This is a genomic window from Actinomadura sp. NPDC047616, from assembly GCF_040642915.1.
In the GTDB taxonomy this organism is placed as follows: Bacteria; Actinomycetota; Actinomycetes; order Streptosporangiales; family Streptosporangiaceae; genus Spirillospora; species Spirillospora miaoliensis.
The window spans coordinates 1-111628 of record NZ_JBEYTB010000019.1; the positions used below are offsets into that span (position 1 = coordinate 1).

109 protein-coding genes and 6 pseudogenes (1 of these 115 cut by a window edge) are annotated in these 111628 nt (G+C 70.0%); 51 read left to right on the plus strand and 64 right to left on the minus strand.

Annotated features, from left to right (window positions below; all coding sequences use genetic code 11):
• The first annotated feature begins 625 nt into the window (after positions 1 to 625).
• Positions 626 to 1201 carry a GNAT family N-acetyltransferase gene (locus tag ABZ801_RS34595; protein ID WP_360706205.1) on the plus strand — a complete coding sequence of 192 codons (576 nt, stop codon included), beginning with the start codon at positions 626 to 628 and terminating at the stop codon, positions 1199 to 1201.
• A 24-nt stretch (positions 1202 to 1225) separates the two neighbouring features.
• On the opposite strand, the gene ABZ801_RS34600 is transcribed toward ABZ801_RS34595, so the two are convergent.
• Together ABZ801_RS34600 and ABZ801_RS34605 are read right to left on the minus strand one after the other, a co-directional pair.
• Positions 1226 to 1450: a hypothetical protein gene (locus ABZ801_RS34600; protein ID WP_360706208.1), complete on the minus strand. Its 225-nt coding sequence runs from the start codon at positions 1448 to 1450 to the stop codon at positions 1226 to 1228.
• 100 nt (positions 1451 to 1550) lie between these two features.
• Positions 1551 to 2453: an alpha/beta fold hydrolase gene (locus ABZ801_RS34605; RefSeq protein WP_360706211.1), complete on the minus strand. Its 903-nt coding sequence runs from the start codon at positions 2451 to 2453 to the stop codon at positions 1551 to 1553.
• Positions 2454 to 2506: 53 nt separating this feature from the next.
• Here ABZ801_RS34605 and ABZ801_RS34610 point away from each other — a divergent pair, with 53 nt between their 5' ends.
• Complete coding sequence (locus ABZ801_RS34610; RefSeq protein ID WP_360706214.1) at positions 2507 to 3037, plus strand: helix-turn-helix domain-containing protein; 531 nt, start codon at positions 2507 to 2509, stop codon at positions 3035 to 3037.
• 120 nt (positions 3038 to 3157) lie between these two features.
• On the opposite strand, the gene ABZ801_RS34615 is transcribed toward ABZ801_RS34610, so the two are convergent.
• From ABZ801_RS34615 to ABZ801_RS34625, 3 genes are all read right to left on the minus strand, one after another.
• Entirely contained in the window at positions 3158 to 3793 is a 636-nt protein-coding gene (locus tag ABZ801_RS34615) for a recombinase family protein (RefSeq protein WP_360706217.1), read from the minus strand.
• A 563-nt stretch (positions 3794 to 4356) separates the two neighbouring features.
• Positions 4357 to 4491, minus strand: a complete 135-nt coding sequence (locus tag ABZ801_RS34620) for a hypothetical protein (protein WP_256863446.1) — start codon at positions 4489 to 4491, stop codon at positions 4357 to 4359.
• 54 nt (positions 4492 to 4545) lie between these two features.
• Positions 4546 to 5253 carry an SDR family oxidoreductase gene (locus ABZ801_RS34625; protein ID WP_360706220.1) on the minus strand — a complete coding sequence of 236 codons (708 nt, stop codon included), beginning with the start codon at positions 5251 to 5253 and terminating at the stop codon, positions 4546 to 4548.
• A 62-nt stretch (positions 5254 to 5315) separates the two neighbouring features.
• Between ABZ801_RS34625 and ABZ801_RS34630 the strand changes: the two genes are divergently transcribed.
• Together ABZ801_RS34630 and ABZ801_RS34635 are read left to right on the plus strand one after the other, a co-directional pair.
• Positions 5316 to 5726, plus strand: a complete 411-nt coding sequence (locus ABZ801_RS34630) for a MerR family transcriptional regulator (RefSeq protein ID WP_360706223.1) — start codon at positions 5316 to 5318, stop codon at positions 5724 to 5726.
• A gap of 225 nt (positions 5727 to 5951) precedes the next feature.
• Positions 5952 to 6458 (plus strand): annotated as a pseudogene (locus tag ABZ801_RS34635) (IS5 family transposase); the annotation flags it as partial.
• A 292-nt stretch (positions 6459 to 6750) separates the two neighbouring features.
• Here the strand turns inward: ABZ801_RS34635 and ABZ801_RS34640 are convergent.
• Positions 6751 to 7305, minus strand: coding sequence for an SDR family NAD(P)-dependent oxidoreductase (locus ABZ801_RS34640; protein ID WP_360706616.1), 555 nt, complete (start codon positions 7303 to 7305; stop codon positions 6751 to 6753).
• Here ABZ801_RS34640 and ABZ801_RS34645 point away from each other — a divergent pair.
• The 3 genes and pseudogenes from ABZ801_RS34645 (at position 7208) to ABZ801_RS34655 (ending at position 8698) form a co-directional block, all read left to right on the plus strand.
• On the plus strand, positions 7208 to 7426 hold the full coding sequence (locus ABZ801_RS34645) for a hypothetical protein (RefSeq protein WP_360706225.1): 219 nt from the start codon (positions 7208 to 7210) through the stop codon (positions 7424 to 7426). The genes ABZ801_RS34640 and ABZ801_RS34645 overlap by 98 nt on opposite strands.
• Positions 7427 to 7437: 11 nt before the next feature.
• Positions 7438 to 8037, plus strand: a pseudogene (locus ABZ801_RS34650) (prolyl oligopeptidase family serine peptidase); the annotation flags it as partial.
• Positions 8038 to 8119: 82 nt separating this feature from the next.
• A complete protein-coding gene (locus tag ABZ801_RS34655; RefSeq protein WP_360706228.1) occupies positions 8120 to 8698 on the plus strand; it encodes a VOC family protein in 579 nt (192 codons plus the stop codon).
• A 479-nt stretch (positions 8699 to 9177) separates the two neighbouring features.
• Here ABZ801_RS34655 and ABZ801_RS34660 read toward each other — a convergent pair whose 3' ends face one another.
• Positions 9178 to 9798: a GrpB family protein gene (locus tag ABZ801_RS34660; protein ID WP_360706231.1), complete on the minus strand. Its 621-nt coding sequence runs from the start codon at positions 9796 to 9798 to the stop codon at positions 9178 to 9180.
• A 454-nt stretch (positions 9799 to 10252) separates the two neighbouring features.
• Here ABZ801_RS34660 and ABZ801_RS34665 point away from each other — a divergent pair, with 454 nt between their 5' ends.
• Positions 10253 to 10888 carry a hypothetical protein gene (locus ABZ801_RS34665; protein ID WP_360706234.1) on the plus strand — a complete coding sequence of 212 codons (636 nt, stop codon included), beginning with the start codon at positions 10253 to 10255 and terminating at the stop codon, positions 10886 to 10888.
• A gap of 33 nt (positions 10889 to 10921) precedes the next feature.
• Here ABZ801_RS34665 and ABZ801_RS34670 read toward each other — a convergent pair.
• A pseudogene (locus tag ABZ801_RS34670) lies at positions 10922 to 11207 on the minus strand (IS5/IS1182 family transposase); the annotation flags it as partial.
• 291 nt (positions 11208 to 11498) lie between these two features.
• On the opposite strand from ABZ801_RS34670, the gene ABZ801_RS34675 reads away from it, so the two are divergent.
• Complete coding sequence (locus tag ABZ801_RS34675) at positions 11499 to 12050, plus strand: DinB family protein (RefSeq protein WP_360706237.1); 552 nt, start codon at positions 11499 to 11501, stop codon at positions 12048 to 12050.
• A 314-nt stretch (positions 12051 to 12364) separates the two neighbouring features.
• On the opposite strand, the gene ABZ801_RS34680 is transcribed toward ABZ801_RS34675, so the two are convergent.
• Positions 12365 to 13576: an MFS transporter gene (locus ABZ801_RS34680; RefSeq protein ID WP_360706240.1), complete on the minus strand. Its 1212-nt coding sequence runs from the start codon at positions 13574 to 13576 to the stop codon at positions 12365 to 12367.
• An 89-nt stretch (positions 13577 to 13665) separates the two neighbouring features.
• Between ABZ801_RS34680 and ABZ801_RS34685 the strand changes: the two genes are divergently transcribed.
• The 4 genes from ABZ801_RS34685 (at position 13666) to ABZ801_RS34700 (ending at position 17351) form a co-directional block, all read left to right on the plus strand.
• Positions 13666 to 14148: an Rrf2 family transcriptional regulator gene (locus tag ABZ801_RS34685; protein WP_360706243.1), complete on the plus strand. Its 483-nt coding sequence runs from the start codon at positions 13666 to 13668 to the stop codon at positions 14146 to 14148.
• 1063 nt (positions 14149 to 15211) lie between these two features.
• Positions 15212 to 15625 carry a nuclear transport factor 2 family protein gene (locus tag ABZ801_RS34690; protein ID WP_360706245.1) on the plus strand — a complete coding sequence of 138 codons (414 nt, stop codon included), beginning with the start codon at positions 15212 to 15214 and terminating at the stop codon, positions 15623 to 15625.
• A 274-nt stretch (positions 15626 to 15899) separates the two neighbouring features.
• Entirely contained in the window at positions 15900 to 16346 is a 447-nt protein-coding gene (locus tag ABZ801_RS34695; RefSeq protein WP_360706248.1) for a hypothetical protein, read from the plus strand.
• A 126-nt stretch (positions 16347 to 16472) separates the two neighbouring features.
• Complete coding sequence (locus ABZ801_RS34700) at positions 16473 to 17351, plus strand: haloalkane dehalogenase (RefSeq protein WP_360706251.1); 879 nt, start codon at positions 16473 to 16475, stop codon at positions 17349 to 17351.
• Between the two features lie 41 nt (positions 17352 to 17392).
• Here ABZ801_RS34700 and ABZ801_RS34705 read toward each other — a convergent pair whose 3' ends face one another.
• Positions 17393 to 18316 carry an aldo/keto reductase gene (locus tag ABZ801_RS34705; protein ID WP_360706254.1) on the minus strand — a complete coding sequence of 308 codons (924 nt, stop codon included), beginning with the start codon at positions 18314 to 18316 and terminating at the stop codon, positions 17393 to 17395.
• A 69-nt stretch (positions 18317 to 18385) separates the two neighbouring features.
• On the opposite strand from ABZ801_RS34705, the gene ABZ801_RS34710 reads away from it, so the two are divergent.
• On the plus strand, positions 18386 to 19402 hold the full coding sequence (locus tag ABZ801_RS34710; RefSeq protein WP_360706619.1) for a helix-turn-helix domain-containing protein: 1017 nt from the start codon (positions 18386 to 18388) through the stop codon (positions 19400 to 19402).
• A gap of 237 nt (positions 19403 to 19639) precedes the next feature.
• Here the strand turns inward: ABZ801_RS34710 and ABZ801_RS34715 are convergent, their stop codons facing one another.
• The 3 genes from ABZ801_RS34715 to ABZ801_RS34725 form a co-directional block, all read right to left on the minus strand.
• Positions 19640 to 21367, minus strand: coding sequence for an NAD(P)/FAD-dependent oxidoreductase (locus ABZ801_RS34715; RefSeq protein WP_360706257.1), 1728 nt, complete (start codon positions 21365 to 21367; stop codon positions 19640 to 19642).
• An 18-nt stretch (positions 21368 to 21385) separates the two neighbouring features.
• Positions 21386 to 22417: an SDR family oxidoreductase gene (locus ABZ801_RS34720; protein WP_360706260.1), complete on the minus strand. Its 1032-nt coding sequence runs from the start codon at positions 22415 to 22417 to the stop codon at positions 21386 to 21388.
• Between the two features lie 61 nt (positions 22418 to 22478).
• Entirely contained in the window at positions 22479 to 23030 is a 552-nt protein-coding gene (locus ABZ801_RS34725; protein ID WP_360706263.1) for a hypothetical protein, read from the minus strand.
• Here ABZ801_RS34725 and ABZ801_RS34730 point away from each other — a divergent pair.
• The 5 genes from ABZ801_RS34730 to ABZ801_RS34750 all read left to right on the plus strand — a co-directional run bounded on the left by ABZ801_RS34730 (position 23023) and on the right by ABZ801_RS34750 (position 28242).
• The gene (locus ABZ801_RS34730; RefSeq protein ID WP_360706266.1) at positions 23023 to 23526 is read left to right on the plus strand and encodes a transketolase C-terminal domain-containing protein; all 504 of its coding nucleotides are present in this window, start codon (positions 23023 to 23025) and stop codon (positions 23524 to 23526) included. The two genes, ABZ801_RS34725 and ABZ801_RS34730, sit on opposite strands and share 8 nt — an antisense overlap.
• A 495-nt stretch (positions 23527 to 24021) precedes the next feature.
• The gene (locus ABZ801_RS34735; protein WP_360706269.1) at positions 24022 to 24582 is read left to right on the plus strand and encodes a hypothetical protein; all 561 of its coding nucleotides are present in this window, start codon (positions 24022 to 24024) and stop codon (positions 24580 to 24582) included.
• A 20-nt stretch (positions 24583 to 24602) separates the two neighbouring features.
• Positions 24603 to 25997 carry an erythromycin esterase family protein gene (locus ABZ801_RS34740; RefSeq protein WP_360706272.1) on the plus strand — a complete coding sequence of 465 codons (1395 nt, stop codon included), beginning with the start codon at positions 24603 to 24605 and terminating at the stop codon, positions 25995 to 25997.
• 14 nt (positions 25998 to 26011) lie between these two features.
• On the plus strand, positions 26012 to 27334 hold the full coding sequence (locus tag ABZ801_RS34745) for an erythromycin esterase family protein (RefSeq protein ID WP_360706275.1): 1323 nt from the start codon (positions 26012 to 26014) through the stop codon (positions 27332 to 27334).
• A gap of 329 nt (positions 27335 to 27663) precedes the next feature.
• Positions 27664 to 28242: a dihydrofolate reductase family protein gene (locus tag ABZ801_RS34750; RefSeq protein WP_360706278.1), complete on the plus strand. Its 579-nt coding sequence runs from the start codon at positions 27664 to 27666 to the stop codon at positions 28240 to 28242.
• A 367-nt stretch (positions 28243 to 28609) separates the two neighbouring features.
• Here the strand turns inward: ABZ801_RS34750 and ABZ801_RS34755 are convergent.
• Positions 28610 to 28996, minus strand: a pseudogene (locus ABZ801_RS34755) (transposase family protein); the annotation flags it as partial.
• A 146-nt stretch (positions 28997 to 29142) separates the two neighbouring features.
• Here ABZ801_RS34755 and ABZ801_RS34760 point away from each other — a divergent pair.
• Complete coding sequence (locus ABZ801_RS34760) at positions 29143 to 29826, plus strand: DsbA family oxidoreductase (protein WP_360706280.1); 684 nt, start codon at positions 29143 to 29145, stop codon at positions 29824 to 29826.
• Positions 29823 to 29996, plus strand: coding sequence for a hypothetical protein (locus tag ABZ801_RS34765; protein ID WP_360706283.1), 174 nt, complete (start codon positions 29823 to 29825; stop codon positions 29994 to 29996). The genes ABZ801_RS34760 and ABZ801_RS34765 overlap by 4 nt, the downstream gene beginning before the upstream one ends.
• Positions 29997 to 30010: 14 nt before the next feature.
• Here the strand turns inward: ABZ801_RS34765 and ABZ801_RS34770 are convergent, their stop codons facing one another.
• A complete protein-coding gene (locus ABZ801_RS34770; protein WP_360706286.1) occupies positions 30011 to 30364 on the minus strand; it encodes a helix-turn-helix domain-containing protein in 354 nt (117 codons plus the stop codon).
• Positions 30365 to 30602: 238 nt separating this feature from the next.
• On the opposite strand from ABZ801_RS34770, the gene ABZ801_RS34775 reads away from it, so the two are divergent.
• Together ABZ801_RS34775 and ABZ801_RS34780 are read left to right on the plus strand one after the other, a co-directional pair.
• On the plus strand, positions 30603 to 30761 hold the full coding sequence (locus ABZ801_RS34775) for a hypothetical protein (protein WP_360706289.1): 159 nt from the start codon (positions 30603 to 30605) through the stop codon (positions 30759 to 30761).
• A gap of 5 nt (positions 30762 to 30766) precedes the next feature.
• A complete protein-coding gene (locus ABZ801_RS34780) occupies positions 30767 to 32164 on the plus strand; it encodes an FAD-dependent monooxygenase (protein ID WP_360706291.1) in 1398 nt (465 codons plus the stop codon).
• Between the two features lie 474 nt (positions 32165 to 32638).
• Here ABZ801_RS34780 and ABZ801_RS34785 read toward each other — a convergent pair whose 3' ends face one another.
• From ABZ801_RS34785 to ABZ801_RS34795, 3 genes are all read right to left on the minus strand, one after another.
• The gene (locus ABZ801_RS34785) at positions 32639 to 34408 is read right to left on the minus strand and encodes a hypothetical protein (protein WP_360706294.1); all 1770 of its coding nucleotides are present in this window, start codon (positions 34406 to 34408) and stop codon (positions 32639 to 32641) included.
• A 10-nt stretch (positions 34409 to 34418) separates the two neighbouring features.
• Positions 34419 to 35027 (minus strand): hypothetical protein, encoded by a 609-nt coding sequence (locus ABZ801_RS34790; protein ID WP_360706298.1) that lies wholly within the window; start codon positions 35025 to 35027, stop codon positions 34419 to 34421.
• Between the two features lie 66 nt (positions 35028 to 35093).
• On the minus strand, positions 35094 to 35291 hold the full coding sequence (locus ABZ801_RS34795) for a hypothetical protein (protein WP_360706301.1): 198 nt from the start codon (positions 35289 to 35291) through the stop codon (positions 35094 to 35096).
• 459 nt (positions 35292 to 35750) lie between these two features.
• Between ABZ801_RS34795 and ABZ801_RS34800 the strand changes: the two are divergent.
• Positions 35751 to 36131, plus strand: a pseudogene (locus ABZ801_RS34800) (MBL fold metallo-hydrolase); the annotation flags it as partial.
• Between the two features lie 117 nt (positions 36132 to 36248).
• On the opposite strand, the gene ABZ801_RS34805 reads toward ABZ801_RS34800, so the two are convergent.
• The 5 genes from ABZ801_RS34805 to ABZ801_RS34825 all read right to left on the minus strand — a co-directional run bounded on the left by ABZ801_RS34805 (position 36249) and on the right by ABZ801_RS34825 (position 42110).
• A complete protein-coding gene (locus ABZ801_RS34805) occupies positions 36249 to 36704 on the minus strand; it encodes a GNAT family N-acetyltransferase (RefSeq protein ID WP_360706624.1) in 456 nt (151 codons plus the stop codon).
• Between the two features lie 678 nt (positions 36705 to 37382).
• Complete coding sequence (locus ABZ801_RS34810; protein ID WP_360706304.1) at positions 37383 to 38876, minus strand: class II fumarate hydratase; 1494 nt, start codon at positions 38874 to 38876, stop codon at positions 37383 to 37385.
• A 3-nt stretch (positions 38877 to 38879) separates the two neighbouring features.
• Complete coding sequence (locus ABZ801_RS34815; RefSeq protein ID WP_360706626.1) at positions 38880 to 40637, minus strand: NAD-dependent malic enzyme; 1758 nt, start codon at positions 40635 to 40637, stop codon at positions 38880 to 38882.
• Between the two features lie 187 nt (positions 40638 to 40824).
• Complete coding sequence (locus tag ABZ801_RS34820; protein WP_360706306.1) at positions 40825 to 41016, minus strand: hypothetical protein; 192 nt, start codon at positions 41014 to 41016, stop codon at positions 40825 to 40827.
• Between the two features lie 497 nt (positions 41017 to 41513).
• Complete coding sequence (locus ABZ801_RS34825; RefSeq protein ID WP_360706309.1) at positions 41514 to 42110, minus strand: hypothetical protein; 597 nt, start codon at positions 42108 to 42110, stop codon at positions 41514 to 41516.
• A gap of 345 nt (positions 42111 to 42455) precedes the next feature.
• Here ABZ801_RS34825 and ABZ801_RS34830 point away from each other — a divergent pair, with 345 nt between their 5' ends.
• Genes ABZ801_RS34830 through ABZ801_RS34840 form a run of 3 tightly spaced genes read left to right on the plus strand, consistent with a single transcriptional unit; the run spans position 42456 to position 44640 of the window.
• Positions 42456 to 42746 (plus strand): hypothetical protein, encoded by a 291-nt coding sequence (locus ABZ801_RS34830; RefSeq protein WP_360706312.1) that lies wholly within the window; start codon positions 42456 to 42458, stop codon positions 42744 to 42746.
• Positions 42743 to 43321, plus strand: a complete 579-nt coding sequence (locus ABZ801_RS34835; protein WP_360706315.1) for a sigma-70 family RNA polymerase sigma factor — start codon at positions 42743 to 42745, stop codon at positions 43319 to 43321. The genes ABZ801_RS34830 and ABZ801_RS34835 overlap by 4 nt, the downstream gene beginning before the upstream one ends.
• Complete coding sequence (locus ABZ801_RS34840; protein ID WP_360706318.1) at positions 43318 to 44640, plus strand: cyclic nucleotide-binding domain-containing protein; 1323 nt, start codon at positions 43318 to 43320, stop codon at positions 44638 to 44640. The genes ABZ801_RS34835 and ABZ801_RS34840 overlap by 4 nt, the downstream gene beginning before the upstream one ends.
• Here ABZ801_RS34840 and ABZ801_RS34845 read toward each other — a convergent pair.
• Both ABZ801_RS34845 and ABZ801_RS34850 read right to left on the minus strand, forming a co-directional pair.
• Positions 44603 to 45310: a hypothetical protein gene (locus ABZ801_RS34845; protein WP_360706321.1), complete on the minus strand. Its 708-nt coding sequence runs from the start codon at positions 45308 to 45310 to the stop codon at positions 44603 to 44605. The two genes, ABZ801_RS34840 and ABZ801_RS34845, sit on opposite strands and share 38 nt — an antisense overlap.
• An 875-nt stretch (positions 45311 to 46185) precedes the next feature.
• On the minus strand, positions 46186 to 47052 hold the full coding sequence (locus ABZ801_RS34850) for a LysR family transcriptional regulator (protein WP_360706324.1): 867 nt from the start codon (positions 47050 to 47052) through the stop codon (positions 46186 to 46188).
• Positions 47053 to 47148: 96 nt separating this feature from the next.
• On the opposite strand from ABZ801_RS34850, the gene ABZ801_RS34855 reads away from it, so the two are divergent.
• Positions 47149 to 47988: a TIGR03620 family F420-dependent LLM class oxidoreductase gene (locus ABZ801_RS34855; protein ID WP_360706328.1), complete on the plus strand. Its 840-nt coding sequence runs from the start codon at positions 47149 to 47151 to the stop codon at positions 47986 to 47988.
• A gap of 163 nt (positions 47989 to 48151) precedes the next feature.
• A pseudogene (locus tag ABZ801_RS34860) lies at positions 48152 to 48523 on the plus strand (transposase); the annotation flags it as partial.
• On the opposite strand, the gene ABZ801_RS34865 reads toward ABZ801_RS34860, so the two are convergent.
• The 3 genes from ABZ801_RS34865 to ABZ801_RS34875 all read right to left on the minus strand — a co-directional run bounded on the left by ABZ801_RS34865 (position 48481) and on the right by ABZ801_RS34875 (position 50426).
• Positions 48481 to 48765: a DUF4158 domain-containing protein gene (locus ABZ801_RS34865; RefSeq protein ID WP_360706331.1), complete on the minus strand. Its 285-nt coding sequence runs from the start codon at positions 48763 to 48765 to the stop codon at positions 48481 to 48483. The pseudogene ABZ801_RS34860 and the gene ABZ801_RS34865 sit on opposite strands and share 43 nt — an antisense overlap.
• 362 nt (positions 48766 to 49127) lie before the next feature.
• Positions 49128 to 49355: an FAD-dependent monooxygenase gene (locus tag ABZ801_RS34870; protein ID WP_360706334.1), complete on the minus strand. Its 228-nt coding sequence runs from the start codon at positions 49353 to 49355 to the stop codon at positions 49128 to 49130.
• A gap of 141 nt (positions 49356 to 49496) precedes the next feature.
• Positions 49497 to 50426: an AsnC family transcriptional regulator gene (locus ABZ801_RS34875; protein ID WP_360706337.1), complete on the minus strand. Its 930-nt coding sequence runs from the start codon at positions 50424 to 50426 to the stop codon at positions 49497 to 49499.
• Positions 50427 to 50534: 108 nt separating this feature from the next.
• Between ABZ801_RS34875 and ABZ801_RS34880 the strand changes: the two genes are divergently transcribed.
• Positions 50535 to 51398 carry an NAD(P)H-binding protein gene (locus tag ABZ801_RS34880; protein ID WP_360706339.1) on the plus strand — a complete coding sequence of 288 codons (864 nt, stop codon included), beginning with the start codon at positions 50535 to 50537 and terminating at the stop codon, positions 51396 to 51398.
• A gap of 189 nt (positions 51399 to 51587) precedes the next feature.
• On the opposite strand, the gene ABZ801_RS34885 is transcribed toward ABZ801_RS34880, so the two are convergent.
• The 20 genes from ABZ801_RS34885 to ABZ801_RS34980 form a co-directional block, all read right to left on the minus strand.
• Positions 51588 to 51824, minus strand: a complete 237-nt coding sequence (locus tag ABZ801_RS34885) for a hypothetical protein (RefSeq protein ID WP_360706342.1) — start codon at positions 51822 to 51824, stop codon at positions 51588 to 51590.
• Positions 51825 to 52148: 324 nt separating this feature from the next.
• Positions 52149 to 52367 (minus strand): hypothetical protein, encoded by a 219-nt coding sequence (locus ABZ801_RS34890; RefSeq protein WP_360706345.1) that lies wholly within the window; start codon positions 52365 to 52367, stop codon positions 52149 to 52151.
• Between the two features lie 16 nt (positions 52368 to 52383).
• Complete coding sequence (locus ABZ801_RS34895; RefSeq protein ID WP_360706348.1) at positions 52384 to 52893, minus strand: hypothetical protein; 510 nt, start codon at positions 52891 to 52893, stop codon at positions 52384 to 52386.
• A 14-nt stretch (positions 52894 to 52907) separates the two neighbouring features.
• A complete protein-coding gene (locus ABZ801_RS34900) occupies positions 52908 to 53705 on the minus strand; it encodes a hypothetical protein (protein ID WP_360706351.1) in 798 nt (265 codons plus the stop codon).
• Between the two features lie 31 nt (positions 53706 to 53736).
• Positions 53737 to 54297 (minus strand): hypothetical protein, encoded by a 561-nt coding sequence (locus tag ABZ801_RS34905; protein WP_360706354.1) that lies wholly within the window; start codon positions 54295 to 54297, stop codon positions 53737 to 53739.
• 16 nt (positions 54298 to 54313) lie between these two features.
• Positions 54314 to 54814, minus strand: coding sequence for a hypothetical protein (locus tag ABZ801_RS34910; protein WP_360706357.1), 501 nt, complete (start codon positions 54812 to 54814; stop codon positions 54314 to 54316).
• The gene (locus ABZ801_RS34915; RefSeq protein WP_360706360.1) at positions 54814 to 56070 is read right to left on the minus strand and encodes an MlaD family protein; all 1257 of its coding nucleotides are present in this window, start codon (positions 56068 to 56070) and stop codon (positions 54814 to 54816) included. Before ABZ801_RS34915 ends, ABZ801_RS34910 begins: the two co-directional genes overlap by 1 nt.
• Positions 56070 to 57188 carry an MCE family protein gene (locus tag ABZ801_RS34920; RefSeq protein WP_360706362.1) on the minus strand — a complete coding sequence of 373 codons (1119 nt, stop codon included), beginning with the start codon at positions 57186 to 57188 and terminating at the stop codon, positions 56070 to 56072. Before ABZ801_RS34920 ends, ABZ801_RS34915 begins: the two co-directional genes overlap by 1 nt.
• Positions 57188 to 58240, minus strand: coding sequence for an MCE family protein (locus tag ABZ801_RS34925; protein WP_344939125.1), 1053 nt, complete (start codon positions 58238 to 58240; stop codon positions 57188 to 57190). Before ABZ801_RS34925 ends, ABZ801_RS34920 begins: the two co-directional genes overlap by 1 nt.
• Complete coding sequence (locus tag ABZ801_RS34930; RefSeq protein ID WP_360706365.1) at positions 58240 to 59313, minus strand: MCE family protein; 1074 nt, start codon at positions 59311 to 59313, stop codon at positions 58240 to 58242. The genes ABZ801_RS34925 and ABZ801_RS34930 overlap by 1 nt, the downstream gene beginning before the upstream one ends.
• Positions 59310 to 60353 carry an MCE family protein gene (locus ABZ801_RS34935; protein WP_360706368.1) on the minus strand — a complete coding sequence of 348 codons (1044 nt, stop codon included), beginning with the start codon at positions 60351 to 60353 and terminating at the stop codon, positions 59310 to 59312. Before ABZ801_RS34935 ends, ABZ801_RS34930 begins: the two co-directional genes overlap by 4 nt.
• Positions 60350 to 61606, minus strand: a complete 1257-nt coding sequence (locus ABZ801_RS34940) for an MCE family protein (RefSeq protein WP_360706371.1) — start codon at positions 61604 to 61606, stop codon at positions 60350 to 60352. Before ABZ801_RS34940 ends, ABZ801_RS34935 begins: the two co-directional genes overlap by 4 nt.
• Positions 61603 to 62448, minus strand: coding sequence for an ABC transporter permease (locus ABZ801_RS34945; RefSeq protein ID WP_344939138.1), 846 nt, complete (start codon positions 62446 to 62448; stop codon positions 61603 to 61605). Before ABZ801_RS34945 ends, ABZ801_RS34940 begins: the two co-directional genes overlap by 4 nt.
• 3 nt (positions 62449 to 62451) lie before the next feature.
• Positions 62452 to 63207 carry an ABC transporter permease gene (locus ABZ801_RS34950; protein ID WP_344941024.1) on the minus strand — a complete coding sequence of 252 codons (756 nt, stop codon included), beginning with the start codon at positions 63205 to 63207 and terminating at the stop codon, positions 62452 to 62454.
• Positions 63208 to 63446: 239 nt separating this feature from the next.
• Entirely contained in the window at positions 63447 to 63977 is a 531-nt protein-coding gene (locus ABZ801_RS34955) for a hypothetical protein (RefSeq protein WP_360706374.1), read from the minus strand.
• A gap of 121 nt (positions 63978 to 64098) precedes the next feature.
• Entirely contained in the window at positions 64099 to 66474 is a 2376-nt protein-coding gene (locus tag ABZ801_RS34960; RefSeq protein ID WP_360706376.1) for a fibronectin type III domain-containing protein, read from the minus strand.
• Between the two features lie 95 nt (positions 66475 to 66569).
• Positions 66570 to 67784 carry a DUF6801 domain-containing protein gene (locus ABZ801_RS34965; protein ID WP_360706379.1) on the minus strand — a complete coding sequence of 405 codons (1215 nt, stop codon included), beginning with the start codon at positions 67782 to 67784 and terminating at the stop codon, positions 66570 to 66572.
• 342 nt (positions 67785 to 68126) lie between these two features.
• Entirely contained in the window at positions 68127 to 68558 is a 432-nt protein-coding gene (locus ABZ801_RS34970; RefSeq protein ID WP_360706381.1) for a hypothetical protein, read from the minus strand.
• 73 nt (positions 68559 to 68631) lie between these two features.
• The gene (locus ABZ801_RS34975; protein ID WP_360706384.1) at positions 68632 to 70467 is read right to left on the minus strand and encodes a fibronectin type III domain-containing protein; all 1836 of its coding nucleotides are present in this window, start codon (positions 70465 to 70467) and stop codon (positions 68632 to 68634) included.
• Between the two features lie 58 nt (positions 70468 to 70525).
• Positions 70526 to 71485 (minus strand): alpha/beta hydrolase, encoded by a 960-nt coding sequence (locus ABZ801_RS34980; protein ID WP_360706387.1) that lies wholly within the window; start codon positions 71483 to 71485, stop codon positions 70526 to 70528.
• Positions 71486 to 72011: 526 nt separating this feature from the next.
• Between ABZ801_RS34980 and ABZ801_RS34985 the strand changes: the two genes are divergently transcribed.
• Positions 72012 to 73208, plus strand: coding sequence for a helix-turn-helix domain-containing protein (locus ABZ801_RS34985; protein WP_344939159.1), 1197 nt, complete (start codon positions 72012 to 72014; stop codon positions 73206 to 73208).
• A gap of 251 nt (positions 73209 to 73459) precedes the next feature.
• Here the strand turns inward: ABZ801_RS34985 and ABZ801_RS34990 are convergent, their stop codons facing one another.
• On the minus strand, positions 73460 to 74095 hold the full coding sequence (locus ABZ801_RS34990; protein ID WP_360706391.1) for a hypothetical protein: 636 nt from the start codon (positions 74093 to 74095) through the stop codon (positions 73460 to 73462).
• 28 nt (positions 74096 to 74123) lie between these two features.
• Here ABZ801_RS34990 and ABZ801_RS34995 point away from each other — a divergent pair, with 28 nt between their 5' ends.
• The 4 genes from ABZ801_RS34995 (at position 74124) to ABZ801_RS35010 (ending at position 77458) form a co-directional block, all read left to right on the plus strand.
• Positions 74124 to 74462 carry a hypothetical protein gene (locus ABZ801_RS34995; protein WP_360706394.1) on the plus strand — a complete coding sequence of 113 codons (339 nt, stop codon included), beginning with the start codon at positions 74124 to 74126 and terminating at the stop codon, positions 74460 to 74462.
• A gap of 303 nt (positions 74463 to 74765) precedes the next feature.
• The gene (locus tag ABZ801_RS35000) at positions 74766 to 75926 is read left to right on the plus strand and encodes a helix-turn-helix domain-containing protein (RefSeq protein ID WP_360706396.1); all 1161 of its coding nucleotides are present in this window, start codon (positions 74766 to 74768) and stop codon (positions 75924 to 75926) included.
• Positions 75923 to 76723, plus strand: a complete 801-nt coding sequence (locus ABZ801_RS35005; protein WP_360706399.1) for a TetR/AcrR family transcriptional regulator — start codon at positions 75923 to 75925, stop codon at positions 76721 to 76723. The genes ABZ801_RS35000 and ABZ801_RS35005 overlap by 4 nt, the downstream gene beginning before the upstream one ends.
• 177 nt (positions 76724 to 76900) lie before the next feature.
• On the plus strand, positions 76901 to 77458 hold the full coding sequence (locus ABZ801_RS35010) for an SCP2 sterol-binding domain-containing protein (protein WP_360706402.1): 558 nt from the start codon (positions 76901 to 76903) through the stop codon (positions 77456 to 77458).
• 166 nt (positions 77459 to 77624) lie between these two features.
• Here ABZ801_RS35010 and ABZ801_RS35015 read toward each other — a convergent pair whose 3' ends face one another.
• A complete protein-coding gene (locus ABZ801_RS35015) occupies positions 77625 to 77855 on the minus strand; it encodes a hypothetical protein (protein ID WP_344939178.1) in 231 nt (76 codons plus the stop codon).
• A 264-nt stretch (positions 77856 to 78119) separates the two neighbouring features.
• Positions 78120 to 78956: a MerR family transcriptional regulator gene (locus ABZ801_RS35020; RefSeq protein WP_360706406.1), complete on the minus strand. Its 837-nt coding sequence runs from the start codon at positions 78954 to 78956 to the stop codon at positions 78120 to 78122.
• Between the two features lie 715 nt (positions 78957 to 79671).
• Between ABZ801_RS35020 and ABZ801_RS35025 the strand changes: the two genes are divergently transcribed.
• The 3 genes from ABZ801_RS35025 (at position 79672) to ABZ801_RS35035 (ending at position 82559) form a co-directional block, all read left to right on the plus strand.
• On the plus strand, positions 79672 to 80157 hold the full coding sequence (locus ABZ801_RS35025) for a MarR family transcriptional regulator (RefSeq protein ID WP_360706409.1): 486 nt from the start codon (positions 79672 to 79674) through the stop codon (positions 80155 to 80157).
• Positions 80158 to 80254: 97 nt separating this feature from the next.
• Positions 80255 to 81346 (plus strand): FAD-dependent oxidoreductase, encoded by a 1092-nt coding sequence (locus tag ABZ801_RS35030; protein ID WP_360706412.1) that lies wholly within the window; start codon positions 80255 to 80257, stop codon positions 81344 to 81346.
• A gap of 298 nt (positions 81347 to 81644) precedes the next feature.
• The gene (locus ABZ801_RS35035) at positions 81645 to 82559 is read left to right on the plus strand and encodes an LLM class flavin-dependent oxidoreductase (protein ID WP_360706415.1); all 915 of its coding nucleotides are present in this window, start codon (positions 81645 to 81647) and stop codon (positions 82557 to 82559) included.
• 285 nt (positions 82560 to 82844) lie between these two features.
• Here ABZ801_RS35035 and ABZ801_RS35040 read toward each other — a convergent pair whose 3' ends face one another.
• Positions 82845 to 83462, minus strand: coding sequence for a helix-turn-helix domain-containing protein (locus tag ABZ801_RS35040; protein ID WP_360706418.1), 618 nt, complete (start codon positions 83460 to 83462; stop codon positions 82845 to 82847).
• Positions 83463 to 83499: 37 nt separating this feature from the next.
• On the opposite strand from ABZ801_RS35040, the gene ABZ801_RS35045 reads away from it, so the two are divergent.
• On the plus strand, positions 83500 to 83826 hold the full coding sequence (locus ABZ801_RS35045) for a rhodanese-like domain-containing protein (protein WP_344939195.1): 327 nt from the start codon (positions 83500 to 83502) through the stop codon (positions 83824 to 83826).
• An 842-nt stretch (positions 83827 to 84668) separates the two neighbouring features.
• Here the strand turns inward: ABZ801_RS35045 and ABZ801_RS35050 are convergent.
• Entirely contained in the window at positions 84669 to 85070 is a 402-nt protein-coding gene (locus ABZ801_RS35050) for a RidA family protein (RefSeq protein ID WP_360706421.1), read from the minus strand.
• A 101-nt stretch (positions 85071 to 85171) separates the two neighbouring features.
• Between ABZ801_RS35050 and ABZ801_RS35055 the strand changes: the two genes are divergently transcribed.
• Positions 85172 to 85555 (plus strand): helix-turn-helix domain-containing protein, encoded by a 384-nt coding sequence (locus tag ABZ801_RS35055; RefSeq protein WP_360706423.1) that lies wholly within the window; start codon positions 85172 to 85174, stop codon positions 85553 to 85555.
• Positions 85556 to 86559: 1004 nt separating this feature from the next.
• On the opposite strand, the gene ABZ801_RS35060 is transcribed toward ABZ801_RS35055, so the two are convergent.
• Complete coding sequence (locus ABZ801_RS35060; RefSeq protein ID WP_360706426.1) at positions 86560 to 87531, minus strand: helix-turn-helix transcriptional regulator; 972 nt, start codon at positions 87529 to 87531, stop codon at positions 86560 to 86562.
• Positions 87532 to 87630: 99 nt separating this feature from the next.
• On the opposite strand from ABZ801_RS35060, the gene ABZ801_RS35065 reads away from it, so the two are divergent.
• Both ABZ801_RS35065 and ABZ801_RS35070 read left to right on the plus strand, forming a co-directional pair.
• Positions 87631 to 88512 carry an NAD(P)-dependent oxidoreductase gene (locus ABZ801_RS35065; RefSeq protein ID WP_360706428.1) on the plus strand — a complete coding sequence of 294 codons (882 nt, stop codon included), beginning with the start codon at positions 87631 to 87633 and terminating at the stop codon, positions 88510 to 88512.
• On the plus strand, positions 88512 to 89291 hold the full coding sequence (locus ABZ801_RS35070; protein ID WP_360706430.1) for an SDR family NAD(P)-dependent oxidoreductase: 780 nt from the start codon (positions 88512 to 88514) through the stop codon (positions 89289 to 89291). The genes ABZ801_RS35065 and ABZ801_RS35070 overlap by 1 nt, the downstream gene beginning before the upstream one ends.
• Before the next feature lie 771 nt (positions 89292 to 90062).
• Here the strand turns inward: ABZ801_RS35070 and ABZ801_RS35075 are convergent.
• Positions 90063 to 91574, minus strand: coding sequence for a long-chain fatty acid--CoA ligase (locus ABZ801_RS35075; RefSeq protein ID WP_360706432.1), 1512 nt, complete (start codon positions 91572 to 91574; stop codon positions 90063 to 90065).
• Between the two features lie 340 nt (positions 91575 to 91914).
• On the opposite strand from ABZ801_RS35075, the gene ABZ801_RS35080 reads away from it, so the two are divergent.
• The 6 genes from ABZ801_RS35080 to ABZ801_RS35105 all read left to right on the plus strand — a co-directional run bounded on the left by ABZ801_RS35080 (position 91915) and on the right by ABZ801_RS35105 (position 98360).
• Complete coding sequence (locus ABZ801_RS35080; RefSeq protein ID WP_360706435.1) at positions 91915 to 92973, plus strand: AraC family transcriptional regulator; 1059 nt, start codon at positions 91915 to 91917, stop codon at positions 92971 to 92973.
• A gap of 293 nt (positions 92974 to 93266) precedes the next feature.
• Positions 93267 to 94325: a 3-keto-5-aminohexanoate cleavage protein gene (locus ABZ801_RS35085; protein ID WP_360706437.1), complete on the plus strand. Its 1059-nt coding sequence runs from the start codon at positions 93267 to 93269 to the stop codon at positions 94323 to 94325.
• Between the two features lie 94 nt (positions 94326 to 94419).
• Positions 94420 to 95391, plus strand: coding sequence for a quinone oxidoreductase (locus ABZ801_RS35090; RefSeq protein ID WP_360706440.1), 972 nt, complete (start codon positions 94420 to 94422; stop codon positions 95389 to 95391).
• 45 nt (positions 95392 to 95436) lie between these two features.
• Positions 95437 to 96354: a TauD/TfdA family dioxygenase gene (locus ABZ801_RS35095; protein WP_360706442.1), complete on the plus strand. Its 918-nt coding sequence runs from the start codon at positions 95437 to 95439 to the stop codon at positions 96352 to 96354.
• A 33-nt stretch (positions 96355 to 96387) separates the two neighbouring features.
• Complete coding sequence (locus ABZ801_RS35100; protein WP_360706445.1) at positions 96388 to 97716, plus strand: MFS transporter; 1329 nt, start codon at positions 96388 to 96390, stop codon at positions 97714 to 97716.
• Between the two features lie 77 nt (positions 97717 to 97793).
• On the plus strand, positions 97794 to 98360 hold the full coding sequence (locus ABZ801_RS35105) for a dihydroxy-acid dehydratase (protein ID WP_360706448.1): 567 nt from the start codon (positions 97794 to 97796) through the stop codon (positions 98358 to 98360).
• Between the two features lie 337 nt (positions 98361 to 98697).
• Here ABZ801_RS35105 and ABZ801_RS35110 read toward each other — a convergent pair whose 3' ends face one another.
• The 4 genes from ABZ801_RS35110 to ABZ801_RS35125 form a co-directional block, all read right to left on the minus strand.
• On the minus strand, positions 98698 to 99297 hold the full coding sequence (locus ABZ801_RS35110) for a flavin reductase family protein (protein ID WP_360706451.1): 600 nt from the start codon (positions 99295 to 99297) through the stop codon (positions 98698 to 98700).
• Between the two features lie 78 nt (positions 99298 to 99375).
• On the minus strand, positions 99376 to 100155 hold the full coding sequence (locus tag ABZ801_RS35115; protein WP_360706454.1) for an SDR family oxidoreductase: 780 nt from the start codon (positions 100153 to 100155) through the stop codon (positions 99376 to 99378).
• 153 nt (positions 100156 to 100308) lie between these two features.
• Positions 100309 to 101151: an SDR family NAD(P)-dependent oxidoreductase gene (locus ABZ801_RS35120; protein WP_360706457.1), complete on the minus strand. Its 843-nt coding sequence runs from the start codon at positions 101149 to 101151 to the stop codon at positions 100309 to 100311.
• Between the two features lie 152 nt (positions 101152 to 101303).
• A complete protein-coding gene (locus ABZ801_RS35125; protein WP_360706460.1) occupies positions 101304 to 102143 on the minus strand; it encodes a helix-turn-helix transcriptional regulator in 840 nt (279 codons plus the stop codon).
• A 120-nt stretch (positions 102144 to 102263) separates the two neighbouring features.
• Here ABZ801_RS35125 and ABZ801_RS35130 point away from each other — a divergent pair, with 120 nt between their 5' ends.
• Entirely contained in the window at positions 102264 to 103145 is an 882-nt protein-coding gene (locus ABZ801_RS35130) for a helix-turn-helix transcriptional regulator (protein ID WP_360706463.1), read from the plus strand.
• A 294-nt stretch (positions 103146 to 103439) separates the two neighbouring features.
• Here the strand turns inward: ABZ801_RS35130 and ABZ801_RS35135 are convergent, their stop codons facing one another.
• Genes ABZ801_RS35135 through ABZ801_RS35150 form a run of 4 tightly spaced genes read right to left on the minus strand, consistent with a single transcriptional unit; the run spans position 103440 to position 108225 of the window.
• Positions 103440 to 104162: an SDR family oxidoreductase gene (locus tag ABZ801_RS35135; protein ID WP_344939219.1), complete on the minus strand. Its 723-nt coding sequence runs from the start codon at positions 104160 to 104162 to the stop codon at positions 103440 to 103442.
• 43 nt (positions 104163 to 104205) lie between these two features.
• Positions 104206 to 105300: a DUF917 domain-containing protein gene (locus ABZ801_RS35140; RefSeq protein WP_360706466.1), complete on the minus strand. Its 1095-nt coding sequence runs from the start codon at positions 105298 to 105300 to the stop codon at positions 104206 to 104208.
• Positions 105301 to 105343: 43 nt separating this feature from the next.
• Positions 105344 to 106888 carry a hydantoinase/oxoprolinase family protein gene (locus ABZ801_RS35145; RefSeq protein WP_360706469.1) on the minus strand — a complete coding sequence of 515 codons (1545 nt, stop codon included), beginning with the start codon at positions 106886 to 106888 and terminating at the stop codon, positions 105344 to 105346.
• Positions 106889 to 106890: 2 nt separating this feature from the next.
• Positions 106891 to 108225 (minus strand): cytosine permease, encoded by a 1335-nt coding sequence (locus ABZ801_RS35150; protein WP_360706472.1) that lies wholly within the window; start codon positions 108223 to 108225, stop codon positions 106891 to 106893.
• 132 nt (positions 108226 to 108357) lie between these two features.
• On the opposite strand from ABZ801_RS35150, the gene ABZ801_RS35155 reads away from it, so the two are divergent.
• On the plus strand, positions 108358 to 109443 hold the full coding sequence (locus ABZ801_RS35155) for a DUF917 domain-containing protein (protein ID WP_360706475.1): 1086 nt from the start codon (positions 108358 to 108360) through the stop codon (positions 109441 to 109443).
• Complete coding sequence (locus ABZ801_RS35160) at positions 109434 to 110981, plus strand: helix-turn-helix domain-containing protein (RefSeq protein ID WP_360706478.1); 1548 nt, start codon at positions 109434 to 109436, stop codon at positions 110979 to 110981. Before ABZ801_RS35155 ends, ABZ801_RS35160 begins: the two co-directional genes overlap by 10 nt.
• A 492-nt stretch (positions 110982 to 111473) precedes the next feature.
• Here the strand turns inward: ABZ801_RS35160 and ABZ801_RS35165 are convergent, their stop codons facing one another.
• Positions 111474 to 111628: the 3' end of an NmrA family NAD(P)-binding protein gene (locus ABZ801_RS35165; RefSeq protein ID WP_360706480.1), read on the minus strand. 754 nt of this gene lie beyond the right edge of the window; the window shows 155 of its 909 coding nt (coding positions 755–909); its start codon lies beyond the right edge, outside the window; the stop codon is at positions 111474 to 111476.

Below are 111628 nucleotides of genomic sequence, written 5' to 3' on the forward strand. Positions count from 1 at the left end.
CCACGCCACCCGCGGCATCGCCCTCCTGCGCAACCTGGCCATGGCCGGCTGACCGGCCTCCACGCCACGCCCGCCGCCGACGCTCTCCAGCACTTCCTGATCATTACGGGACAGCCTTTAGCGCGAGAGTTGGTTCTCTTGGCTGCGGCGGGTTTGGCTTTGGCGACGCTGTTGCCCTTGGCGGGGGCGCCGCCCTTGCCGGCACCGGGGCCTCTGATCTTGCTGGCGATGCGGGGGACGACGCGTTGGATGACGGGTGCGGCGGCTTTGGCGGCCAGGCCGGCGGCGCCATGGGTGATGACGCCTACGGCTGCGCCTTTGGCACTGGCTTTGAGGAAGCCGCCTGCGGTCCATTGGTCGCGTGGGGTGTGCTGGGCGTGGTTGACGGCGCCGTAGACCCCTCCGCGACGCCCACCAGACGGAGCCGACGCCCCGCCTGTGACACCCGACCAATCCCGCCCCGGCCCCCGGGCCCACTTGATTATCAGTACGCGGGTTTCCGGGAGCCCTGGTCGCTTCGGTGTCCTGTCGGTTCCTGTAGGGCGATCGCCGCGTCGTTGTCGGAGACGTCGCCCGCAGTAATCCCTTTTGTGTATCACCACAGCCCGCTGTCAGTATGAGGCCCATGCCTCACCCTCTTGACACGCTGGACTGGCCGATTTCCACCGACCGACTGCTGTTGCGCCGGGCTGCCTCCGACGACCTGGACGCGACCTGGGCCTACCGGCGACTGCCGGAGACTTACGAATGGGTCACGGCCGCCACAGAGAACTACGACGACTACCGTGAGCGTTTTCTCGATGAGGAGCGGCTCGCAGACCTGCTCATCATCGAACTGGACGGCACGGTGATCGGCGATCTGACGCTGCAGGTGCAGGACGCTTGGGCCCAGGAAGAGGTCGCTGACCAGGCGAAAAGCGTCCAAGGAGAGCTCGGGTGGACGCTCGATCCCTCCTACGGCGGCAAGGGCTACGCCACCGAAGCGGTACGCGCCCTCATCGACATCTCCTTCAAGAGTCTTGGCCTGCGCCGCCTGCACGCGGACTGCTTCTATGACAACGAATCCTCGTGGCGGCTGATGGAGCGGGTCGGGATGCGCCGCGAACAGCACACGGTGAGAGACTCACTCCACCGCACCAGGGGATGGCTCGACGGTCTCTCATACGCGCTCCTGGCCGAGGAATGGCCCGCTCACGAGTGATTAAACAGCTGGGCCCAGCGTGGGCTACCGCTCGCCCTGTGCCTCTGGCCGGGCCTCGGTCAGGGTCTTGTGGACGACGCCGACGCAGACCTTGACGCCGGCGGCGATGGTGCGGATGGATTCCCCGCGCTCGCGGCGGGCCAGGATCGCGGCGCGCTTGTCGTCATCGACCACCGGTCGGCGGCCGCCGACCCGGCCGCGGCGGCGGGCCGCCTCCAGGCCGTCCTTGGTCTTGCGGACGATGACCACGGCGCCGGTCCCCGGCAAGAGATCCGCACGCAGCAACTGGTGGGCCGCAACTGTTCTGGTGCCCCGCCTGCCAGCTGCCCGCCTGACCGGCAGCTCGCCCCTATCGGGTGATCAGCCAGTCGGCGACGTCGGAGATCACCGCCGGGTCGACGTGCTGGGCTTTGAGGTAGTCCGCGGGCGTGGACGGGCCATCTCCGGCGAAGAACAGATGGTCGGCGGCCTCGTACACCCGGATCGTCACATTTGCACGATGCCCGAGGCCCGCTTCCCAGCCCGCCAGATCATCGGCGATCGTCATCTGGTAGTCGCGGCCGCCCTGCAGGATGAGCATCGGTACGTCCAGCGCTGACGCCTCCGCGACCGGGTCGTAGGCGCGCAGGTCGAGCCAGTACGAGGCGGGCAGTCCGAACGGCAGGTCCTCGGCGGGCGTCTCGGGGGTCAGGCCAGGGCCGTCGACGACCGCGGCCTGCCGCGTGATCTGCTCCACCGCCGCCTGCGCGGCCGGGCTCGGATCCAGCGAGGCGAGATGGCCGATGACGCGTATGGCCGCGTGCTGCATCGGCTGCGTGTCACCAGCCATGATCACTAGGCCGGCCACCGACGGCTCGGCGGCCGCGACCCGTGGCGCGACCTTGCCGCCCATGCTGTGGCCAAGGACGAACACCCGCGCGGGATCCACGCCCGGCTGATCCTGGAGGAGGGTGACAGCCGCGACGGCGTGCGGGACGTACTCCTCGGTCATGGTGGCGACGGGGTTCTGCGGATGGGCGAAGGTCACCTTGTCGAACCGCAGCACCGCCACGCCCCGGCGTGCCAGCCCCCACGCGATGTCCTTGAACGGTTTGTTCGGCCCGCTGGTCTCGTCGCGGTCGAACGGCCCTCCGCCGCTGAGCAGCACGACCCCGGGCCAGGGCCCTGCCCCGTCGGGCAGGGTCAGCGTCCCCGGTACGGCGAGGGTGCCGTCCCCGACCGTGACGTCGTGCTCGTGGAACGTCTCCACCATCCTCCACCTTTCTCATTTTCTGGAAAGGTAGCACATGTGAGAACATAGGCAGGGTGGACGTGTTGGAGCTGATGGCGCACCCGGTGCGGTTGCGGGTGGTGCACGCGATGAAGGGCGGGCGGACGCTCACCACAGCAGAGCTGTGCGCGCGGATCCCCGACGTCTCCAAGGCCACGGTCTACCGACACATCGACCTGCTCGTGGCCGGGGGCGTGCTGGAGGTGGCCGAGGAGCGGCGGGTGCGCGGCGCGGTGGAGCGCCACTACCGGCTCCGGCAGGACGGCGCGGTGATCAATCCCGATACGGCCGGGACACTGTCGGCCGCCGACCACCGGCGGGCGTTCGCGGCCGCGATGGCGACCCTGCTCGCCGGGTTCGGCGCCTACCTCGACCGGGACGAGGCCGACCCGGCCGCCGATCTCGTCGGGTACCGCCAGCATGCGCTGTGGCTCAGCCCAGATGAGCTCCGCGAACTGATCGGCGAGCTCCGCGCCGCGATAGAACCCAGACTGGCCAACGAGCCCGCCACCGGCCGCGCGCAGTACCTGCTCAGCCCGATCCTGTTCCCGACCGAGACGGGCTAGTCCAGAATGGCGCGCAGGACGGGCCCGTCGGGGGCGATCAGGACCTCCAGACGCGCTGCAGGGAAACGTCGGCACCGGCCAGCCACTCGACCATGACGGTGCCCATGCGTCCCGTCCCGATCACACAAGCCGGGTTGGCGGCCCGTGGATGATGCGGTGGATGGTGGAGCGGCCAACGCTGTACTCGGTCGCCAGATCCGCCAGCGACACCTCGCCTTCGGCGTAGCGGCGGCGGATGGAACGCCGCGCGGACTCGGGCAGTTTGGGCTGCTTGCCTTTGAGCTTGCCGTTCCTCTTGGCCAGCGCCATGCCCTCGCGGGTGCGCAGGTGCCCCAGGTTGGCCTCGAACTCCGCCACCATCGCCAGGGTCTGCAGGAACAGCCGGCCGAACGGGTCCCTCCAGTCGTAGACCGATCCGCCCAGCCCGAACAGCACCTCCCGGTCAGACAGGTCGGTGAGGATCTGGTTGGCCTCGGCCATGTTGCGCGCGAACCGGTCGAACTTGGTCACGGTGAACACGCTGCCCGGCCACACCGCCGCCAGGGCCTGGTCCAAGCCGCCGCGATTGCGGCGGGTGGTCCCGGAAAAGCCCCGATCGATGTAGATCCGATCGGCCGGGACGCCGAGCGCGAGCAACTGCTCGGTCTGGACGACGACGTCCTGCTCGTCGGTGGAGCAGCGGGCGTACCCGACCCGGACCGTACCGGGGGCCGGGACAGGGGCCGTGCCGGAAGCGGCAGCGTTGACGGCAGTCACGCCGTCCAGTGTTCCGGAGAGGGCCCCACCACCGGGACAGTTCGCGGAACACTCTTACGGAACACCTCGACCTGGGCGCTGTCCCGGCCGGCGGGTGTTCCGGTGGGGGATCCCCTTACGGAACAAGCCGCGACGCCGCCACGGGCTCGCTACAGGCTGCTGCCCCGGTCTCAACGGACCAAGCGGATCAGGCTCGGAACACCGGCGGTCCGGACAGCCGGAGGTCGCCGTGCCCGGCGAGGTAGGCACGGCGGCTCGTGGAGTGGGGCTTACCTCGGTGGAGTGTTGGTCCACTCCGCCACGGCGAACACCTGATACGAGGAAACCTCGCCTGTCTTCAGGAAGCGGTCCGGCATGTCCGCAGCCTCCAGGCGGCGGGGCTTGCCGTCGGTCGTCTCCCGGCGGGAGGGCCCGGCTGCCGTGCGGCGGCGTGGCCACCAGGTCGCGGATGGCCAGAAGGCGCCCGCCGACCGGATCGATGATCCACTGACGCTGGTAGGTGCCCAGTTGCTTGGGCGCGGTGTACAGGCCGAGCGGGACGGTCGTCGCCAGCGTTAGGGAGATCACCCTTCCGGTACAGCCCATCGGGTCGGCCGCCGTCCCTCGGCCTTGACGCCGGGCAGGGTGGCGAGCATCCGGAACGCCGCCGCCCGCACCCGCGGCGGGGCGGGTGCCTGCGACAGCAGGGTTCCGGCCACATCGCTCAGCGCCCGGGTGCGTTCCGCACCTTGTAGGGAGCGGATGGGTTGCGGTCAGGCGTTCAGGAACTGGTGGAACTGCTTGTCGAACTCCCGCGGGTCCTTGCTCAGCGATGCCTTGACCATTTCGGTGAACTCGTCGACGACCACCTCGAGCGCCTCGGCCTCGACACCGTCGAGGGCGATACGGGCGACATCGGCGGGGTCCATCTTGGGCATGTCGTAGCCCTTCGTCATGTCGGTGTCGGCCATCGCAAGATGCACTGAGGTGACGAGCGTGCCCTGACCAGCCAGTTCCTGGCGCAGCGCTTTACTCATGCTCCAGACGGCCGCCTTCGACACCGCGTAGGCGCTGCTGCCGGGGAAGACGAACCAGGACGCCGAAGAGGCCATGTTCACGATCGCGCCCCCGCCGTTCGCTGCGAGGACCGGCGCGAAGGCACGGGCCATCGACAGCGTGCCCCAGAAGTTCACGTCCAGCGCAGCACGGACCGCCTGCAGGTCACCGAGCAGGGCGCCGCCTCCGATGCCGGCATTGTTGACCAGCAGGTTCACATCGCCCGCTACGCGGGCTGCGGCCGCGACGGAGTCCGGGTCGGAGATGTCCAGGGCGAGGACCTCGACGCCGTCGAGATCGATGGACTCGGGACGACGGGCAGTCGCGTAGACCTTCGCGCCTCGCTCGACGAGCTGGGCGGCGAGGTGGCGGCCGATGCCGCGGTTGGCTCCGGTGACGAGCGCAGTCGCTCCGTGAATGTTCATAAGACGTACGCTAGATCCTCACGTCAACGTGAGGATCAAGTCCGGACTGCACGGGAGGTGCCATGCGCATCGGAAAGGTGGCCGAACGTGCCGGAGTCAGCGTCCGTGCGCTGAGGTACTACGAAGAGCAGGGGCTCGTCATCGCCGACCGCAGCCCCAGCGGCCACCGCCAGTACCCCGAGTCTGCCGTTGAGCGGGTGAAGTTCATCCAGCTCCTCTACGCGGCCGGTCTGACCAGTAAGGCGATCCTGCAGATCCTCCCGTTCCTGGACACCCTCGTCGCGACCACGCAGATGACACGCCGACTCACGGACGAGCGTGCCCGTATCCGGGTCAAGATCGACGCCCTGACCAGGGCGCACGATCGACTCGAAGAGCTGATCCGCCTCGCCGCCGAGTACCAGAACTCTCCAGCGACGTGCTCGGCGAGCGCGGACGTCGCCGCATCGCACACGTCACCTCCGCGGCACTGACTGCAATGCGAGAGGCTGTTCCGGCAGCGCTGGCAGGTAGACACCACAAGAACCGCTTCCCGGCCGAATTCATCCCGCCGGGACCTGGCGCCTCAACGGCGGCCGGGCCGGTGTTCGGCGGCGGCTGTCGCCCGGAACGACCATCCGCGCTACGCCGACTCCACCAGGCCCACTAACGCGACTTTTCGTTCCGATGCTGGTCGCCCCCCGAGCTCATACCGTTGGGGCGGTGGCCGGCGGCGGCACGGGAACCGTGAGGTGCTGGCCGCGATCATCTTCGTGGCGACCTCGGGCTGCACGTGGCAGCAACTGCCGCCGGTGTTCGGCCCGTCCGGGCCCACGGCTCACCGGCGTTTCACCGAGTGGACCAACGCCCGGGTCCGGGCCAAGTTGCACCGGCTGATACTGGACGAGCCGGGGTCGCGCGGGGAGCCGGCCTGGTCGCGGTGCGTGATCGACTCGGTGAACATGTGGGCGCTCAAAGGGGGAAGCTGACGGGTTCGAATCCTGTCGACCGCGGCAAGAACGGGTCGAAGATTTACTTGCTCACCGAACGGACCGGCGTGCCGGTCAGTGTCGCGATCTCCGCCGCCAACACCCATGACACCTGGCCCTGCAACCTCTCGTCCGCGGCATCCCGCCGACCCGATCCCGCTGCGAGCCACGTCGTGCCGCCCGGCCAAGCTCCACGGCGACAAAGGCTGCGACTATGCCCACCTGCGCCAATGGCTGTACCAATAACCGGCTGGCGCTCGCGAAGCGCCTCGGTGACTCCGACCTGTCCGGCGATATCGCGGACGCGGCTATCAGGGTCGGATAAAGGGAACGGGCGGACATCACACCCTCCAGACTCGGGGCGCGGTACCACCCAGCATGCCCGACCTGACCCTTTTCAGAAGCCCTCTAGGGGCTCGGGACCTTTATGTGAGGTAGCGCCGCGGTCCCGCTGCCGGCCCGGAACTTCCGAAGCCACAGCGGAGGCAGGGTAGCGTCGGGTCTCCTTTGGCGGGTGCGGGGCGGCGTCTCAGTGTCCCGCTGCGGTGCGGTCCATCATGGAGCCGATGATCATGGTCATCCGTCGGCGGCCGGCCAGCCGTCCCGCGTGCGCCATCAGCCGGTTCCGCCTGCCGGTGATCACGCTGGGGGGCGGGTTGCGCCGGTCCAGAGCCCGCAGGGCGATCTCAACGACCTGCTCCGGGTGCATCCGCCCGGTGCCGCCGTCGGCCCCGTCCCCGGCGACGTCGAAGAACTCGGTTTCGGTCGCGCCGGGCGACAGCGCCATTACGCGCAGTCCGCTGCCGCGCGACTCGTACCACAGCGCCTCGGTGAGGCTCAGCACGAACGCCTTGGTCGCGCCGTAGACGGCCATGGTCGGGGTGGCCTGGTAGGCGGCCATGCTGGCGACGTTGACGAGCACGCCGCCGGGGCGGGCCCGCAGCCGTTCGATGAACACGCGGCCGAGCTCGGTCAGGCTGGTGACGTTGACGGCGATCTCGGCGGCCAGCCGCTGCGGGTCGGTCTGGTGGAACGCGGACGCCCGCGCCCTGCTCGCCCAGCCGGACGCGGCGATCGCCTCGATCGCCCGGCTGCTGGACGTGAGCCGGGCGACCAGCTACGAGTACGTCCCCGGCAGCCCGTCGGCCGAGGCGATCTGCCCGCCGCCCCAGGTGCGCACGATGTCGAGGTCGCCTGGGCGGTGATCAGGCGGGCTTCGCAGTGGTTCGCCGATCAGGGCTTTGCCGTCGTGGTGGCCGACGGACGCGGGGCGCCCGGGCGCGGACCCGCGTGGGAGCGCACGATCTATGGGGACAAGGGCCACCTTCCCTTGGAGGATCAGATCTCGGCCCTGTACGAGGCCAAGGCGCACCATCCGGACCTGGACCTCGGTCGCGTGGGTATCCGCGGCTGGTCGTTCGGTGGCTTCTTGGCCGCGCTGGCCGTGCTGAGGCGGCCCGATGTCTTTCATGCCGCCGTGGCTGGCGCACCCGTCACCGACCAGCGGCTCTACGACACCTATTGGAATGAGCGCTACCTGGGCCATTCTGCCCAGAACCCCGAGGGCCATGACCGTTCCTCGCTACTCGATGAGGCCGCAACACTCCGGCGGCCGTTGATGTTGATACACGGATTGGCCGATGACAACGTCACGGTCGCACACACACTGCGACTGTCCGCCGCGTTGACGGCCGTAGGCTGCCCTCACACTGTGCTCCCACTGCCCGGCGTGACTCACCTGTCTTCGCACGGGCCGGTGGCTGAAAACCTCCTCATCCTTCAAGCCGACTCCCTCAAGCGGGCACTCAGCAGGTAGGAGCATGGCGAGCCGGGCCGTCAGCTTTCTCCTCTCACGTAACAGCCCGCGCGGACTCGGGGTTGTCTAAACGCTGACGGGCATGACAAGCCGCATCAGTGAGCTGGTCATCGGCTGCGCCGATCCCGACCGGCTCGCCGCGTTCTGGAGTGAGCTCCTCGGCTACGTCGAACTCGGCAGGGAGGACGATGGAAGCATCGAGATCGGGCCGCCCGACGCCCGGTTTCGGCAGCCCGCAGCCCACCCTCGTCCTCAGCCCCAGCAGCGACCCGCGGCCCGGAAAGTCCGACTGCACATCGACGTCAACCCGACCGACCGCGACCAGGACGCCGAGCTGGAGCGGCTGCTCGCTCTCGGAGCCAGGGTGGATTCCGCGTGGCGTCGAGTCATGGCGAGACCGGATCGGCGGTGCTCCAGGGGACGCGGCGATGCTCACCCGGGTGCACGGAGGGTCCCCCTGTGCCACGGCGGCCGTCGCCTCGTCGGCGGATCGACCTGCGGCTGTGATGTTGGCGCAGGCTGGACGCGGGTTCGCCGTCGGTGGTCTGGTGAGCGATCTGTTGGATCATTACGCGTTGCCGGGCCGGGACAACTCCGCGCTGCACCGATCGGTGCGGCCAAATCCTTTCGATGCTGCACCAGGTGGTCGGGACACCGGTGATGCACCGCTACGCCGCCGGGTCGCATGGCAGGGACCTGATGGAGTTGGCCGCTCGAGTTGGCCGGGATCGAGGACGGCGCCACCCAGGACGCCGACCGGCTCGCTACCGCGGTCATCGTTCTTGCAAAGGCGGTACACGACGGATGTGCCGAAGGCGTTGGAGACCTACGAACGGCTGCGCCGGGAACGGGTCGAACGCATCGCCGCGTGGCCCGTTCTCGAATCGGCGACCAAGCGGGCAGCAAGTCGATGTGCGTGCCAGGTTGAACGGCTCCAGCCGGCAACGGCCAGCTCACCGTATTTGCCGTGTCCGCTGGCTGATGCGGACGGGGCTGCGCACGCAGAGACTCGGGCCCGGGAGCGCCCACGTTCGGCGTAGAGGGCCGAGCGTGGGCGCCCCGATGGGCCGTTGCCCGCGGACCGCCCCTGGAGACCTCGAGAAAGAAGTCGGGGGGCGGCTGGACAATGCGATTAAGCGATCAGATGTCGGTGGAGGACGGGAACCAACCCGCTTGGCTCCACTTGTCGGCCTCGCGCAGGATCCCCCATACGCAATCGCCCTTGGCGTCCGCGTAGTCGTCGACGAGATCCCAGTCGCGGGCGGCCAGTTCCCGTTTGACGTCCTCGTAGCGCTGCCGGGCCGCTTTGTTGACTCGCAAGTAGTCACGGAAAAGCAGGGCCTGCTGCTGGCTGACGCAGCCTTCTCGGCGGACGTGGCAGTTGACGGCGAGATCGTCGCGCCGGTTGAACAGCCATTTGCGGTAGTCGATGCACCAGTCGCCGAGCCACCGCAGGCCGGTGGACTCCACCGCGTCGATGAGCGCCTCGGATTCCCCGATATGCTCACGCGAGGGCCGCTCGGCGGGCTCGTCAGGAGCGACCAGGTCAGTCCGCGTCCAGGGGCGGAAGTCGCGTATCGACACCTGAACATCGATGATCGGCTTGGCCGCGATTCCGGGGACCGACGTGGAACCGATGTGATGAACACCGGTCAAGCGGTCGCCCAGCACGGGCTCCAATGCCGTGCGCAGAGCCGACCCGACCTCCAGGAAATCCGCCTCCCATTGCGAGTCGTACGGCGCAAGAGTGATTTTTGCCATTCAACCGACTATACACCAGTCGGCGCCAATTCGCGCGGCCCGAATAACCAGCCGAAAGCGCGCCTCCACCCGGAGCATACATCGGGCCATGGAATTCACAGCGAGCACGGGTTGCCTCCCGCTATGGCGCCGTGAAGCGCTCGACGAGCTGATCCTGCTCGGCGCGAACGGTACAGGCGAGGTCGGCTCCGGCCCTGGCGCCGACCATCCGGAGATGAGATGGCCGCGGCCAGAGCCGGAGTCGCCGCCGATCAGATCCGCACCGGTACCGGTGCCGGGGACGTCGCCACCGCTCCAGGAACCAGCCATGGCAGCGTCTGTCGCCGACGACGCCGACCCGGCGTCCGCTGCTGCCGCTCGGCATGCCGCAGCCCGCGCGGCCCGTCTCACCGGATGGGGAACTCACCCGCATGCCTGGACAGCGAGCAGGTGATCTCTACAACCACTCCGACCGGTGGTCGACGACGAACTACTCGAACGTGATCGGCGGGCGGCCCGTGAGGTCGCGCACCTGCGAGGTGACACGGTCCTCTTCTCCCCGGCGCACCAGTTCGTCCGCTCCGAGCAGTGTCTCGGCGAACTCTGCTGCCTAGCTCAGCAACCACCCAACGGGCGTCCTGAACGGATCTGTTGTTCTTCCAGATGGCGGCGCAGTTTGTGGTTCTGGCCGAAGGCCGAACAGCACGGCGTCGGCGAGTATGTCCGGTTCGACTGGCACGACCCGGCGACCTACGAGCGGGCCGTCGAAGGCATCGACCGCATGTACCTGGTCCCGCCGCCGCTGGACGCCGACTCGGTACCACTAAAAAGGGGACCCACCCCCTGTGGACAACCGGCGGGGACCGGCGACGCACAACCGGCGGACCGGCAGCAACCACCACAAACCCCCGAACGGGCGCCTCGGCGACAGGTCCGGCGACTGATCGCTCTGTCCGTCGCAGAGATCCGGCACCTGTTCAACTTGATCGGCAAAGATGATCATGCCGTCAAACTTGGACTCTACTGGTCCAACCTCCACCGCAGCCACCAAGCCGAAGCGCGCAGGCACCACTTCAAGCGGCACCTGCGCCTCCAGATCATCCAGATCTAGCTATGTAGTACTAGGGCCTGTTCGTAGTTCAGATCATGGGAGGGCTGGCAGGCTGCGGAGCCAGATGATGCATCCGCGCAGGTGGAGTCCGGCGAGGTGGCTGTCGGTGTCTTGTCGTAGCGGGTGGCCACCCCTTCAGCTTGTTGATGCAGCGTCCGACGGTGTTGCGGTACAGCTCGGTGGCCGGTGGGGCGGCCGCTGTTACGCCCCTTGTTCCTGCGGTTGCCGCCTGATCGGCCTTGTCGGGGATCATCGCCTTGATGTGGCGTCTGCGCAGGTAGGGGCGGTTGGTGCGTGAGGAGTAAGCCTTGTCGCCGGCGGCCGCACGAGGCCGAGGCGCGGGGCGGCCGACCGGGCCGCGCACTTTGATCTTGTCCCTGACGGGGATGAAGCGGGGGCTGTCGGCGGACTGCCCAGAGGGAGGACGGGCGACAGCGGGCGGCAACGCCGGTCGGCCGGCAGGTGGACCTTGCTGGTCAGGCCCGACCGTGACCAGGCCGGCACCCTTCAGCCGGGCCTTGCGGCGCCTGCGTATCCGGCGCCATTCCTGCGTGGGATCGGGCGGCTCGGAGGGCCGCGAGTTCATAGGTAGGTGATTATCGTTGCGGTCATGGTCAACATGCCGTCGATGGAATCCGCCGTCTTCCACGTAGCGCTACGCGAGCAGTTCGAGGCGTTCCTCGATGAGCATCGATACGCTCTGCACGACAGCTTGACGGGGCTGACCGAGGAGCAGGCGCGCCGGTCGCTGGTCACGTCGAAGACCACGCTGTTGGGGCTGGTCAAGCACGCCACGTTCGTCGAGAAGGTCTGGTTCGACGAGGCGATCACATGTCGATCCCGCACCGAGATCGGCATTCCCGACTCGCCCGACGAGTCGTTCGATCTCGACGACGGCGACACGATCGGCTCCGTCCAGCAGGCCCACCAGCAGGCCTGCGCGGCGTCCCGCAAGGCGGCGGCGGGGTTGACCCTCGACGACCTCGTACGGGGCAACCGCCGGGGCCCGCTGCCGCTGCGCTGGGTCTATCTCCACATGCTGCGTGAACTGGCCCAGCACTGCGGCCACGCGGACATCCTCCGCGAGCAGGTCCTCAGCGGCGTCCCTCGCCGCGGCCAAGTCGTGTCCCGTGATCTTGGTGTGGATCGTCGGCATGGATGAGAAGCATCATGACCTGACCGATTCAATCGCTGTCGTACCGTACGGCGGGCGCATCGCCGGACTCAACGACCGCCCAGTGGTCGTCAGCGCAGCCGACGTCGATTCCGTCCGCGTCCGGGAAGTCGCGGACGCACCCCGGGGACGAGGCCGCTGAGACCTGAGCGCGACCAAGTCCTCCCGGGATGCGCGAGGTCGAAGGGAGCCGCGAGCAGCACAGCACATACGCGGCGGCCTGGTCGACGACGGCTTGCTCCACGGCGTCCGAGTCCATCCGCTCCCCCAGCGGGGCGACGCTCGGCACGCCCGATCGGCTGTTAGGATCTGCCGGCTTCGCGCAGGGCCGCGATCGGCAGGAGCATCAGCAGGCCAAGCCCGCCGAGCAGGCCGAAGGCGAGCCGGAAGTCTCCCGTGGTGTCGCGTAGCGCCCCGACGAGCAGGGGCGCCAGTGCGGCGCAGCCGTAGCCGACGAAGAACGCCATCGCGCTGATCCGTCCGGCCTCGCCTGGGTTTCGTCCGGCCACCACGGGCAGCGTCAGCACGAGCGTGAACAGGCCGCCGTGTCCCACGCCCAGCGCCGCGATCCACAGCCATGTCGCCGTGTCCGGCGTATACGCCAGCCCCAGGAAACCGGCGGCGGTCAGCGTCATCGTCAACGCCAGGCCGCCTCGCCTGTCACGGGTCTCTCCCAGCAGCGCGGGGACGGCGAGCATCGCGACGACCTGGATGGAGATCATCACGGTCAGCATGCCCCCGGCGGCCGACGCGCTGCGGCCGGCGTCGTCGTGCAGCAGCGGCGCCACCCAGGCCAGTTCGCAGTAGTACAGGGCGGAGTTGACGGCCGACAGCGCGGTGATCCGCCAGGCCGCACCGCTGCGCCAGGGCAGCCCCCGCGTCGAGGGTCCGGCGGGAGCCGCGGTGCCGCCCAGGCTCAGGACGCCCCTGGCCGCCGACCACACCGCGATGCCTGCCAGCGCGAGCACCGCCCAGGACGCCAGCGCCGGCGGCCAGGAGCCGACGGCGTCGGCCAGCGGCGCGCTGACCCCGGCCGCCACCGCCCCGCCCAGGCCCAGACCGGCGGTGTAGAGGCCGGTGATCAGGCCGGCGTGGGCGGTGAAGCGTGTCTTGACCACCGCGGGCAGCAGCGTCTGCGCGATCGCGATCCCCGCCCCCACGATCGCCGCGCTGCTCATCTGCAGCCAGGCGGATTCGCCCAGCAGGCGGGTCGTGGTGGCCACGGCGATGACTGCGAGCCCGAGCAGTACGCCGCGCTGCAACCCGTACCTGCGTCCCACGTACGCGCCTAGTGGCGCGCACAGACCCATGGTCAGCGTCGGGATGGTGGTCAGCAGCGACACCCCCGTCGCCGACAGGCCCGCGTCGGCGCGGATGCGGTCCACCAGCGGCGATACCGCCGCGATGGCCGGTCTCAGGTTCGCCGCGGCGGCGAACAGCGCGACGGCCGCCAGCACGAGGGACGTACGGGCGGAGGGCGTGTCGGCGGGGGGAAGGTCTTTGGTGTCCGTCATGGAGACCCCAGCAATTGATCTAGGATGATTTTCATCCGAGTTCTATCACATCCCGGATACCCGATGTCCGAGTTGGATAGGGTGGGGACATGAGGATGTCGAACGGAGTGGAGTTCGCCCTGCACAGCTGCGTCACGCTCAGCCAGAGCCGAAAGCCGGTGCCGGCCGCGCGACTGGCCGAGCTGCACGGCACTCCTCCGGCCTACACGGCCAAGCATCTGCAGGCGCTGTCGCGGGCCGGTATCGTCCGTTCCACCGCGGGCCACGTCGGCGGCTACACCCTCACCAGGCCCGCCTCGGCGATCAGCGCGCTGGACGTGGTGCGGGCCATCGACGGCGACGAACCGGCCTACCGGTGCGCCGAGATCCGACAGCGCGGACCGCTCGGCATCCCGGCCGAGCGGTGCTCGCGTCCGTGCGCGATCGCCCGCGCCATGGCGGCCGCGCAGGAGACCTGGTCACAGGCGCTCGCCCAGATCTCCATCGCCGACCTGGCCGCCGGAATCGACGCCGACAGCGACGGTGCCGCGATGGCCGACGTCCGCCGCTGGCTGGCCACCACCGGAGACTGAGCTCCCGATCGGCTGCGGCGTTGGTCACCATGGCGTTGCTCGAATTCGTCCACGTCGCCGGTACGGCGCGCAGCAGCGTCCCGGCGCCCGAGATCGCCGCCAAGCCGACCATCCCCTTGGGCAGGAACGCGGACAACGCCCCTCGGTCGCCCGCTGTACCGCACCGTGGCCGACGCCGACCAGCATGCCGGCAGAGGCGGCCGATGCGCTGCCTGCCCGTACTTCGGCGAGCCCCGCTGCGGATCCGGGTCGCTCCAGCAGTCGGGCGACCAGGTCCTGGTTCCACCGGGTCGGCAGCAGCCAGCGGCCCCATGGCTGCCGATGGGGGTGTCGTCGCGGATCAGCGTGATCTTCCCCAGATCCCGGATCCGCGGGGTGAGCGCATGGCCAACGCTTGGTTGATCAGTGTCCGTGGGAGTCGGCGGCGTGCACCGCCTGGGCCCCGTGAGCGGAGCTGCCGGCCGCCAGCCCGCCCCCGGCGGCTGCAACGCCGCGCCGCGGCGACCGCGGCATCGCCCCGCGCTCGGCTGGAGGCGCTGTTCGCCGATGACCGGAACATCCTGTGCGAACGGGGGAACGCATGCTTCATCAGCGCCTCGGCCATCGTCTTGACCATCGACCGCAGCAGATCCGGCTCACACGCCCCGATCTGCTCGGCAATCCACTCGGCAGGGTCCACACTGTTGTCCGCGGCCATCGCGTTGTCTCCTTCTTCTTGATCATCCATCTCGATGGATCTACGCGGTGGCCGTCTCACGTCACGACGCTCTTCACCTGCGGAAACTCGTACACCACCTCCGTGGACGCAACCCGGCCTGGCCGGCCACCACGAACCCGTCCAGCGCGGCCGGGATCCTGTACCGGTACCCGCGCGCCCCACCTCGCCGAAACCGTCAGACGCCCACCGGTGGGCTTGCAGTGCCAATGGGTGAGCAGCCCGCTCGGCTGCATGGTCAGGCGTGCGGGTGTCTCCTCCACGACAGCCCCTTACATCGTTGGCACACCCAACGAGTCCGTGTATAGTTGGCGATACCAATGTTGGTCTTGCCAACGAAAGGGAGTCATGTCCACGGATACTCTGATCGCCGACCGTATCGAGATCGCCGACCTGTTCACCCGCTTCGCGAGCCTGCTCGACGAGAAGCGGTGGCAGGATGCCGACACCGTCTTCACCGACGATGTGGCTGTGCACTCGCCGCGCGGGGGCGAGCTCCGCGGCATCGACAAGGTCGTCGACTTTATGCGACAGGGTGAGGTCGAGGGGCAGCACACCCAGCACACGACCACTGACCTTCTGGTGAACGTCGACGGCGACCGGGCGGCCGCCTCGGCGAACTCGCTTGTGTACTACTACCGCGACGGCCAGGCGCCCCACTTCACAGGCGGCCTGCGACTGGCCGGCACCGCAGCACGGACGCCGGCGGGCTGGCGCCTCCGCGAGGTGCGGATCACGCCCGCCTGGACACGCGAGAACTGACCTCTTTCCGGGAAGCTGTGACACCACGGGAGTGTGGCGGGCGCCGTCGACAAGCATGTCGTCTGGACAGCGGTCAGAGGCGCTTGGCGGCTGGATCGGTCGATCACGCCCCCCGCCGCGGACGGGCGCCGGAATCCATTCGGAACCTGGTGCAACGCCGCGCGGATTCATTCAGGGCCGTCCGCCTGCGACACGACACGCGTCGTGTCGTTGAAGGATGCGCGCCCTCTGCGCGTTGCCTGCCACGAACCCGGTAATGACCTGAGGAGTCGACATGACCGTCACCGCCCACGCCTCCGCGCCCGTCTTCGGTACGCAGGTCATCGGCCAGACCGAGAAGGCGCTCAACGCCATCCTGGACCGGCAACTGGCCGGGACGGGCATCACCGAACCGCAGTGGGTGACGCTGACCATCGTCAACGGCGGAACCTTCACCGGTGACGCGCTCATCGAGCGGATCTCCGGTGTCCTGAAGGTGGACCGGGCGGCGGCGCGTGAGCGCATCGCCGAGCTGACGGCCGCGGGCATGGTGCGTACCACCCCCGACGGCACGGTCGAAGCGACCGAGCAGGGCAAGGAACAGTGGAGCCGGCTCCGCGCCGCCATCACCACGATCACCCAGGAGCTGTGGGGCGATCTGCCGGAGGAGGATCTGGCGACCGCCGGCCGGGTCCTCAACACCGTGCTCACCCGCGCGAACACCCTGCTGTCCGCCGTGTGAGGCCGCGGCACGGCAGTCCTGACCACGACGGCGCGGATCCGTGCAGGTCCGCGCCGCCGATGGTCATCCGCCTACCGACCGCTCGGTGCCGGATGCGCCGGCGACCGATGAGACAAGGACGTTCACATGCCTGAGATTGATCTGCTCGACTCAACGATGCACTACGAGGAGACCGGCAGGGGTGCTCCCTGGGTCTTCCTGCACGGCAATCCCGGTTCCTCCCGGCTGTGGCGCAACGTGCTGCCCGCGGTCAGGGAACACGGTGCGGACGTGCGGCTGCTGGCCCCCGACCTCATCGGCATGGGACGTTCCGGCAAGCCCGACGTGCCGTACCGGTTCGCCGACCATGCCCGCTACCTGGACGCCTGGTTCGACCGGATGGGTCTGCAGGAGGTGGTGCTGGTCGGTCACGACTGGGGCGGGGCCCTGGCGTTCGACTGGGCGGCCCGGCACCCTGGCCGCGTCCGCGGCGTGGCCTTCTTCGAGACGATCGTCCGGCCGATGTCCTGGAGCGAACTGAGCGAAGGGCCGCGCTCCCGCGCCGAGGCCATGCGCGGACCGCAGGGTGAGTCCCTCGTGCTCGACCAGGACTTCTTCGTGCGGACGGCCTACACCGGCGGCGTACTCAGCCCCCTGAGCGAGGAAGAGCTCCAGGGCTATCTGGCGCCCTACCCGACCCGCGAGAGCCGCCGCCCCATCCTGGAGTGGGCCCGCTCCCTCCCCTTGGACGGCGAACCCGCCGACGTCGCCGAAATCGTCGAGCGCTACGACGCCTGGCTGGCCGCCAGCACCGGCGTCCCCAAGCTCCTGCTCACTTTCGACTCCTCTGCAACCCTCCTCATCGACGACCGGATGGCCGAATGGTGCGCGGCCAACATCGCCGCCCTGGAGATCCGGCACTGCGGCCCGGCCGGCCACCACGCCCCCGAAGACCGACCGGAGACCATCGCCAAAGCGATCATCGACTGGGCCGTTCGTCACCGCCTGGACGAACCTCGCCCCTGACACAGCAGGCACCGCACCCTCCACCACTCTCCGGAACGAGATCAACGAACGGCACCCACGCCGCCGTCCTGGTGGAGGGAGTTCAGGACGGCAAGATCGTCGTCGGAAAGCCGCAGGGCGCCGGCGGCCACATTGGCGTCGAGGTGATCCGGGTCGCCGGTGCCGGGGATGGCCAGCACATGCGGCCCCTGGTGCAGGGTCCAGGCCAGCCGGATCTGCGCCGCGCTCACCCCATGGGCGCGCGCAACGGCGAGCACCTCATCGCGTTCCGCATTGCCCGCCCCGGCGGTGCGCCCGGGCCCGGCGATCGAATAGAACGGCACGAAGGCGACACCCTGCTCTCCGCAGGTACGCACGAACTCGTCGTACTCGGGCCGCACGCCGAGGCCGTACATGTTCTGCACACACACCACGGGCGCTATGGCCTGGGCCTCGGCGAGATGATGGGGGTGGACGTTGGAGAGGCCCAGGTGGCGGATGAGCCCGGCGTCGCGCAGTTCGGCCAGGGCGCCGAAGCGTTCGGCGATCGAATCGGTTCCGACGATGCGCAGGTTGACCACGTCGAGGTGATCACGGCCGAGCTGGCGCAGGTTCTCCTCGACCTGGCCGCGCAACTGCCTCGGGGTGGCGTGGGGAAGCCATTCGCCCGACGCGTCCCGGCCCGGTCCGACCTTGGTGGTGATGACCAGATCGTCTGGGTAGGGGGCCAGCGCGCGGTTGATCAGTTCGTTGGCCGAGCGCAGCGGTGAGAAGTAGAACGCGGCGGTGTCGATGTGGTTCACCCCGAGCTCAACGGCGCGGCGCAGCACACTGATCGCCCGGCTCCGGTCACGCGGAACGGCATCCGCGACCAGCGCCTCACCGGTTTGCGGCAGACGCATCGCGCCGAAACCGATCCGGTTGATCTCCAAGTCGCCGAGCTTCCAGGTACCCGCGGCCGCCGCGGCGAGCGTATCGATGGTCATGCCCGATGATCTCCACGATGTAGGCTGCCAGGCCATTGGTTCAGGCATAGGTGAATCTTCGGGGTGACCATGCTGGCGGAGCTGGCGTTCTCGGTGAGCGACCTGGCGCGGGTACGGTTCGCCGTCTCGCCGATGTGGGAGGTGGGCCCCAGCTTCCGGCTGCTGCGCTCCAGTCCCGCACACCCCGTTCACCGGCCCTGGGCGGAGCAGGTAGGGGCACGGCTGGCGGCCGCCCGGCTCTACGGGGGCTGGCTCGCCGAGCTGATCCCGCCGTCAGGGTACGTGCCGGACTTCCTCAACCCGGCGCCCGCCGGACCGGCTCCCACGCTGGCGGAGGAACTGACCAGGATCCAGGCCACTCCCGCCGCCCGGATACGTCAGGATCTCGACCGCCTCGGACACGAGCAGGGGCGGCTGGGCCCCCGGGCGCGGGCCCTGTACGCCCGACCGCAGGTCCGTTTGGTCAAGGTCGTGGAAGATATCGAGACCTACTGGGGGCTGGCGCTGGCGCCCTACTGGGCACGGATCCGGTTGGTGCTCGACGCCGATGTCTTCCACCGGGCCCGACAGGTCGCCGAGCACGGCGCGGGCCGCCTGTTCAACGACCTGCACCCATCGATCAGCTGGGACGACAATGCGCTCCGGCTGCCCCGCAGGCGGCCCCTGTCCCGCCAGGCGGCGGGCAAGGGGCTGCTGCTGATTCCCTCGGTCTTCACCGGGCCGGCTCCGTTCACCCGGGTGGCGCCGCCGGAGCCGCCGCAACTGGCCTATCCGGCGCGCGGCACGGGCTCGCTGTGGGAGTCCCGGCCCACCACCAGGACCGACGCCCTCGCCGCCGTCCTCGGCCGCTCCCGGACCATGCTGCTGACCGAACTGGAAACCCCGGCCTCCACCACCGACCTCGCCCGCCGCACAGGGCTCTCGGCGGCCGGGGTGTCCCAGAACCTCACCGCACTGCGCGACGCGGGGCTGGTCAGCGCCCACCGGGCAGGCCGCTTCGTGCTGTACGCACGTACCTCCGCCGCCGAGTCCGTCCTCGCCGCCGCCTCGTCATCGGCCGGGCCACCGACTCCACCGCCGACATGATTGGGTTGCTCGCACGGCCCACCTGGTCTTGCGTGCATCTGGCGACGATGTGGCGGAGACCGGCATTGTCAGTCTCGCGAGGCGAAGTGGATGGCTGTGCACCTGATGGGCGACCGCAAGGCGGACGTCTTCATAAGCGGCCGGATCCCGGGCTCCGCCAGTCGGTGATCATCGCGACCGGCTACGCACAGCTACCGTCGCGCCCTCGGCCACGGAGGCCGAGGGCGCGACCTGCGTTCAGCTCCTCCGGTCCAGTGCCAGGCGCAGCTGGAGCGCGAGCACCTTGGAGTAGGTGCGGCACATCTGGAAGTTGCCCGCTGAGAACCACAGTCCTCGCTGGGCGGTCGGCCGCCACATGTTGCGGACCTCGCCCTCGTCGTCGTAACCCCAGATCGGTCCGACCGCGTCGGCGACCGCGTCGCCCATGAGGCGGCGCACGTTCTCCTGCTGGCTCTGGTAGCCGGTGGCGAGCACGACGAGGTCGGCGTCGAGCACCGACCCGTCCGCCATGCGCAGTCCCTCCGCGACGAACCGGTCGACGTCGGCGTACTGCACCACTCCCACCTCGCCGGAGATGATCAGATCGGCACAGCCCACGTCGAGGTAGTAACCGCCGCCCTGACGCATGTACTTCATCTGCTGACCGGTGTCGTCCTCGCCGTAGTCGGTCCGGAAGCCCGCTCGCTCCAGCCCCGCGACGAGGTCCTTGTCCAGTTCCTTCATCCTGGCGGTCAGCGCCTTGCTGCCCTCCACCAGGTCCGGATAGGGCACCGACAGGCCGATGAGGTCGCAGTCCTCCAGCGTCGGAGCGGTGAGGTAGGCGGCGTCCGCCGTGGCGGCGCTGGGGTCGATGCTGATCACCGTGGTAGGGGTGTGCTGCACCATCGTCACCCGCGCTCCGTTGGCGTGCAGGTCCTGGGCGATGTCGTGCCCGCTGTTGCCGGTGCCGACGATGACCACCCGCTTGCCCGCGTGGTCGGCTCCGTCGGTGTACTCGGCCGAGTGCACCACCTGGCCGCCGAAGTCGCCGAGGCCCGGCAGGTCCGGCCGGAACGGTATCCCGCTCACTCCCGTCGCGAGGACGATATGCCGTGGCCGGAGCACGCGGTGCCCGCCGTCGCCGCGGCGGATGCGCGCCTGCCAGGTGCCCGTCCGGTCGTCGAAGGCCCCGTGCTCGAACGTCGAGGACCCCCAGAAATTGATCTCCATGGCCTCCACGTACGCCTCGAACCACCCGGCGAGCTTGTCCTTGGGGACGAACACCGGCCAGGTCTGCGGGAACGGCATGTACGGCAGGTCGTTCAGCCAGACGGCATTGTGGAGGGTGAGGGCGTGGTAGCGCTTGCGCCAGTTGTCACCGGGACGCTCGTGCGTGTCGATCACCAGCGTGTCGACGTCGAGCTGGCCGAGCCGCGCGGCCAGCGCGAGGCCGCTCTGCCCCGCCCCGACGATCAGCACCTCGGGGTCTCGGTCCTCGTACGCCACGGACGCGCGCCGGCGGTCCAGCCAGTTCGGGCCGCCGAACTTCGACGAGTCGGCCTGCCCGACGGGCCGGTTCGCGCCGACACGCTCGGGGTACCCGGTGAGCTCGTCCAGGGCCGTGAACAGGTTCCGCGCCCGATACCCGCCGTCCGGGCCGGGCACGAGCCGGACGACGCCCAGCCCCCGGCCGAGTGCGAGGTCGAATTCGAATATCGCCTCGACGCAGGCGACTCCGTTGCGGTCGACCCGGCGCGGCGCGGTGCGGCCGGTCGCCAGCCGGAAGCCCGTCGCCTTGGTGCGCGGCTGCCGCGCGGCCAGTTCGGCGGTGACGTCCGCCGAGGAGAAGGTGCGCAGGTCGCCGGTGAACGCCACCACGTCGCGCCAGTAGCGTTCCGCGGCGAACAGGTCGTCGAGGTCGGCCTGGCGTTCGAGCCGGTCGGCGAAGCGGGCCAGCCAGTCCCTCGCGATGGTGCCGGTGGTCATCTGTGTCTCCTTGAGGGGTCAGGGGATGAGGGAGAGGTCGCGCAACGTCGCGAGGTTCTCCAGGAAGCTCACATGGGTGTCGACGCAGGCACCGAACCCGGCCTGGCGGATCTTTATGGTGCTCTGCACCATGTCGGCGCCGCTGCCGAGCCAGCCGTCGACGAACGGCCAGGATGCGATCTGCGCGAGGGTGGTGGGCCGCAGCTCGTGCTCGCGGACGATCGCGTCCCAGACGGGTCCCTTGTCGGCCATCTGCTCCGCGAGCGCCATGGGCTGCGGCGGCGCCGTGTCCATGCCGAAGAAGTCCGCGATCTCCGGCCACAGGTGCATCCACCGGAAGTGGTCGCCGTTGGTCACGTTGAAGACCTCGCCGCGCGCCGCCTCCGTCCGCAGCGCCCAGCGGACCGCCGCGGCGAGGATCCTGCCGTCGGTCGCCTGGTGCAGGGCACCCCACGCCCCGGGGGAGCCCGGGAACCGCAGCGGCACGCCGAGACGGCGGCAGACGCCGGCGTAGACGGCGATCCCGGTGAGCAGGTTCATCGGCGAGCCGAGGCTGGGACCGATCACCCCGTCGGGACGCAGCACCGTCCAGGTGTAGTCGCGGCGGGCCGCGTCCTCGTAGAGCAGGTCCTCCTGGTCGTTGTAGAAGATCGGCCCGAGGAACCGGGGGTCGGACTCCTTCGCGGGGGTCTTGTAGTGCCCGAGGTGCTCTCCGTAGGACTTGCCTCCGCCGATGAGCACCACATGGCGCGGGGCCGGCACCGCGTCGAGCAGGTGGCGCAGCATCGCCGTGTTCGGGCCGACGGTCTCGGCCATCGTCGGGCGCTCCACGTAGGCGGCGAAGACGACGGCGTCGATGTCGGGCCGGTCCTTGAGCGCGGCGCTTGTGGCGGACGCGTCGAGAAGGTCGACGCGGACGTGGTCATCGTCCGGCTCGACCGGTCCGCGCCTGGCCACCGTGACGAAGCGGTCTCCGGCGTCGCGCAGGGCCTTGACGACGGCTCCGCCGACGACACCGTGGGCCCCGGCGACGAGGACAGTGCCGGTCATGCGGACACCGCCGCGGCGGGGCGCCCGCCGGTCGCGATCCGTCCGTCCGTCATGGGCATGGTCATGCTCCCGAGGTCGCGGGGACGCGGGTGCGGAGGCGGTCGAGCGCGACCGCCAGCACGATCACGACACCCTGGATGATCTGTTGGTAGAGGGTCGAGACGTCGAGCAGGGTCAGGCCGTTGACCAGCACGCCGATGATGGCCGCGCCGATCAGCGTGCCGATCAGCGAGCCCTTCCCGCCCATGAGGGACGTGCCGCCGAGCACGACGGCCGCGATCGCCGACAGTTCGTAGCCGGTCCCGAGGTCGGGCACCGCGCTCTGCAACCGCGCCGAGGCGATGACGCCGCCGATGCCGGCGCACAGGCCCGAGATCACGTACACCCCGGCGAGCACCCGGCGAACCGGAATGCCCGCCAGCCGCGCGGCCTCGGCGTTGCCGCCGACCGCGTGCACCCACCGGCCGAACACGGTCCGGTTGAGCACGTACCAGCCCGCGGCGAAGACCACCACCATGACCAGGACGGGGACGGGCACGCCAAGGAACGTTCCATGTCCGAGCCCCGCGTAGCCGAGGGAGGTGGAGAACAGGGTCTTGCCATCGGTGCCCACCCATCCCGGCCCCATCTACTTCCGCATCGGCCGCGGTCAGGAGCCCGATGTCTACCCGCCGGCGGCGCCGTTCGAGTTCGGCAAGGCCGTGGAGCACGGCACCGGCACCGACCTCACGATCATCGCGACGGGCTCGACGGTGCATCCCGCGCTCGGCGCCGCCCACCGGCTGAACGCCGCCGGGATCTCCACGGGCGTCCTGGACATGCACACGGTCAAGCCCCTGGACGAGGCCGCGGTGCTCGCCGCCGCCCAGCGGTCGGGGCTCGTCCTCACCGTCGAGGAGCACAACGTGCTGGGCGGTCTCGGCGGCGCGGTGGCCGAGTTGCTCGCCGACGCCGGGGCCGGCGCACGGCTCGTCCGGCACGGCATCCAGGACGAGTACGCGCTCATCGGCCCTCCGACGCACCTCTACCGCCACCACGGCCTCGACACCGACGGCATCGAGGCCGCCGCCCGCAAGGCGCTCGACCCCGCGCCCGCATCCCAGCGATAGAAGATCGGCAGCCGCCGCATGCTTTGACATGCCTCGTCCGGTGCCGCTGAACTCGCTGGTCATGACCCGCACCGGGCATCTCCCCGGACACCCGGCGCCCGCGTGTCCGTACGCGAACGCGCGGCGGCGCGCCCGCGTCGGTGCCGGGCGCCGGGAACGCGCGGTGACCTACGGGTACGGGCCCGATCCGACGACCATTCCATGTCGTACAGCCGCTTGATGAGCGAGAACCGGCCGCAGTGCCACGCCGGCCGCCGGTGTATCAGCCGACATATGCGGATCGGCGTCCAAGCAAGGCAAGCCGGGGTCAGGCAAGGCGCGCAAGTGGCCCGGCCAGTACCTCCAGACCGGTTCGCGCGGTGAGGCCGTGCGCACGTGGCAGGCGCAGATGCGGCGGCGCGGCGGGAAGCTGGCCGCCGATGAGGTGTCCGGGCCGGAGTCGCGCCGGGCCCGGAGGGCTTCCTGGACTACCTGACCGCGATCGCTCCGCCGGATGTGGTCGAGGCCGTCCGCACGGCCGAGCCCGTGGGCGACATCGCCACCCACCACTATCCGTCCGATCTGCGCCGCCGCCACGAGCGGATGCGGCGTCTGCCCGAGGGCCTGCTGGTGACAGGTGACGCGCTGTGCAGTTTCGACCCGCTCTACGCCCAGGGCATGACGGTCGCCTGTCTCGAAGCGCAGGTCATGGCCCGCTGCCTGGAGGCGGGCCCGCAGGGACTCGCCCGGCGCTACTTCCGCGCTGTGGGGAAGGCTCTCAACGACCCGTGGCAGATGGCGGTCGCCGCCGACCTTTCCGTCCCCGAAGTGGAAGGCCGCCGCACCACCACGATCCGCCTGCTCAACGCCTACACCGAACGGCTCCAGGCCGCCGCCGCCCATGACGTCGTGGTCGCCCAGCAGTTCATGCGGGTCATCGGCCTCCTCGACCGCCCCACCGCGCTGATGCGTCCGCCGATCCTGTCCCGCGTCCTGCGTCCCTACTCCGGCGGGCGTACCGGCAATGCCTCCCACCGTACGACGACTGGCCAGGAACGCCGTCAGATCATCGGCTGAATCAAGGACGAGGAACTCACATGTCCATCACGCAGCCACCGCGGCGGAGCGCCATCGCCCTGACCGCGATGATCATCAGTGGGGCCACGGTCAGTGTGGCGGTGCACCCTCTCAGCACCCAGCCCGCCGTCGCCGGTGAGCCCGCCGTCGCCGGTGAGCCCGCGGTGGCCTGGATCGACCGCAACGCCGTACCGGTGCGACTCGACGCGTCCGGACCCGTGGAGGACCTGCGGCCGCTGCGCGGGATCGTGCGCGGCGCCCGGATCGTGGGGTTGGGCGAGCCCTCCCACGGCGCCCATGAGCAGGTGACGCTGCGCCATCGTGCGGTGCGCTACCTGGTGGAACGACTGGGGTTCCGTACGATCGCCTGGGAGGAGAACTGGGCCACCGGGGTCGCCATCGACCGGTACGTCGTCAGCGGGCACGGCGACCTGCGTGGGGTCGTCGGCGACATGAACCCCCTCTGGCAGCACCAGGCGATGCTCGACCTGGTGCGCTGGATGCGCGAGTTCAACCGCAGCCGCCCCCCGCGAGACAAGGTCCGCTTCCTCGGCAGCGACGTCACCGAGCTGCGCACGCTGCCCTTCCAGGAGATCACCCAGTACGTTCGCGAGGTCGCGCAGGGTCGGCTGGACGAGCTGAACCGCCACCTGAAGCCCATCTGGTATCGCGGCAGCGCGCGAGAGCAGTTCGAGTGGTACGGCCCGTTGCCGCCCGCCCGCAAGCAAGAGGTCATCGAACACGCCCGCGCGGTCGGAAGGCTGGTGCTGTCACTGCCGGCCCGGCCCTCGCACATAGATCGCGGCTACGCGATCCAGCACGCCAACGCGATCCTGGGCTTCTACGAGACCTACGCCGAGGATATGGCCACGGTCTCGGCACCGGTCCGGGACCGCCACATCGCCGACACCATCTCGTGGTGGCAGCGGCGCACCCGGCAGCGCATCGTGTACGGCGCGGCCAACGTCCACACCACGGCCATACCCCGGGTGACCTGGACGTTCCCCTCCGACAACGTGACCTTCACCAACAAGGTCATGGCCGGCGGGCACCTGCGTCTGCGTTACGGACGCTCGTACGTCTCGATCGCGACCGTCTCCCGCACCGGCCGGATCCTCGGCGGCTTTGAGTCAGGCCGGCCGTCGGTCTTCACCGTGCCGCCGCCGCGGCCCCCCACGGTCGACCACATCCTCGGTCAGGCCCGGCACCGCACCTATCTGCTGGACCTGCACGCGCCGGCCTCGCCCCAGGTGCGCAGATGGCTGGACGCCCCGGCCACGATGCGGCTCATCGGCTCCGCGTACGACGTCAGCAAAGACGCCGATTTCACGATGACCGTCGGATCGTTCCGCCGCGGCTTCGACGCCGTTCTCCACATCGGCGCCGTCACCCCCACCCGTCCCCTCGACCAGTGACCTCAAGGAGACAGATGAACCTGCGCACGTCGCAATGGCCGCCGCGGCTGCTCGCGTCCGCCGCCGGAATGATGCTGGTGCTCGCCGGTACGCCCGCCGCCGGGCACGCTCCAACATCGCCGGTGGTCGCCTGGGTCAGGCACAACGCGGTCCCGATCGACACCACCGACCCCGCCGCCCCGCTCGGCGATCTGAAGCCGCTGCGGCGGTCGGCCGCCAACGCGACGGTCGTCGGGCTGGGCGAGTCGATCCACGGCGCGGCGGAGCAGATCCAGCTCAAACACCGTGCCCTGCGGCTCCTTGTCGAGCAGATGGGCTTCCGTACGGTCGCCTGGGAGGAGGACTGGACGACCGGGCTGCTGATCAACGACTACATCCGTACCGGGAAGGGCGACCTGGACGCGATCATGCGAGAGATGAGCCCGCAGTGGCAGTCCCGGCAGGTGGCCGATGTGCTGCGCTGGCTACGGGCCTACAACGCCCGCCACGCCGACAAGGTCCAGTTCTTCGGCGTCGAGTACTACCTCACGAAGGCGGCGGCCTACGACGCCATCGAAGCCTATGTCGCCAGGACGGCTCCCCACCGGCTCGCGGAGCTGCGCAGCCACCGGCGCACCGTCCGCCCCTCCACCTCAAGCATCTGGGAGCACATCACCAAGATCGCAAACGCGAAGGACAAGCCGCGGTACGTCCACCACGCCCGCCAGGTGCACGCGCTCGTCGAGCGGCTGCCCCACCGGCCCGGAGACCGCGCGCACGCGCTCGCGCTCCACCACGCCCGGCAGATCGTCTCGTTCTACGTGCACTTCACCCTGCAGGGCAACGAGGCCCACAACCACCGGGAAGCCCGCGCCGCGCAGAACCTGCGATGGTGGCGCAACCGCAGCCGCGACAAGGTCGCCTACTGGGCGGCAAGCCCGCACGTCGCCGCCGCCCCCAACCTGCGTCTCACCATGCAGCCGCCTGAGCCAGACATGCGTTTTGCGAGCGCCGGCTCCCACCTGCGCCGCTGGTACGGGCAGCGATACCGGCCGGTCGGCTTCACCCTGGACCACGGCACGGTCAGCACCGGACCCGGGCAGACGCTCACCCTGCGGCGGCCCGCCCCAGGCTGGTTCGAGCAGCCGTTCGGCACGGTGCGCAGCGATCAGTTCGTCCTTGACCTGCGGGCACCCGCCCCGCCCACCGTACGGAGATGGCTGCACTCGCCCGCCACGACTCGTGGCCTGCCCAACGGCGGCCCCGACGCGATCATCGACGGCGGCACCCTGGCCCAGTGGTTCGAAGTCATCGTCCACCGCCAAACAGTGACCCCGACACACGAGGGCTCAGGCTGAGCGAGTATTCGTCACCGGCGCGACGGGGACGAGGCCGCGACGCCCGTCATCTGGCCGGTCACGATGCGGTCGTGCACAGTGCCACAGCCATCCCGCCCGTGTAGAAGTTCACAAGCAGTAAGGCGTGGCAGACCCAAGGCCGCAAAGCGTGGCTAAGGAAAGATCTCCGGCCCGGTGAGATGGCCCGGAAGCACTGAAGCGATAGCGAGCCGCAGGCGGCGAAGTGGATCCGATTCCGTCCCACGAAGGCGTCGAAATGCGCTGACCTCGGCCGACACCAAGGTAAGAGACCGGCAACGGGCCGGTCACCCACCCACGAGGAGAACATCATGACCGTTACCTACACCTTCGACGTATTTTCCAGCCTCGACGGCTTTGGATCCGCCGGTGGCAACTGGACCGGCTACTGGGGCAAGCAGGGCCCGGAGCTGCTCGAGCACCGCCTCGCCTTGTACAGCCAGGAGCAACGCATGGTCTTCGGGGCCAACACCTATCGGGCAATGGCGCAGATGCTGGCCCCGAGCACCGAGGAGTCCGAGGTGGGCGACCCATGGGTCACCCGGATGAGGAACCTGCCGGCAACGGTGGTGTCGACCACGCTGGAAGGACCGCTCAGCTGGCCGGACGCGACCATCGTGAGGGGCGACGCCGTCGATGTCGTCGCCCGACTCAAGGAGGAGTCCCAGGTGCCCTTGCGCTCGCACGGCAGCCTGTCGATGAACAGAGCGCTGATGGCCGCCGGCCTGGTCGACCGCGTCCAGGTAACGCTCTTCCCTGTGATCACCGGTGAGACCGGGCTGGAACCGGTCTTTCAGGGCGCGGCCGACTTCGACTTGGAGCTGATCGAGAGCCGAACGCTCGACGGCCACATCCAAGAGCTCATCTACCGGCCCACCCTGCATGATTGAGTGGACCAGCTACACGGGGCAACTGGCCTTCAACATAGTATGTGTCGCCGACGGCGGTCATCCCGCCGCCCTGGAGGTATCTGGCCATCCCACCGGCATACGCCCACGCCACCGGCCCGGCTCACCCAACCGCCATCACCGCTTAACTCTGGTTTAGCCGATGACCCCGTCCTTAGCTTTGCAAAATAAGTTCACAGCCCATTCGGCAAGAAGAAGTCATCCTCATAGGCCCTTTGAACTGGAGAAGGAAACGGCGTCGAGCGTTGCTTCCGCTTGAGTCAAGAGATGATCATAGGTGATAACCGAGATGCCATGCAGACGCGCATTGAGCCTATGAAGACCCCGCTGCTCCACTTCACCCCATCCACTAGAACGACCGCAGGACGTGGATGGCCCTGGCAAGGCAGCCGGCCTTGTGCGGGCAGCAGCGCAGCTTGTGCAGGACGCGGCAGGTCTTCAACTGGGCATGGGCTCGTTCGCCGCCGCGCAACCTGGCATGGCGGTTGGCGTCCTCCTGCGACTCCGGCTCACCCTTCCCCTTGTACGGCGTGATCAACGGTTCGCCCGCGCCCTGGTAGCCCTTGTAGGCCAGCGTGAGCAGTCCGGCGGCACGCGACTCGCGCAGGACACCCCAGATGCGGGCCGCAGTCACATCACCGGTCGCGTCCGCCAGCGCCCCCGACACCCACACGATGTCGCCGCCAAGAGTGACGATGACCTGCCGGCTCATGCCGTGCCTCTTGCACTTTCCCGAGCAGGAAAGCCGGGCGACGGCACGGCGGGCTCTTCGCAGACGAGGGTGTAGCTGTCGGGCGGTGCCCACGCACTTGAAAGTGCCTTTTGTAGGCCCTCTCTTACTCACTCATGATGGTGTTACGCACTACCAGTGAGGTGAGGAAGATGGTTGAGCAGGCGGCACCATCCAAGGGGTCGCAGGTCGTCATCGAGGTGTGGGCTGACCTGGGCTGCCCTTGGTGCTACGTCGGAAAGCACCGGCTTCAGGCCGCGATCTCACAGCGCCCGGATGCGGATCGGTTCAAGATCATGATGCGATCCTTCGAGCTGGACCCGGAGGCGCCGCAGGAGCTGGAGAAGAATGAGAAAAGCTTCATCCGGACCCACGGCGGCACCGCCGCCCACGTCCTCCAGGCGGAGCGCCAGATGCAAGCCATGGCTCGCAAGGAGGGGCTCGAGTACTCTCTGGACCGCCTGAACGCCAACACGTTCAACTTGCACTGCGTGGTGCAGTACGCCAACGATCAGGGCCGCGGGTTCGAGTTCTTCTCCGAGGTGCAGGACGGCTTCTTCGCGGGCACCCTCAACCCCTACAACTCGGACGCTCTGGCAGGCGTCGCGGAGTCGGTCGGGCTGGACGGGCAGCGAGTGCGCGAGATCCTCACGAGCAACGAGTACGCCGACCGTGTGCGCGCCGACCGCCGCGAGGGTGTGGAGCTGGGCGCGACCGGCGTTCCGTTCGTTGTCCTCGACCGCCGGGTGGCCGCCCCGGGCGCGCAGAAGGCCGCTGTCTATGCCCAGTTGCTGGAGCAGGTGGCCGGGCCCGTGCCGAGTGAGCGTGTGTCATGAGCAAGGCGAAGGACGGACTTCAGATCGTGGCGGTTCCCACCGGCGGGTGGTGCGATCCCAACACCGGGATGTGCCACATCGACACCGCCGACGAGGCAGCGAGCGCTGAGGCGAACAACGAGGATGCCGCGGGCGATGTGCCCGATGTACCCGACGCTACGGACCGATGAGTGCCACCGACACCTCAGCCTGCCGACGCGCGGACCGCGGCCTTGGCTCGGCCGACTCCGGTCAGCTCGCTGGCGGCCCGGTTGCCGGCGATCTCGCTGTGGTGGGTGGCGGCCCAATCGGCCATCGCCATCACCGCGTCGATCAGCGACCGGCCTAGGTCCGTCAGCTCGTACTCCACTCGCGGCGGGACCTCGGCGTACGCGGTCCGGGTGATCAGGCCGTCGCGCTCGAGATGCTTGAGCGTCTGGGTCAGCATCCGCTGAGAGATCCCTGGGATGCTCGCCTGCAAGTCGGAGTAGCGCAGCGAGCCGGCGCTCAGGGTGCTGATGGTCAACACCGTCCACTTGTCGCCGATGCGGTCGAGCACCTCACGGATGAAGGCGCTGTCCTCCGGCCATGCCTGGCACGGACCACTGATCTGTCGCGCTGACCCCATCTCGATTACCTCTCATCCGAGTGCAACCGCACTACCAGTATGTAACGCCCGCGGGGCGACCACGCACCAATCCACGACTCCGGCCCGCTTTCGGATCACCGGAGCGCGCTCTCAAACCACTCTGAAAGGAACCCCATCCCTGTCTTACCTGCTTCACATCGACTCCTCCATGCTCGGCGAGGCCTCGGTCTCCCGCCAGGTCGCCCAGTCCTTCCTCGAAGGCTGCGACGGCAAGGTTGTTCACCGCGACCTCGCCGCCGCACCCGTGCCCCACCTCAGCGCGGACGGCATCACCGCACGCGCCACACCTCAATTCAATGGAGAGTGATTACTTTGAATGCACACGACACCATCGTGGTCGGCGCGGGCCCGGTCGGGCTGTGGATGGCGGCGGAGCTGGCCCTGGGCGGCGGGCGACCGCTGGTCCTGGAACGGGCCGAGCAGCGGAGCCCGCACTCGAAGGCGCTGGCCATCCACCCGCGCACGATCGAAGTACTGGCGATGCGCGGGCAGGAACAGGCCTTCCTCGACGGCGGGCTGCCCGTGCCGGACGGGCACTTCGGCGTGCTGCCTGCTCGCCTGGACTTCCGAGGGCTGGCCACGCCGTTCCCGTTCATGCTCGCGCACCCGCAACTGCGCACCGAGGAACTACTCGAACAGCACGCCCTGGCCCTCGGGGTGGTGATCCGGCGCGGGCACCAGGTGTCCGGACTGAGCCAGGACGAACAGGGCGTGACGCTGCGGGTCAGCGGGCCGGACGGCGAGTACGAGATCACCGCGGACCACGTGGTCGGGGCGGACGGCGCGGGCAGCACCGTGCGCCAGGCGGCGGGCATTGACTTCCCCGGCACCGACTCGACCGTCTTCGGCTTCCTCGGCGACGTCGAGCTGGCCGACCCGCCAGAGCGGCCGGGCTACTGGCACAACGAACACGGCGCGCTGATCGTGGCCCCGATCCCTGGCGGGCGCTACCGCGTCACCGGGTACGCCCCGTCAGCCCCCACCCCAACCCTGGAGTCCCTGCGGGAGACGGCGAAACGGATCGCGGACACGGACTTCGGCCTGCACTCCCCGGTGTGGCTGTCCCGCTTCGGCAACGCCACCCGGCTCGCGGCGGAGTACCGGAAGGGCCGGGTGTTTCTGGCGGGCGACGCCGCGCACATGCACTTCCCGGCGGGCGGCGTCGGGTTGAACGTGGGCCTGCAGGACGCGATGAACCTGGGCTGGAAGCTGGCCGCGGTCCAGCGGGGCTGGGCGGACGCGGCCCTGCTGGACATCTACCACCCGGAACGCCACCCCGTCGGCGTGGCCCTGGGCGAACACACCAAGGCCCAGACCGCCCTGATCACCGCCACCACCGAGGAGGGCCAGTCCCTGCGTCGGTTCATGGCGGACCTGCTGCGCACCCATCCCGACGTGGCGACCGCACTGGCCAACACGCTGACCGCGCTGGACGTGCGCTATCCGGGCACCCATCCCCTGGCAGGCCAGCGCCTCCCGGCCACCCGCGAGCAGCTGCACCTGTTGCGCGAGGGCCGCCCGGTGCTGCTGGCCCAGGAAGCCAGCCCGGCGTTGAAGGACCTGGCCACGAGCGCGGACCTCCGGCTGTACGAGACCGAGCTGCCCTGGCCCACGGCCGCCGTGCTGATGCGCCCGGACGGGCACGTATGGGCCGCCGGGGACACTGCTGGGCAGTTGGCGGACGCCATGGCGGAACTGCCCCTGGCCTGACAAAAAGCGGCGGCCCCCGGGAAAGCTCTCCCGGAGGCCGCCGCCTGGACGTCTAGATGATTGATTCCGTGAAGATCACGTGAAGCGGGCCCCTGGGGGTGGGGCATGGGAGGAGAGCGTCCAAGATCAATGTGTGAGCAGAGAACCAACTGCGCCCCTATTTCACTGAGAAAACCCCAATGGGGTCCGACACCCCGGCAGGGCGCGAGACCGCGCCTCTACCAGCGCGTTTGCATGGTGAACAGTGTGCGCGGCCGCAGGTCGGCGCTTCTTGCGCCTCGCCCGTGGGGCGGTTTCTGCGTTACGGCAACCCGCCGATCATGCTCCGCTACGTGGTGGTTCCCGGCACGTTCGGGAGAAGGGCGCCGGTAGCGCCGGCCGCGCGACCGGTGCTGCGGGTGGCGGCCTGTCCGGCATTCGGCTGTGCTGCCCTGCGGTCTTGGGCGGGTAGGGGGGCTGCGTTGGTGTTGCTGGTCAGGTGGGGCGGCGGTGGCGTCGGCCGGTGTTGTGCGGGGGTGGGTGGGTTGCGGCGAGGTGGTCGTGGAGTTCGGCGTGGCGGAACTGGTAGTAGGGGCCGACGGTGCGTAGCAGGCCGAGGCGGTGGCAGTCGTCCAGGAAGGGCATCAGCCGGCGTGGCAGGTGACCGGCTCGTGCCAGTTTCCAGGTGGCGATCAGGTAGGCCCACCAGGCCCGGTGTTTCCCGAACGCGAGCCCGACCGTGAGCGCGACCGTGAGCCCGGCCGCGAGCCCGAACGTGAGCCCGGCCGCGAGCTCGGACCACCCATCCGGGAACCCATCCCAGAGCCCAACCAAGAGCGTGAACACGAGACCGGACGCGAGGGTGGTGCTGACGCGGAGCAGGTTCAGTCTCCGGTCGGTGCGCCAGCTGCTCATCGGTGTTGTGGCGTGCTGGGTCTGCGCTGGTGTCGCTGCCCAAGCCATGATCCCCAGCGCAAGCGCGAGCGGGAGCCCCACGGGCCCAGCAGACACGAGCGCGACCGGGAGCCCGGCCGCGAGCCCGTCCGAGAGCCTGTCCGGGAGGTTGTACACGAGCCCGTCCACGAGCGCATCCACGAGCCCCGCCGCGGACCCGAACGCGAGCCCGATCGCGAGCCCGAGCGCGAGTCCGAGCGGGAGCCTGGCCGCGATGTTGCGCGCGAGGGCGGCCGAGCGTCGGCGGATGTGCAGGTCGGCGTATCCGGGTGAGTCTTGCGCCCATGACCGTGCCGTGAGCCCGAACACGAGCCCGAACACGAGCCCGAACGCGAGCACGGCCGTGAGCCCGTACGCGAGCCCCTCCACGAGCCTGTCCGTGAGCCCCCCCGAGGCCGTGAGCCCGATGAGCACGATCGTGAGTGCGGTGGTGAGGGTGGTGGTGAGGGTGAGTCGGAGTCGTGTGGTGGGGGTGAAGGTGTGGGTGGTGGCGGCCAGTCGCCACCAGGCGAGGTCGCGGGTGCCCTGGCCGCCGTGGCCGCCGGTGGCGGGTTGGGTGGTGAGGTGGTGGGCCAGGTATCCCAGCCAGTGGCGGACCTGGGCGGGGTCGTGGCGGCGGCGGGGGCGGAACGGTTCGGCGGAGTTGTCGCTGGGAGGACGAGCGTCGATCAGGGCGGGGATGAGCTGGTCGAGCAGGTGGGCCTGGAGCGCGGCGGGGGTGGGGAAGCGGGCCGGGTCGGTCAGTGGGGTGGGGTCGGCGCCGGGGGCGGTGTAGACGGTGCGGACCAGCCACAGTCCCAGCGGGGTGGCGGCCAGGTCGGCCAGCGCCGCCGCTGGCCGGTGGGCCGCCCGGCCGGGCGGGGTCTGGTCGGCGGGGGGTGTGGCGCGCAGCGCGGTCAGGGTCTGCTGCCAGGCCGGTCCGGGGGAGGGTGGCAGGCAGCGGGTGAGGTAGTCGGCGGCGGCCGCGGGTGTCAGCGGGAGTGGTTCCAGCACGGCGGCGGAGGTGATCACGTCCCCGGCGGTGGTGATCGCGGCGGTGAACTCGGTGGTGCGGCTGGTGAGGATGAGCTGGTCGTCGCCGCCCAGGGAGCGGTTCAGCGCGGTGATCACCGCGGTCTGGGCGGGTGGGGGCAGCTCGTCCAGCCCGTCCAGAACCGGCAGGATGTGCCCCCGCCCGGCCAGGGCCCGTGCCGCCTCGGTGCCCAGCTCGGGTGCGCGCAGCGCCGGATAGTCGCCGGTGAGCCGATCGGCGATCCACTCCTGCAGGCGGGGGTGGCGCTGGGTGTCCCAGCCGGCCACCGGTAGCAGCACCGGCACCGACTCATCGGCGGTGCGGGTTGGCCAGCAGGTGCAGCAGCAGCTGCACCGCCAGGGTGGTCTTGCCGGTGCCCGGTCCGCCCAGGATCACCAGCCGGCGCCGCCGGGTGCGGCGGAACCGGTCGGCCAGCGCGCCGATGTCGGCGCTGGAGGCCGCCCACCGCAACCGCACCGGCCCACCCGCACGCCCACCCGCCGGTCCCGCGGACGGATCGATGTTGATGGCATGGTCCATCACCTCGGCCGCGTCCGGGGTCCGCCATCGCACCGGGATCGGGTCGGGGTCGTCCAGCAACCGCAGCCGCGCTTCGTCCTTCCATTGCTGGTCCACCAGCTCGGCCAGCAGCTGCTTGGCCTGCGCCAGGCTGTCTGCGGCCGGTGCGGCGGCGCCGAGCCGGCGGGAGCGCTGCCGGGCCCACCGCACCGCGCTGACCAGGGCCACCGCGGCGCCGAGCAGTAGCCCCCCGGTCAACTGCGCGCGGTCCGCCGCCTCCTCCAGCCCCGCCTTGCCCTTGTCCAACAGCGGGTGGAAGGTCACCCCGGCCAGCACCAGCACCCCGGCCACCGCCGCCAGCACCCCCAGCCACGGCCACCAGCCCTTGCCCCTAGCCATGATCACCATCTTGACGCCGACGCCCCGCACCGCGCTGGTAAAGGTCCACAAACGCCCCATCCCGGCTCACCCGAACCCACCCGGCGGCCAGCCCGAAACGGGGGGCGCGGCCACCGGGCACAGGCCCGTGACCGGCGGCAGCCCGGCGATCTGCGCGTACCCGGTGTTCAGCGACTGCCAGCGCAGCCAGGACCTCACGCGGCAGCACGGCCCGCGGGACGCCCGCAGTCCCGCAACCCAGCGCGGCGGTTCCGCCTCAGCCAAGCGGTCCTCCCAGCCCCTCGCCGACCGGCCGGCACCGATCACCGGCGCAGCGCGCAGATGACCGTCGCGTCGTCGCGCTCCGGCCACGCCCGCGGCGGGGAGGTGACCGACGGCGATCCCGACCGCCAACGGCGGCGGCTCTCCGAGCGCCTCACCCATCCGCCCCGCACGCCCCGGCGATACCCGGGACATCACATGGTCGGGCGACGACCAAAACCACCCCGAGGTCGATCAGCGCACCGTTTGCGGCATCCGATCACGCGGCAGACCCCGACACGGCCCGGACACCGTCGATGTGCCGATGACGTCCCGGTTCCCGCCGTCGACCCAGGCGCCACAGGCCCGGCCAGCGCGGCGACGGCGGCGCCGTGGCGGACTTCCGCGACGGCGCCGGACTCTGACGATAACTTGACTAGATGTCCGCTTTTCCCTCGTCCCGAACACGGCAACCGGTCCGGCATGACCGATCTGGCCTTCGGTGACCGCACCGACTTCGACAACGCCGACCGCGGCCACATCGCCTCCCGCTCCCCCGGGATCGTCAAGAACGCCCAGGGACAGGTCGTCTGGGACAACGACGTCTTCTCCTTCCTGGACGGAGAATGCCCTGCATCGGTACACCCGTCGCTGTGGCGGCAGTCGCAGCTGTGCGCCAAGCAGGGCCTGTTCGAGGTGACCGAGGGCATCTACCAGGTCCGCGGGCTCGACCTGTCGAACATGACCCTGGTCGAAGGAGACACCGGGGTCATCGTGATCGACCCGCTGGTGTCGAACGAGACGGCCGCCGCCGCCCTCGCCCTGTACCGCGAGCACCGCGGCGACCGCCCCGTCACCGGCATGCGGGCGAATGACCGGGGTAATGACATCCACTCACCCACGGGCCGATCCTCGCTGCACGGCCTCCGACCGGGCGGTGGCGTGCCACGGCTTGCAGCGCCGAGCGACAGCGAGCGCCACTCAGGCCTCGGCGGACAGACGGAGCTCCAGGATTTCCTCATCGCCGAAGGCCTTCCCGATGGGGGTGAACCCCGCAGAGGTGTAGAGGGCCCAGGCCGCGGCGTTGTCCGCGTGTACCCCCAGCCGCAGCACCGGCGCGTCGAACTCGTCCCGCACATGTGCGATGACCTGCTGGAGAGCGGCTCGGCCCAGGCCCTTTCCCTGGTAAGCCTTGTCGATCATCAAGCGGTACAGCCACATCTGCCCGTCGTCGGGATCGGGACCGTACATCGCGAAGCCCACGGTACGCACATCGTGCATCACCGCCCGGGTCACGAAGCCCGGCAAGAAGCGACTTTCGGCGATCGAGTACAGGTTCGACGCGATGAAGTCGCGCTGGTCGTCGGCCACCGTCAGTTCGGCCACCTCCTCCCAGGTCTCCCGGCACAGATCGGCAAGGCGCACACGCATCGGCATGAGGTATTCCTAGCCGATCTCCGCACGGTCATCATGTGAATATTCACGGTCATGGCCGCCTGCGGGGTGTTCCAGTCCGGCAGTTGCCGCGTCGGCGACCCGCCGCGCGATCTGCATCGCGTGCCGCGACAACGTGTCCAGCTCGTCCGGAGCCCGCCCCAGGCGCCGTACCCGGCCGGCGGCCGCCGGGTCGGCTGCCAGGCGGCGCCGCTGCAATCGACTCACCGCAGGTGGTCCGGTGCGTCGACGTTGCCGAGAAGAACAGCAAGGGTTGGAGGGTGCCTACCGCAGGATGCCGACGCACCTACCGACCCGCCGGGCGGCGCCGCGCCGCAACGTCCCTCCGCGCGCCGTCGATCTCAGCATCGGTCACCCGTACGGTCATGCCATTGAACGGTAGCGATCACCACCGACACTCGGCCTCCTCTCGGCACACCGTTACCGTGGAAACACCCAAAGCCCCCAGCCCGGTCATCACCTCCGCTGGCTCTATGGCGATGCCAGGCACCGCCAGCCCGGCGGCCGTCAATGCCACGGCCATGCCCTGCTGCCGTTGACCGTTCTGTCTCCCATGCAGCAGGTCGAGATGCCGGGTGTTCTGCTGGAGGTCGTACGGGCGGCGCCGGCGGAGGGGCCTTGGAGCCCGCTCTATGAGGGGGAGCCGGGCACATGGGTGCCTCAGGAGCGATCTCGCCTCGTCTGATCGCTGTTCTCGTCGGTCGAGGTGCCGGCCGCTCCCGGCCGGGTGAGGTTCTCCGGGATGACGACGCGTTCGTACAGTTCCGGGCTGACCCCGGACTTCAGCGCGGCGTCCTTCAGGGTCAAGTCCTCGTCCAGGGCGCGGTGGGCGATCCGGGCGGCCTTGTCGTAGCCGATGACCGGGCTGAGCGCGGTGACCATCATGATCGAACGTTCCAGATTCTCGGCGAGCCTGCCGGTGTTGAGCCGGGCACCATCGACGAGGTAGACGCGGAAGTGTTCGGTCATGTCGGCGAGGATTCGCACTGAGTGCAGGATGTTGTTGATGATGACGGGGCGGAAGGCGTTGAGTTCGAAGTTGCCTTCGCCGCCGGCGATGGCAACGGCGGTGTCGTTGCCGATGACCTGGATGGCGACCATCAACATCGCCTCGGCCTGGGTCGGGTTCACCTTGCCCGGCATGATCGACGAGCCGGGTTCGTTGGCGGGCAGGATGAGCTCGTGCAGGCCGGTTCGCGGCCCGGAGCCCAGCCAGCGCAGGTCGTTGGCGAACTTGAACAGCGGCGCGACAAGGGCGCGGATCGCTGCGGACGTGCGAACGAGCGCGTCGCAGGAGGCTTGGGCGGCGAACTTGTTGGGTGCGCTGGTGAAGGGGCGGCCGGTCAGGTCCGCGATCCGTGCGGCGACCTCGTCACCGAAACCGGGCGGAGCGTTCAGGCCGGTACCGACCGCCGTGCCGCCGATCGCCAGCCGGTACAAGCCGCGTGTGAGGTGGCGCAGGTGATCGGTGCCGTCGGTGAGCTGGGCTGCGTAGCCGGACCATTCCTGGCCGACGGTGAGCGGGGTGGCGTCTTCCAGGTGGGTGCGGCCGATCTTCACGACGTGTTCCCATTCGTGGCTCTTGGCCTGCGTGGCCTGCTGGAGCCGGTCCAGGGCGGGCAGCAGCCTGGTCTCGATCATCGAGGCGGCGGCGATGTGCATGGCGGACACAAAGGTGTCGTTGGAGGACTGGCCCATGTTCACGTGGTCGTTCGGATGCACCGGATCCTTGCTGCCCAGCCGGCCCCCGAGCAGTTGAATCGCCCGATTGGAGATCACCTCGTTGACGTTCATGTTCGACTGGGTGCCCGAGCCGGTCTGCCAGACGTACAGCGGGAACTCGGTGTCGAGGTCGCCGCGGATGACCTCCTCGGCGACGCGGGCGATCAGATCGGCCTTCCACTGAGGGAGCCGGCCGGCCGAACCGTTGACGAGGGCTGCGGCCTTTTTGATGTAGCCGTAGGCGTGGTAGATCTCCTTCGGCATCCGATCATCACCGATGTCGAAGTGGATCAGTGATCGCTGGGTCTGCGCGCCCCAGTAGTGGCCGGCGGGCACCTGGATCTCGCCGATGGAGTCGGTCTCGGTGCGGGTGCCGGTATCGGTGAGCCCGATGGGCAGATCCTTGACCTGCGGCGTGTCGCTGGTGGCCATCGTCTAGCGTCCCTTGACCGGCTTGTACTCCGGCTGCCACATAGCGTCCTGAACCTGCCGGACCGGTTCCTTCAGGTCCACGCGGGCCAGGTCTTCGCGTGCGGCCTGCTCGGCGACCGCGACCGCGACGGTCGCCGAGACCTCCCGCAGGTTCTCCACCTGGGGAAGCAGGGATGCGCCCGGGGCGGTCACGTCGACCATGCCGCCCACGGCCTCGGCCGCGGCCTGCAGCATGCCGTCGCTGATGCGCCGCGCACGGGAGACGATCGCGCCCAGTCCCAGCCCCGGATACAGCAGCGCGTTGTTGGCTTGGGCGATGGCGTGCGTCACGCGGCCATAGGTGATCGGGTCGACCGGGACGCCGGTGGCGATCAAAGCCCGGCCGTCACTCCAGCGCAGCAGGTCGGCGGGCATCGCCTCGATCCGCTCGGTCGGGTTGGAGATCGGGAAGATCACGGGCCGCTCGACGCTCGCGGCCATCGTCCGCACGATGTGCTCGGTGAAGGCACCGTGTGCGGTGGAGGTGCCCAGCAGCATCGTCGGCTTGACCCGCTCGACGACCTCACCCAGCCCGATAGGGCCGTCGTCCCTCTTCCAGCCGTCGACCTCGGCGGCGGGACGGGCGTACGGCTGCTGGAAGTCCCGCAGATCGGGCATGTCATCGACGAGAAGGCCCTGCTTGTCGATGGGCCAGATCCGCCGGGTGGCCGCCTCGTGATCCAGGCCGTCCCGGACCATCGCGGCGCGCAACTGGTCGGCGATGCCGATGCCCGCGGTTCCGGCGCCGAACACGACGATCCGCTGGTCCCGCATCGGCGTGCCGGACACCCGCACCGCGCCGAGCATCGCGGCCAGCACGATCGCACCGGTGCCCTGCATGTCGTCGTTGAAGGTCGGGATCCGGCCGGTGTACTTCTCCAGGATCCGCCGCGCGTTGGAGGGCCCGAAGTCCTCCCAGTGCAGCATGGCGGCCGGGAACATCCGGGTCACCGTGGTCACGTACACGTCGATGAAATCGTCATAGCGCCGCCCGCGGACCCGCGCGTGCCGGTTACCGACATAGCCCGGATCGTTCAACAGCTCCTCGTTGTCGGTGCCGACGTCCAGTGCCACCGGGACGGCACGGGTCGGGTCGATCCCGGCCGCGGCAGTGTAGACCGCGAGCTTGCCGGCCGCGATCCCGGCGCCACCGCCCACCCCCCAGTCCCCGATACCCAAGATCTCTTCAGCGTCGGAGGCCACCACCAGATCGACATCATCCGGGCACAACCCGAGGTTGGCGAAGGCGCGCTCGATCCCGTCCACATCGTCGACGGACAGGTACACACCCCGCGGCCGCCGGTACTCATGGCTGTAGTTCTTGATCGCCTGCGCGACCGTGGGATCGTAGACAATCGGCAGCATCTCCCGCAGATGCTCCGACAGCAGCCGGTAGTACAAGACCTCGTCGCGGTCACGCAAGGCCTCCAGATAGACGTTCTTGGCCAAATCGCTCGGCTGCACCCGGTACTGCGCGTAGACCCGACGCACCTGCTGATCGATCGTCTCCACCGCCGACGGCAGCAGACCGTGCAACCCGAGTTCGTCACGTTCCTCGGCGGTGAACGCGGTTCCCTTGTTCAGCAAGGGCTCCCGCAGAACCTCCAGCCCACGCGCCAATGTGACATAACCCCCGTCCGCCTCCTCGAAGATCCGGCTAATCCCGACCGGCCGTTCCCCTCCGTCACTGACATCACTGCCTCCACAGCTCTCCGTCCACACGCCCGCCAAGGAGCACGCTTCTCCTCACGACCGTGCCCAAGTCGGCAGGCACCGACACCCCAGCCGCAAGCCTGGAAATCAGCAGGTGAACGTTGGGGTCCGGCCGCCACCAGTAGCTCTCTGGAACGACCAGTCACGCCAAGCCTGCCCCGCCGACCGCTCCTTAGCGTGACTTTTCGTTCGCCTGCTACGTCGCCCGCAGCAAGCCGGTCATCTCCTCCAGCAGCTGCCGCAACTCCTCCCCCGCTTGCGGGTCGGTGTCCACCAGCTGCTGCAACCGCAACCGCCACGCCCCCACCAGCGCCTGCTCGGTTTCGGCGTCCGCACGCTCGCGGGCCCCCACGATCTGCGGGCGCACCCGCTCCAGCTCCGCCTCCACCTGCCGAGTCTCCTGCGCGCCTTCCTCACCCGGCCGGGACCTGCGCCACCAGCGCCCCACCGGACGGACACCCGTGGGTGCTGTGGAGCGACGTGAATCCGTACTGGACCGGCCTTGCCTCCTTGCATCTCACCCGCTGCCTGCAGCCGGGATGCCGGGCGCAGCCGAAATGTGAAAGCGAGCAGCAGGACATAGGAGCCCGCCCCGGCCAGGTCGAACGCCACCGCCGACGCCGGCTCTGTCAAACATGGTCCAACTCTCCGGCCTCGACCGTGGAACCATCCCCGACCACCTCATGGCCGATCTTCTGGCCGCAGTGAAGGCGAGCGAGACGGTCACAGCACGACACAGACCACTGGGAGCCATGCAGTGATCCACTCAGAGGCGGTCCGGACGGCAAGAGCGCGTGAAGCCGGCCGCGCCCTCCCCCAATCGACCTAGCCGCACCCCAGAAGCAAGCGCTACCTCGCGTGGCGGTGGGCTCTTGCTCTAACTAATCAGCGTGGGGGACTCGCGGCTCCATCGCCGAGCACTCCCACCAGGCCGTTGGTGCCGGGGCGGCGCAGCCCTCGGTCGGCTGCTGCCCGTCGCGGCGGTGGTGGCGTGCCGCGCAGCAGCGGGCGGCCCTGCAGGTCGCTGACCGGGCCGCCCTCGGCGGGCCAGCGCACGCCCTGGGCGGGGTCCTTGTGATCGCCGTGGTGTCCGGCCCGCAGCGTGCAGGCGTAGCGGTGCCACTCGTGCACTCCGGCGGCGCCGCACTGGCCCGGGGCCACCTGGGCGGACCGGTCGGCCGGGGCAGGCGCGGCGATACCGGGCCGGCTGTGGGCGTAGTCGGCGTGGTGGGCGGCGTAGTGCGCCCAGCCCGCGTCGGTCAGCCGCCGGCGGCCGTCACTGGTGACGGTCACCAGGCCGCGGTCCCGGTGCCGGTCCACCGTCCCCGCCAGGCACCGGTGGCTCCACCCGTCGCGGGCGTAGCCGGTGGGCACAGCGGTGTCGGGGGCGGCCAGTACGCCACGGGCGATGTCGGCCAGCACCCGCCAGTCGTCGGCGACGGTCAGCGGCTCGGCGGCGACCTCGGCGGGGGTGCGCAGCACCACGTGCGGGTAGAGCTGGGCCGTATCGGTCGGCGTGCTCGGTGATGTGCGCGCGGCCCGCCTCGGTCAGCCGGCGCCGCCCGTCGGGGTCTTCGCGCCCGGTGCGAGGGTCCCGGTCGGTGTGCCGGTCAAGCGGCGCGGGGCCGCCGCACACCGCGCACGCTGCCACTATCCGCCACCTTTCATCACACTCACGGCGCTCGCAGCCGTGACGACAACGCCATCCGCAACGCGCGACGAAGACCAAGAGGATGGCGGACGCAAGGCTCCGGTCGACGCCGTGCCGCACCTCGCAAACGCTTCGGCGGGGTGACACGAGGTTGGTGTGTGAGGGCATGGAAAAGCTTGCGTGAGGCCTGGCCTGAGGCGCTCACGGCGGTAGTGTCGAATGCAACCTTCGTTGTTTCCTGGCAGGTGGGGCTGATGGTGCTGGGCGCCTTCGTCACCTGCGGCGCGTGGCGGCTGCTGGGCCAGCGGCAGCGGCAGGCGACGCTGCGGGAGGTGCTGTCTCGCGCCTCGGCCGGGACCGTGGTGGTGTACGAGGACGGCCCGGACGGTCACAGCGTGCGGATCTGGTCGAGTGATCAGCCAGACGCGCCCTCCCCGCCGTCACCGCCATCGCGGGGATCATCGTGATCGACCCCGAATGGCAGCCCGAAATCGCCGCGCTGTTCCGTGCCGAGGCAGAGAACCTGTTCGGCTTCGCCTGGGCCGCGCTGACGCAAGGTGACACCGAAACCGCCAGCGACCTGGTGCAGCAGACGTTCCAAGCGGCGGTCCAGGCGTGGGCAGAGCTGAGGATGCGCAGCCCCGAAGGCCAACGCAGGTGGCTGTACCGGGTGCTCAAGAACAAGGCGATCGACGAGTGGCGCAAACGTCGGCGGATTCACCTCGTGGACGAAGTCGCAGTCGAGGATCCCCACGGCGAGGAAAGCCTCGACGTCGGCCGCCAGGTGCTGAGCGCGGCGGCGTTACAGGAGTGCTGGAACGTGATCGCCAAAATGCCGCCGGACCGCGCCCGCGTGGCGTTCTTGCACTGGGCAGAGGACTGGAGCACCCGCGAGATCGCCGACCTGCTGGGCATCAGTTCGAGCACGGTGCGCGGTCACCTGTGGAAGGCGCGCACCGAACTGCTGCTGAGGGTGGGACCGCAGGTCCCGTTCATCGAGGATCCTGAACAAGAGGACTGGGGAAGGGGGACGGCATCATGAGCGACGACCGACGCCCCGAGATTCCGGCTTCGGTGAGCGCCGAGGAGGTCTACCAGCGGGCTGTCGAGCAGGCGCAGCAAGATCCCCCCGCCTACGACGTCGAAGCCGAACTCGGCCGGCTGACCGACTGGATCGACAGCACGCAGCGTCCTCGGCCGGCCGCTCAGCCGGCCTCGCGACAGCAGCCTTCCCGCGGCTTCTGGCCGTCGCTGACCCCGAACGAGCAGGCCGCGTTCGCGGCGGCCGCCCAGCCCGCCACCTTCGGCCCCGGGGAGGTCATCTGGACCGAGGGCCAGGTCTCCGACCACGTCCTGCTGATCCAGGAAGGCTGGGTCAAAGTCTCGGTCGAAAGGTCCGGTCAGCAGCGCCCCATCGCCATCCGCGGCCCCGGCGACCTCATCGGCGAACGCGCCGCCCTGCTGCTGCGCAAGCGCCCGTCCGACGTCGTCGCCCTCCACACCGTCCACGCGTTGCGGATGACCATCCAGCAGTTCGCCGCCTTCCTGTCCGACCATCCCCATGTCCTCGCCGTCCTGGAGAACCAGGCGTACGAACGCATGGCCGAGGAGGACCAGGTCCAGCAGCAGCCCTTCGTCCCCACGAGCCCGGCGCGGGAGACGCCGACGCCAGGTGTGCGTCGGCCGTCGGCGATCGCCGCCCGGCCCACTCCCGCGTGGGCGAGCCAGAACTGCACGATCCTTTTCGCCGACATCGCCGGTTTCGCCGGCGCAGACCGCACCGACGACGACCGGCTGGTTATCCGCCGCGTCATGTGGGTTCTGCTGCGCGAGGCGCTGGAGCAGTCGAACGTCCCCTGGGACGCCTGCCACCGGGAAGACCGCGGCGACGGTGCGCTCATCATCGTCCCGCCAGAGATCCCGACTGCCGCGGTCGTCGATCCCATGCTCGCCCGCCTGGCCGCTGGCCTGCGCCGCCACAACCGCTCCAGCGACGCCGCCCGCACCGTCCAGTTGCGACTCGCGCTGCACGTCGGGCCCGTGACGATCGACCAGCAGGGGGTCGTGGGATCGGCCATCATCCACGCCGCCCGGCTGCTGGACGTCCCCGCGTTTAAGCAGTGGCAGGACGAGACCCAGGCCGACCTGGCGTTCATCTCTTCCCCACCTGTGTACGAGTCCGTCATCGCGCACGGTCCGGGACTCATCGACCCGTCCGCCTACCAGCGCGTGCACAGCAAGGTGAAGGACCAGCAGCTCACCGGCTGGATGTACCTGTCGGGCGCTGCCACCTCCTCCACCACCAACTCATCCACCGGATCGTTCACCGCGGCCAAGCCCCCCGACGATCCCTTCCCATAAGGCTGCCCGGCCTTTTACGGGTACATAGCCTGGCGTCGTTCACGCGGTCGCCTCCCGCGGCGGCGTGCGCCCTGCCGCACGCAACTCGCAGGTCGGGAATGTGGTTGTAGAGGGTCCCCGGGGAGACGCCCAGCAGCTTGGCGATCGAGGTGACCGAATGCTCGGGGTTGGGGAGCATGTCGCGGGCGGCCCGGATCAGGTCCTCGTTGACGACGGTGGGGCGGCCGCCGACGCGGCCGCGCGCTTTGGCGGCGGCCAGGACCTGATGGTCGGCGCAACGGTCGACGAAGTCACCCCGCACGGCGATCAACACCAGTGCCGCCGGAGCGTCGGCGGGCCCGCACGGGACGGTCGCGGCCGCGTGCAACGCGGTGATGAACGCGGCCGTCTCCGCCGCCCCCTCCCCTGCCGCGCCGCCGGCCCCACCCTCGTCGGCGCCGCCGGTGCCGCCCTCGGGGGTGGTGAACAGCTCCTCGAACTGGTCGACGACCAGCACCAGCCGCCGGCTCCCTGCCTGGTCGGCCGGCAGGCCCCGGCGGCGAGCGTCGGTGTCGACGGCCTGGCGGATCAGCAGATGCGCCTGGTCGGGAGCGGCGGCCAGACTGGCACGGACCGTGGGCGCGTCCAGTCCCGCCCGCGGCCAGTCCCGGGCCGCCTCTTGATCATCCATCTCGAAGGATCTACGCGGTGGCCGTCTCACGTCACGACGCCACGCTCTTCACCTGCGGATACTCGTACACCACCTCCGTGGACGCAACCCAACTTCCCAGGGAATCGACAACGTGAGGTGCCGGACTGCGGCATCGCCCTCCTGCGTAACCTGGCCATGGCCGGCTGACCGGCCTCCACGCCACGCCCGCCGCCTAAACTCTCCAGCACTTCCTGATCATTACGGGACAGCCTTTACGGCAGCCTCAGCTGATCAATCCTGTGACCTCGTGGGAGGAGCGGAGTCGCCTACCGGTGAAGTGCACACCTCGACTGGGTTCAGGGCATTTCGACCAGCCGCATGCGGGCCGCCTGGTAGGCGGCGATCAGCGGATCGTTGGCCAGTCTGTGACAGGTGATGGTGGACTTTATCAGTCACAACTACACTTCTGACTCATCTTGAACGTATAGTAATTAAAGTTGGCGCCGAAGTCATACAGACGATCTACACGCCCACATCATGCAGCATCATTTCACCACCGGCGGCACCGAGCAGATGCTCGCCCATCTGGTCCCCACAATGCGCTGGCACCCACCCGTCCTGGAAGTCGATTATGCGCCGGGGCTGAACCGGGAAATTCACCTGTGCGGCCGGGGACTGACGTTTATTCCGACCTACTTCTGCCGGGCGAACCCGGTCACCCTTGTGGACCCCGCCCTACCTCCCGTGCTGGCCTATCCGATCCCAGGCCGTCCCTCTCCGGCCCTCGCCGCAGGCGACCCGCTGGTCGCCCTGCTGGGGCAGACACGCGCGCAGATCCTCAACTGCATCGCCCGCGCTCCCGGCTGCAGCACCAGCGAACTGGCCCGCCGCGCGCGGGTGCCGCTCTCGACGGGTCAATCTCCGAAGGCTGCCTGGTGGGCAGCGGCGCAGGTGGGCGGGAGGTCGACCGGTACCACGACGCTGCCGATGATCGTGGTCTGCGGTGCGAACGGGATCGCCCGCACCCGGGTGGAGCGGATCTCCGCGACCTGGTCGCCTGGCAGCACGGTCCAGCTACGCGGATTGAAACCGATCTCGACGATCGTGTCCTGGACCGTCCCGGCAGGACGGCCGACCCGAGTTTCGACCCCGGCCTTCCGTATCGCGGCTTTCAAAGCCTCCGGCAGGAACAGGCCGTGGTCCCGCGACGGGATCCGCAGTTCGCCAACGGCGAGATCGGCCAGGTCGACTGTCGAGCGACCCGCGGCGAGGTGCTGTACGGACACGATCGCGAACAGCTGCTCCGTCCACGTCGGCAGCACCCTCAGCCCGGGTGCCGAACGTACCCCCCGGGCCAGTGCCAGATCGATCTCCCCCCGTCGCACGGTGTCCAGACGAGCCGCCAGTGGAAGGTCGACCAGTACGACGTCGACGCCGAGCGCCGCGGGGTGCTCGCGCAGCGCGTCGATCCCGCGCTCCAGGCGAGCGGTGAACCCGGCGGCGGTACCGATGCGCATGCTGCCCGCCGGCGCACCGGCGGCGGCCTGGACCCGATCCGCGGCCGCGAGCGCATCACGCGCCGCGGCGAGCACCCGGTGCCCCGCAGCAGTGAGCCGGACCCGGCGCGGTGAACGGTCCAGCAGCCGGACTCCCAGCTCCCGTTCCAGTTGGGCGATCCGCCTGCTGACCGCGGGCTGGGCGATGTGCAGCCGCTCGGCGGCCCGCCCGAAGTGCAGTTCGTCGGCGACCGCAACGAAGTAGCGCAGTGCGCGCAGTTCCACCGATCCGCCCCCTGCTCTGCGACGATGCCTCCAGGTTATCGAGCGCGTCGGAAATGGTCCTGGTTTCCGATGGGGGCGTGGTGCTGGGATCGGATCATGGATATCGATCTGGGTCTGCTCGGCGCCCACCTCCGCGAGCATGAGGTAAGCCCGGAGAGCGCGGTGGAGGTGGAGCGGGCCGGATATGGCACGCTTTGGCTGGACGCATCGCCACCGGCCGACCTCACCCTCGCGGAGAGGCTGCTTGACGCCACCACCCGGCTGGTGGTCGGCACGAGCGTGGTCAACGTGTGGACCGCTGACGCCGAGACTGTCGCCGCCTCCTACCACCGAATCGTCGCCAGGTACCCCAGCCGGTTCCTTCTCGGGGTCGGGATCGGGCACCGCGAGGTCCACGCCGAGTGGGCGTCGCCATATGCCACCCTGGTGTCCTACCTGGACCAACTGGCGTTGGCCGGCGTCCCGGCCGAGCGGGTAGTGCTGGCCGCCCTCGGTCCGAGAATGATGCGGTTGGCCCGCGACCGCACCGCGGGTGCCATCCCCTGCATGGTCACGCCCGATCACACCCGGTGGGCGAGGGAGGTCCTGGGTGCGGGCAAGCTGCTACTTCCCGGCCACTTCGCGCTTGCGGAGCCCGACGTCGAGCGGGCCCGCGCCGTTGCCCGGGCCGCACCGCCTGGCAAGGCGTTGCAGGTCACCAACTACGCCAGTAACCTCCGGCGGCTGGGCTTCACCGACGAGGACCTCTCCGGGACCGGTAGCGACCGCCTCATCGACGCACTGCTCGCCTACGGCGACCCGGCCGACCTCGCGCGCGGCCTGACCGCGCACCTCGATGCCGGCGCGGACCAAGTCGGCGTCTACCCCCTCGGCGACGACCCCGTCGCCACCCTCCGAACGGTCGCCGACGCCGTGCTGGCCATCATGCCCGAGTGACCGGGTGGGAACGCGTCGGCGTCCACGTTGGTGAGCACCACAACCTCCGGTGCGGGTCCGCGCCAACTGCGTTCGAGTAGTCGCGGCCCGCGAGGAGGCTGGGTGCAGGAATTAGCGGTAGGGAGCTGATCTACGTTTCGGTTCGGTGACGGGGCGGGTTTGGCTTGGTGAGGGCACCACAGCCCGCGTTCTGCTGGAGGTCGGCGACGGCTCCGGCTTCCCGACCGCCGGTCACCTGGCCGCCTACGCCGGTCTGGCCCCGGTCACCCGGCATTCGGGCACCTCCATCCGGGGCGAACACCCACCCAAAGGCGGCAACAAACACCTCAAACGCGCCATGTTCCTGGCCGCGTTCGCATCCCTGGCCCACCCCGTCTCACAGGCCTACTACCAGCGCAAACGCGACCAAGGCAAGCGACACAACGCCGCTCTGATCTGCCTGGCCCGCCGCCGCTGCGACGTGTTGTTCGCCATGCTCCGTGACGGCACCACCTACCAACCCCCCGCCTCAAAGGCCACCCCGCAGGCTGCTTGACAGAACCCATAGGGACACCCCCCCGGCACATCAAGGGGATCCTCCAGAAACGCCCCCAGCCAGCGCACCGTCACCAACTGCAGGGCGAGCCCAAGCCGCATGTGATCGCCACGCCGCTGCCCGACCAGCGCCCGATCCTCGTCATCGAAAAAGAACACCCACTCCAGATCAGCCTGCGTCGGCGGTCCCGCGAACCGCCCGTACGCCGCCGCCTCATCATCAGTCAAGGACTTCACAGGCACACGCCGCAAAAGTAGGACCGACTCACCGATAGGCAACCCAGAGTCACCAAACCGTTACAGAACTGGCGTCCCGCTCGACGTCATCCGCATCGGAACGGCCAGTAACGACAAGAGGCGCCCGCCGGGCTCCTTAACGTGACTGGCCGTTCGGTTGCTGCTCAAGCCCCGTGACCTGCGGGAACGTCGTCTCAGATAGGTCGCCCGCTGAACGTCTCACTGAACGAGGGCTAATTGCCACGCTCGATGCCGGTCCTCGTGCCCGCCGAATCCCTGCGGGTCAGCGGCACATCCGTTGGATTTTCCGCCAGGACTACCGGGACCCCGGGTACGGCCGGAGTGCGCCAAAGCCCATCGTGCTGGTGTCAGCCGCGCTGTCCGCCAGGGAGGAACTTGTCGAGCGCGGCAACGCTGTGCGTGACAGCGGCTGCGCCGTACTCGATCATGCGAGTCTCGTAGTCGTCGATGGCCTCGCGAAGCTCTCGACGCCCATGGACGACATCGGCCAGGTTGCGCCGCAGAAGGTCCGCGTCGCGCAGCGCGGTGTTGGCGCCGTTGCCGCCGCTGGGTGATGTGGCGTGAACGGCACTCACTGACAACAACGCTGCGCACAACACTCGCGGCTCGCCCGCGGTCCTTAGCGTGATTATTCGTTCCGTTGCTACATCACCCCCGCATCGGCCCCCGGGGTTTTCGGAGTGACGAATGGCCTCGCCTGGCGGCGATCTGAGGCATCAGGACAGGACGGTGCCCACCCGCTTGACCGTGCGGATCACGGGCGCGGTCTCCAACTCGCGCACACCGTCCAGCGGCGCCACCCGCTCGGTGAGGTAGCGGTAGAGGTCCTGGGTGTCACGGCAGGTCACCCCCGCCATGAGGTTGGTCGGGCCTGTGGTGGCCGCCACCACGTCGGCTTCGGGGTGAGCGGCCAGCGCGGCACCGACCGCGGCTAGGGCCGACGGCTCCGCCTTCATCCACAGCCAGGCCTCGGCGTGGTACCCCAAGGCCTGTGGAGGGATCTCGACGTCGAACCTGAGCGCGCCACCGGATCGCAACTGGCCGAGGCGGCGCCGCACGGTGGTTTGCGACCATCCGCTGGCCGCTGCCAGCTCGCCGTACCCGGCCCGCCCGTCCTGGGCCAGCACGCGCAGCAGGGCATGATCCTCCTTACGCAGAGAGATCTCCATCTCCTGCGGCGGAGCCGGCCGGAGCCGCTCGGCCTGCTCCTCGGAGAGCACAGTGACCCGGCTGCGCCATCCGGCGAACATGTGCAGGGTCGCGTGTGCGGACATGGCGACAATGCGCGGGGTACGTGGCAGCTTCTTCAGCAACAGGGCGTCGCCTTCCCCGTCGCCACGGGTCTGGACGCCGCAGGCGATCTCGGTGCCGCCCGACAGCAGACGAACCCAGACGGTGTCGTCGCGGCGGGCGAGCGCCCCGGCCACCGAGCCGGCCGCGTCCGGCGTGCACACCAGGCGTACCGACCACGAGGTATGTCCGAAGCGCGGGCCGTTGAGCAGGCCGACCACCCGCAGAATGCCGTGTGAGCGCAGCTTCCGGTAACGGCGGGCGATGGTGTGCTCGGAGGTGCCAAGCACCTCGGCGATCGTACGGAAAGAGGCTCGACCGTCGATCTGGAGCGCATGCACGAGAGCGTGATCCATCGCATCCAGAGTGCTAGTTTTCACCATAGATCATTATGACATGCGACTTATAGCCGTTCTTTGCCCCGTGACCTACGCGGTCCACTGAGTCGGCGTGATCGTTGGGGCATGAGCACATACCTTGTCTTCGGCGCCACCGGAAACGTCGGCAGAAGGGTGGCCGAGCGGCTGGCCTGGGGCGGCGCCGCCGTGCGAGCCACGAGCCGCACCCCTGAGACCGCGAAGCTGCCGCACGACGTCGAAGTGATCACGCCGGACCTGGAGGCGCCCGGCGCTCTCGATGATGTCGAGGCGGCGTTCCTGATGTGGCCGTTCCACTCGGCCGAACCGGCCCGCCCCATCGTGGACGCGCTCAAGCGCGGCGTCCGCCGTGTCGTCTTCATGACCGGTGGCGGCGTTCGCCCCGGGCTCACTCCCGAGAAGCAGCCCAACCCGGTCGCCCGCTGGCACGCAACCGTGGAGCGCCTGATCGAGCAGTCGGGCATGGAATGGACGGTGCTGAGCCCCAGCACGTTCATGGCCAACACGCTGTGGTGGAGGGAGCAGATCAGGGCGGGTGACACCGTGCGCGGGGCTTTCGGCTCGCTGGCGATGGCACCGATTCACGAGGACGACATCGCGGCGGTGGCCGTACACGTGCTGACCCAAGGCGGGCACGACCGACGCCGTTACACCCTCACCAGCCCCGAGGTGCTGACCCAGGCCGAGCAGGTCCGGGTGATCGGCGAGGCAATCGGCCGCCCGCTGCGCTGGCAGGAGCTGTCGCCGGTGCAGGAGCGCGCCCGGCTGCTGGCCGATTCCGGCTTCCCCGACGGGTTCGTGGAGGAATTGCTCTCCGGCTACGCCAGGATGGCGGCGGGCCCGCCCCCAGCCGTCACCTCCACGGTGCACGACATCACCGGGGCGAGCGCCCGGCCGCTGTCGGTGTGGGCCGCCGAGCACGCTGCGGACTTCGGCGGCGAGCCGCGGTGAGAGTGCTTGTCATCGGCGCCGACCCTCGACGGTCTGGCCCTGGCCAACGGGCTGTGCAGGGTCGGCGCGGGCAGCAGGCCCACCCAACAGATCACCGAAACCCGCCACGGGCTCGACCGCACCGGCGCGCGTCGAGCCGGGCCGTGGTGCATACGGTCCTCGATCGGCTCGCGCGCTGGTCACGACTCTTCAGCCATGGGGTCGATGCCCAGTTCGGCGGCGGTGGACGCGGCGCAGCAGCCTGATCGCCGTGCGGGAGACCTTGCGCCAGTCGCCCTGGTGATACCAGCAGCAGGAGCCGAGGCCGCGGCGGCGGCCCAGCGGCAACTGGCGGGTGAGCCGCCAGGCCGGCGAGATCCCTTCTGGCATGCAGTCGGGCGTGCGGAACGGGCTGGTGCGCGGCAGCAGCACGACGGGCAGCACCATGAACCGGGTAAAGACGTTGCTGGTGCCGCGGAGATGAGCAGCAGGGCGCTGGTCAACTCGCTGGGGTGCGGCCGGGAGGGCCCCTGGCGACGGCGCAGGTCCGCATCGGTCAGGTCCAAGCCTCGCCAGCGCGTCCCCGGCAGCCACGTAGAAAGCGCTGAACAAGGGCGTGCACTCGGCCAAGGCCAGCGGGATACCCGCGATCTTCGACAGTTGGCTCCGGCCTCGACGATGTCACCGCGTGATCGGGCTTCACGCCGGGCACGCCGTCACAAGAGGCGTACGGTGGCTTCTATGGGCGTTGCCCCAGCCGTGGGGGCACGGTTACTTGTGGTGGACGACGATCCGAGACTCGTCAAGGTCGTCGTGAGCCTGCTTCACAAGCGGGGCCATCAGGTGGAGTCGGTGCCCAACGGCGAGCTGGCCCGCCACGCCGTGGACCTCGTCGGATCCACCCGGCTGGCGGCGACCCGTCCGCCCGGGGAGGTCGTCGCGCTGCTCAACGAGTTCTTCGCGGTGGTCGTCGAGGTCGTCAATCGGCACGGCTCGCGCCGCATCCTCAGGAGAAGGTGTCGATCGCCGCGATGCGCCAGCGGCCGTCCCGGCGGATCGCGTCCACGGCCAGCATCGCGCCCGCGTAGGAACTCGTGCCGTCCGTGCCGCGCGTGCTGCGCTGGTCGGCGAACAGCAGCAGCCGCGCCCGCTCGCCCTGCAGCATCCTCACCGCCCCGTTGGTGACGGTCGTGGTGAGCACCAGCTTCTGCATCGGCGCCTGCCTGCGCACCGTGGCGAACATGGCGTCGTACTGCCGGACGGCCCGGCCGACGAGCAGGTTATGGGCGGCGCGCTCGGTCTTGTCGACGTCGGCGTAGTTGTAGGAGAACACCGTGTTCACCACGTCGGTGACCTGGCCTTTGACTTCGCTGGTGCGGGCGTTGTCGGCGAGAGCGGCGTTGCGCGCGGAGGGGGTATCGCGCAGGGCTGCCGCTTCCCGGTGCGACCAGACGGCGAACGCGACCAGCAGAACGGTGGCGGTGCCGAGCGCGACGGGCAGGTTGATGGCTCGCATGGCGGTGACCCTTCCTAGGGGTTCGCGATGGGTGCCTGGCCGAGCCCGCTGATCTTCCATCCGTCGGCGGTCCTGGTGAGCTCGCCGACGAGGCGGCTCTTCTTGACCGCGGGCTCCCCCTCGGGCGGGGTGACGGTGATCTGGACGGCGACGAGGACGCGAGCCTTCCCGGCGTGCTCGTCCAACTCGGTGACCGCGGCCTCCAGGACCTTGGCGGCGGTGACCGTCCGGGCCTCGCGCACGCGCTGCTCGAACTGCGCCCGGCCCTGAACGATATCCCGGTACAGGTCGCCGGTGGCGGACTCCTGCCAGGCCTTGAGGCTCCGGTCGAGGGACCGATAGTCCAGGGTGCTGAGGTTCTGAACCCCCTGCTCTGCACTCCGCAGCACCTGATCGCGCGTCGCCGCGTAACGCAACGAGTCGTCATGCCTGGCTGCGTAGCGGGACCACCCGAACCACCCGGCGGCAACCGCCGCCACCACCGTCAGCACGATCGCGATTACCTGGACCGGATCCGCTCCCCACGGAATCCAGCGCCGCCTCCCACCCGGCACAACCTCGTCCTCAGAGTCCTCGGCGCGCTTCTGGCCGGACATGTCGGCGTCGTTCCGGGCAGGCTTCTGGGCGGGCTTATCGGCCCGCCCACCGCCAGGGTCGTCGCCAGGTTCGGCGGCGGGGTTTTCGCCGGACGTGTCCGTGGACTTCTCGCCGGGCTCGTCGCCACGCATGTCATGGGACGTGGCGCCGGGCTCGTCGGCGGGGCTGTCGGCGCGGGAGGTGGTCGTGGTGTCCGCCTCGGTGGTGTTCGGCATGGAAGTCGGTTCCTCTGGCAGGTCGTTCGGGTCAACGAGAGCTGATCTCCGTGATGCGCCACTGGCCGTTGTGCCGGTGGGCCGTCACCGAGAGTTGCGCGGCCGCCGGTGAGGCGGCGGGCCTTCCGGCGCGGGTGGCGGCCTGGTCGAGGAAGACCAGCAGGCGGGCCGTGTCGCCGGTGAGGCTGACCAGGCCGGCGCGCACGACCCTGGTGCGCAGCGCGAGCCGCTGTGCCGGTGCCTGCCGTCTCACCTGGGGGAAGAGGCGCCGGTAGTCGTGGGCGGCCCGGCCGGACAGGGCGTCGGCGGCGGCGCGCTCGGTGGCGGCGGTGTCGTCCGGGTCGTAGGAGAAGATCCGGGTCAGGGCGTTCCCCACGTCGCCGATGACCTCCGTTGTGGCGGCGGTGTCGACGAGCGCCCGGTTCGCCGAGGCGGCCTCCTCCGCGCCGGCGGGTCCGCGCAGGGCCAACAGGCCGCATCCGGCGAGTGCGACGAACGCCGCGACGACGAACAGCCGGTGAGGCCGGCGTGGTCGGTGGTCGGCTGGGGCGTTCGTGGCCGTTCGGGGGCGGTCCTCCTGCGTTTCGGGCACCGATCGCGTTCCTTTCTCAGCGGGCACTGACCGGGAGCACGGTGAGCGACTTGAGCCGCCACCCGCTGGACGTGCGGGTAAGACCGGCCTCGTAGCGCTTGCGCTGGACGGTGGTCTGCCCACCCTGCGGTGTCAGCCTGATCCGCACCGCGGCGATGAGCTGGGCGGTGCCCGTCCGCACGTCCAGGGACGTCACCGCGGCGTCGTCCACGTTCGCCACGGCCGATGTGCGGGCCCGCAGGATCTTCTGGCGGCTGGTCGCCGACTCGCGCTGGAGGCGGTCGCGCAGCGGCCCGGTGGAGGCGTCCCGCCACCGCCGCAGCCCCTCGTCGGGGCGGGTCCAGTCGATGCTGTTGAGCATGGCCACCTCTCGGGTGCCGGTGCGAAGCACCAGGTCGCGTTCGCGGGCGAAGGCCGTCGCGTCGGAGTCGTGCCAGGTCTGCCACAGGGCCCGTCCGGACCAGGAGAGGAACGTCACGGCCAGCGCGAGCGCCACCCATGCGGCGATGCGGGTCATCAGCTTCCCCCTTTCGCCATTCCGAGCAGGGCGGACATGTCCGAGGGGGGTGATGAGGGGGGCAGGGCCGGCAGGCCGAGGGCGCCTGGCAGGGACGACGTGCTCGTGTCGCCGAGGACGGAGCCGGGCACGGCCGGAGTGGGCACTGCGCCGCGTGGGGCGTTGGCGGCGCCGCGCACGTTCACCCCGCTGGAGGCGGGCATGGCGCAGCGCGCCGCCGTGTTCAGCGGCGGTCCGGGAGAGGTGTCGAGGCCGTTGCGGTAGGTGGTGGCGCCGTATCCCCTGGTGCAGGGCAGCGGCTGGAAGAACGTGGTCACCATGCCGAAGTCGAGCGTGCCGCCCTCGATCATCGACGAGCCGGCGGCGACCGCGCGGGGCAGCTTGACCAGCAGTTCCTCCGTGCCATCCACCCGAGTGAGGAGCAGCTCGGAGGTGGTGAGCAGATTGGCGACCAGGACGCCGAGGTCGGGGTCCAGGTCGCGGACCAGCCCGGCGAACTGCTCCGACGCCCCGGGGGCGGCGGCGATCAGACGGCGAAGGTCGCCGTCGGACGTCCGCAGCTGCCGGGCCAGCAGCCGTGCGTCGCGGGCGAACGACTTGAGCGCCTCGGCCTCGTCGTTCTGGGTCCGCAGCACCGTCTCGGCGTCCTCGATGAGCCGCCTGGTCGGTTCGGCGTGCTCGTTGGCCGCCTGTGTGAACGCGCCGGCGTTGTCCAGGAGCATCTGGAGGTTCTGGCTCTGCCCGTTGAACGCTTCGCCGAGCTCGTCGACCATCGTGCGCAGGTCGCCCAGCGGCACCGAGGCCGCCAGGTCGTCGACGCTCTTGAGCAGATCTGTGACCGGCGCGGGGGTCGTGGTCGCGGCGCGTTCGATCCGCGAGCCGGCCGCGAGGTAGGGGCCGCCCGCGGTCTGCGGGCTCAGGTCGATGTACTGCTCACCGACGGCGGAGCGGTTCGCCACGACCGCCGTCGTTCGCGCCGGGATTCTCGGCGCGGACTTCTTGATGTGCAGCTCGGCGACGACGCCGTCGTCGGTCAGCCGTACCGGGCCGACCCGTCCGACGGACACGCCCCGGTACGTCACGTCCGCGTACCGCAGCAGCCCGCCCGCCTGAGCGAGTTCGACGTTGACCACGTAGTAGTCGCGGTAGCCGACGTAGGCGCCGAGCGCCGCGTACCGGACGCCGACGAACGCCAGCGTGCAGACGGCGATCACCAGGAAGGCGAACACCTTGAGCCGGGTGGCGATCGTGAGCATCAGTCCTGCCCTCCTCCGGACGCGGGGGCGATCGGGGGCGCGACGGTCTCGGCGCCGGGGAGCGGCAGCGGCGGGCCCGTGCCTTTGCGGGGCTGGGCGTCCTGTCCGCTCGGCTTGACCGGCGGAACGATCTGGGTGCCGGGGGCGGCGGACACCGACAGGTACACGTTCAGGTAGTCGCCCTTGATGGCGGGCAGGACGGCGTCGGTGAACGGGTAGGTGAGCAGGACCTGCAGCGACCGCGGCAGGTCGCGGCCCGCCTCGCCCAGCCTCCGCAGGGTCGGCTCCAGTGCCTTGAGGTCGGCGACCAGGTCCTCTTTGCTCCTGTTCACGGTGTCGACCGCGACGGCGGCCAGCCGGTCGAGCGCCCGGAGCATCTCGACCAGCGCGCCGCGCTGCTGTTCGAGCACCTTCAGCCCGGGGCCGAGGTCGCTCAGCACCGTGTTGATCTGCGCTTGGCGGCCGTTCAGCGTGGCCGACAGCCGGTTGACGCCGTCCAGCGCGTCGGTGATGCCCTTGCGGTTGCCGTCCAGCGTGCCGGTCAGCTCCGCGACCCGCTGGAACATTGACCGGACCTGGGGTTCGTTGCCGCCCAGGGCGTGGTTGAGCTCTTTGGTGATGGTCTGGATCTGGTTGAGACCGCCGCCGTTGAGCAGCAGCGACAGCGCGCCGAACACCTCCTCGACCTCGACGTTGCGGTTGGTCCGCGACACCGGGATCACGCTGCCGGCGGTCAGGCGTCCCGTCGCGCCGCCGGGTGGTGGGGCCAGCTCGATGTACTTCTCGCCGAGCAGGCTCGACTGCCGCACCTGCGCGTAGGCGTTGGCGGGCAGCCGCACCTCGCCGTTGACCAGCAGCGTGACCTCCGCCGTCCACCCGCCGGGCGGCAGCGACACATCGGCGACGCGGCCCACCGCCACGTCGTTGACCTTCACCGCCGACTGCGGCACCAGGTTCAGCACGTTCGCGAACCGGGCCTTCACCGTGTACGGGTGGTCGCCGAGGTCCGGGCCGCCGGGGAGCGGGATGTCCTGGACGCCCCGGACTCCCCCGAACCCGCAGCCGGAGAGCGCGGTGGCCACCAACCCCAGTGCTCCTGCCAGCCGGCGGACACGCATCAGCGGCCACCTCCATCCACCGTCGGAAGGGGAAGCGGCGGACCGGCCCCGCCGCCTGCGCTCAGCTCGTTGAGGTTGGCGCGTCCCATGAGCGACCCGGTCTGCGGGTCGTAGGCGTTGAGGACGTTCTGCACGTTGAGCGGCTGCACGTCGAGAGCCTCGGCGAGGGACCGGCGCTGCTCGACGAGCACCTGCGTGATCGAGGCGAGCTTGCCGACATTCGATTTCAGCAGCGCGCGGTTGTCCTCGACGAAGGTCTTCACCTTGCCGAGCGCCTCGGCCAGCAGCCGCAGCGCGGCGGCGAGGTCTGCGCGGTCGGCGGCCAGGAACCCGGTGACGTCGGCGAGCTGCCGTTCTGCCTGCCGGACCTGGGCGTCGTTGTCGCGCAGCATGCCGGTGAACCTGCGCAGGTTGTCGACCGTGGCGAAGAGGTCCCGCTGTGAACCGTTCAGAGTCTTGGCGGCTCGGCCGAGCTGCTCGATCGTCCGGCCCGCCGCGCGGCCGTTGCCGTCGAGGTTGGCCGCGCCGGTGCGGATCGCGTCCGACAGCGCCCCGTCGCGGTTGAGCCCGTCCGGGCCGAGGTCGGTGGCGAGCTTGCTGACCGTCGCGTACAGCTGGTCGATCTCCATGGGGGTGCCGGTGCGCTCCACCGGGATGACCGCCCCGTCGGCCAGCCGCGGGCCGCCTGTGTAGACGGGGGTCAGCTGGACGTACCGGTCGGCGACGACGCTGGGCGCGATCACCAGCGCGCCCGCGTTCGCCGGGACCAGGACCGTCCGGTCCAGGCGCATGTCCACCCGGACCCGGCTGGGCTCCGGCCGGACGGACCGGATGGCGCCGACCTTCAGGCCCAGCACCCGCACGTCCGAGCCTTCGTGAACACCCACGGCCTTCCTGAAGTAGGCGGTCACCGTGTAGCCGGGGTCGTCATCGAACGCGGCGAGCGCCGTGCCCGCGAGCACGACGGCCGCCACACCGGCGGTCACGACGAAGGCCGCACGACGTAGCCTCCGCAGCCCCGCGATGACCTTCTTCCGAGATGGCGACGGCATCAGCGGCCCCCTTGCTTGGGCGGCATGCATCCCTTCGCGGGGGGCGTGCCGGGAGGCAGGTAGTTCTTGGGGACGACGCCGCACAGGTAGCCGTCCATCCACCGGCCGTTGCCGAGCGAGTTGCCCAGCAGGCGGGTGTAGGTCCCGGCCAGTGACAGCGCCCGGTTCAGGTCGGCCCGGTTGCGTTCGAGCAGGGCGGTGACCTCCTGGAGGGAGCGCAGGGTCGCGCCGAGCTGCCGCCGGTTGTCGTCCACCAGCCCCGACAGCTCGGCGGACAGCCGCTGTGTCCCGACCAGCAGGCCGTGGACCGCGTCACGGCGGCGCCGCAGCTCGGCGAGCAGCAGGTTGCCGTCCTTGAGCAGCGTCTCGAGCTGGGCGTTCTGGCCGGCCACGGTGCCGGAGATCCGGTTCGCTCCGGCGAGCAGCCTGCGCAGTTCGGCGTCGCGGGAGGCGATCGTCTTCGACAGGGCGGTGACGCCGTCCAGAGCCTTGCGCATGGCGGGCGGCGTGCCCGCGAAGGTCTGCGAAAGCGTCCGCAGGCTCTGCGCGAGCTTGGGCGAGTCGAGCTCGGCCAGGGAGCCGCTGAGGTCGTCGAACGCGGTGGTCACGTCGTACGGCGAGGTGGTACGGGCCACCGGGATCGGGGTGCGCGGGTCCTGCGCGCCGGTGCCGAGCGGGTCGACGGCCAGGTACTTGTCGCCCAGCACCGTCTTGATGGCGATCGCGGCGGTGCTGGCGTTGCCGATCCAGGTGCTCTTGACGCGGAACGTCACCCGGACCTTGCCGCTGTTCAGCCGCACGCCGGTCACCTTGCCGACCTTGACGCCCGCCACCCGCACCTCGTTGCCGGGACGCAGCCCGGCCGCCTCGGTGAAGTCGGCGGCGTAGCCGGTGCCGCCGCCGATGACCGGCAGGTCGGCGGCGCGGAACGCCACCGTCCCCGCGACGATGAAGGCGACCATGCCGACGATGAACACGGTGATCGGGTTCCATTCGCGGACCGGCCGCACCAGGGGCCGCCCGGATCGCTCGGCCCGCCTGCCTCGCCTTCGGATGCGCGGCCGGCGGCTCATGACCGGCACCTGGCGTCGGTGAGCGGAATGCCGGTCGGTGGCGGCGGTTGCGCATCCGGGAACTGCTGGTACGAGGCGCCGCTGAGCCTGGCCTCGCACAGGTAGAGGTTGATCCAGGAGCCGTAGGAGCCGAGCCGGCCGATGGCCTGCATCTTCACCGGGAGCATGTCGAGGAATCTTTCGACCGTGGCGGACTCGTCGGCCAGGTTCTGGGAGAGCCGGCCGAGCCGGGCCACGTCCTCCTTCAGGGGGGCGCGGCTCTCCCCCAGCAACCCGGCGGTGCTGGCGGTGAGCTCGTCCAGCGCGCTCACCGCCGCGCCGATCGGCTCCCGGTCGGCGGCCAGCCCGGACACCAGGCGGCGCAGCGTGGTCACCAGGTCGACGAGCCGGCCGCTGTGCGCGTTGAGGTTGCCGATGACCGCGTTGAGGTTGCCGATGACCTGGCCGATCACCTGGTCCTTGCCCGCCAGCGTCGCGGTGAGCGAACCGATGGTGCCCAGCAGTTCCTCCATGGTGGCGCCCTCTCCCTGGAACACCTGGACGATCGACCCGGCGAGCTTGTTGACGTCGCCCGGCGACAGCGCCTGCATCAGCGGGCGGAACCCGTTGAACAGCTGCGTCAGGTCGAGCGCGGGGGTGGTGCGTTCGAGCGGGATGGTGCCGCCCGGCGGCAGGTCGCCGGGCGTCCCGGCGCCGCGCCCCAGCTCGACGTACCGCTGGCCGACCAGGTTGACGTACTTGATGGTCGCCGTGGCGGACGCCGGGAGCCGCCGATCGCGTTCGATCGAGAACCGCACCAGCGCGATCCGCCGTTGGGTGACGCCGACCCGATCCACCCGTCCGACCTGCACGCCGGCGATCCGCACGCTGTCGCCCACGCGCAGCCCGGAGGCGTCGGTGAACCTGGCCTGGTAGGAGACGGTCGCCCCGACGTCGGTCTGGGCGATGCTGACCGCCAGCACGAGGGTGGCCAGGCCGGTGCACGCGACGAACAGCAGCGACTTGATCAGCGGGGACAGCGTGCCGCCCGTGCGGCTCATCGCAGCGTCACCTCCGTGCCTCGGTAGACGGGGCCGAGCAGCACGCTGCTCCAGTCCGGCAGCGCCCCCGGCACTTCGTCCGGGCCGGACGCGAGCAGCTCGTTGATCAGGCGGTTCTCCTCCGGCGAGTTGGGCAGGCCGAGCCCGCCACGGCCGACCTTCACCGGGGTCGACGGGCCGCCGCCGTCATACGGGACGGGGTAGCAGGCCGGGCCGCCCTTGTCGTTGTAGACGGGGTCGTCCTTCCCCGGGCGGTACGCGCCGCGCGAACGCATCGTCGTGACGTCGACGTGCAGCCCCGGTCGCTTGCCGCCCTTGCCCAGGACCCGGTCCATCTTGGGGATGAAGTCGTTCAGCATCCGCAGCGTGCAGGGCAGCTCGGGCGAGTACTTCGCCAGCAGCTCCAGGGTGGGCCGGCTGTCGGCGGACAGCCGGATGATGTTCGCGGAGTTCTCCCGCAGGAAGCCCGTCAGGTCCCGGGACGCCGCGGTGACGGACGAGTACACGGTGCTCAGCTCCGCGCGCTGGTCCACCAGCGTGCGGCCGGTGTACGTGGCGTCGTCCAGTGCCTGCAGGATCTCGGGGACGGCCTCGTCGTAGTTGCGGGCCAGCCGGACCAGCTCGGTGATGTCCCGGTTGAGGGTGGGCAGGGACGGGTTCATCTTCTTCAGGTACGCGTCGAGCTCGCCCATCGTCCGCCCGAGCCGCGTGCCCCGGCCGTCGAGCGCCTGGGCGACCGCGCTGAGCGTCACCGACAGCTTGGCCGGTTCCACCGCCGTGAGCAGCGGCATCAGCTCGTCGAGGACCTCCTGCAGCTCGGTCGCGTTGGACGAGCGGTCCTGGCTGATGACACTGCCCGGTTCCAGCCGCCGCGGGCTCGGCCGCGCGGGCGGGATCAGCGCCACGTACCGCTGCCCGAACAGCGTGGTGGGCAGCATCTGCGCCGTCACGTCGGCGGGGATCAGCCGCAGCGCGTCCGGCTGCATCGCCAGCCTGAGCGTCGCGCCGGAGCCGCTGGTGTCGATCTCGCGGACCTCGCCGACCGTCACCCCGCGCAGCTTCACGTCCGCGTACGGGTGCAGTGAGTCGCCCGTGCTCGGGGTGCGCAGGATCACCCAGCTGACCTTGGTGAAGCGCTTGTCGTACACCGCGACCGACAGCGCGACCAGCAGCACCGGCACCATGAGGAAGGCCACGCCCGCGAGCCGCCGCTGCACCGTCGCGGCGAGATCGCCGCGCCTCCGCCCGCTCATCCGGCCACCTTCACGGTGGTCGTGGTGCCCCACAGCGCCAGGCTCACGAAGAAGTCGGTGATGCCGATCAGCAGGATCGAGGTGCGGACCGCCTTGCCGACGGCCTTACCCACTCCGGCCGGCCCGCCCCTGGCCCGGAAGCCGTAGTAGCAGTGCGACACGATCACCATGACGCTGAACAGGAAGACCTTGAGGAACGACAGCAGCACGTCCACCGGCGACAGGAACAGGCCGAAGTAGTGGTCGTAGGTCCCGGCCGACTGCCCGTTGAACACCGTCGTCACGAGCCGGGCCGAGAAGTAGGAGCTGACCAGCCCGATCCCGTACAGCGGGATGATCGCGACCGTGCCCGCCACGATCCGCGTCGTCACCAGGTACGGCAGGCTCGGGATGCCCATGACCTCCAGCGCGTCCACCTCGTCGTTGATGCGCATCGCGCCGAGCTGGGCGGTGAAACCGGCGCCGACGGTCGCGCTGAGCGCCAGCCCCGACACCAGCGGCGCGATCTCGCGGGTGTTGGCGTAGGCGGACGCGAATCCGGTGAACGCCGCCGACCCGATCTGCTGCAACGCCGAGTAGCCCTGCATGCCGACGACGACGCCGGTCGCGAGCGTCATCGCGACCATCACGCCGAGGGTGCCGCCGACCACGCCGAGGCCGCCGCTGCCGAACGCCACCTCGGCCAGCAGCCGCTGCACCTCCCTGAGATAGCGGCGGATCGCACGCGGCGTCCACAGCAGCGCCCGCAGGTAGAAGATGAGCTGGTCGCCGGGCTGGTCGAGGAACGCCAGCCAGCGCCCCGGGCGGCGCAGGAGCCGGAGACCGGGAAAGGGGAGAGCCATCGGTCATCCTCCCTTCGGCGGGACGGCCTGGAGGTAGATCGCGGTGAGGATCATGTTGACGACGAACAGCACCAGGAAGGCGAACACGACCGACTGGTTCACCGCGTCCCCCACGCCCTTGGGTCCCTTGCCGGGGTTCAGGCCGAGGTAGGACGCGACGATCCCGGCGATGAACCCGAAGACGAGCGCCTTGACCTGCCCGATGTAGAGGTCGGGGAGCTGCGCCAGGCCCGAGAAGCTCGCCAGGTAGGCGCCCGGCGTGCCGTCCTGCATGAAGACGTTGAAGAAGTAGCCCGCGCTGACACCGACGACCGACACCAGCCCGTTCAGCATGAACGCCACGCCCATGCAGGCCACCACGCGCGGCACGACGAGCCGTTCGATCGGCGAGACGCCGAGCACCATCATCGCGTCGATCTCCTCCCGGATCGTCCGCGAGCCCATGTCGGCGCACATCGCCGACCCGGCCACGCCCGACACCAGCAGCGCCACCACCATCGGGCTGGCCTGCTGGATGATCACCAGCACGCTGGCGGCCCCGGTGAACGACTCCGCGCCCATCTGCTGGATCAGCGAGCCGACCTGCAGCGAGGTCACCGCCCCGAACGGGATCGACACCAGCGACGCGGGCAGGATCGTCACGCCGGCGATGAACCAGAACTGCTCGACGAACTCGCGGAACTCGAAGCGATGCGGCCGCCGGACCAGCAGCCCCAGCACCGTCGCGGCGAGCTGGAACACCTGCCCGACCGTCCGCATCGCGTTCACCGAGAACGCGAACACCACGCCGATCACGGCCGTTTCCTCGCATCATGTGAAAGCTGAACCGGGACGCTCTTCACCGTCTCCTCGCCCGCCGGGAATTCATCGGAACAGGACTTCGGAAAGCGGATCGAAATGAGTTGCTTCACGATAGTCATGGCGCCCGCCACCGGACTAGTTCCCGTCGCACAAAAACACGGTGGAAACACGACGCGACTGTCAGCCGGGTGACAACCTCACGTCCCCACGCCCTGGCACTGCGGGGCCTTCCGAAAGGCCTCGTCCAGTTCCGTGTTGGCGCGCAGGTCCTTGACGGGCCCCTGGTACGAGGCGAAGGCGCCCATCCGCGCCTGGTAGGAACGCAGCGCCTTGGCCAGCGAGTTCATGTCGGTCACCTGGGCCCTGCGCAGATCGGCGGAGACGTGCCCCAGCTCCAGCCGGACCTTGGCGAGGTTGGTCACCGTGGCCCGGTAGGTCGCCTTCCCGCCGGCGACCGGCGGCGCTCCCGCGGCGTCGAGATCGGCCGCCTGGGCCTGAAGCTGCCCGCCCATGTCCCCGAGGAACGTCAGAATCGCCGCCCTGGACTTCCGGGCGTCCCGCTGGTCGACGGTCGGCAGCGAAATTCGTTTCGCGTTCCTCTTGACCCCGTCGCAGACGCGCGCAGCCCAGACGGTCTTGGCGTCATTTTTCTCGTCCCCACCGCATCCGGCAGGCGACACGACCAACGCACACCCCAAGGCGACCCCGCCGAGCACGCGTGGCACCATGTCATTCTCCTCATATATTCCCGGACTTTTGTCATTTGCCGAGCAACGGAGGTGCCCCCGCCGCCGGGGATTCCGCGGCGGCGGGGGCTTGCCTCCCCTGGTTACGCCATGCCGTGCGGTGTCACTTCGCCGGCGTCGCCCTGAGCGTGACGGTGTTGCCCGGCCCGGCCACGAAGGCACTCAGCAGCGGCGTGAGGACGCCGCAGCCCTGGAGAGCGGGCAGGGTATAGGTGCCGGTGAGCGTGCCGCCGCCCGCCACGGTGAAGTCGGTGGACCTCAACGGGATGGTGGCCGCCGAACCCGTCTGGCACGTGCTGCCGCCGCCGATCTGGATGCCGAACAGCTTGACCGACGACACCTTGACGACCGTCTTGGTCGTGGTGGACAGCGTGCCGCCCGACAGCGTGCCGGTCGTCCGCCCCTGGGGCGCGAACGCGATGTCGGCGGTCACCGGTAGGAACCCGAGAATCGAGAACGCCCCCGTGGCCGGCTTGAGCTTCAGGTCCGCACTGACGTTGCCGCCCGCGTCGACCGTCCCGCTGACCGACCCCGCCAACGCCACCTTGCCGTTGGCGGCCTTGAGGCTGGAGCTCCCCGACAACTCGAACGCCCCACTCGTCGGCGGCGTCGTACTCCCCGGACCCGTCTTGCCCGACACCGGAGACGACTGCTCCGACTTGTTACCGGCCTTGTCGTAGGCCACCACGCCGTACTTGTACTCGGTCTCGGCCTGGAGACCGGAATCGGTGTAGGAGGTTCCGTCCTTCACGTCGGCCACCTGCTGCCCATCACGGAACACCAGATAGCCCCCCACACCGGACGCGCCAGCATCAGGCTTGTCAGTCGAAGCGTCCCACGACACCGTCAACGACGACGACGCAGGCACACCGGCCTCCACCTTCACATTGCCCGGGACCGTGGGCGCCTGGGTGTCGGGCGCGGGCTCACCCGAACCCGTCTTGCCCGACACCGGAGACGACTGCTCCGACTTGTTACCGGCCTTGTCGTAGGCCACCACGCCGTACTTGTACTCGGTCTCGGCCTGGAGACCGGAATCGGTGTAGGAGGTTCCGTCCTTCACGTCGGCCACCTGCTGCCCATCACGGAACACCAGATAGCCCCCCACACCGGACGCGCCAGCATCAGGCTTGTCAGTCGAAGCGTCCCACGACACCGTCAACGACGACGACGCAGGCACACCGGCCTCCACCTTCACATTGCCCGGGATCGTGGGCGCCTGGGTGTCGGGGGCGGGGCCGCCACCGTCGGTGATCTCGAAGTCGATCTTGCTGATCTGGTCGGCAGGGTCCTTGACGCAGGGTGCCTTGACGTTGCCGAGCTGGGTCGGGGTGCCGTCGGCCTGGACCGGGGTCGTCTCCAGGTCGATGTTGCCGATGCTCATGGAGGCGGATCCGGCCTTGGTGAACACCAGGGCGGGCGCCTGACCGGTGGCGTTGATCGTCATCGGCGGGGACGGGTAGTCCTGGGGGATGTCGGTGTCCGGCACGGGCAGCGCGACGGTGGCCTTCACCGGACTGGCGTACTGCGGGACGGTCATGTCGGCGCGCGCGTATGCGGTGGTCTTGGTCAGCTTGACGGCCGAGACCTGGGTGAGCGCGTCGACCGCGTTGGCCCCCAGCACGTTGGTGGAGACGATCTTGATGCGCGGTGCGTAGTCGTTGACCTTCACCTTGTCCGGGAAGTCGACCTCGGCCCGGACCTTGAGGATCCCCTTCTCGTCGGAGGGGCCGAGGATCGGGAAGTCACAGGTGTAGGTGAGGTCGTACTTGTGGACGTTCGGCTGGTAGGTCGGCCGCCCGTACTCGACCGGCGGCTGCGCCGCCTGGAGGGTGGTGGGGGCGGGTTTGGGCGGTTGCGGGGTGGTGCCGTCGTCCACGTAGAACTGGACGAGCGAGTTCTTCTGCCCCGGTTTCTGGTAGCACTTGACGTTCAGCTGGCCGAGTGAGGTCTGCTGGCCGGAGGCGTCCAGCGGGGTCACCCGCAGCGTGAGGTTTCCGACGTTGATCTCGCCCCAGCCCGCTTTGGTGAACGACAGCGAGGGCGAGGTGCCCTTGGTGTTGATGGTGAAGTCGCCGGACGTGGGGATGTCCACCGTGGGCGGGTCGAAGCCGACCCGCGGGGCGATGTTGGGGGCGGGGAATCCCGGCTGGGTGACGACGGCCTCGGCGGTGGCGAAGCCCGTCAGCTTGGCCGCGTTGATGGTCCGCAGGCCCTCGACGGTCGCCGCGGGAATGGTGGCCTTGGCCGTGATCGGCAGGCCCTTGATCTCCTCGTTGACCTTGGGGTTGTCGGGGATGTTGTCCACGGTCATCTGGACGCGGACGTCCTGGAGACCGAGGAGTGGGTAGTCGCACCGGTAGTCGAGGGAAAGCGTCCCCGACGCCGCGTGCGCGACCGGAACGCCGTACAGCGTCGATCCGGCCACGAGGGCGCCGGCCAAGGCCAGGGGCAGCCCGGCCTTTCTTGTTCGTCTCACCTGTCTGCCTTTCGAGTGAGGGGGTGCGGTGACGGGCCGGGCCTCGCCGGTTGTGCGGCTGGGCCTGGTCCGCTCACCATGCCTCCAGGTCGGGGTCAGGACCGCGGCGTCAGGTTCAGGTCGATCGTGTTGCCGCTGCCCGCCGCGAAAAGGCTGATGATGCCTTCGAGCGGTCCGCAGTCCTTGATCGAGGCGATGCTGTAGTCCTTGGTGGACAGGGCGCCGCCCTTCTTCGGGTTGAAGAAGGCGCCGGTCTTGGAGCCGAGCGCGACGGTCGAGGGCTGGGTGGTCTTGCAGTTGTCGCCGCCGCCGATCGGGATGACGCCGAACGCCTGGAAGTTCGGCATCTTGATGTTCATGGTGGACCTGGTGGCGATCTCGCCGCCCGTGTACGTCCCGACCGTCTGGCCGACCTGCTCGAAGTCGACCGTGGCGGTGACGGGCAGGAAGCCGAGGATGTTCATCTGGCCGGAGGTCTTCTTCAGCAGGAGGTCACCGGTGATCGCCCCGGTCCTGCCGTCCACCCGGACCTTGATGTCGCCGTCGAGCGGGACGGTGCCGTTGGCGTTCTTGATGAACGACGAGCCCTTGAGACCGAAGGCGTAGTTCAGGGTGCCGGGGTCCGCGGTGGCCGGGGTCTTCTCCGGGTACCAGGCGGGCGGGTTCTGCGCGGGCGGGTAGGTGACCGGGTCGTTGGTCACGTCGAACTCGGTGACGGTGTTGTTCTGGCCGGGCGTCAGCGTGCAGGGGGCGTCGAAGGTGCCGAGCGCGCTGGAGCCGCCGTCGGACTTCAGGACGGTGACCTTCAGCGCGAGGTCCCCGAGGGTGACCTTGCCGTGTCCGGGGGCGGTGAACTGGGGGCCGGTGGCCTCGCCGTAGCCGGGGATGGTGAAGCCGCCCTCGCCGGGGATTTCGGTGTTCTTGAGCTGGTTGCGGACGTTGACGTCGAGCCCGTTGGGGAAGTCGGGGGCCTCCACGCGGGCCTTGGCGGTGGCCAGGCCGCCGATCTTCACGCCGTCGACCGCCTGGAGTCCCTCGGTGGTGTCGGCGCCGAGGTCGGCGTCCCAGAAGATCTGGATCTTCGGGATGGCGGTGCCGGCCTGGATCTTCTTGGGGATGTCGGTCCTGACGTGCAGGTCGAGGGACCGCTTGCCGATGAGCGGGTAGGTGCACTCGTATTTCAGGTCGAGCGTGACGGGGTCCGCCGAGGCGGTGCCGGCGCCGGCGACGCCGCCGAGGCCGACGCCGAGGGCCGCCGCCAGTCCCGTCGCCAGCCCTTTCCGCAGTCCTGGGGACTTCTTGTTCTTCACTCGTTACCTCTCCGATGACAGCGCCGAGGAATCCTCAGCGATAACTGGACCCCCGATGCCGGTTTCCTCCGCCGGAATCGACCGGGCCGGACGTTTGTTCTTGGGATCTGCCGCCCTTCCAGCGGGGTTACCTGGGCGTAACGTACTCGTGTCGCCGGATCGTCGTCATCGGCCATCAGTGACAAATGTCACGCGCTTTCACTCACTGCCGGCAAACATGATGGGGGTCACTGGAACGCGCCAGTCCGCGTTCCAGTGACCCCCATCGAGAATGCTCACTGACGCTTGGGTCGTGACAGTTTCATACTGTCCTTTGTCAGCGGCCGACGAGGCGACCGGACGTCACTTCGTGCAGGACCGCACCGCGGCGCCCATCGCGGGGTCCTTGACATCGGGGACGAACACCTGACCCGCGGGAGGCACCGCTACGCCGTGCCTCTTCACGCAGGCTCTCAGTTCGTCCAGCGTCTTCTGGACGGCGGGGTTCGCCTGCCCGATCACAGCCAGGCCGCACTTTTGGACGGCGCGTTGCCGGGCCTCGCTCAGCTTCTCGGTCGCGGTCGGTATCCCCTGGATCCCCGCCTTCTTCAGGCAGGATTCGAGTTCGCCCCGGACCTTGGATTCGGCCGGTGACCCGGCGGGCGGCGATACAGAATTCGAGGAGCCGCCGGCCACGCCGGGGGACGCCGCGGTGGCGGCCTCGTCTCCCCCACCGGAACAGGCGGCGGAACCGAACAGGAGACCGGCGATCGCGATGACACCGGCCGTTCTCATCGGAGCTTTCATTTGATGACCTCTCCCGAAACTCGGGAAACAGGGGTGGGTGTGATTCCTGGGGCGGGCATGTTCAGCGCGCGGTGGCGGGATCGACCGGTGGGCACGTGGCCTGCGACACCTGGCAGACGGGCCCCTGGACGACCCTCACGGCGTTGCCTCCGCCGGAGATCGAGGCGTTCAGCAACCGGTCGAGGTTCTCCTTCGCCCCGCAGCCGGAGAAGGGCGGGATGGTCATCGTCCCGCTGAGCGGCCCGCCGTCCTTGACGCTCTTGTACCACCGGGTGCTGTCGAGGGTGATCGTCATGGGCCGGGCGGAGACGCACCTGCGCCCGAGGTCGAGCGGGGCGCCGTTCACCGTCGCGTCCAGCAGCCGCACCGCCATCCGCACGGTCGCCCGCGCCTTGAACCCGCTGCCCGTGTCCTCGCCCTCCAGCGTGCCCGGCTCCAGCTGGTTCAGTTCCATGGTCGCCGTGGTCGGCATGAACCCGAACGTCAGCATCGTCGTGCGCGTACGCAACGGCCCGACGAACAGGAACCTGGCCTTGGCCCTAGTGGCGGTCGCGTAGTAGGCGACGTTGGTGAGGACGGGGCTCGGCGTGGCGGGGTTCAGCACCACCGCGCTGTTCAGCTTGGCGACGTTGGCATATCCGGCCATGTAGGCGCAGGCCTCGATCCAGTCCTCGTCTCCCTTGAGCGCGCCGCACTCGGACGGCGGGCCTTTGGGCATCGTCACGCTGAGCGGCGGGCTCGGCGGCGACAGGTTGCCGGCCGCGTCCCGGGCCCTGACCGTGAACGTGTAGGTGCGTTCGGGCGTCAGCCGGCTCACCCAGCCGAACGGGGCGTCCGTCTCGGCGGCGGACCGGCCGTCGGCGTAGATTCGGTAGCCGGTGACCGCGACGTTGTCGGTCGACTCGGGCCAGGACATCACCACGGTGTCCTTGGCCAGCCCGGTCACGGCCGGCTTGCCCGGCGCGGTGGGCGGCGTGGTGTCGGGGGCGTCCGGGTCCGTCGTCACCTGGATCGGGTCGGCGCCGTCGGACACGTTGCCGGTGAGGTCGCGGGCCTTGACGGTGAACGTGTAGGGCGTGGCCGGGGACAGCCCGGTCAGCGTGGCGGTGGGGTCGGGGCCGGTGCTCTGCCACACGATCCGGCCATCGGCGTAGACGTCGTAGCCGGAGACCCAGAAGTCGTCGGACGACCGGCCCCACGACAGCGAGACGCTCGTCGGCGACTTGGCGGTGGCCTTCACGTCGCGGGGCCGGGACGGCGCCCGCGTGTCCGCCTCGTCGGTGATCCGGGTCCGGGCGAGCACGTTGTCCTGGCCGGGCCGCTGCGTGCACGGCACGGCGACGGTCGGTCCGAGCGTCGTCGGGGTGCCGTCGGCCTTCTTCGGCTGGATCGTCAGGTCGAGGTCGTGGATCTCGATGCGTCCCTGGCCGGCCCGCTTGGTCTCCAGCGACGGCACCCGCACCGAGGTGCGCAGGTCGAAGGCGCCCACCGGCGGAATCCTGGTCAGCGGCACGCCGAATCTCGGTTTGGCGCCGAGATCGCCGTCGGGTCGTCCCAGCACCGCCTGGACGCTGCCGACCCCCTGGATCGTCGCGGCGCGCACGGCGAGCAGGCCGTCGGTGGTCTCCGCGTTCACCGTCGCGACGGTCCTGACCTCAACCGGGGGGACGCCCTGCCGCTCCATTTTCGTCGAAACCCGCGCGGGATAGTCGACGGTGACGAGCACGTCCAGTTCCTTCGTCCCGATCTGCGGGTATCTGCAGTCGTACTTCAACGCCAGCGTCGACGGTTCGGCGACGGCGAACCGCGATCCGGTCACGACGATGAGGCCGACGACGACCGCCACCGTCGCGACCAGGGCGAGCACCGCCCTACCGACTGTGGGCTGGAGGTTCATCCCCGACTCCCTACCGCTGCGCCGCGTTGTCAGGCGGACGTTTCGACGTCATGTCCGGTCAGGCGACCACGCCCAACGGGTGGGACGAGGTCCGCGCGCGCACGAAGGAACCGATCTCCTCGATGGCCTGGCGACCTTCGGGGACGGCCCCGGCGAACGCGGGGAAGACGTGGACCTGCTCCTCCCAGATCTGGAGGAGATGCGGGACGCCCGCCTCGGCGAGCCGTCCGGCCATCAGCTCGGCGTCCCAGCGCAGCGCCTCACGCGACCCGGCCAGCATGAACACGGGCGGGAGACCGCGCAGGTCGCGGTCGCAGGGGGACACGACAGCGTCCGGCTCCATGCCGGCGAGCAGCAGGCGCTTCAACGCGCCGAGCCGATGCGCCGGGATGTAGGCGTCGCGCCGCGTGTACTCGTACGACGCCCGCACCTCGTGGTCGAGGTCGGTCAGCGGAGACAGGCCGACGATGCCCGCCGGGACCGGCAGGCCCGCGTCCCGCGCCGCGATCACCGTGGTGAACGCCAGATACGCGCCCGCCGAATCGCCCGCGATGACGAGCCGCTCCGGGTCGCATCCCTGGTCGAGGATCCAGCGGTAGGCGGCCAGGGCGTCCGCCATCGACATGGCCAGCGGCGCTGTGGGGAGCTGCCGGTAGGCGACCGAGAACGCGACGGCGTCCGACCGTTCGGCGATGCGCGCGACCAGGCCGCGGTGCGTGCGCAGTCCGCAGCAGAAGAATCCGCCGCCGTGCAGATATAGGATCACGCGGGCGCCGGAGCCCCCGGCGGGGCGGACCCACTCGCCGTGGAAGTCACCGAGCCGGACCCGTCCGATCTCCGTCCCGCGCGGCGGCCGCATGACCATCGGCGCGCCGAGGTCCAGGAGCATGGCCAGCCGCAGCATCGAGGGCCGCATCGGGCCGTAGGCGAACATCGGCCGGACGGCGGTCCTCATGAACAGGGCGAACCGGCGCGCCTCCCGGCTGACGCCGGGCCGGAAATCGATGACTGGCTCCATCCGTGACCTCCAAGCTGGACGCGACCGCTTCGTGATGAGAGCACGATGCGCCCCCGGTGCGGCACCCTTCACCGGAAAATGGCGCACATTCGGCGCAAGAAACCGCCTTGTTGATCAAACCATGAGTACACGCCGACGCAAGATTGCAGCCGTGCCGGCCAGGCGAATACAGGCGGCCGACGTTGACAGCGGTGACAATCCGGGCGGTCGGCACCGCGCGGATTTGTCGGCCGGTGAGCATCGGCGGGAAATGCATGCGTCCGGGGCATCGGCCGTCGTGTGCAGCGGTGAGTCCTCGGGGGTGCGGTTTTGGCCGTCCAGGAGTATGGAACCGGCCCGGCGTGACCTAACTTCGGAGTGTCCGGGCCACGGCGGGAGGACGCGAAGGGGTCCCCCGCTCGTCGCGTCCCACCTCCACGTCGGGGCCTCGTGATACCGGCGGCGCATCGGCCCGGTCCCGCTCCCGGACGACCCCCCGGGACGTGACCAGTGCGGCCGGACGCCGACGGTGACGGAGGTGTGTCCGATGACGCAGACGCTCGACCATGGCGCGCTGGACGATGCGGCGCTCCCGGCCCGGCTCGTCTCTCTCATGCGGCCGGAGCTGCCCGGCCTCACAGAGGAGATCATCACAGGGCTCCGCCGGAACATCCCCGAGTACGCGCGCACGCTCGACGGGGCCCACGCCCAAGTCCTGCGGGCCCACGTGGAGACGCATGTGGCGGCGTTCGTCGACCTGATCGCCGACCCGTCCACCGTGCCCGAGGCGCACGACGAGGCCGCGCGGCGACTGGGGCGGTTGGAGGCGCACGAGGGGCGGAGCATGGACTGCCTGCAGGCGGCCTTCCGCATCGGCGGGCAGGTCGCCTGGCGCAGGATCATGCGCGAGGTCCCTCGGTACGACCTGCCCGCCCCCGTCATGGCGCGGCTGGCGGACGTGATGTTCGGCTACATCGACCGTCTGGCCGCACTCGCCATGGAGGGCTACGTGCAGGCCACCGAAAGCCCGGCGGCCATGGCGGACAAGCGGCGCCGCGAGCTGCTGCGCCTGGTGCTCGAAGGTCCCTCGGTGCCCGCCTCGGTGATACGCGAGAAGGCGCAGGCCGCGGGCTGGACGGTGCCCGAGGAGGTCGTCCTGGTCGCCGTGCGGCCGCGGGCGCGGTGCGTGCGGGCCGCCCTGGACGGCGATGTGCTGGCCGACGTCGACGGCCCGGCGCCGCATCTGCTGGTGCCGGGGCCGTTCTCCGAGGACCGGCTCGCCATGCTCAGGGCGGCGCTCCCCGACCAGCGGATCGCGGTCGGCCTGCCGGTCGCCCCGCCCCGGGCCGCGGACTCCCTGCGCTGGGCACGGCAGGCGCTGGCGCTGTCCGCTCGCGGCGTCATCGACGACGGCCCGGCCATCCTCTGCGAGAACCACCTGGTCACGCTGTGGCTGCTGGTGGACGTGCCGCTGCTGCACCAGCTCGCCCGGCGGGAGCTCGCGCCGATGGCGGGACTGACGTCGGCCCAGCGCGACCGGCTCACCGAGACCCTCCTGGTGTGGCTGGTCAACCGGGGCACCGCCAGCGAGCTCGGCGACCGGCTGCACATCCACCCGCAGACGGTGCGCTACCGGCTCCGGCAACTCGACCAGCTCTTCGGCGACCGGCTCCGGGACCCCGAGTGCCGGTTCGGCATCGAGGTGGTTCTGCGGGCGATGCGGCTGTGGCCGGCCGACACCTGAAAAACACGCACCCGGTGACAGTTTCGGGCGCACGCCGAAACAAGCACCACCCGCTGGACGACAGATCGGCCGTACCCGTCTTGCCGTCGGTTCGCACGCCATGATGCGATCGGCTCCACACGACTCGTCGATGACAGGATTCGGTGGCGAAAAGTGCGCCTGAGACGTTCGATAAAAGTGGGCGGAGCCTTTCTGTACGTCGGCCTGGGCGCCGCCTCGGTGTTCGCCGTGTCGGTTCCCGGGCTGACAGGTCACGACGCCACGTTCGTCTCAGCGGCCGGCGTCGACGACCCCGTCCCGGACCCGGGCCCCAGTACCACACCGACGCCCTCGGAGTCTCCGACCACCGAACCGACGCCCACCGCCACACCCACACAGACACCGCCCACGGAGACACCGACGGCCACGCCCCCCGCACCGCCGACGAGGTCTCCGGCACCGGAGAAGCCCCCGTCGGGGACGCCACGGCTCTCCATCAACCTGTCGTTGTCGGCCGTGTCGGCCGCTCCGGGTGGGTCGCTGACCGCGACGGTCCGGATCTCGTCGGCGCGGGCGGCCGCGTCGCGCACCGTGGTACGGGTGACCGCCTCGGGCGCGACCGTGTCCCCCCGCTCCCAGAGCCTGGGCACGCTGGAGGGGGCGCGGACCGCCACCGCCCAGGTGCTGATCCCCTCGGACGCTCGGCCCGGGAAGATCACGATCACGGCGGCGGCGACCGCCCGTCGAGCATCCGGCGTCAGCACGAGCCGCACCGTCACGATCACGGCCGAGGCCGCGTCACCGCCGCCGCACTCGGCCGCGCCCGGCACGTTCGGTCCGCCGCCGCCCGGCGGCACGAACTTGCCCGCGCCCGCCGCGAACAGCCCGGAGGTCGCGCTGCCCCCCATCGCGTCCCCGCAGGTCGCCCCCGGGTCCGTGGGCGAACCGCTGACCGGCGCGGCACTGCGCGGCGCCACGACGCCCCAGTGGACCAAGGACGACCTGGTCGCCGCGCACGCGGCCTGGCTGGCCGCGCTGGCGACCACGGGCGGGCTGGTGCTCCTCCGACTGCGGCTGGCCCGGCGCGACGACACGGCGAAGCGCCAGGCCGGCCGCCTCCAGGGCACCCCCGCCTCCCGGACCATCACCGCGCCCCGGACCACCGTCGAGCGGCCCCGTCCCGACGCCCGCTCACCTCATCGCACCGGTGCCCCTGAAAAGAGGCGGCAGCCCATCCCAGCGTCCCCCTCCGCCGCGACCGCTTCCGGCACCTGAAATCCGCGACGGCCCACCCCACCGAAACAGACACCGCGTGACCTGCGGGCTTGTGACTACGCGTCGCAAGAGAGCTGATCACTAACGGAGTACGGCGCCCGAATGAGACATGGTGTCCTGCGCCGCAAATACACGGCGTGGGCGCAGCAGTCACAACATCCCTGGTGAACGGGATTCTGGTGACGAAGTGAGCAGAGTAAGAACACTATTGCTCCGTTACATACAAGCGCCATGCGGGGACCCTGCGCAACGCTGTAGGACAGCTCGTAACACAAGGGGTCGCTTCAAGGGTGGTGGAGACAGGTGCTGCCGAGGTTGGACACCAGGGCGTTCCAGGCCGTCCCGGATCGCGTGGTCCGTCGGCTGAGGGACACCGGGCCGACTCAGGACGCGGTGGGCGGTGGGCTCGCCCACTTCTGTGAGCTGCTGGACGACAGGGGCCACGGCGCCTGGGAGCGGGTGGGCGGCGGATACGTGGAGACCGGCCGCCAGATGGCCATCGCCGGCCTGGGCCTGGAAGAGGTGAACCGGCTGCTGCTGCGGTTGAGCCGGGTCATCTCGCACGCGATCAAGGCGGCCGAGGCGGAGCTCGACCAGGAGATCGTGGGGGCGCTGACCGACGCTCAGTTCGGCTTCCTGGAGGCGGTCTCGGCGGCGCTCATCCAGGGCTACCGGTCGGAGTCGCCGCACGGCACCGCCGAGCGGATCCACCGGCACCGGCACCTGCTCGACCTGCTGCTCGCCGAACGGCCGCCGGACCCCGACACGGTCGCCGCGGCGGCCCGGCAGGTCGGCTGGACGCTGCCGCACACGGTCGCGGCGGTGGCGCTGCACCCGAAGGGCCGGCAGGTGACACCGCCACTGCTGCTACCCGACGAGATGCTGTTCGACCTGGGCGGTTCACGGCCGCGCATGCTCCTGCCCGATCCGGACGGTCCGGGCCGGATACGGCTGCTGGAGCCGCTGCGGCGGGACTGGATCGTCGCGGTCGGCCCGACGGTGCCGGTGCTGGAGGCGGCCGAGTCGATGTCCTGGGCGTCCACCACCCTGGCACTGACACGGCAGGGCGTGATCCCCGACGCGGGGATCGTACGCAGCATCGACCACGTTCCGGCACTGGTCATCCACCGGTCGCGGTCGATCCTGGACTTCGCGGGCAACTCCCGGCTCGCGGCGTTCAACGGGCTGCCCCCGGCGCAGCGCGAACGGCTGGCCGAGACGCTGCTGGCCCTGCTGGAGCACAACTTCAACGCCACCGAGGCGGGGTCGGCGCTGCACGTCCACCCGCAGACGGTCCGCTACCGGCTGCGGCACATCGAACGGCTCCTCGGAGAGGATCTGTGCGATCCGTGCGTCCGCCTGGAACTGCAGCTTCTGCTGCACGCGCAGTTGACCCCGGTCCGGTGCGAGATCTCGCCGGCGGCGGTCACGCCCGGCGCGCCGTCCCCTGGGATCGGCGCGTGAGCGTCGTATCCGCCGCCGAGGGCACGCACACCCGCGTCGCGTACCGGCGGTTGCCCCTCGGCCAGCGCCGCGACGAGATCCTCACCGCGGCGATCGCGACGTTCAGCACGAACCCGGAGGCCTCGATCGCAGACGTGGCGGAGGCGGCCGGGGTCTCGCGGACGTCGCTGTACCGCTATTTCGCCGACCGCCAGGAGCTGCTGCACGCCGCGTTCCGGCGGGCCGGGGACGAGCTGGTCGCGCACGTGGGCGAGGCGGTCGAGGGGCCGCCCTCGCAGATCCTCATGACGCGGCTGCACGGCTTCGTCGACCACGTCGAACGGGTCGGCCCGGCCTTCCTGGGGTTTCTGCAGGCCGGTTCGACGCTGATGTCGGAGGAGATCCGCGAGGTGGCCGAGGACGTGCGCCGCCGCATCGGCGCGATGGTGTACGAAGCGCTGCACGTCACCGAGGTGACCACGGCGTTCGACGTGACCGTCCGCTCCTGGGTCGCGGGAGTGGAGTCGGTCGTCATCGATTGGCTGCGCACGGGCCGGCCGAACCGGACCGAGCTGGAGACCCTGCTCAGCTCCCAGCTGGGCATGATGCTGATCGGCGCCGCGGCCTGGGACCCGGTGGTCGCCGAACGGCTCGAATGGTGGATGTCCGTCGAACCGCACGACGGCGTCTGGGGCCACTTCGCGCGGCGCCTGGGGGACGGTCTCAACCGCAACCTCGTCGCACACTACGCCCGACTCCTGGTCGACCGCCCCCCACACGCCGCCCCGCCTCCGCCCGCTCGGCGCACCGCGCCTTGAACGAGCGTCACCTCGTCGAGCCGCGGCGCCGCTGAGCTCCGTCTCCACTCCACGCGCGCCTCCGAACCCGCCGACCGCATCCGCCTGCCGCTGAGCACGCCTCGACCGGCCTCATGTTCCCATGATTCTATGTTCCATAGATTCATGGTATTGTTGCGCCAACCAAGGAGGAATGCCATGACCGCGGACAATTCAAACGTCTCTCCGACCGCCGCCTCCGACCTTGCCTCCCTCCTCGACCAGCTCAGGGGCGCCGACCTGGCGGCCGCCCTCGACCAGATCGACGGCACCGACCTGCAGCGCCTCGCCCAGGACATCAACACGCCGAACGAACTGCGTCTGCTGCTGGAGGCGTCGGGCGGCGACGACGAACTCATCCAGCGGTTCCTCGCCAAGGCGGGCGCCGACGCCATGCTCGACCGGGTGTTCACGCTCATGCGGACACGGTTCATCACCGACCGGCTCGGCTCCGACAGCGGCACGGTCGAGTGGCACATCACCACCCCCGAAGGCGAGAAGGTCCACCACCTGACCATCGGCGACGGCCGGGCCGAGGGCGGCAGCGGCCCGGCCGACAAGGCCCGCGTCACCCTCACGATGTCCGCGCCCGACCTGCTGCGCCTGTGCGCCGGCACGCTGGAGGCGGTGGCCGCCTTCATGAACGGCAAGATCAAGCTCTCCGGCGACATGATGTTCGGCGCGAGGCTGCCGTCCCTCTTCGACACCAGCAGCTGAGCCCCCGCCCCTACCGCCGAAGTCCCCGGCACCGACAGCGGTGACGGGGACTTCGCTCGTCCCGGTAGACGCACCGGTGCCCATGGACACGCCAAATCGGGCAGCGGGCCACGTTTCCGGGATGGCGAAAAGGAGCGGTCGCGGGGTGTCTGACCTCGGGCGGATATCAGGCGATGCGCGACCGGGCAGCCGCTTCGTTGAGCACGTCACGAACGGCCCGGATCACCTCGTCCTTGCTGTCGCCTTCCATCAGGCGACCTGCGCGCCCGACAGGCGCCAGCGCCCACCAGCGTTGCGTGTGTTCCCCCCACCAGCACACGAGGTCGGGATAGCGGCTGTGCAGATCAGCGGGTTCCTCAGGGGCGGTCTCCCCACCCGGCTGCGTCGTCGGCGTCATGGCTTTCTCCAAAACCGGTAGAGCCGCCGGCTGTACTGATGTGCTGGGGACGGGTTAAGACCGGTCGGCAGAATTCCTACAGCTCGACCAGCCACTCTGCCTCACACGTCGCGCATGTGGATACGCATCAGGGCCAAGATGTCGGGTACCGAACTGGCAGTCTCATATGAATGTCATCCCCGTCCGCTCCATTCATCGGAGCGGAGGTACCGAATGCCGTCCGCCTACCACTTCGACACCACGCAGGCTCGGCGAGGAAACGGGCTACCGGGATCGCGATTCGGGGTCGGGGTCGGAGGCGGGGGACGGGCCTGAGGGCCGGTGGGTGAGCTTCTCGATCTGCCGGTTGAACTCGGCCTGGATCTCGGTGTGCAGCGACCGCGCCAGCAGTCCCTGGACGGAGACCATCCCGAGCGGCCGCAGCTTCTGGATCAGGTCGGCGATCTCCGGGATGTCCTTGCGGGTGCTGTTACGCAGCACGTCGTCCAGTCCGGCGTGCTCGACGGTGAGCCGGACGAAGCGGCGGGCGATGGCGTCGCAGTCGGCGCGCAGTTCGGCGGCTATGTCGAACACCGCGCCCAGCCGGATGCCGACGGCGACCATCTCGGCGCCCACCCGCAGCAGCCGCGGGTCGGGGACCTCGTAGTCCGTGCCCGTCCAGCGGAGCAGGTCCAGCTCCTCGGCGCGCGCCAGCTCCGGGAACTCCTCGCGGGAGCGGCCCGCGAAGTCCTCCGGCGAGGAGCCGGGGTTGCACATGGCCACGACCTCGGCCAGGGTGAGCCGCTCGGGAATCTCGCCCGACCACCGGCCGGTGATCACCTTCTCCAGGCCGAGCAGGTCGGCCAGGTTGTGCCCGCGCTCGTACGCCGTGATCATCTCGGCGATGCTGGCCAGCGTGTAGCCGCGCTCCTTCATCTGGATGATCAGCCGGATCCGTGCCAGGTGCGTGTCGTCGTAGTAGCCGACACGGCCGCGCACCCGCGGCGGCGGGAGCAGCCCCCGTTCCTGGAAGCTGCGCACATGGCGGACCGTGGTTCCGGTGATGCGCGCCAAGTCGTCGATGCGGTAAACGGCCTCGCCCGCGTTGTCCCTCGCCGACATCACCCCTGATGGCCCCCATCGACATCCTGGCCCGGCCCTCTGGATCGCCGGGCGCGGGCCGCTACGCGACACGATCCTATGCCCCATGGCTCCACGGTGAGATCGTCACTCCGCATCCGCACCCGGCGTCCTGCTCGGCACGAGGAGCCTTCGCCGACCGGCAGCACCCGCCCGCGCCCACCGTCAGACCGCTTGGCCGACCGGCGTCCCGTGGAACCGCCGCCACTACAAACCCGGAGACGCCCACGCCGCCGGCGACGACCTCAACCGGCTGCTGTCGGCCGCCAACGCAGCCCTGTACGACATCTGCCACGCCGTCTCCGACGCGCCTGACCTGCCGGAGACGCTCGAGACCGAGGCCGCCTGCGCCGCAACGCCCCGTCCGAGGCATGCATGATCGCCGCCCCCACCGGGCCGCCGACCGTCGCCGACGACTCAGGACAATGCGCGGGCCAAACCGCGCCCCGGCCTGCGTCGCCGCCCCTGCCGGACCTGAGCTGCGGCCAGGGCTCTGTCGCCCTTACCGTGGCGGCCCGTTCGCGCGGGGGGGCGCCGGGCGGCGCAGTTCACCGAAGGCCGCTCACGCGGGTTCGCGGAGCGGCACGCCGTCCCTGGAATCGTCCTCGGCTCGGCCGTCCTGCACGGCCGTCCGCGCACGCCGGCAGGCAGTTCGTCACACGAATTTTCCGAGGTGGCCGGGTGTTACGCTGGCCGAGTGGGCAAGCAGGATGATGATGGCCGGATGGGTATTGCGGCCGCGTTGGTGCGGTCCGCGTTCCTGGTGAATGCGGTGTATGCCGAGTCGGGTCGTGAGCATGGCCTGACCCCGCAGCAGGGACAGCTGTTGTGCGTGCTGATGGCACAGCCGTACGGCATGAGCGAACTGGGCGCGATGCTGGGGCTGGCCAAGTCGAGCCTTACCGGGCTGGTGGACCGTACCGAGCGCAACGGCCTGGTGCGGCGTGAACCGGACCCGCGGGACACGCGTGCGGTGCGGGTGTCGCTGACCGCGCGGGGAAGCAGGCTCGCCGAGGAGTTCTACGCCGAGACGTGCCGGCGGATCGAGAAGCTGCCGGACGGGCTCGGCCCCGCCGAACGTGACACGCTCGCCCGCCTGCTCGGCCGGGTGGTGCTGGACAACGAGGTTCCGGTGGTGTTTCAGGCACCGGACGATGGAGCCGCCGCGGCCCGCGAGCAGTAAGGCGGTGACGCCGCGTCCCACGCGACGGAGTTGACTGTTCGTGCCACGAACTAATATGTTCGTGACACGAACAGTTTTGTCGTAGGGAGCGGTAATCATGAGTCGTACGGTGGCCGTCATCGGCGGAGGTTACGGTGGTTCGGCGGTCGCCAAGGCGCTGGACGCCGAGGCCGACGTCGTTTTGATCGATCCTCGGGACGCGTTCGTCAACGCGGCGGGGGCGCTGCGGGCGCTGGCGCAGCCGGACTGGGCGCCGAACATGTTCTTCCCGTTGGACACGCTGCTGACGCGGGGGACGGTGGTGCGCGACCGCGCGGTCTCGGTGGACCCCGGCGGCGTCACGCTGGCCTCGGGCCGCCGCGTGGAGGCGTCCTACCTGGTTCTGGCATCCGGCTCCAGCTACGCCTACCCGGCCAAGCCCAAGGCCGACTCCGCCGAGGATGCGTTGGACGACCTGCGCCGCACGCACAAGGAACTGGCCGGCGCCGACAGGGTGCTGATCCTCGGCGCCGGGCCGGTCGGCTTGGAGCTGGCCGGGGAGATCAGGGAGGTGTGGCCGCACAAGCGGGTGACCATCGTGGATCCGGCCGAGCGGCTGCTGCCCGCTTACCGGCCGGAGATGCGCCAGGACCTGCACCGCCAGCTCGACGAGCTGGACATCCGGCTGCGGCTGGGCACCGGACTGGCCGCGCCGCCGGCGACCGAGCCGGGCCGGGCCGCGACCTTCACCGTCACCACGACCGGCGGTGAGCAGATCACCGCCGACATCTGGTTCCGCGCCCACGGGGTGCACGTCAACAGCGACTACCTGGCCGACGATCGGCTCACGACCCGCACGCCGCTGGGCCGGGTCCCCGTCACCGAGACCCTCAACGTCCGCGGGTACGACCACGTCTACGCGGTCGGCGACATCACCGACGTCCCCGAGGACAAGAGGGCCGGGTACGCGATGCAGCACGCCGAGGTCGTGGCGCGCAACATCACCGCCCAGCTGCGCGGCGAGCAGCCCACGGCCGTCTACCGGCCCTCTCCGGACCCGATGATCCTGCTCCCGCTCGGACCGGGCCGCGGCGTCGGCCAGCTGCCGACCCCTGACGGACCGGCTGTCGTCCCGGCCGCGACGGTCTCCGAGTACAAGGGCGCCGACCTTTTCACGGGCCGCTTCACCGAATTGTTCGGCACCGCCTGATCGCACCTCCACGTGCCGTACACCCGCCGTGGCCGCGACGGCCTCGGGGGCCCCTGCCGGTGAACGTCGCCGACCAGGACACCCACTCGAACGGGGGCGGGCTGCACGGCACGGCATCGCCGTCCGCGGCACGGCCGAGGCGCACGGCGAGAAGCGAATGCGTCACCGGCCAGATCACCGGCCGGCGTACAGCCGCCGGGGCGCACCGGCGGACCCGCTGACCACCGGCCACCGACGAACAGGTCACAACGTTCGCACGACCCACCAATGAAGTTCACCTCGGATGAAGGGCACAGCATTGTCCGCACAACACGTCGTCTTCGGCTTCGGCGCGCACAGCGGCATCGACCAGGCGCCGGAGCTGCTGCGCATGGCCCAGCAGGCCGACCGTGAGGGGCTCGACATCTTCTCGCTGTCGGACCATCCCTACCTGGGCGGGCGCCTGGACGCCTATGCGTCCATCGGGTTCGTCCTCGGACGCACCGAGCGCATCGCGGGGTTCGCCAACGTCACCAACCTGCCGACCCGGCCGGCTCCTATGCTGGCGCGGACGGTGACGTCGCTGTCGGCGCTGTCGGGGGGCCGCGTCGTGCTCGGCATGGGCGCGGGCGGGTTGTGGGACCGCATCAGCGACATGGGGGTGCCGCGGCTCACGCCGGGCGAGGCGGTGGACGCCTTCGAGGAGGCGATCGTCCTGGTGAAGAAGCTGTCGGGTGGCGGTCCTCCGGTCACCCACCGGGGCCGCCACTACCAGGTGGAGCAGATCGAGCCGGCTCCCGTGGCGGCGCCGCCCGTGTGGACCGGCTCGGTCGGCGCCAAGTCCCTGGCCGCCACCGGCCGGGTGGCCGACGGCTGGATCCCCGGCCACGCGGCGGACTGGCGCAGCGAGCGGTACCGCGAGTCGCGTCCGATCATCGACGAGGCGGCGGCGTCCGTGGGCCGCGATCCTCGGGAGATCCGCACGGTGTTCAACTTCCCCGGACGCATCACCGACCGGCCGCTTGCCGCCACGCGGGACGGCGACGGCCGCTGGGTCGGCGGTTCCGTCGAGCAGTGGGTCGAGGAACTGACCGGGGCGGTGCTGGAGCACGGCGCGTCGGGCTTCATCCTCTTCGCGGCCGACCACTCGACGCCGGACCCGGTGTCTCTCGGCCGCTGGGCCGGGGAGATCGTCCCGGCCGTACGCGAAGCGATCGCGAAGGAGAACGGCTGACCGCACTCCGGGACACCGAGCGGCGTGCCGCCGGGACCACAGCGGCGACGCCGGGTGGCGTGCTATCGCCCCGGGGGCGTGGCACGCCCCGCGGGACCTCGGTCGCCCGGGCGGGGCGCGTCCGGTTCCACTGCGGCTCACCGTGATGAGGGCTCTTGGCGGCTGCGAGGCGTTGCTGACCCATGGAAGACCGGCCGGGCGTCCCGGCCTGGCGGCGAGATGCCGGCTCGGGCGTTCCGCTCGGCTCGGCGTCACCAGCGCAAGGGGAGGCGGCGGGCTTCGACGTCAGGCGATGGTCTGCCGCCAGAGGTGGGTGACGCCGCTGCGGATGCGTTGTTCGCCGAGTTCCGGCAGGAGCGCGGTGATGTGTTCCGCGGCCACGGAGGCGAGCAGGGCGTGGGCGGTGTGGTCGGGGTCGGGGGTTCCGGCGAGCAGGATCGCCAGGTGCCGGTGCCAGAACCGGTACGCGCCGATCCGGTACCTGGCGCCGGGCGCCGCGGTCTCCGACATCCGTACCAGGGGCAGGTGCTCCAGCAGGTAGTCGAGGTAGGCGTCGGCGAACGCGGCGAGGCGCTCGGCGGCCGGCGCTCCAGGGCCCAGCGGCGGCGGCCCCTGCAGGATCGCTTCCTGGAGCTCCCGTTCGCGGGCGTCCAGCAACGCGGCGGCCAGCCCTGCCTTGTCGCCGAAGCGGCGGAACAGGGTGCCCTTGCCGACGCCCGCTGCCGCCGCCACCTGGTCCATGGACACCGTGTCGACGCCGTGTTCGGTGAAGAGCCCGGCGGCCGCGTCGAGGATGGCGGCCCGGTTGCGGGCGGCGTCCGCGCGTTCCCTGGGCGGTGGCGTGCGGAGCAGTTCCAACGGGATTGCGGAACCGGACTGCGGTCCGTTACGGTCGTGAGGCACATCCGGACTATAGTCCGATTACCTGGAAGGTGGCCACATGACCGCACTCATCACCCGCGAGGAGCTGAAGGCCGCGATCGACGCGGGCGCCGTGACGGTGGTGGACGCGCTGGGCGGCGAGTACTACGCCAAGCAGCATCTGCCCGGCGCCGTCGCCCTGGTCGCGGCCGACGTCGACGCGCAGGCCCCCGGCCTGCTGCCCGACCGCGACGCCGCGATCGTCACCTACTGCTCCAACCCCGCGTGCCCCAACAGCGGGCAGGTCGCCGACCGGCTCACCGCCCTCGGCTACACCAACGTCCGCAAGTACCGGGAGGGCATCGAGGACTGGGTGGCGGCGGGCCTGCCCACCGAGTCGGCCTGACCGGTACCACAAAGGGGGCGGCTGAGCGACGACGCCAGCCGCCCCCGCTCTTGGCGCCGCAGCTCGCCGCCTTCGGCGAGCGGTCCAGGCGGACCCACGGGGGGAGGCGGCTGACCAGCACACCAGGGGCCGGTCTCGTCCCGAGCGCGGGAGCCTCTGCCACCGCGGGGGCGAGGCGACCAATCCGTGCAGGCCGCTCCCGCCGAAGCGCCAGCCGGGCGACCGCGCCATCCCGGCCGCTCGTCTGGAGACGCGGTTCACCCCGACGACCGAGAACCTCCCGCCACAACACCGCCGAACACGCCCCACCGGCACGACACCGTCCCTTCTATGACGGCTCAGGAGATCGGGGCGTGAGGAACGACCGCGCGAGAACGTGCGGCAAGCGCTGTGCCGCAGATAACGGGGCCGCTCGCTCTCCGATCGGCAGCGCCGCAGCTCAGCGTGAGCGGTGCTGCAGATATCAGGCTGATATCTGCAGCAGGTCGTCACGGACGGTACAGGCGCACGATCCGGAGCGGATGTTCCTCAACCCCCGAGACGCAGGCCATCACCGGCCAGCGCTGACGAGCGGCCACCGCCGACCGACGCGCAGAGAAGGGATCCCCTGCGCGCGCCCGATGTGCCGGGCACGCGCAGAGGACCACACGAAGCGGGGTGCCACGCCGCCTCGAAGCCCGCGAATCCGCATCAGTACTGGCCGCACACGAGCAACGGCGCCTGACGATCGGCGAAAGACCCTCTTCTGCCCACCCACACCGCAGCTGAGCTGGGCGAACTCAATCGCATGTACCGGGTTGCACGAGTCTTACCGACACCCCGGGACGTGCGAGGAGGAGACCTCAAGCGGGCAGTTTCGTGTCGATGACGAAGCTGATTTCGATGACCTGGCCGGGCAAGGTCAGTTCAGTGATGCCCACGACCGTGCTGGCCGGGCGGTGGTCGCCGAAGTACCCCAGGTTGCCCTCCGCCACCGCCGCGGCGTTCTGCCGCAGGTTCACCACGTACAGGGTCTGCGAGACGACCTGGTTCCGGGTGGCGCCGTAGTGGTCCAGGACCTTGTCCATGTTGGCGTAGGTCTGCTTGAGCTGGGCGGCGAAGTCGCCCGCGTAGAGGAACTCGCCTGCCTCATCGAACGAGAGCTGTCCAGAGACGTGGATCAGCTCGCCGGACTTGATCGCCTGCGAGTAGCCGAAGTCGCTCTCGGCCGGCACGTTGTAGTTGAAGACATCAATGGTGGCCACGGTGCATGCCCTTCCGGTTTGCTCTCTTGTAGTTACTCGGAAACTGTAGGAGAGTGAGGGTTGACATGGAAGAACGCACTTTTCGGTGACTGAGGAACCTGATGGTGACCAAGCAACTACTCAAGGACCTGCCCGAGAACGCCGACCTGCGGCGCGCGGACTCCCTGGCGCGGGAGATCTTCTCGGACATCGCCAACAAGTGGGCGCTCCTGATCATCGAGGCGCTCGGCGAGCGCACCCTGCGCTTCAGCGAGCTGCGGCACGAGGTCGAGGGCGTCAGCCACAAGATGCTCACCCAGAACCTGCGCATGCTGGAGCGCAACGGCCTGGTCGACCGGAAGGTGCACCCCACCGTGCCGCCGCGAGTCGAGTACACCCTCACCGAGCCGGGCCGGGCCCTGCGCAACGTGGTCGACGCCATATGCGGCTGGACCCACCAGCACCTCGGTCACATCGAGAGTGCACGCGGCCGTTTCGACGCCTGACGGGGGCACGCAGCGACACCCTCGCGCGTTGCGCGGTTCCTTGATGGGGGCGGAACCGGTGAAGTCTCGTAACCGTCTGGCGCGTATTTGCTGGATGGAGGGCGTGGTTGGTCACCGTGTGTGGTTGCCGGGGGCGTAGCGGCTCCAGGGGCCGGCCGCCTCGGCGGCGATGATGGCGAGGCTCTCGTTTTTCGGAGCCGGGTCTGCAGCCCCAGCGGACGTTCGATCTGCCGCAGCCCCTCGAACAGCGGCAGCAGCGCCGGGCTGACCTGGCCGGTGCCGTCGTCGAGGGCCTCGCGCAGCATGCCGGTGAGAATGCAGCGGCGGCAGGTCCGGTCGCGCTGGCGCAGGCCCTCGTGCCCGCAGCGGACGCAGATGAAGTCGCCGCCGATTCCGGCGCAGTCGATGCAGAGCCGTCCGCCGCCTGGGGCGATCCCCGGCGTCGTCGTCGAACGCTGCTTCAACCGGCTCGAGCAATGGCGCGGGCAAGACCGCCCGCTCCTACCAGGCCGCCGTCACCCTGGCCGCCCTCCTCATGTGGCTATGACACTTTGACGACACGGCCTAGGGTCAGCCGGCCCGGACTGTCCATAGGCTTCAACACGTCGACCAGGTCGCGTACGAGGCGCGGCCGACCGGCAGACAGCGCCCTGTCGCCGTTGGAAAATACTTCCAGGCTGACCGACACCAACGCGGGGAGTCGTCGAACGCGGCAGCGGTGACGGTGGTGCGCCACGTGGCCTCCGGTTTGTCCTCACGCAGCTGCAGCCGGATTGCATGCTCGGCACCATGAGGAAGGTATGCCGCCTGGTTGGTCAACACCGATACCTCGTCGAGGTGGTGATGCCCGGTAGGTGAGAGGGGCGCTGCCGGACTTGCTGTTCGACCATTGGGCGCTGGTCCGGCGGACGTCCTGGAAGAGGTTCTCTGCATCGGGACGGTGAGGATCTCCCTGTGTGCCAGTGGCGTCAGGATGTTTGCCGTGTGTGCCAGCGAGGGCTCTGTCAGCCACGAGTCTGGTTACTAACCGTGATCGAAGGAGTTGTGAATGTGAAGGGGCTGGGGTCACTCACAGACGAACTCACGGATTTGCCTGAGCTCGTCCTGCGCTTCAGACGCGCCGACGTCGCGGAGTTCTGATCGCCCCTGTCACTTGGGTGGAGCGCGGTGAGCAGTTCAAGGCGCTCGGCGTCCTCGGTGCCGGGCTCCGCGGTGTAGACCATGATGCGGAGGTCGCTGCCCGCCACGTTGAGCACGTCACAGTCGAGCGTCACCGTGCCGACATCGGGATGGACGATCGTCTTGCGGGCCGCATCGTGGTGACCGGCGACACCGGTCTCCCACAGTTCCGCGAATTTGTCGCTGTGCGCGCGCAGGTCCGCGACCAGCCGCTTGAGCCGCTGGTCGCCCGGGTAGCGCGCGGTGACCGCACGAAGGTCGGCGACCAGCGCGGCCTGCAGGGCGTGCCGTGATTCCGGGGTGAGCCGCACCCGGTCGCTCAGGCCGAGGAAGTTGCGCCACACCCCGTTGCGCTCGTGCCCGTTCCAGCCCGCCGGATCACCCATGAGGGCGGCGTAGGGCGGGTTGGCCACGAGCAGTGTCCAAGCCGCGTCGAACACCGCGACAGGAGTGCCGGTCAGCCGGTCCAGCATGCGCCGCACACTGGGAGTGAGTTCGCAGGGCACGCACTCTGCCCGGGGCGGCTGGAGTCCGCCCAGCCGGAACAGGTGTGCGCGCTCGGCGGCCGACAGGCGAAGGGCCCTGGCCAGCGCTTCTATGACCTGCGCCGACGGGTTGGTCGCGCGGCCCTGTTCAAGGCGGGTGATGTAGTCGGCCGAAATGCCCGCCAGTTGGGCGAGCTCCTCGCGGCGCAGCCCCGGGACGCGTCGTTGGCCGCCGGGGGGCAGTCCCGCGGCCTCCGGCGAGACCCGATCTCGCCACCGGTGCAGGGCCCGCCCGAATTCCGTCGTCCCCATGTCCCCCAGTATGTCCGCCCGGTCGCACCGCCTAGTACCGGCATTCCTAGGAAGCCCAGGCGTCTGGCTGGTCGTCCCGAGCCGTCGCAACCTTGCGCCATGAACACCGATCGCGAACGGCCGCCCGTCGGTTTCATCGGCCTGGGCGACCAGGGCCTGCCCATGGCGACGGCCATCGCCGAGGCGGATTTTCCCCTGCACGCCTGGGCGAGGCGGTCCACCTCCCTGGACGGCCTGCGCGGCGTGCCGCACGTCCGCCACGACGGCATCCGGGATCTGGCCGCGTCGTGCGACATCGTCGGGTTGTGCGTCAGCACCGACGAAGACGTTCTGCAGTTGGTCACGGGCGGACTGCTGGAGGCCCTGCGTCCGGGTGCGGTCGTGGTGAACCACGGCACCGGCCTTCCCGCCAACGCGGTGCGGCTGACCGAGATCTGCGCACCGGCCGGGGTCGAGGTCCTGGACGCACCGGTCAGCGGAGGACGGCCGGCCGCAGAGGAACGACGGCTGACCACCCTGGTCGGCGGACCGCGGACGGCCGTGGAGCGCTGCGAGCCCGTGTTCGCCTCGTTCTCCCGCCACGTCGTCCATCTCGGCGGCGCGGGTGCCGGGCAGACCGCGAAGCTGTTCAACAACGCGCTGCTGATGATGAACCAGGCCAACATCGCCGAGATCGTCGATCTGGCCACCGAGCTGGGCATGAACCCGGCGCGGCTGGTCGGCGTGCTGAAGCTGGGCAGCGCCTCCAGCGCCGCCCTGACCCTGCTGAACACGATGGTCACCCTCGACAACGTCGAGCACCTGTACCGCGTCGAGGCGCTGGACATGGAACTGTTCGACACCGCGATGCGCGCGGCCGATGTGGACCCCGGCGCGGTGACCGAGCGCGGCATGGCGGGCGCACGCGGGCTGTCCCGGCTGCTGCACTCGCTGAACCCACCAGACCCGGCCGCGACGGCCGGCGACGGAAAGGAACGATGATGAGCAGACTCGCACTCGTCACCGGTGCCACCTCCGGCATCGGCAGGGCTTTCGCCGAACGCCTGGCCGCGGACGGCTACGACCTGGTGCTGGTGGGCCGGCGGAAGGAGCGACTGGACGAGTTCGCCGGCGCGCACCCGGAAGTCGACGTACGGGCCGTCACCGCCGATCTGTCCACGAGCGACGGAATCGACGAGGTGGCCCGGATCTGCGCGACCGAGCCGCTGACCATGCTGGTGAACAACGCGGGCGTCGCCCACTACATGCCGCTCGCCGAGCTCCCCGCCGACAAGGCCGCCGAACTCGTCGGCGTCAAGGTTCTCGCGCCCACGATGCTCACCCGCGCCGCCGTCGCGGGTATGCAGGAGCGCGGCGAGGGCACGATCATCAACGTCTCCGGCATGATCGCCTTCAGCGGTCCCGCGCCGCACTCGCAGATGCCCCGTCGTGCCGTCTACGGCGGAAGCCTGGCCTACCTCGTCGCGCTGTCCCAGATCCTGAGCGCGGAACTCGAGGGCACGGGAGTCCGGGTCCAGGTCGTGTGCCCTGGTGTGGTGGCCACCGAGTTCCACGAGCGCCAGGGCATCGACATGAGCGCGCTGCCCCGCATGGCGGCCGACGACGTCGTGACCGCCAGCCTGCGCGGCCTGGAGCTGGGCGAGACCGTCTGCGCCCCGGGCGTCGAGGACGCCGGCCTGCTCGACGCGGTCTTCCAGGCCGACCTCACCGCCTTCGGCGCACAGAGCCCGGAACTCGCCACGCGCTACCGCTCCGTCTGAACCGAACCGACGTGGCCGCCTGAATCATGGCTCTGCCGCGGGCCTGACGACGCGCCGCGAGAACGATCGGAAGATCGGCTCGCAGCGATCGAACGCCGTCCGGCCCGCGACGTGTCGCGGTGGCCCGGTCCCGACCGCCGGGCCACCGCGTTCCGTTCGGCCTGTCAGCGGGTTCCGAGCGCGTGGTCAATGCGCTGGCCCTGCTCTGCCACGCGGCGGCGACTCTGTCGCCGCCGGGCAGGGCACGGACGGCGGCGAAGGCACCTGCGGGGTCGGCCAGGTGAAAGGCCATGTCGCGTACGGCTGGGTCCAGCGGTCCGGAGCCTTGCTTCGCGCTGCTCTGCGGTGGGAGCCAGCACGAGCTGTCCGGTCAGGCCGCGTGCTCGCAGGTCCTGGGCGAAAGCGGCCAGCCGTGCGGCCACCGGCCCGTACTGGGACCGATCAGCGAGCCGGAACAGCACCACCAGGTATTGGTCGGCTTCGAGGCGGATCAGATCGCGGTGCCTGCTCGCCCACCAGCACACCGCCACCCTCGGCATCGACATGCGATCGTCCAGCGCCCGCCCGACACCCCACGGCTTCACCTTGCCACCACCGCGCTGGGGCGCCGAACGCAATCATCAGCCGGGCTCCGTGATCCACATAGCGATCATCTCTTCATGAGTCGCCGCCTCACCGATGACGTCCCCATAGCGTGGCCCCGGGACCGAACACCGAACCGCAGGATGAAACACCCACTACGTGATGACGATGGTCGCCGATGCCCTGGGCTCACCGCTGGTCGTGTGTCCGCTGTTGGATGACGATCTCACGCTTGAGGATCTTGCCTGTCGCCCCTTTGGGGAGCTCATTGGTGAAGGTGACGATCCGCGGGTATTTGTAGGCGGCGACCCGCTGTTTGACGTAGTCACGAATCGTGTCCGCCGCGACCTGCGCTCCATCCTTGAGAATGACCACGGCGGCCACCTCCTCGCCGAGCGCCTTGTCTGGTACCCCCACGACCGCGGCTTCGGCCACGGCGGGGTGTTCGTAGAGAACCTCCTCGATCTCTCGTGGGTAGACATTGTAGCCTCCGCGGATGATCAAATCCTTCTTGCGGTCGACGATGAAGTAGTAGCCGTCCTCGTCGACACGGGCGAGATCGCCGCTGTGGAACCAGCCGTCCCGGATGGTTTGTGTGGTCGCCTCCGGACGGTTCCAGTAGCCCTTCATGATGTTCTCGCCGCGGATGGCGATTTCACCGACTTCACCAGGGCGGTCGACGGTGGTGCCATCATCCGCGACGAGTTTCATGTCGACCCCGCGGATGGGAACTCCGATCGAGCCGGCCTTGCGTGGCCGGTTGAGAGGGTTGAACGCGGCGACGGGCGAAGTCTCCGAGAGTCCGTACCCCTCCAGCACGGTGACATCGAATGTGCTTTCGAAGGCGTGCAGCACCTCGACAGGGAGGGAGGCTCCGCCCGAAACGGCGATGCGCAGCCGCAAGAGGTCGCAGCCGCCGGGGATTCCGGCGCGAAGCAGGGCCGTGTACATCGTGGGCACGCCGAGAAAGACCGTGACCCGGTCCCGGTGCATGATCTCCAGTGCCTTCGCCGGCTCGAACCGTGGCAGCAGGGTCAGGGTGGCGCCTGCAGCGAGCGCGGTGTTGAGAGCACAGGTCTGTCCGAACGCATGGAACAGCGGCAGCCCTCCGAACAGTACGTCGTCCGGCCCGATCTGAAGCAGTGTCTCGGCTGTGGTGACCGCGTTGGACTTCAGATTGCGGTGGGTCAGCTCGGCCCCTTTGGGGGTCCCCGTGGTGCCCGAGGTGTAGAGGATCACAGCGGTGTCGTCGGCGGCGCGGTCGACGACCTGGTCCACCGGTTCGATGCCCTGGGGCAGGTCCTCGACCATCTGTGGGGTCATGACCAGGCATTCGACGCCGAGTTGTGATGCGGCCGTGGTGACCTGGTCGGCGCACAGCGGGGACGTCAGCACGATCCGGGCTCCGCAATCGCGGATCGCGAAGGCTGCCTCACGGGTCTTCAACAGCGGGTTCATGGGCACCACGACGGCGCCGGCTCGAAGAATGCCATAGTAGGCCACCGGGAAGTGGGTCACATTCGGCATGACCAGCCCGACGCGATCGCCTTTCCGCACCCTGTTGGCGTGCAGTAGCGCGGCGACCCGAGCGCTTGCGTCGTTCAGTTGGGCATAGGTGAGGATGCTGTCGTCCTGTCGGACGGCGACACGGTCGCCGTCGGTTCCAGCGGCCTCCACCAGACGTGCGGCAAGGTTGCTCATGCTGGCCTTACCTTCCAAGTCGTAGGTCTGATCCGGTCATTCATGAAAACGGGGGGCAAAGGCTTTGGAGTACGGCTGTCATGCGAGTGTCACTCGACGTCTTGAGGGACAGGCTTTGCCCAGCCAGAGACCGGCTGCCGCGATGGTGGTCCGGCCGATGACGTGAGGCGGATCTTTTGCCAAGGTGCTCTCCGTACGATCGTTGATCGGCCGGGACGTCTCATCCGGACGGCGAGTCCCCAGTGCGGGTGGTGCAACGCTAGGGCGCGACCAGGGCCCTCGCTTGACCTGACGTGACATCGGACTTATCACTTAGGGACACGGTTCCGGGAGTGCGCCCATGAAACCCCTCGTCCGCAATGCAGCGCTGAACGCCTACATCGAGGTCAGCCGGTCGCTCGGGATCGACCCGCAGGCGCTCATGAAGGGTGTGGGTTTGGACCCGGTCGGCCTGGCCGTGCAGGACAGATGGGTCCCCGGCGCGGCCGTGGCGAAGTTGCTGGAATTGTCTGCGGCCGCCTCCCGCCGCGAGGACTTCGGCCTGCTGCTCGCCGAGCGCCGCCGCTTCTCCAATCTGGGCCCGATCAGCCTGGTCATACGCGAGGAGCCCGATGTGCGCAGCGCGCTGGAGCTTCTTGTCCGGCATCAGCACATGTACAACGAGATGCTGCACAGCCGCCTGTCGGAGGTCGGCGGTCTGGCCACCCTCAAGGTGACCTTGGAACCGGGTGATGCCATGCCTGTCCGCCAGGGCGTAGAGCTGGCCGTGGCCGCCTTCCAGCAGGTCCTGCGCATCTTCCTCGGTAACCGCTGGCAGCCGGTGTCAGTCTGTTTCATGCACGGCGCTCCCACGGACCTGCGAACCCATCGGCGCGTTTTCGGGCCCGTCGTGGAATTCGACCGGGAGTTCAACGGGATCGTCTTCTACGCCGACGACCTCAACGTCGCCAACCCTGTGTCCGACCCGTTGCTGCGGACCTACGCCCGGCAGTACTTCGAGTCCATCGCAGTATCCAGGGACACCACCGTGCTGGACCGGGTGCGCGATTTGATCGAGGTGCTGCTGCCGACCGGGCGGTGCTCGATCGAGCAGGTCGCAAGCAGTCTGGGTGTCGACCGAAGGACCGTTCACCGGCACCTGTCGGCCTCCGGCGAGACGTTCTCGTCCCTTCTGAACGCGACACGTGTTCGGCTGGCGGAGCAACTCGTACCCAACCAGCGTCACTCCCTGACCGAGATCTCCGGGATGCTGGGGTTTTCTGCACCGAGTGCCTTTTCCCGCTGGTTCAGCGAGCGGTTCGGTTGCAGCCCCAGACAGTGGCGACTCCAACACGCCAGGCGGCAGTTCTCCATCGAGGACCCTGCGGGTGCCCACGCCGGCGAGCCGGGCACCGAATGACGTCGGGCCGGAAGCCCTGTCCCGAACTGATAAGTCGGATGTCACGTTCGGTTAAGCAACCGGCATAACGAGTCCTTAACGTTGCCTTACCGCAAGGGAGACCGTCGGTGTCGCCCCGCGTATTCGAGCAGGAGGACTCCGCCGCGTCTCCTTTGGGCGCCCAGCCCATCGTATCCGTTTCGACCGTCCGGACAGCCCGGGCCGCCTTCTCAGCTCATCCCGACCCTTGTCAAGGCGGCAGATCGCATCGCGGTGGCGATGCGCGTCGCTCCTCAGACCAAAGGAGATGGACCATGCATTTCTTCGACGACTCGCTGTATCCGGAGAACCAGGAGAAGCTGGTCATCCAGGCCGCGCCGTACGGTCCGGAGTGGCTGCCAGGTGACGCCGACGACCTGCCGCTCACCATGGAGGAGCACGTGCAGGCGGCGGTCGACTGCTACAACGCCGGCGCGACGGTGCTGCACATTCACGTGCGTGAGCTGGACGGGCACGGATCCAAGCGCATCTCCATGTTCAACGAGCTGATGGCCCGCCTGCGTGAGGCGGTGCCGGACATGGTCCTGCAGATCGGCGGGTCGATCTCCTTCGCCCCGGAGGACGAGGGCGCCGAGGCCAAGTGGCTCAGCTACGACACCCGCCACATGCTGGCCGAGATCACCCCGAGGCCGGACCAGGTGACGATCGCGATCAACACCAACCAGATGAACATCGTCGAGCTCTTCGACGACGAGGACATCGAAGGAACGTCGATCAGCAAGCCGGCCTACTACAAGGCCTACCGGGACATGGTCGTCGAGGCCGGCCCGGAGTTCTACCTCGAGCACCTCAAGCGGCTGCGCGCCAACGACATTCAGCCGCACTTCCAGCTCGCCAACCTGGCGCAGCTGGAGACGGTGGAACGCCTCATCCGCAGGGGAGTCTATTGCGGGCCGCTGGTGCTGAACTATGTCGCCATCGGCGGCGGGTTCGCCGGGCGGCACCCGGCGGACCTCATCGAATTCATCCGCCGTGTCCCCGATGGCGCCGTGCTCACCATCGAGGCCTCCATGCGCGCGGTGGCGCCGATGAACGCCATCGGTATCGCCCTGGGCACGCACGTGCGGGTGGGCAACGAGGACAACCTGTGGCGGCACAAGGGCGAGCGGATGTCATCGGTCGAACAGGTCGAACAGATGGTCCAGATCGCCAACGCCCTCGGCCGTGAGATCGCCGGCGGGCCGGAGGCCAAGAAGATCTACAAGATCGGCCAGTGGTACCAGGACACCGACGAGACCCTGGCCCATCTCGGCATGGTGCCCAACCGCCGTCCCGGCCGGCGCGGCTCCATGCTGCGCGACGCCGACAGCTGAACGGCCCGACAGGCGGCGGTCGCGGGTGACAGGGACCCGCAGCCGATCACGGGCCGTCCGCGACCGCCTTTCCACAACGAGCAACGGAGTACCTGTGGCACACGCCATTCGCTTCTACGACACCGGTGGCCCTGACGTCCTGCGGTGGGAGCCCACCACGGTCGGCGACCCGGGGCCGGGCGAGGTACGGATCCGGCACCTCGCCGTCGGCCTCAACTTCGCCGACACCTACTTCCGCACCGGCCTGTACCCGGCTCCGCTGCCCGCCGGACTCGGCGTCGAGGCGTCCGGCGTCATCGAGGCCGTGGGCGAAGGCGTCACACACCTCGCCGAGGGCGACCGGGTCACCTACACCGGCAGCCCGCTGGGCGCCTACAGCACGGAACGGGTCATGCGGGCCGAGCCGTTGATCAAACTTCCGGAGGAGATCGGCTGCCAGACCGCCGCCGCGATGACCATGCGCGGCCTCACCAGCGCCTACCTGCTGCGGCGGATCCACCCGTTGAAGGCCGGTGACACCGTACTGCTGCACGCGGCGGCCGGCGGTGTCGGCCTGATCTTCTGCCAGTGGGCCAAGCTGCTCGGTATCACCGTGATCGGCACGGTGTCCAGCGCGGAGAAGGCCGAGATCGCCCGTGCCCACGGCTGCGACCACATCATCTACTACCGCCGCGAGGACGTGGCCGAGCGGGTACGCGAGCTGACCGGCGGCGAGGGGGTTCCGGTCGTCTTCGACAGTATCGGCAAGGACACGATTGCCGGTTCGATGGCCTCGCTGCGGCGACGCGGGCTGCTGGTGTGCTTCGGCACGGCCTCCGGAGTGCCGCCGCTGGACGCCATGCAACTCGCCGTCCACGGCTCGTTGTTCGTGACCCGGCCCGCACTGGCCGACTACATCGCCGAGCCGGCCGAACGGCAAGCCCTGGCCGGAGAGCTGTTCGGCCATGTCGCGTCCGGACGCATCAAGATCCAGATCAACCAGCGCTATGCCCTCGCGGACGCGGTCCGAGCACATCGCGATCTCGAGGCCGGCCGCACCACGGGGTCGTCCATCTTCGTCCTGTGAACCAGCACGGCTCCGCACATCACGACATCCAGGGGAGTGAGCATCGTGTCCCAGACCGCCCATCCGAGGAAGGACACGCCCGCTTTGGTGCGCCCGGGCGTCCGACGCACCGCGATCAGGGTCGCGCCGCTGACCTGCACCATCGGTGCCGAGCTCGGCGGCGTCAACCTCGGCGACGCCGCCCGCGACGACGACCTGTTCGCTGAGATCAAGGAGTTGCTGCTGCGCTACAAGGTCCTCTTCCTGCGCGACCAGGACATTACCCGGGCCGAGCACGTCGCTTTCGCCTCCCGCTTCGGCCCGCTCGAGGACCACCCGGTGGCCGGCAGCGATCCCGACCATCCTGGGCTGGTCCGCATCTACAAGGACCTGGGCAGCAAGCCTGAGCACTACGAGAACGCTCTCCACTGCGACGCGACCTGGCGCGAGTGCCCGCCCATGGGCGCCGTGCTGCGGTGTGTGGAATCACCACCGGTGGGCGGTGACACCATCTGGGTCAACATGGTCGAGGCCTACCGCAGGCTGCCCGAGCACATCAAGACGCGAATCTCGGGTCTGCGCGCCCGGCACAGCATCGAGGCGACCTTCGGCGCCGCCATGCCGATCGAGCAGCGGCACGAGTTGAAGGCGCGCTACCCGGACCCCGAGCACCCGGTAGTGCGCACCCACCCGGAGACCGGTGAACAGATCCTGTTCGTCAACTCCTTCACCACGCACTTCGTCAACTACCACACGCCCGACAACGTGCGTTTCGGGCAGGACTTCGCGCCCGGTGCGAGCGACCTGCTGAACTATTTGATCAGCCAGGCGGCCATCCCCGAATACCAGGTGCGCTGGCGGTGGACGCAGAACAGCGTGGCCATCTGGGACAACCGGTCCACCCAGCACTACGCCGTCCAGGACTACTGGCCGGCCGCCCGCAAGATGGAACGCGCCGGGATCGTCGGCGACAGGCCCTGCTGAGCCCTGGGGCCGACAGAGGAACAGGTGACGCCGATGGGATTCCGCACCCCCGGCCCCGTGCCGGACACCTCTCAAGCCGCACCGGCCGTATCCCGCGGATATGCCTGGCTGGTGTTCGCCCTCAGCTTCGGACTTCTGCTGTCGGACTACATGTCACGCCAGGTCCTCAACGCCGTCTTCCCCCTGCTGAAGGCGGAGTGGCTGCTGGCCGACGCCCAACTGGGAGCGCTCAGCGGCATCGTGGCCCTCATGGTCGGCGTGCTCACCTTCCCCTTGTCGCTCGTGGCGGACCGCTGGGGACGCGCCAGGAGCCTGGTCGTCGCCGCAGCCATCTGGAGTTTGGCGACACTGGGCTGCGCGGTGTCGGCGGGCTATGGCCAGATGTTCCTGGGGCGCTTCATGGTCGGGGTCGGTGAGGCGGCCTATGGCAGCGTCGGTATCGCCGTGGTCCTCAGCGTCTTCCCCGTCGGCCTGCGGGCCACGCTCTCCGGCGCGTTCATTGGTGGTGGAGCCTTCGGATCCGTGCTGGGCGTGTCGATCGGCGGCGTCATCGCCCAGCAACTGGGTTGGCGCTGGGCGTTCGGCGTCATGGGTATCTTCGGTCTGGTGTTGGCCGCGATCTACGGCATCGTGGTGACGGACAAGAGGCTGGGCTCCGCCGGCGGCGGCCGTCAAGGCGCGTCAGGTGAACACGCACCGCTCCGCCGTCTGCTGCCGCGCCTGTTCTCCTCGGTCTCGGTGGTCTGTGCCTACATCGGCAGCGGACTGCAGATGTTCATCGCGATGGCCCTGCTCGCCTGGATGCCCAGCTTCCTCAACCGCGCCTATTCCCTGCCTCCCGGCAAGGCGGGCCTGGCCGCCGGGGCCTTCGCGCTGATCACCGGCGTCGGCATGGTCGTGGGAGGGATCGTCGCCGACCGCGTCAGCCGCGCGACCGGGGCCAGGAAGTGGACGGTCGCGATCATCTGCAGTCTCGGTTCACTCGCCCTGCTGGCGACCGGATTCCAATTGCCGACCGGCGCGTCGCAACTCATGCTGATCGGTGCCGGCACCCTGCTGTCCAATGCCACGGCCGGGCCCGCCGCCGCCATGGTGGCGAACCTGACCCCCGCCGCCATCGCGGCGACGGCGATGGCCACCCTCACCCTGGCCAACAGCCTGCTTGGGCTTGCACCGGGGCCGGCCGTGACGGGCATGCTCGCCGACCACATGGGCCTGACGGGCGCACTACAGGTGATCCCGTTCGCCGCGATCGGGGCCAGCGCGGCCTTCGCCGTCGGCAGGATGAACTACGAAAAAGACCTGCGCCGCCTGAACCTGCCTCCCCGTACGGCGCTCGACAGGACGAAGACACAAACCTGAGTGTCATACCCGCAGCCCTGGGTTCACCGATCTTACAAACGACCAGGTCAAGCCCAAATGAAGGTAGGGCCGCAGACATGAGCCTCGCCGCACCACCGACGATCGTCATCGTCCCCGGACTGCGCGATCACGTCCCGGGCCATTGGCAGACCATCCTGGCCGACAAGATGGCCTCCCCCTCGCGTGAGGCGCTCGACCTCTTCCACGCCGCCCCCGGCGGCGCCCGCTCCGCGACCGCCTTCTCCCAGTCCGCCCGCTGGGAAACGCTCGATCTGGACTCCGCGGCGGGTTGCATCCGCGACACCGCCCACGCCTACACGCCTGACGGAGGGCTGGCCGTCTTGCACGGCGATCTCGCTCCCGGCGGGGCGGTGGTGATGTCCGCCGGCGTGCCTGACGGCATGCACCAGTTCACCGACACCGCCGTGGTGACCGAGTCGCAGGAGGAGGCTGCGGAGGCGATCCTTTCCGGACGTGTGCGTCCGGGAAGCGTGCTGGTCATCCGCTACGAGGGCCCGCGCGGCGGCCCCGGCATGCAGGAGATGCTCTCCCCCACCACCTACCTCAAAGGCCGCGGCCTGGCCGGATCCTGCGCCGTCGTGACCGATGGCCGGTTCTCGGGCCCGCCGTACTCGCCTGCGTGAAGGCTCCGGCTACCGGCCCCGCCACCGCGAACGTCGGCCCTGCGCGCCTATGCGTCCCTCGCCCAACCCGCCTCCACGGGGGCCGTACGCGGCTTCCCCACCTGCTGACCGCCGCTGGACCGCAAAGACGCAGGGCGGACGCCGCGCACGGCGTCCGCCCTGGACGGTGGCAGCGCCAGTTCCCGCGGCCGTCGGCATGGCTGTTCCGATGGGCGTCCCGGCGGTACCGGACGCCGCCGGGTGGTTCGCCCGTGCTCCGGAAGTGGTCAGACGGCCGTCTTCAGGGGTTCCCCCGCCTTGGCGAGGTCGCCCGAAACAGTGCGGGGCCGGTGGAGGGTCATGGCGTGCCGTCTTCAAGATCCCGTGTCAGGTACCGCCATTTGGTCATGCGGTGCCGGAGGTCCAGGGGGGCGGCGTTGGCGGAGAACGTGCCGTTGCCGCGGTGGTGGAACTCGCCCGTGCCGTGTCGGCTCGCGTCGAACCAGGCGTGTTCGGCTCTGAGGATCCACAGGTTGTGGTCCTTGGCGAGCCGATCGTCGGCCACGGTGCACTCGATGTTGGCGAAGCACTCTGCGACGAGTGGCGCGTTCACGGTGGCGGCGGGCAGGGCGGTGAAGCCGAAGCGCCGCCATTTGTCGGTGTCGCGGCCGGAGGTGTTGCCGACGTCGACCACCCGCTCGGCCAGGTCGATGGAGGGGATCGCGATGACGCACTGCCCGCTGTCGCGCAGCGCGGCGTGGCTGTGATCCCAGGGACCCAGGATCAGCCCGATGAGCGGCGGATCGTGGGAGACGGGCATGTTGAAGCCGTTGGTCATCAGGTTGGCATGCTCGCCGTCGAAGGTGGAGATCATGACGACCGGGCCGGGTTCGATGAGCCGGTGCACCTGTTGCAGCGGATAGGGGGAGAACCCGTCGGCTGTGTCGGTGGGATTCATGTCGCCTTCTCGATGGGTGTGGAAGGGCGGCCGGTCCGTCGTTCCGGGCCGGCCGCCCGCCTGCGCAGATCGGCCGGGCTAGATGGCTTGGGCCGTGGGCAGGATGGTGATCTCGGTGAGGTTGACGTGCCGTGGCGCGGCGGTGATGAACGCCACGGTCTCGGCGATGTCCGCGGACCGCAACGGGTCGATCTCGGTGAGCAGCCCGGCCATGAGCCTGCTGGCGTCGGGGTCGGTGACGTGGCTGGGCAGTTCGGTGTCGACCATGCCGGGTTCGATGGTGGCCACCCGGATGTTCTGCGGGCCGAGTTCGACGCGCAGCAGCCGGGTCAGGTGGCTGATGTATGCCTTGGTGCCGGAGTAGATGGAGAACTTCTCCAGGATCCGGGTGGCGGCGATGGAGGACGTGGTGATCAGGTCCGCGGTGCGTCCGGCGTCCGCGGCGTCCTTCAGGTGCGGCAGGAAGGCGCCGATGACGTTCATCACGCCGGTGACGTTGAGATCGATCTGACGCTGCCAGTCGTCCATGCGCAGCTCGGTGATGCCGGAGATCAGCTGGACGCCGGCGTTGTTGAAGACGAGATCGGCGGTGCCGAGGTGCTCGGCCACCTGGTCCGCGGCGGTCTGGACGGCCTGCCGGTCGGTGACGTCGACAGGGAGCGCGAGCGCGGTGCCGCCGTCGGCGCGGATCGCTTCGGCCAGCGTGTCAAGCCTGTCCTTTCGGCGGGCCAGGGCGGCGACGCTCGCGCCGAGCTCGGCCAGCCGTCGCGCGGTGGCGGCGCCGATGCCGCTGGAGGCTCCGGAGACGACGGCCACGCGACCGGCCAGCGGGGTGCCGGTGAGCAGGGCAGCGGACATGACGAAGTACCCCCTTTCGGGTTGGAGGACGGGGAGGGCGGGCCGGTGGGGACGGCCGCCCGCCGGGAAGGTGGAGTGATGCGTCCGACGGGTGCCGGCGCGGCCGGGACAGGGGTGCCCGCGCTGGCGGGACGGGCGCCGGGCGGTGCCCGGTCAGGCCGCCGCGGTGTCGTGCGCGGTGGCGGCGGACTTGGCGCGCCAGGGGGCCAGGTCCTTTTCGATCTGCGCCAGCTTGACCTGGAGCCGGTCGAGGGTGTCGGGCCCCAGGTACAGGTGGGTGGGCAGCTCGTCCTGGACGGTGACCTCGTAGATCAGGGCGGCGGCCTTGACGGGGTCGCCGAGCTGGGTGTGGTTGGCGGTCTGGGCCCAGTCCAGCGTGACATGGGCGGGAGTGCCGTCGTAGTCGGCGATGCGGGTGCCCGCCAGCGACAGGGAGGTGGCGTCCAGGAAGTCGGTGCGCAGCACGCCCGGCTCGACCACCATGCACTGGATGCCGAAGGGCGCCAGTTCCTTTGACAGCGCCTCGCTGAGGCCGGCGACGGCGAACTTCGACGCGGAGTACAGGCCCACGCCCGGCTCGCCCTCGAAACCGGACCGAGAGCCGATGTTGACGATCTTGCCGGAGCCCTGGCGGCGCATGACGGGCAGCACGGCGCGGGTCATGTCGATCAGGGCGAAGACGTTCAGGTCGAACAGCGAGCGGGCCTCGGCGTCGGTAATCTCCTCCACCGCGCCGAGCAGGCCGCGGCCGGCGTTGTTGACCAGCACGTCAATGCCGCCGAACCGCTCGACCGCGGTCTGGACGGCGCCGGGGATGTCCTGGGCGCGGGTGACGTCCAGCGCCAGCGGCAGTACCCGGTCGGAGCCCTTCAGATCGTCGGGCAGCCGGTCCGGGTCGCGCACCGCGGCGACGACGTCGTTCCCGGCGGCGAGCGCGGCGCGGGCGATCTGCGCGCCGAGGCCGCGGGAGGCTCCGGTGATGAACCAGGTGGCCATGGTGTCCTTCTTTCGGCTTGGCTTCCGCCTGCTTCGGCGGGGTGGTCCCCGCCGCTGACAGGTTCGAGTCTGCCCAGGTCACCACGGTCTAAGAAGGTCCCGGGTTTCCTGGGAGTACCGCACCCAGGAACCTGGAAGAGCCCGTGGACGGGCTACGGCGTGCGGGTCGCCCTCTGCTCGGCCCGCGTGCGCAGCCGTTCGAACGCCGCTTCGGTGGCGCTGCCGGGCTCGGCCTGGTAGACCACCAGCTGCTGGTGCGGCGCGCCGTTGACGGTGAAAGCCGAGAACAGGATGTGCAGGTCGCCGACGACCGGGTGGCGCAGGTGCTTGCCTTCCTGGGTCTTGGGCTTGACCTCGTGGCGGGCCCACAGGGCGGCGAACTCCGGACTGCGCGCCGACAGGTCCGCCACGACCTCCCCGATGCGCGCCGACTCCGGATCGTGACCGTAGGCGGCGCGGAGTTCCGCCACGCACGACTGCGCCGCCCGCTCCCACTCCCGGTAGAACTCCCGGCCAGCCGGGTCCACAAAGACCATGCGCGCCAGGTTGTCGGCGGGATCGAACGCCTCGTGCAACGCGGCGCCCGGCGCGTTGCAGGCCAGGATGTCCAGAGCCGGCCCCAGGACGAAGGCCGGGGAGGTGGGCCAACCGTCCATGAGCCCCAGCAACTGCGGGCTGACATGGGTGTCGTCCGAGCGGCGCCGACGGCGCGCCTCCGGCGCCTGCACCAGGCGCCACAGGTGCTCGGTGGCCTCGGCGTCCAGCCGCAGCGCGCCCGCCACCGCCTCCACCACCTGGGGCGACGGGTTGGTCTCGCGTCCCTGTTCCAACCGCACGTAATAGTCGCTGCTCATCCCCGCGAGCATCGCGACCTCCTCACGCCGCAGCCCTTTCACGCGGCGGCGGCCGTATTCGGGCAGCCCGACGTCCCGCGGTTTGAGAAGCGAGCGACGCGCGCGCAGAAACTCCCCCAAGGGAGTACCCTCGCTCATCTGCTCAGGATAGGTGACCAAGATGTCCGTCCAGTCGCCGCAGACGGGCGGGCAGTGCCTGCTCACCCTGGGTGCGACGCACCCTGGGTAGGCGCCGTCGCCGTCCCTAACCTCAAGGTCATGGACCGCAACAACCCGCTCGGTGAATTCCTGCGAGCACGGCGTGCGCAGGTGCGGCCCGAGCAGGTCGGGCTGGCCACGCGAGATCGCCGCCGGGTTCCCGGGCTGCGCCGCGACGAGGTCGCGCGGCTGGCCGGGCTGAGCGTCGGCCACTACGCCCGCCTGGAACAGGGACGCGGTGCTCGCCCCACTCGGCAGACCGTGGAGAGCCTCGCCCGCGCGCTCCGTCTGGACGGGCCCGCCCTTGTGGAGCTGTATCGTCTGGCGCGCCCCGTCGCGCGACGGCGGCGGCCGGACCGCGTCGAACACGTCAGCCCCGAGATCGTGCAGCTGCTCAACGACTGGACGGCCGCCCCGGCCTACGTCCTGGGCCGGACGCTGGACGTGCTGGAACGCAACCACCTGGCCGCGGCCCTGCACAGCCGTTTCGTCTTCGGAGAGAACATGCTCCGCATGATCTTCCTCGACCCCGCCGGACGGGAGTTCTTCCGCGAGCGCGCCCTCGCCGCGCGCGGAGCCGTGCGCGACCTGCGCCGGACGGCCCTGCGGACCCCCGATGATCCGCGGGTCCGCGACCTGGTCGGCGAGCTGTCGATCAGCAGCGCCGAGTTCAGGCGGCTGTGGGCGGAACCCGAGCCTCGCGGGACGATCCCGCACGGCGGCCGCCTCTTCCATCCCAGTGTCGGCGAACTGGACCTGAAGACCGAGATCTTCACGATCGCCCGCGCCCCGGGTCAGCGCCTCGTCGCTCATCCGGCCGAGCCGGGGTCCCCCTCCGCCGAGTCCCTGGTCCTTCTCGGCACGCTCGCCGCCCACCCTGACATCCCGGACGAGCGGGTACCCAGGTCCGCGCCCGGCGGCACCACCGGCCGCCAGCGGTGATGACACCGTGTCCGCCACGGAGCGCACGGCCTCCTGGAACGATTCGTCCGCCGCCTGGGGCTCGTCCCCCGAACCCCCGTCCATGCCACGACGTGTTCCCAGCGCAGGGCACGTGCTTCCTCGGTGCGGATACCGGTCAGCAGGCTGCCTACCACGTAGGCAAGCCGGTCAGGCGGGCCTGCGGAACGGTCACCGCGAGGCCGGGTTTCCCGGCGGCCATGTAGCAGGTGGCGCGTTGCAGCTCCCCGAACCGAGCCGGTAGTAGCGGCGGGGACGGCCCTGGGCCGGCGAGTACTAGCGCAGTGCGTATCCTCCGTCCGGGTAAAGGGTCGATCCGGTCATGAAGCCGTTGGTGAAGAGGAACATGACCGCGTCCGCCACCTCGCCCTCGGTGCCGAGGCGGTGCAGCAGGGTGTCTCGCCGGTACTGGGCGAACGCGGCCTCCCGTACCTGTTCGGGGCGTTGGGACCACAGGTTGCCGTCGATCGTCCCGGGGGACACCACGTTGACGCGTACGGGGGCGAGTTCGAGCGCGAGCCCGCGGCCGAGTCCCTCGATCGCCGCGTTGCACGCGACGTAGGCGGGGGCCGGGGCCGGAGGCCGTACGCTCGCCGCTCCGGCCATCAGTACCACCGAGCCGTCGCCGGAGAGTTTCGGCGCCGCGTGCCTGACCGCGTGGTACTGGCCCCAGAACTTCGAGGTGAACGGGCTCGCCGCTGCCTCGTCGGTCAGCTCCAGCATGGGGCCGACCTGGTAGGAGGCGGCGGGCGTGAACAGGTGGTCCACCCGGTCGAGGGCGGCGAAGAAGGAGGCGATCGAGCTGGTGTCGGTCGTGTCGACCGTGTGCCAGCTCGCCGCGTCGCCGAGCTCGGACGCCGCGGCGGCCAGCTTCCCTTCGGTGCGGCCGCCGAGCACGACGTCGGCGCCGCGGTCGACCGCGCGGCGGGCGACCTCCAGGCCGATGCCCGAACCTCCCCCGATGATCACAACTGTGCGGCCGGTCATGTCCTGGGTCATTGTCTTCTCCTTGCTCTGGGCCCCGGCGGGGCATCGACGACGGTCAGCGCGGGGACGGGGCGTTCAGCCGTTCGACGGGAACGTAGTCGTGGTCGTAGCCGAAGTAGCGCGGCCCCACGAGGTCGAGACCGGCGGCCGTACGCCACCGCGGGTCGCACGGGGCGCCGATGACGCTCACCCGGAACCCGTAGCGCAGGCCCTCCGTCGTGACCGGCTCGCCGCTGTCGGTCTCCAGCACGCAGATCAGGTCGGGGACTCCGGCGACGACGCGCCCGTCGACCTGGGCCAGCAGGTGCTCGTTCTGGAACTGCAGCTCCAGGCTCCGGCCGTCGTGCGTCCCGGTGCCGGCCAGACGGGCGGTGCCACGCGCGAATCCGCCGGACGTGCGGCGGCTCACGTCGGTCACCTTGCCGGTGAACAGCAGGTGGCCGTCCATGATCTCGGTGGCCGCGGTCACCGGGTCGCGCCGCCCGCGCGCCTCCCGTACGGCCCTGCCCAGCCGCTCGACCAGGCTCAGCGTGCCGGGCACCAGGGCGTCGCGCAGTTGCGCGCCGCGCATCACGCACTGGACGGTCATCGAGCTGCATCCCATCTCGACGGTGACGCTCCGGGCGAGCCGCTCGGCCCACAGGTTGTCGATCGTCCGCAGCAGCGTGCTGTTGCCCTTCTCGTCGGTGAGCACCAGCGGGCAGGTGGAGACTCCGGCGAGGGTGGGCAGCACCATCTGCAGTTCCGGGAAGGCCCGGCCCATCGCGTCCGCGTCCACCAGCGGCAGCCCGGTCTCGGCCGCGGCGACGAAGGGGATCGTCGAGTTGATGCCGCCGGCCTCGATGCACGCCAGGTGGGTGATCTCCTGTCCCAGCGCGTCGCGCAGCGTGCGGAGCGCCGTGTGGATCTCCTCGCCGCTGGGCGTCTTCTCCACCATCACCGTGGGCGCGCCCATCATGGCCACCGGCACCACGACCGCGTCGGCCGGGACGTCGTCGATGTCCACCAGCGTCACCGGGCCATGCCGGCGGATGGCCTGTTCGGCGAGCAGCCGCCCGACATAGGGGTCGCCGCCGCCGCCGGTGCCCAGGATCGCCGCACCGCGGGCGATGTCGGCCATCCGGTCCGCCGTGATCTGCCGAACGGTCATCGCGCTTCCCCTCTCGTCCGCCGCCGGGCCGTCGTGTACCGGTTCATGCTCGCTCCGCCATGTGCAGATCGCCGACGGCCTTGACCCGGACGCGCACGGCGTTGCCCGGCAGGTAGGCGATCGGGACGTCCTCCACCTCGACGATCCGCACGGTCTCCGGCCGGGCGCCGGCCGCGACCGCCGCCTCGACGGCCTCCTGCCGGGCCGCGTCGAGCACCTGCTCGCGGCTGCGCGACCCGATCGCGAAGATGCGGTCCACCTCTCCGCCGATCTGGGCGATCGCGGCGCCGATGGCGTTGGCGACCGCGAAGTGATCCGGCCGGCACACCTGGTCGAAGCCGGGAAGCGCGCCGGGTACGAGGAGGGAGCCTCCGCCCACGATCACCACGGGGATCGGCTCCGGCGAGGTGCGCATCCGGTCGACGGTGTCGGCGACGTCGTGCGCGATCCGGTCGAGCACCGCGGTCACGAAGCCGCGGTCGAGATGGCGGACCAGGGACCTGTCCCCGATGTCGGCGTGACCGGCGGCGACGACGATGTCGGTGGCGGTCACCGTGTCCCCGCCGAAGACCAGGGCGCGCTTGGTGAGTTCGTGGCCGACGCTGTCGGGGCCCACGCCCGACTCGCGCACCCGGCTTCCGCCGCCGATGCCGATGGACAGCACGTCGGGCATGCGGAAGTTGCTGCGCACGCCGCCGATGTCCACTTCCGTCGCGGCCTCGCGCGGGAACCCGTTGGCGAGCATGCCGACGTCCGAGGTCGTCCCGCCGATGTCGACCACGGCGCAGTCGGACAGCCCGGACAGCAGCGCCGCGCCGCGCATCGAGTTGGTGGGGCCCGAGGCGAAGGTCGCGACCGGGTACTTGCGTGTGAACTCGACGTCCATGAGCGTGCCGTCGTTCTGGGAGAGGTAGAGCGGCGCGCGCAGGCCCGCGGTGGCGAGCGCGTCGGTGAAGGCGTTCACGATCGTGTCGGCCAGATCGCGCAGGCAGGCGTTGACGATCGTCGCGTTCTCCCGTTCCAGAAGGCCGATGCGCCCGATCTGATGGGAGAGGCTGATGTGGGCGTCCGGCAGCACGGACGCGACGATGTCGGCCGCCCGCAGCTCGAAGTCGGCGCTGGCCGGGGAGAAGACCGACGAGATGGCCACCGAGCGGACGCCCGCGCGGCCGATCTCCTCGGCGGCTCGTGCGATCTCGTCGGGCCGCAGCTGCGAGATCGTCCGGCCGTCGAACTCGTGACCGCCGTGGCACAGGTACACGTGTCCGCCGAGCGCCGACCGGAGCCGGTCGGGCCAGTCGACCATCGGCGGCAGCGCCCGGGTGGCGGGCAGGCCGAGCCGGATCGCGGCCGTCGGTGCCAGCCGGCGCCCTTCGATGATCGCATTGGTGAAATGCGTTGTACCGATCATGACGGCCTCGACCTCGGCCGGCGTGAACCGGCCCGCGTCGGCCAGGCCCCGCAGCGCCGTGACGACTCCGGCGGTCACGTCCTCGGTCGTCGACGTCTTGACCTCGGCCAACACCGACGATCCGTCCATCAGGACGGCGTCCGTGTTGGTGCCGCCGACATCGATTCCGATACGCACGCTCAGTTGCTCCTTTCCAGTGCGACGCCGGCGCCGCGGGTGAGGCCGAGCCTGCCCGCGACCACGTAGCCGACGAACGCGACGATCAGGGAATTCAACGCGGGGACGCCCCAGGCGACGTACTCGCCGACGAGGAAGGCGCCCAACCAGACCACCATGGTGGCGGGCACCCAGCCGGGCGCCCGGGAGGGCACCGTGTCCCCGGCCGCGTCCAGGTCGGGCCGCCAGCGCCGGATGACGAAGTATTCGGCGACCATGATCCCGGCGATGGGCGGTATGGCGACGCCGAGCAGGGTCAGGAAGTCGGTGAAGCGGTCGAGGATGCCGATCGCGGCCAGCAGCGTCCCGGCGGCGCCGAGCCCGATCGTCACCAGGACGCGGCCGGCCCGGCGGCCGGTCAGCGTGTGGATGACGTTGACCAGGCCCAGCGACGACGAGTACAGGTTCCAGTCGTTGATCTTCAGGGTCGCGGCGATGAGGACGACCGTGCCGACCGGGCCGCTGGTCGAGGTCACGATCGAGACCACGTTCCCGGTCCCCGTCGCGTGCGCGAGCAGCACGCCGATGAGGCCGATCACGTACTCGCCGAGGGTGATGCCGATGACGGTCTGCTTGACCACGTCGGCGACCCCGCGGTTGTAGCGGGTCATGTCCGGGGTGATCACCGCCCCGGCGATGAAGCTGCCCGCCACCAGGGTGGCGGCGGCCGTCAGGCTCAGGGGCGGCCCGGGGGCGGGCGAGGAGATCAGCGCGCCCAGCGAGTGCCGGGACAGCTCCGAGACGATCGACCACCCGGCGAGCGCCAGGAACAGGGGCACCGTCACGAACGCGATCCAGCGCATCCCGCCGATCCCGTACACGACGATGGCCGTGACGAACGCGCCGGCGACGACCGTCCACGCCCACAGCGGCAGGCCGCCGAGCAGTTCGTGCAGCCCTTCGGCGAAGACCGCGTTCTGCACGCCGAACCAGCCGACGAGGCTGATCGCTATGGTGAGCCCGATCAGCGCGGCGCCGTACCCGCCGAACCCGGTCCACCGGGCCAGCACAGACGTGGACAGGCCCTCGCGGACGCCGATCACGCCGACCAGGATCGCGACGATCTCCAGGATCACCGCGCCGAGCGTGATCGCGCCGACCGCGTGCCAGAACGTCATGCCCATGCCGAGCGTGGCCCCGAGCATGAACTGAGAGAGCGCCGACACCTGGCCGAAACGCTGGGCGGCGATGGCGAACCAATGATGGCGGGCGTGCTGGGGTACGCGCCGCAGGGCGAAGTCGTCGTTGCCGATCGCCGCCTGGCTCGCGGTGAGTTCCGCGCGATCCGTAGGGGGCATGGGGGCCTCCGGCGTGGGGTGGGGTGACGTGGATGCACGCTAAGGCCGCGGGTGGCGGCCATGGAATGAGCGATGTGCACCGGTGTTCACGCCGGAAGGTGCAGGTTGCACCGGCGCTGTTATCTTTCACGGGTGCGAATCAGCGCTGAGGATGCGGCGGATCTGGCGGAGGGCGCGGCGTTGCTCGGCGCCGGCGGCGGAGGCGACACCACGCACGGCGCGGCCCTGATGCGTCACGCCCTCGACCGTCACGGCCCGGTCCGGCTGGTACGCGCGGACGAACTCGCCCCCGACGCCTGGGTGATCCCCGTCGCGGCGATCGGAGCGGTCAGCGTCATGGTCGAACGGCTGCCCGGCGACACCGAGTTCGTCGCCGCGGTACGCGCGATGGAGCGGCATCTGGGCGTCCGGGCGGCCGCCCTCCACGGACTGGAGGCCGCCGGAATCAACGCCCTGCTGCCCGTCGCCGCGGCCGCGTGGCTGGGCCTGCCGCTCGTCGACGCCGACGGGATGGGCCGCGCCTTCCCACGCCTCGACCAGACGGTCTTCGACCTGGCCGGGCTGCCGCCGGCGCCGCTGGCGCTGGCCGAACCGTCCGGCACCCAGATGATCATCACCGCTCCCGAGGGCGCGAGCCTGGAACGGCTCGCCCGCGCGGTCCTGCCGGCACTCGGCGGCTGGGCCGCCACCGCCCAGTGGCCCATGCGCGCCTCGACCTCGCGGCGGCACGCCCTGCACGGCACCGTCAGCCGCGCGCTCCGCCTCGGCCGGGCCCTGCGCCACGCGCGGCGCCATGCCGACGAACGCGACCGGGCACTCGCACAAATGAACGGCCGACGGCTCGGCACGGGCGTGGTGATCGAGGTGCGCCAGCGCGACGGCGCGGCGCACACCGGCACGGTCACCATCGAGAACACCGCCGGACGCCGGACGCTGCGGCTCGACATGGCCGACGAGTACCTGCTGGCCATCGACGACGGCGTCGTCACGGCACACGTTCCGGAGATCATCGCGCTGCTGCACGCGCGCACCTGGCGCCCGATCTTCACCGAGGAGGTGGCGGTCGGCCAGCACGTCGACGTCCTGGCGGTGCCCGCGCCGGCGGCGCTCGGCGATCCCGCGACGCGCCGTCTCATGGGCCCGGAGGCGTTCGGCCTGGACCTGCCCGACGATCTGGTGACCGCCGGCGGCGGAGGGGGCGCCCGGCCATGCGCGTGATCACGGTCGGTGACCTGCTGGCGCACGACAGGCTCCGCGACGGCACGGTCATCGGCGGCCGGACGGGGCTCGACGCCGCCGTCCACGACGTCATGCTCGTGGTGACCGGTCCCGAGCTCGGCGACGCGCCGTACGGCACCGCGGCGGTGTTCGATCTCGGCGGTGCGACCAGTGCCTACCGCCGAGATCACCTGGTGGAGATCGTCTGCCGGCGCCTGCACGCGCGCAACGGACGGCTGCTGGTCGTCGCCGGCGGCCCCTTCGATCCCGCCCTGTCGACCGTGCGGCTCACGGACCGGCTCGGCCTGCCGGTCGTGGCCGCTCCGGACGTCGCGCCCCCCGTTCTGACGGCCGAGCTGCTGGCCCTCGTCCACGCGCCGCAGGTCGCCGTCGGCCGACGGCTCGCCACCGGTGCCGCCAGACTCCGCACCACCGGATCACTGGACGAGGTCCTGGCCGTACTGGACTCTCTGCTGGACGCGCGCACGTCCTTGTCGACGGCCGACGGAACCGTGCTGGCGGGCCGGGCGCCCCGGCACGCCGTCCCGACGCCGACCGAGCCCGCGGTACCGATCGCCGAGCGCGACGGCCAGGTGTCCACCGCCCTGTGCCCGGTCCCCGGCACCGACGACTCCCGCCTGTGGATGATCTCCCAGTGCGAGCGGACCGGCCCCCTCTGGCGTGACGCGGCGCTGGGGCTGCTCGACATCGCCGTGCCGTACGCGGCGGCATGGTTCGCCGCCGAACGCCTCACCGCCGAGCGGGACGCCCGCGTGCGCGGCGAGCTCCTCACCCAGATCCTCGGCCACGAGGGTCCGCTGCCGCGGCATCTGGCCGGCCAGGCCGCGCGGCTCGGCTGGCGGCTCCATGGGTGGCACTCCGGAATCCACTTCACGCTGATCGGCACGTCCACCCCGGCGCCTGTCACCGTCACCGCGGTGCTCACCAACTGCCTCAGGGCGCACGGGCTGGAGGGACGGCTGGTGGAACAGGCGGGCGGCTGGTCGGGCTGGCACACCGACGAGGCACCGGCCGCCGACAGTGCGACGATCACCGAGGCGGTGGAGCGTGCGCTCGCCGACTACCACGGCGCCGCGAACGGCCCGCCGATCGTCGCGGGCATCGGCCGCGCCTCCGCCGGCCCCACCGGACTGGCGCTCACCCTCACCGACGCCCGGAACGCCTCGCTGGTGGCCGCGGCCACCAAGAAGCCCGGCACGGTCCAGCACAGCGAACACCTGGGCACCAAACGCATGCTGCTCGACTGGTACGGCTCCTCGACCGCCCGGCAGGAGGCCGAGCAGATGCTCGCCCCGCTGCTGCGCCACGGACGCGAGGCGCTCCTGGAGACGGTGGAGTGCTACCTGGACACCGGCTGCTCGGCGTCGGCGGCCGCACAGCGGCTCGGCCTGCACCGCAACACCGTCACCCGGCGGATCCAGCGGGCGGAAGCGCTCTTGGGCACTCCGCTGAGCGACCCGGACGATCGACTCTCCCTCCAACTCGCCTGCCGGTTGTACCGGCTCGCCAGGGACTGAGCGCGACCCACGATCCCAAAGGCTGCCCCCTACGGTGCTCGCGGGGCGGTCACTCGTGGTCGCCGGTGAAGTGGGGGAAGCGCTCGTAGCAGCGGGTCGCCCGCGGTCAGGCCGAGCGGGCCGGTGACCGGGTGGGAGGGTTCGGGCGCAAAAGTCAGGCCGGCGTCCACGTAGATGATCACGTGGACGATGCGAGGGTCGTCCGGATACCAGAAAGACACCGCGGGGCTGCGTACTGACCAGCGCCTGGACCTCAGCGCACCACCGACCCGGCCCGGCGGTCAAGAAGATCAGGGCCGGTAGCGCTCACCTCCGCCGCCCGAGCCAGAGGGATCGTCGTGCCAGACCCAGAAGGGAGTGGACGAGAAGGCCCCGACGACCGTCCGCACGTGAAACGCCCACGTCGGCACGCTGGGCCGGAACGGAGCGGTTCCGGCCCAGCGTCCTGTCATGTCTCGCACCGGGTCCTGCCCGGTCTGGAATCGCTGCGAATCAGGCCGTGGGTGCGGCCGCGCGGACGAAGTCGGTCACCGAAGTCGGCGTGATCTGTGGGTACCTGTCGTTGTCGAGGGCTTCGAACTTGGCCTTTCCGGTCACCATGCACCACTGGTACTGGAGAGCGACGTAGTCGAACGGGTTCTGGGTTC

Excerpts from the sequence above, each read along its gene's own strand:
- ABZ801_RS34595 (WP_360706205.1), top strand. The coding sequence starts at position 626 with ATGCCTCACCCTCTTGACACGCTGGACTGGCCGATTTCCACCGACCGA.
- ABZ801_RS34605 (WP_360706211.1), bottom strand. The coding sequence starts at position 2,453 with ATGGTGGAGACGTTCCACGAGCACGACGTCACGGTCGGGGACGGCACC.
- ABZ801_RS34625 (WP_360706220.1), bottom strand. The coding sequence starts at position 5,253 with ATGAACATTCACGGAGCGACTGCGCTCGTCACCGGAGCCAACCGCGGC.
- ABZ801_RS34630 (WP_360706223.1), top strand. The coding sequence starts at position 5,316 with ATGCGCATCGGAAAGGTGGCCGAACGTGCCGGAGTCAGCGTCCGTGCG.
- ABZ801_RS34655 (WP_360706228.1), top strand. The coding sequence starts at position 8,120 with ATGACAAGCCGCATCAGTGAGCTGGTCATCGGCTGCGCCGATCCCGAC.
- ABZ801_RS34660 (WP_360706231.1), bottom strand. The coding sequence starts at position 9,798 with ATGGCAAAAATCACTCTTGCGCCGTACGACTCGCAATGGGAGGCGGAT.
- ABZ801_RS34675 (WP_360706237.1), top strand. The coding sequence starts at position 11,499 with ATGGTCAACATGCCGTCGATGGAATCCGCCGTCTTCCACGTAGCGCTA.
- ABZ801_RS34680 (WP_360706240.1), bottom strand. The coding sequence starts at position 13,576 with ATGACGGACACCAAAGACCTTCCCCCCGCCGACACGCCCTCCGCCCGT.
- ABZ801_RS34685 (WP_360706243.1), top strand. The coding sequence starts at position 13,666 with ATGAGGATGTCGAACGGAGTGGAGTTCGCCCTGCACAGCTGCGTCACG.
- ABZ801_RS34690 (WP_360706245.1), top strand. The coding sequence starts at position 15,212 with ATGTCCACGGATACTCTGATCGCCGACCGTATCGAGATCGCCGACCTG.
- ABZ801_RS34695 (WP_360706248.1), top strand. The coding sequence starts at position 15,900 with ATGACCGTCACCGCCCACGCCTCCGCGCCCGTCTTCGGTACGCAGGTC.
- ABZ801_RS34700 (WP_360706251.1), top strand. The coding sequence starts at position 16,473 with ATGCCTGAGATTGATCTGCTCGACTCAACGATGCACTACGAGGAGACC.
- ABZ801_RS34705 (WP_360706254.1), bottom strand. The coding sequence starts at position 18,316 with ATGACCATCGATACGCTCGCCGCGGCGGCCGCGGGTACCTGGAAGCTC.
- ABZ801_RS34710 (WP_360706619.1), top strand. The coding sequence starts at position 18,386 with ATGCTGGCGGAGCTGGCGTTCTCGGTGAGCGACCTGGCGCGGGTACGG.
- ABZ801_RS34715 (WP_360706257.1), bottom strand. The coding sequence starts at position 21,367 with ATGACCACCGGCACCATCGCGAGGGACTGGCTGGCCCGCTTCGCCGAC.
- ABZ801_RS34720 (WP_360706260.1), bottom strand. The coding sequence starts at position 22,417 with ATGACCGGCACTGTCCTCGTCGCCGGGGCCCACGGTGTCGTCGGCGGA.
- ABZ801_RS34740 (WP_360706272.1), top strand. The coding sequence starts at position 24,603 with ATGTCCATCACGCAGCCACCGCGGCGGAGCGCCATCGCCCTGACCGCG.
- ABZ801_RS34745 (WP_360706275.1), top strand. The coding sequence starts at position 26,012 with ATGAACCTGCGCACGTCGCAATGGCCGCCGCGGCTGCTCGCGTCCGCC.
- ABZ801_RS34750 (WP_360706278.1), top strand. The coding sequence starts at position 27,664 with ATGACCGTTACCTACACCTTCGACGTATTTTCCAGCCTCGACGGCTTT.
- ABZ801_RS34760 (WP_360706280.1), top strand. The coding sequence starts at position 29,143 with ATGGTTGAGCAGGCGGCACCATCCAAGGGGTCGCAGGTCGTCATCGAG.
- ABZ801_RS34765 (WP_360706283.1), top strand. The coding sequence starts at position 29,823 with ATGAGCAAGGCGAAGGACGGACTTCAGATCGTGGCGGTTCCCACCGGC.
- ABZ801_RS34775 (WP_360706289.1), top strand. The coding sequence starts at position 30,603 with ATGCTCGGCGAGGCCTCGGTCTCCCGCCAGGTCGCCCAGTCCTTCCTC.
- ABZ801_RS34790 (WP_360706298.1), bottom strand. The coding sequence starts at position 35,027 with ATGGCTAGGGGCAAGGGCTGGTGGCCGTGGCTGGGGGTGCTGGCGGCG.
- ABZ801_RS34805 (WP_360706624.1), bottom strand. The coding sequence starts at position 36,704 with ATGCCGATGCGTGTGCGCCTTGCCGATCTGTGCCGGGAGACCTGGGAG.
- ABZ801_RS34810 (WP_360706304.1), bottom strand. The coding sequence starts at position 38,876 with ATGGCCACCAGCGACACGCCGCAGGTCAAGGATCTGCCCATCGGGCTC.
- ABZ801_RS34840 (WP_360706318.1), top strand. The coding sequence starts at position 43,318 with ATGAGCGACGACCGACGCCCCGAGATTCCGGCTTCGGTGAGCGCCGAG.
- ABZ801_RS34845 (WP_360706321.1), bottom strand. The coding sequence starts at position 45,310 with ATGGATGATCAAGAGGCGGCCCGGGACTGGCCGCGGGCGGGACTGGAC.
- ABZ801_RS34855 (WP_360706328.1), top strand. The coding sequence starts at position 47,149 with ATGGATATCGATCTGGGTCTGCTCGGCGCCCACCTCCGCGAGCATGAG.
- ABZ801_RS34875 (WP_360706337.1), bottom strand. The coding sequence starts at position 50,426 with ATGGATCACGCTCTCGTGCATGCGCTCCAGATCGACGGTCGAGCCTCT.
- ABZ801_RS34880 (WP_360706339.1), top strand. The coding sequence starts at position 50,535 with ATGAGCACATACCTTGTCTTCGGCGCCACCGGAAACGTCGGCAGAAGG.
- ABZ801_RS34885 (WP_360706342.1), bottom strand. The coding sequence starts at position 51,824 with ATGGTGCTGCCCGTCGTGCTGCTGCCGCGCACCAGCCCGTTCCGCACG.
- ABZ801_RS34895 (WP_360706348.1), bottom strand. The coding sequence starts at position 52,893 with ATGCGAGCCATCAACCTGCCCGTCGCGCTCGGCACCGCCACCGTTCTG.
- ABZ801_RS34900 (WP_360706351.1), bottom strand. The coding sequence starts at position 53,705 with ATGCCGAACACCACCGAGGCGGACACCACGACCACCTCCCGCGCCGAC.
- ABZ801_RS34910 (WP_360706357.1), bottom strand. The coding sequence starts at position 54,814 with ATGACCCGCATCGCCGCATGGGTGGCGCTCGCGCTGGCCGTGACGTTC.
- ABZ801_RS34915 (WP_360706360.1), bottom strand. The coding sequence starts at position 56,070 with ATGCTCACGATCGCCACCCGGCTCAAGGTGTTCGCCTTCCTGGTGATC.
- ABZ801_RS34920 (WP_360706362.1), bottom strand. The coding sequence starts at position 57,188 with ATGCGTGTCCGCCGGCTGGCAGGAGCACTGGGGTTGGTGGCCACCGCG.
- ABZ801_RS34925 (WP_344939125.1), bottom strand. The coding sequence starts at position 58,240 with ATGCCGTCGCCATCTCGGAAGAAGGTCATCGCGGGGCTGCGGAGGCTA.
- ABZ801_RS34930 (WP_360706365.1), bottom strand. The coding sequence starts at position 59,313 with ATGAGCCGCCGGCCGCGCATCCGAAGGCGAGGCAGGCGGGCCGAGCGA.
- ABZ801_RS34935 (WP_360706368.1), bottom strand. The coding sequence starts at position 60,353 with ATGAGCCGCACGGGCGGCACGCTGTCCCCGCTGATCAAGTCGCTGCTG.
- ABZ801_RS34940 (WP_360706371.1), bottom strand. The coding sequence starts at position 61,606 with ATGAGCGGGCGGAGGCGCGGCGATCTCGCCGCGACGGTGCAGCGGCGG.
- ABZ801_RS34945 (WP_344939138.1), bottom strand. The coding sequence starts at position 62,448 with ATGGCTCTCCCCTTTCCCGGTCTCCGGCTCCTGCGCCGCCCGGGGCGC.
- ABZ801_RS34950 (WP_344941024.1), bottom strand. The coding sequence starts at position 63,207 with ATGCGGACGGTCGGGCAGGTGTTCCAGCTCGCCGCGACGGTGCTGGGG.
- ABZ801_RS34955 (WP_360706374.1), bottom strand. The coding sequence starts at position 63,977 with ATGGTGCCACGCGTGCTCGGCGGGGTCGCCTTGGGGTGTGCGTTGGTC.
- ABZ801_RS34970 (WP_360706381.1), bottom strand. The coding sequence starts at position 68,558 with ATGAGAACGGCCGGTGTCATCGCGATCGCCGGTCTCCTGTTCGGTTCC.
- ABZ801_RS34975 (WP_360706384.1), bottom strand. The coding sequence starts at position 70,467 with ATGAACCTCCAGCCCACAGTCGGTAGGGCGGTGCTCGCCCTGGTCGCG.
- ABZ801_RS34980 (WP_360706387.1), bottom strand. The coding sequence starts at position 71,485 with ATGGAGCCAGTCATCGATTTCCGGCCCGGCGTCAGCCGGGAGGCGCGC.
- ABZ801_RS34985 (WP_344939159.1), top strand. The coding sequence starts at position 72,012 with ATGACGCAGACGCTCGACCATGGCGCGCTGGACGATGCGGCGCTCCCG.
- ABZ801_RS34990 (WP_360706391.1), bottom strand. The coding sequence starts at position 74,095 with ATGGGGGGCAGCGCGACCTCCGGGCTGTTCGCGGCGGGCGCGGGCAAG.
- ABZ801_RS35010 (WP_360706402.1), top strand. The coding sequence starts at position 76,901 with ATGACCGCGGACAATTCAAACGTCTCTCCGACCGCCGCCTCCGACCTT.
- ABZ801_RS35015 (WP_344939178.1), bottom strand. The coding sequence starts at position 77,855 with ATGACGCCGACGACGCAGCCGGGTGGGGAGACCGCCCCTGAGGAACCC.
- ABZ801_RS35020 (WP_360706406.1), bottom strand. The coding sequence starts at position 78,956 with ATGTCGGCGAGGGACAACGCGGGCGAGGCCGTTTACCGCATCGACGAC.
- ABZ801_RS35030 (WP_360706412.1), top strand. The coding sequence starts at position 80,255 with ATGAGTCGTACGGTGGCCGTCATCGGCGGAGGTTACGGTGGTTCGGCG.
- ABZ801_RS35045 (WP_344939195.1), top strand. The coding sequence starts at position 83,500 with ATGACCGCACTCATCACCCGCGAGGAGCTGAAGGCCGCGATCGACGCG.
- ABZ801_RS35055 (WP_360706423.1), top strand. The coding sequence starts at position 85,172 with ATGGTGACCAAGCAACTACTCAAGGACCTGCCCGAGAACGCCGACCTG.
- ABZ801_RS35060 (WP_360706426.1), bottom strand. The coding sequence starts at position 87,531 with ATGGGGACGACGGAATTCGGGCGGGCCCTGCACCGGTGGCGAGATCGG.
- ABZ801_RS35065 (WP_360706428.1), top strand. The coding sequence starts at position 87,631 with ATGAACACCGATCGCGAACGGCCGCCCGTCGGTTTCATCGGCCTGGGC.
- ABZ801_RS35070 (WP_360706430.1), top strand. The coding sequence starts at position 88,512 with ATGAGCAGACTCGCACTCGTCACCGGTGCCACCTCCGGCATCGGCAGG.
- ABZ801_RS35075 (WP_360706432.1), bottom strand. The coding sequence starts at position 91,574 with ATGAGCAACCTTGCCGCACGTCTGGTGGAGGCCGCTGGAACCGACGGC.
- ABZ801_RS35080 (WP_360706435.1), top strand. The coding sequence starts at position 91,915 with ATGAAACCCCTCGTCCGCAATGCAGCGCTGAACGCCTACATCGAGGTC.
- ABZ801_RS35085 (WP_360706437.1), top strand. The coding sequence starts at position 93,267 with ATGCATTTCTTCGACGACTCGCTGTATCCGGAGAACCAGGAGAAGCTG.
- ABZ801_RS35100 (WP_360706445.1), top strand. The coding sequence starts at position 96,388 with ATGGGATTCCGCACCCCCGGCCCCGTGCCGGACACCTCTCAAGCCGCA.
- ABZ801_RS35105 (WP_360706448.1), top strand. The coding sequence starts at position 97,794 with ATGAGCCTCGCCGCACCACCGACGATCGTCATCGTCCCCGGACTGCGC.
- ABZ801_RS35110 (WP_360706451.1), bottom strand. The coding sequence starts at position 99,297 with ATGAATCCCACCGACACAGCCGACGGGTTCTCCCCCTATCCGCTGCAA.
- ABZ801_RS35115 (WP_360706454.1), bottom strand. The coding sequence starts at position 100,155 with ATGTCCGCTGCCCTGCTCACCGGCACCCCGCTGGCCGGTCGCGTGGCC.
- ABZ801_RS35120 (WP_360706457.1), bottom strand. The coding sequence starts at position 101,151 with ATGGCCACCTGGTTCATCACCGGAGCCTCCCGCGGCCTCGGCGCGCAG.
- ABZ801_RS35125 (WP_360706460.1), bottom strand. The coding sequence starts at position 102,143 with ATGAGCGAGGGTACTCCCTTGGGGGAGTTTCTGCGCGCGCGTCGCTCG.
- ABZ801_RS35130 (WP_360706463.1), top strand. The coding sequence starts at position 102,264 with ATGGACCGCAACAACCCGCTCGGTGAATTCCTGCGAGCACGGCGTGCG.
- ABZ801_RS35135 (WP_344939219.1), bottom strand. The coding sequence starts at position 104,162 with ATGACCCAGGACATGACCGGCCGCACAGTTGTGATCATCGGGGGAGGT.
- ABZ801_RS35140 (WP_360706466.1), bottom strand. The coding sequence starts at position 105,300 with ATGACCGTTCGGCAGATCACGGCGGACCGGATGGCCGACATCGCCCGC.
- ABZ801_RS35150 (WP_360706472.1), bottom strand. The coding sequence starts at position 108,225 with ATGCCCCCTACGGATCGCGCGGAACTCACCGCGAGCCAGGCGGCGATC.
- ABZ801_RS35160 (WP_360706478.1), top strand. The coding sequence starts at position 109,434 with ATGCGCGTGATCACGGTCGGTGACCTGCTGGCGCACGACAGGCTCCGC.